Origin of the sequence: Curtobacterium sp. MCLR17_039, from assembly GCF_003234745.1 — a bacterium.
In the GTDB taxonomy this organism is placed as follows: domain Bacteria; phylum Actinomycetota; class Actinomycetes; order Actinomycetales; family Microbacteriaceae; genus Curtobacterium; species Curtobacterium flaccumfaciens.
The window spans coordinates 1-115,024 of sequence record NZ_QKTF01000005.1; the positions used below are offsets into that span (position 1 = coordinate 1).

104 protein-coding genes and 1 tRNA gene (1 of these 105 cut by a window edge) are annotated in these 115,024 nt (G+C 71.7%); 66 read left to right on the forward strand and 39 right to left on the reverse strand.

Translation table 11 applies throughout. The features are described 5' to 3' along the window. Positions 1-263, forward strand: a 263-nt coding sequence (locus tag DEJ00_RS18690; protein WP_220038851.1) for a hypothetical protein, incomplete at its 5' end; no start/stop codon positions are given. Positions 264-351: 88 nt separating this feature from the next. Further along, entirely contained in the window at positions 352-747 is a 396-nt protein-coding gene (locus tag DEJ00_RS07370; protein ID WP_051596478.1) for a hypothetical protein, read from the forward strand. Between the two features lie 71 nt (positions 748-818). Here DEJ00_RS07370 and DEJ00_RS07375 read toward each other — a convergent pair whose 3' ends face one another. The 3 genes from DEJ00_RS07375 to DEJ00_RS07385 form a co-directional block, all read right to left on the reverse strand. Beyond that, positions 819-2,216, reverse strand: coding sequence for an FAD-binding oxidoreductase (locus tag DEJ00_RS07375; protein WP_111056906.1), 1,398 nt, complete (start codon positions 2,214-2,216; stop codon positions 819-821). A 61-nt stretch (positions 2,217-2,277) separates the two neighbouring features. After that, on the reverse strand, positions 2,278-2,712 hold the full coding sequence (locus DEJ00_RS07380; protein WP_111056907.1) for a VOC family protein: 435 nt from the start codon (positions 2,710-2,712) through the stop codon (positions 2,278-2,280). A gap of 81 nt (positions 2,713-2,793) precedes the next feature. Next, positions 2,794-3,372, reverse strand: coding sequence for a TetR/AcrR family transcriptional regulator (locus DEJ00_RS07385; protein WP_111056908.1), 579 nt, complete (start codon positions 3,370-3,372; stop codon positions 2,794-2,796). An 85-nt stretch (positions 3,373-3,457) separates the two neighbouring features. Between DEJ00_RS07385 and DEJ00_RS07390 the strand changes: the two genes are divergently transcribed. After that, entirely contained in the window at positions 3,458-4,339 is an 882-nt protein-coding gene (locus DEJ00_RS07390; RefSeq protein WP_111056909.1) for an SDR family oxidoreductase, read from the forward strand. Positions 4,340-4,434: 95 nt separating this feature from the next. Here DEJ00_RS07390 and DEJ00_RS07395 read toward each other — a convergent pair whose 3' ends face one another. Continuing rightward, on the reverse strand, positions 4,435-5,310 hold the full coding sequence (locus DEJ00_RS07395) for a DUF808 domain-containing protein (protein ID WP_035807701.1): 876 nt from the start codon (positions 5,308-5,310) through the stop codon (positions 4,435-4,437). 94 nt (positions 5,311-5,404) lie between these two features. Between DEJ00_RS07395 and DEJ00_RS07400 the strand changes: the two genes are divergently transcribed. Next, entirely contained in the window at positions 5,405-5,674 is a 270-nt protein-coding gene (locus tag DEJ00_RS07400; protein ID WP_071245932.1) for a hypothetical protein, read from the forward strand. 19 nt (positions 5,675-5,693) lie between these two features. On the opposite strand, the gene DEJ00_RS07405 is transcribed toward DEJ00_RS07400, so the two are convergent. Continuing rightward, positions 5,694-6,104, reverse strand: coding sequence for a VOC family protein (locus DEJ00_RS07405; protein ID WP_111056910.1), 411 nt, complete (start codon positions 6,102-6,104; stop codon positions 5,694-5,696). A gap of 48 nt (positions 6,105-6,152) precedes the next feature. Further along, a complete protein-coding gene (locus DEJ00_RS07410) occupies positions 6,153-6,731 on the reverse strand; it encodes a TetR family transcriptional regulator (protein ID WP_111056911.1) in 579 nt (192 codons plus the stop codon). A 69-nt stretch (positions 6,732-6,800) separates the two neighbouring features. On the opposite strand from DEJ00_RS07410, the gene DEJ00_RS07415 reads away from it, so the two are divergent. After that, positions 6,801-7,559, forward strand: coding sequence for an SDR family NAD(P)-dependent oxidoreductase (locus DEJ00_RS07415; protein ID WP_111056912.1), 759 nt, complete (start codon positions 6,801-6,803; stop codon positions 7,557-7,559). A gap of 312 nt (positions 7,560-7,871) precedes the next feature. Here the strand turns inward: DEJ00_RS07415 and DEJ00_RS07420 are convergent, their stop codons facing one another. Continuing rightward, positions 7,872-8,459: a TetR/AcrR family transcriptional regulator gene (locus DEJ00_RS07420; RefSeq protein ID WP_051596480.1), complete on the reverse strand. Its 588-nt coding sequence runs from the start codon at positions 8,457-8,459 to the stop codon at positions 7,872-7,874. Between the two features lie 76 nt (positions 8,460-8,535). Continuing rightward, positions 8,536-10,725 (reverse strand): MDR family MFS transporter, encoded by a 2,190-nt coding sequence (locus DEJ00_RS07425; RefSeq protein WP_111056913.1) that lies wholly within the window; start codon positions 10,723-10,725, stop codon positions 8,536-8,538. 96 nt (positions 10,726-10,821) lie between these two features. Here DEJ00_RS07425 and DEJ00_RS18485 point away from each other — a divergent pair, with 96 nt between their 5' ends. The 3 genes from DEJ00_RS18485 to DEJ00_RS07440 all read left to right on the forward strand — a co-directional run bounded on the left by DEJ00_RS18485 (position 10,822) and on the right by DEJ00_RS07440 (position 14,884). Beyond that, positions 10,822-11,286 carry a MarR family winged helix-turn-helix transcriptional regulator gene (locus DEJ00_RS18485; protein ID WP_163343313.1) on the forward strand — a complete coding sequence of 155 codons (465 nt, stop codon included), beginning with the start codon at positions 10,822-10,824 and terminating at the stop codon, positions 11,284-11,286. Between the two features lie 91 nt (positions 11,287-11,377). After that, positions 11,378-13,186, forward strand: a complete 1,809-nt coding sequence (locus DEJ00_RS07435; protein ID WP_071245939.1) for a DEAD/DEAH box helicase — start codon at positions 11,378-11,380, stop codon at positions 13,184-13,186. Between the two features lie 357 nt (positions 13,187-13,543). After that, positions 13,544-14,884, forward strand: a complete 1,341-nt coding sequence (locus DEJ00_RS07440; RefSeq protein WP_146247903.1) for a fibronectin type III domain-containing protein — start codon at positions 13,544-13,546, stop codon at positions 14,882-14,884. Positions 14,885-15,043: 159 nt separating this feature from the next. Here DEJ00_RS07440 and DEJ00_RS07445 read toward each other — a convergent pair whose 3' ends face one another. Next, a complete protein-coding gene (locus DEJ00_RS07445) occupies positions 15,044-15,967 on the reverse strand; it encodes an NAD-dependent epimerase/dehydratase family protein (RefSeq protein WP_258373583.1) in 924 nt (307 codons plus the stop codon). 122 nt (positions 15,968-16,089) lie between these two features. On the opposite strand from DEJ00_RS07445, the gene DEJ00_RS07450 reads away from it, so the two are divergent. From DEJ00_RS07450 to opgC, 4 genes are all read left to right on the forward strand, one after another. Beyond that, complete coding sequence (locus DEJ00_RS07450; RefSeq protein ID WP_111056916.1) at positions 16,090-16,866, forward strand: TetR/AcrR family transcriptional regulator; 777 nt, start codon at positions 16,090-16,092, stop codon at positions 16,864-16,866. Positions 16,867-17,174: 308 nt separating this feature from the next. Beyond that, positions 17,175-19,130, forward strand: coding sequence for a glycosyltransferase (locus DEJ00_RS07455; protein WP_258373605.1), 1,956 nt, complete (start codon positions 17,175-17,177; stop codon positions 19,128-19,130). Beyond that, on the forward strand, positions 19,127-19,537 hold the full coding sequence (locus DEJ00_RS07460) for an ATP-binding protein (protein WP_111047424.1): 411 nt from the start codon (positions 19,127-19,129) through the stop codon (positions 19,535-19,537). Before DEJ00_RS07455 ends, DEJ00_RS07460 begins: the two co-directional genes overlap by 4 nt. Beyond that, positions 19,534-22,023 carry an OpgC domain-containing protein gene (opgC, locus tag DEJ00_RS07465; RefSeq protein WP_146247904.1) on the forward strand — a complete coding sequence of 830 codons (2,490 nt, stop codon included), beginning with the start codon at positions 19,534-19,536 and terminating at the stop codon, positions 22,021-22,023. Before DEJ00_RS07460 ends, opgC begins: the two co-directional genes overlap by 4 nt. Before the next feature lie 65 nt (positions 22,024-22,088). On the opposite strand, the gene DEJ00_RS07470 is transcribed toward opgC, so the two are convergent. The 8 genes from DEJ00_RS07470 to DEJ00_RS07505 all read right to left on the reverse strand — a co-directional run bounded on the left by DEJ00_RS07470 (position 22,089) and on the right by DEJ00_RS07505 (position 30,293). Beyond that, positions 22,089-22,970 (reverse strand): hypothetical protein, encoded by an 882-nt coding sequence (locus DEJ00_RS07470; RefSeq protein WP_111056918.1) that lies wholly within the window; start codon positions 22,968-22,970, stop codon positions 22,089-22,091. Between the two features lie 113 nt (positions 22,971-23,083). Continuing rightward, the gene (locus tag DEJ00_RS07475) at positions 23,084-23,707 is read right to left on the reverse strand and encodes a response regulator transcription factor (RefSeq protein ID WP_111056919.1); all 624 of its coding nucleotides are present in this window, start codon (positions 23,705-23,707) and stop codon (positions 23,084-23,086) included. After that, positions 23,704-25,077: an ATP-binding protein gene (locus DEJ00_RS07480; protein WP_111056920.1), complete on the reverse strand. Its 1,374-nt coding sequence runs from the start codon at positions 25,075-25,077 to the stop codon at positions 23,704-23,706. The genes DEJ00_RS07475 and DEJ00_RS07480 overlap by 4 nt, the downstream gene beginning before the upstream one ends. A 181-nt stretch (positions 25,078-25,258) precedes the next feature. Beyond that, complete coding sequence (locus tag DEJ00_RS07485; protein WP_071405201.1) at positions 25,259-26,362, reverse strand: Gfo/Idh/MocA family protein; 1,104 nt, start codon at positions 26,360-26,362, stop codon at positions 25,259-25,261. Further along, on the reverse strand, positions 26,359-27,177 hold the full coding sequence (locus DEJ00_RS07490) for a ThuA domain-containing protein (RefSeq protein WP_111056921.1): 819 nt from the start codon (positions 27,175-27,177) through the stop codon (positions 26,359-26,361). Before DEJ00_RS07490 ends, DEJ00_RS07485 begins: the two co-directional genes overlap by 4 nt. A gap of 32 nt (positions 27,178-27,209) precedes the next feature. After that, positions 27,210-28,097, reverse strand: coding sequence for a carbohydrate ABC transporter permease (locus DEJ00_RS07495; RefSeq protein ID WP_027464442.1), 888 nt, complete (start codon positions 28,095-28,097; stop codon positions 27,210-27,212). Next, a complete protein-coding gene (locus tag DEJ00_RS07500; protein ID WP_027464443.1) occupies positions 28,090-29,055 on the reverse strand; it encodes a carbohydrate ABC transporter permease in 966 nt (321 codons plus the stop codon). Before DEJ00_RS07500 ends, DEJ00_RS07495 begins: the two co-directional genes overlap by 8 nt. 2 nt (positions 29,056-29,057) lie before the next feature. After that, complete coding sequence (locus DEJ00_RS07505; RefSeq protein WP_111056922.1) at positions 29,058-30,293, reverse strand: ABC transporter substrate-binding protein; 1,236 nt, start codon at positions 30,291-30,293, stop codon at positions 29,058-29,060. Positions 30,294-30,494: 201 nt separating this feature from the next. Here DEJ00_RS07505 and DEJ00_RS07510 point away from each other — a divergent pair, with 201 nt between their 5' ends. From DEJ00_RS07510 to DEJ00_RS07525, 4 genes are all read left to right on the forward strand, one after another. After that, positions 30,495-31,511, forward strand: coding sequence for a LacI family DNA-binding transcriptional regulator (locus DEJ00_RS07510; RefSeq protein WP_258373584.1), 1,017 nt, complete (start codon positions 30,495-30,497; stop codon positions 31,509-31,511). Positions 31,512-31,740: 229 nt separating this feature from the next. After that, positions 31,741-33,060, forward strand: a complete 1,320-nt coding sequence (locus tag DEJ00_RS07515; RefSeq protein ID WP_027464446.1) for an ABC transporter substrate-binding protein — start codon at positions 31,741-31,743, stop codon at positions 33,058-33,060. Further along, entirely contained in the window at positions 33,057-34,022 is a 966-nt protein-coding gene (locus DEJ00_RS07520; RefSeq protein ID WP_181440118.1) for a carbohydrate ABC transporter permease, read from the forward strand. The genes DEJ00_RS07515 and DEJ00_RS07520 overlap by 4 nt, the downstream gene beginning before the upstream one ends. Beyond that, positions 34,022-34,870, forward strand: coding sequence for a carbohydrate ABC transporter permease (locus DEJ00_RS07525; RefSeq protein ID WP_027464448.1), 849 nt, complete (start codon positions 34,022-34,024; stop codon positions 34,868-34,870). The genes DEJ00_RS07520 and DEJ00_RS07525 overlap by 1 nt, the downstream gene beginning before the upstream one ends. Before the next feature lie 95 nt (positions 34,871-34,965). On the opposite strand, the gene DEJ00_RS07530 is transcribed toward DEJ00_RS07525, so the two are convergent. After that, a complete protein-coding gene (locus DEJ00_RS07530; protein WP_071405206.1) occupies positions 34,966-35,412 on the reverse strand; it encodes a MarR family winged helix-turn-helix transcriptional regulator in 447 nt (148 codons plus the stop codon). A gap of 121 nt (positions 35,413-35,533) precedes the next feature. On the opposite strand from DEJ00_RS07530, the gene DEJ00_RS18695 reads away from it, so the two are divergent. Continuing rightward, complete coding sequence (locus DEJ00_RS18695; protein ID WP_214524653.1) at positions 35,534-36,517, forward strand: AraC family transcriptional regulator; 984 nt, start codon at positions 35,534-35,536, stop codon at positions 36,515-36,517. A 13-nt stretch (positions 36,518-36,530) separates the two neighbouring features. On the opposite strand, the gene DEJ00_RS07540 is transcribed toward DEJ00_RS18695, so the two are convergent. Continuing rightward, positions 36,531-37,574 carry a LacI family DNA-binding transcriptional regulator gene (locus tag DEJ00_RS07540; RefSeq protein WP_071246046.1) on the reverse strand — a complete coding sequence of 348 codons (1,044 nt, stop codon included), beginning with the start codon at positions 37,572-37,574 and terminating at the stop codon, positions 36,531-36,533. Positions 37,575-37,720: 146 nt separating this feature from the next. On the opposite strand from DEJ00_RS07540, the gene DEJ00_RS07545 reads away from it, so the two are divergent. The 4 genes from DEJ00_RS07545 to DEJ00_RS07560 all read left to right on the forward strand — a co-directional run bounded on the left by DEJ00_RS07545 (position 37,721) and on the right by DEJ00_RS07560 (position 43,357). Then, positions 37,721-39,016, forward strand: coding sequence for an ABC transporter substrate-binding protein (locus DEJ00_RS07545; RefSeq protein ID WP_027464451.1), 1,296 nt, complete (start codon positions 37,721-37,723; stop codon positions 39,014-39,016). A 2-nt stretch (positions 39,017-39,018) separates the two neighbouring features. Beyond that, positions 39,019-40,041 carry a carbohydrate ABC transporter permease gene (locus DEJ00_RS07550; RefSeq protein WP_111056923.1) on the forward strand — a complete coding sequence of 341 codons (1,023 nt, stop codon included), beginning with the start codon at positions 39,019-39,021 and terminating at the stop codon, positions 40,039-40,041. Further along, positions 40,041-40,922, forward strand: a complete 882-nt coding sequence (locus DEJ00_RS07555) for a carbohydrate ABC transporter permease (RefSeq protein WP_017886791.1) — start codon at positions 40,041-40,043, stop codon at positions 40,920-40,922. The genes DEJ00_RS07550 and DEJ00_RS07555 overlap by 1 nt, the downstream gene beginning before the upstream one ends. A gap of 65 nt (positions 40,923-40,987) precedes the next feature. Further along, positions 40,988-43,357 (forward strand): glycoside hydrolase family 3 N-terminal domain-containing protein, encoded by a 2,370-nt coding sequence (locus DEJ00_RS07560; RefSeq protein WP_375537591.1) that lies wholly within the window; start codon positions 40,988-40,990, stop codon positions 43,355-43,357. 66 nt (positions 43,358-43,423) lie between these two features. Here the strand turns inward: DEJ00_RS07560 and DEJ00_RS07565 are convergent, their stop codons facing one another. The 4 genes from DEJ00_RS07565 to DEJ00_RS07580 all read right to left on the reverse strand — a co-directional run bounded on the left by DEJ00_RS07565 (position 43,424) and on the right by DEJ00_RS07580 (position 45,684). Continuing rightward, complete coding sequence (locus tag DEJ00_RS07565; protein WP_111056925.1) at positions 43,424-43,822, reverse strand: glycosyl hydrolase family 18 protein; 399 nt, start codon at positions 43,820-43,822, stop codon at positions 43,424-43,426. Positions 43,823-43,827: 5 nt separating this feature from the next. Beyond that, the gene (locus DEJ00_RS07570; RefSeq protein WP_111056926.1) at positions 43,828-44,334 is read right to left on the reverse strand and encodes a hypothetical protein; all 507 of its coding nucleotides are present in this window, start codon (positions 44,332-44,334) and stop codon (positions 43,828-43,830) included. Positions 44,335-44,444: 110 nt separating this feature from the next. Then, positions 44,445-44,822, reverse strand: coding sequence for an ATP-dependent DNA ligase (locus DEJ00_RS07575; protein ID WP_071245963.1), 378 nt, complete (start codon positions 44,820-44,822; stop codon positions 44,445-44,447). 103 nt (positions 44,823-44,925) lie between these two features. After that, positions 44,926-45,684 carry an AraC family transcriptional regulator gene (locus tag DEJ00_RS07580; protein ID WP_111056927.1) on the reverse strand — a complete coding sequence of 253 codons (759 nt, stop codon included), beginning with the start codon at positions 45,682-45,684 and terminating at the stop codon, positions 44,926-44,928. A gap of 196 nt (positions 45,685-45,880) precedes the next feature. Here DEJ00_RS07580 and DEJ00_RS18490 point away from each other — a divergent pair, with 196 nt between their 5' ends. From DEJ00_RS18490 to DEJ00_RS07590, 3 genes are read left to right on the forward strand one after another with little or no spacing between them, the layout of a single operon-like run. Continuing rightward, complete coding sequence (locus tag DEJ00_RS18490; RefSeq protein ID WP_163343324.1) at positions 45,881-46,048, forward strand: hypothetical protein; 168 nt, start codon at positions 45,881-45,883, stop codon at positions 46,046-46,048. After that, positions 46,045-47,007: a helix-turn-helix transcriptional regulator gene (locus DEJ00_RS18240; RefSeq protein WP_220038852.1), complete on the forward strand. Its 963-nt coding sequence runs from the start codon at positions 46,045-46,047 to the stop codon at positions 47,005-47,007. Before DEJ00_RS18490 ends, DEJ00_RS18240 begins: the two co-directional genes overlap by 4 nt. Before the next feature lie 7 nt (positions 47,008-47,014). Then, positions 47,015-47,212 (forward strand): hypothetical protein, encoded by a 198-nt coding sequence (locus tag DEJ00_RS07590; protein ID WP_111056928.1) that lies wholly within the window; start codon positions 47,015-47,017, stop codon positions 47,210-47,212. Here the strand turns inward: DEJ00_RS07590 and DEJ00_RS07595 are convergent. The 3 genes from DEJ00_RS07595 to xylA all read right to left on the reverse strand — a co-directional run bounded on the left by DEJ00_RS07595 (position 47,205) and on the right by xylA (position 51,020). Further along, positions 47,205-48,206: an acetylxylan esterase gene (locus DEJ00_RS07595; protein ID WP_111056929.1), complete on the reverse strand. Its 1,002-nt coding sequence runs from the start codon at positions 48,204-48,206 to the stop codon at positions 47,205-47,207. The two genes, DEJ00_RS07590 and DEJ00_RS07595, sit on opposite strands and share 8 nt — an antisense overlap. An 82-nt stretch (positions 48,207-48,288) precedes the next feature. After that, complete coding sequence (xylB, locus tag DEJ00_RS07600) at positions 48,289-49,794, reverse strand: xylulokinase (protein ID WP_111057073.1); 1,506 nt, start codon at positions 49,792-49,794, stop codon at positions 48,289-48,291. A gap of 32 nt (positions 49,795-49,826) precedes the next feature. Further along, entirely contained in the window at positions 49,827-51,020 is a 1,194-nt protein-coding gene (xylA, locus tag DEJ00_RS07605) for a xylose isomerase (protein ID WP_111056930.1), read from the reverse strand. Between the two features lie 97 nt (positions 51,021-51,117). On the opposite strand from xylA, the gene DEJ00_RS07610 reads away from it, so the two are divergent. The 10 genes from DEJ00_RS07610 (at position 51,118) to DEJ00_RS07655 (ending at position 62,658) form a co-directional block, all read left to right on the forward strand. Beyond that, entirely contained in the window at positions 51,118-52,314 is a 1,197-nt protein-coding gene (locus DEJ00_RS07610) for a Gfo/Idh/MocA family protein (RefSeq protein WP_258373586.1), read from the forward strand. Beyond that, the gene (locus tag DEJ00_RS07615) at positions 52,311-53,018 is read left to right on the forward strand and encodes a ThuA domain-containing protein (protein WP_111056931.1); all 708 of its coding nucleotides are present in this window, start codon (positions 52,311-52,313) and stop codon (positions 53,016-53,018) included. Before DEJ00_RS07610 ends, DEJ00_RS07615 begins: the two co-directional genes overlap by 4 nt. Then, positions 53,003-54,139 (forward strand): Gfo/Idh/MocA family protein, encoded by a 1,137-nt coding sequence (locus DEJ00_RS07620; RefSeq protein ID WP_181440119.1) that lies wholly within the window; start codon positions 53,003-53,005, stop codon positions 54,137-54,139. The genes DEJ00_RS07615 and DEJ00_RS07620 overlap by 16 nt, the downstream gene beginning before the upstream one ends. Positions 54,140-54,173: 34 nt before the next feature. Next, positions 54,174-55,223, forward strand: a complete 1,050-nt coding sequence (locus DEJ00_RS07625; protein WP_111056932.1) for a sugar phosphate isomerase/epimerase — start codon at positions 54,174-54,176, stop codon at positions 55,221-55,223. Between the two features lie 152 nt (positions 55,224-55,375). Then, the gene (locus tag DEJ00_RS07630) at positions 55,376-56,638 is read left to right on the forward strand and encodes an ROK family transcriptional regulator (RefSeq protein WP_111056933.1); all 1,263 of its coding nucleotides are present in this window, start codon (positions 55,376-55,378) and stop codon (positions 56,636-56,638) included. Then, on the forward strand, positions 56,635-57,666 hold the full coding sequence (locus DEJ00_RS07635; protein ID WP_111056934.1) for an NAD(P)-dependent alcohol dehydrogenase: 1,032 nt from the start codon (positions 56,635-56,637) through the stop codon (positions 57,664-57,666). Before DEJ00_RS07630 ends, DEJ00_RS07635 begins: the two co-directional genes overlap by 4 nt. Before the next feature lie 234 nt (positions 57,667-57,900). Then, on the forward strand, positions 57,901-59,283 hold the full coding sequence (locus tag DEJ00_RS07640) for an MFS transporter (RefSeq protein WP_027464466.1): 1,383 nt from the start codon (positions 57,901-57,903) through the stop codon (positions 59,281-59,283). Positions 59,284-59,415: 132 nt separating this feature from the next. Beyond that, positions 59,416-60,843: a bifunctional UDP-N-acetylglucosamine diphosphorylase/glucosamine-1-phosphate N-acetyltransferase GlmU gene (gene glmU, locus DEJ00_RS07645; RefSeq protein ID WP_111056935.1), complete on the forward strand. Its 1,428-nt coding sequence runs from the start codon at positions 59,416-59,418 to the stop codon at positions 60,841-60,843. A gap of 61 nt (positions 60,844-60,904) precedes the next feature. Next, positions 60,905-61,882: a ribose-phosphate diphosphokinase gene (locus DEJ00_RS07650; RefSeq protein WP_027464468.1), complete on the forward strand. Its 978-nt coding sequence runs from the start codon at positions 60,905-60,907 to the stop codon at positions 61,880-61,882. Further along, positions 61,879-62,658, forward strand: coding sequence for a putative protein N(5)-glutamine methyltransferase (locus DEJ00_RS07655; RefSeq protein WP_111056936.1), 780 nt, complete (start codon positions 61,879-61,881; stop codon positions 62,656-62,658). The genes DEJ00_RS07650 and DEJ00_RS07655 overlap by 4 nt, the downstream gene beginning before the upstream one ends. A 524-nt stretch (positions 62,659-63,182) precedes the next feature. Here the strand turns inward: DEJ00_RS07655 and DEJ00_RS07660 are convergent. After that, positions 63,183-64,817 carry a molybdopterin-dependent oxidoreductase gene (locus tag DEJ00_RS07660; protein ID WP_111056937.1) on the reverse strand — a complete coding sequence of 545 codons (1,635 nt, stop codon included), beginning with the start codon at positions 64,815-64,817 and terminating at the stop codon, positions 63,183-63,185. 172 nt (positions 64,818-64,989) lie between these two features. Between DEJ00_RS07660 and DEJ00_RS07665 the strand changes: the two genes are divergently transcribed. Next, positions 64,990-65,709, forward strand: coding sequence for a hypothetical protein (locus tag DEJ00_RS07665; RefSeq protein ID WP_155896717.1), 720 nt, complete (start codon positions 64,990-64,992; stop codon positions 65,707-65,709). 118 nt (positions 65,710-65,827) lie between these two features. On the opposite strand, the gene gndA is transcribed toward DEJ00_RS07665, so the two are convergent. Continuing rightward, positions 65,828-67,285 (reverse strand): NADP-dependent phosphogluconate dehydrogenase, encoded by a 1,458-nt coding sequence (gene gndA, locus DEJ00_RS07670; RefSeq protein ID WP_111056939.1) that lies wholly within the window; start codon positions 67,283-67,285, stop codon positions 65,828-65,830. A gap of 112 nt (positions 67,286-67,397) precedes the next feature. Between gndA and DEJ00_RS07675 the strand changes: the two genes are divergently transcribed. After that, positions 67,398-67,937: a gluconokinase gene (locus DEJ00_RS07675; RefSeq protein WP_111056940.1), complete on the forward strand. Its 540-nt coding sequence runs from the start codon at positions 67,398-67,400 to the stop codon at positions 67,935-67,937. Here the strand turns inward: DEJ00_RS07675 and DEJ00_RS07680 are convergent. Then, a complete protein-coding gene (locus DEJ00_RS07680) occupies positions 67,924-68,187 on the reverse strand; it encodes a hypothetical protein (RefSeq protein WP_051596490.1) in 264 nt (87 codons plus the stop codon). The genes DEJ00_RS07675 and DEJ00_RS07680 overlap by 14 nt on opposite strands. A gap of 214 nt (positions 68,188-68,401) precedes the next feature. On the opposite strand from DEJ00_RS07680, the gene DEJ00_RS07685 reads away from it, so the two are divergent. Both DEJ00_RS07685 and DEJ00_RS07690 read left to right on the forward strand, forming a co-directional pair. Beyond that, positions 68,402-69,715, forward strand: coding sequence for a sensor histidine kinase (locus DEJ00_RS07685; RefSeq protein ID WP_111056941.1), 1,314 nt, complete (start codon positions 68,402-68,404; stop codon positions 69,713-69,715). Then, entirely contained in the window at positions 69,712-70,383 is a 672-nt protein-coding gene (locus DEJ00_RS07690; protein ID WP_111056942.1) for a response regulator transcription factor, read from the forward strand. The genes DEJ00_RS07685 and DEJ00_RS07690 overlap by 4 nt, the downstream gene beginning before the upstream one ends. Positions 70,384-70,395: 12 nt before the next feature. Here the strand turns inward: DEJ00_RS07690 and DEJ00_RS07695 are convergent, their stop codons facing one another. From DEJ00_RS07695 to DEJ00_RS07705, 3 genes are all read right to left on the reverse strand, one after another. Next, positions 70,396-70,995 carry a class I SAM-dependent methyltransferase gene (locus DEJ00_RS07695; RefSeq protein ID WP_111056943.1) on the reverse strand — a complete coding sequence of 200 codons (600 nt, stop codon included), beginning with the start codon at positions 70,993-70,995 and terminating at the stop codon, positions 70,396-70,398. Between the two features lie 127 nt (positions 70,996-71,122). Then, entirely contained in the window at positions 71,123-72,562 is a 1,440-nt protein-coding gene (gene uxaC / locus DEJ00_RS07700) for a glucuronate isomerase (protein WP_111056944.1), read from the reverse strand. A gap of 62 nt (positions 72,563-72,624) precedes the next feature. Beyond that, complete coding sequence (locus DEJ00_RS07705; protein WP_181440120.1) at positions 72,625-73,710, reverse strand: LacI family DNA-binding transcriptional regulator; 1,086 nt, start codon at positions 73,708-73,710, stop codon at positions 72,625-72,627. Positions 73,711-73,830: 120 nt separating this feature from the next. On the opposite strand from DEJ00_RS07705, the gene DEJ00_RS07710 reads away from it, so the two are divergent. From DEJ00_RS07710 to DEJ00_RS07765, 12 genes are all read left to right on the forward strand, one after another. Beyond that, positions 73,831-75,186 (forward strand): ABC transporter substrate-binding protein, encoded by a 1,356-nt coding sequence (locus tag DEJ00_RS07710; RefSeq protein ID WP_181440121.1) that lies wholly within the window; start codon positions 73,831-73,833, stop codon positions 75,184-75,186. Then, a complete protein-coding gene (locus tag DEJ00_RS07715) occupies positions 75,186-76,208 on the forward strand; it encodes a carbohydrate ABC transporter permease (RefSeq protein ID WP_027464479.1) in 1,023 nt (340 codons plus the stop codon). The genes DEJ00_RS07710 and DEJ00_RS07715 overlap by 1 nt, the downstream gene beginning before the upstream one ends. After that, the gene (locus tag DEJ00_RS07720) at positions 76,205-77,164 is read left to right on the forward strand and encodes a carbohydrate ABC transporter permease (RefSeq protein WP_027464480.1); all 960 of its coding nucleotides are present in this window, start codon (positions 76,205-76,207) and stop codon (positions 77,162-77,164) included. Before DEJ00_RS07715 ends, DEJ00_RS07720 begins: the two co-directional genes overlap by 4 nt. Positions 77,165-77,239: 75 nt before the next feature. Next, entirely contained in the window at positions 77,240-78,076 is an 837-nt protein-coding gene (locus DEJ00_RS07725) for a sugar phosphate isomerase/epimerase (RefSeq protein ID WP_111056945.1), read from the forward strand. Further along, entirely contained in the window at positions 78,073-79,284 is a 1,212-nt protein-coding gene (locus DEJ00_RS07730; RefSeq protein ID WP_111056946.1) for a Gfo/Idh/MocA family protein, read from the forward strand. Before DEJ00_RS07725 ends, DEJ00_RS07730 begins: the two co-directional genes overlap by 4 nt. After that, positions 79,281-80,168, forward strand: coding sequence for a sugar phosphate isomerase/epimerase (locus DEJ00_RS07735; RefSeq protein ID WP_111056947.1), 888 nt, complete (start codon positions 79,281-79,283; stop codon positions 80,166-80,168). The genes DEJ00_RS07730 and DEJ00_RS07735 overlap by 4 nt, the downstream gene beginning before the upstream one ends. Continuing rightward, on the forward strand, positions 80,165-81,448 hold the full coding sequence (locus tag DEJ00_RS07740; protein ID WP_111056948.1) for a mannitol dehydrogenase family protein: 1,284 nt from the start codon (positions 80,165-80,167) through the stop codon (positions 81,446-81,448). Before DEJ00_RS07735 ends, DEJ00_RS07740 begins: the two co-directional genes overlap by 4 nt. After that, a complete protein-coding gene (gene manD / locus DEJ00_RS07745) occupies positions 81,445-82,797 on the forward strand; it encodes a D-mannonate dehydratase ManD (protein ID WP_258373588.1) in 1,353 nt (450 codons plus the stop codon). Before DEJ00_RS07740 ends, manD begins: the two co-directional genes overlap by 4 nt. Before the next feature lie 79 nt (positions 82,798-82,876). Further along, the gene (locus DEJ00_RS07750) at positions 82,877-83,785 is read left to right on the forward strand and encodes a hypothetical protein (RefSeq protein WP_111056949.1); all 909 of its coding nucleotides are present in this window, start codon (positions 82,877-82,879) and stop codon (positions 83,783-83,785) included. A gap of 84 nt (positions 83,786-83,869) precedes the next feature. Beyond that, positions 83,870-85,147 carry a sensor histidine kinase gene (locus DEJ00_RS07755; RefSeq protein WP_111056950.1) on the forward strand — a complete coding sequence of 426 codons (1,278 nt, stop codon included), beginning with the start codon at positions 83,870-83,872 and terminating at the stop codon, positions 85,145-85,147. After that, positions 85,144-85,800 (forward strand): response regulator transcription factor, encoded by a 657-nt coding sequence (locus tag DEJ00_RS07760; protein WP_027464485.1) that lies wholly within the window; start codon positions 85,144-85,146, stop codon positions 85,798-85,800. Before DEJ00_RS07755 ends, DEJ00_RS07760 begins: the two co-directional genes overlap by 4 nt. A 9-nt stretch (positions 85,801-85,809) precedes the next feature. Further along, positions 85,810-86,784, forward strand: a complete 975-nt coding sequence (locus DEJ00_RS07765) for a hypothetical protein (protein ID WP_111056951.1) — start codon at positions 85,810-85,812, stop codon at positions 86,782-86,784. A gap of 139 nt (positions 86,785-86,923) precedes the next feature. Here DEJ00_RS07765 and DEJ00_RS07770 read toward each other — a convergent pair whose 3' ends face one another. After that, complete coding sequence (locus DEJ00_RS07770; RefSeq protein ID WP_071246012.1) at positions 86,924-88,432, reverse strand: phospholipid carrier-dependent glycosyltransferase; 1,509 nt, start codon at positions 88,430-88,432, stop codon at positions 86,924-86,926. A 273-nt stretch (positions 88,433-88,705) separates the two neighbouring features. Here DEJ00_RS07770 and DEJ00_RS07775 point away from each other — a divergent pair, with 273 nt between their 5' ends. The 3 genes from DEJ00_RS07775 (at position 88,706) to mfd (ending at position 93,621) form a co-directional block, all read left to right on the forward strand. Continuing rightward, entirely contained in the window at positions 88,706-89,329 is a 624-nt protein-coding gene (locus DEJ00_RS07775) for a 50S ribosomal protein L25/general stress protein Ctc (RefSeq protein WP_111056952.1), read from the forward strand. A gap of 29 nt (positions 89,330-89,358) precedes the next feature. Next, positions 89,359-89,943: an aminoacyl-tRNA hydrolase gene (pth, locus tag DEJ00_RS07780; protein WP_111056953.1), complete on the forward strand. Its 585-nt coding sequence runs from the start codon at positions 89,359-89,361 to the stop codon at positions 89,941-89,943. A gap of 69 nt (positions 89,944-90,012) precedes the next feature. Then, the gene (mfd, locus tag DEJ00_RS07785) at positions 90,013-93,621 is read left to right on the forward strand and encodes a transcription-repair coupling factor (protein ID WP_111056954.1); all 3,609 of its coding nucleotides are present in this window, start codon (positions 90,013-90,015) and stop codon (positions 93,619-93,621) included. 164 nt (positions 93,622-93,785) lie between these two features. On the opposite strand, the gene nhaA is transcribed toward mfd, so the two are convergent. Then, the gene (gene nhaA / locus DEJ00_RS07790; RefSeq protein WP_111056955.1) at positions 93,786-94,964 is read right to left on the reverse strand and encodes a Na+/H+ antiporter NhaA; all 1,179 of its coding nucleotides are present in this window, start codon (positions 94,962-94,964) and stop codon (positions 93,786-93,788) included. Positions 94,965-95,054: 90 nt separating this feature from the next. On the opposite strand from nhaA, the gene DEJ00_RS07795 reads away from it, so the two are divergent. From DEJ00_RS07795 to DEJ00_RS07830, 8 genes are all read left to right on the forward strand, one after another. After that, complete coding sequence (locus tag DEJ00_RS07795; protein ID WP_111056956.1) at positions 95,055-95,756, forward strand: MazG family protein; 702 nt, start codon at positions 95,055-95,057, stop codon at positions 95,754-95,756. Positions 95,757-96,026: 270 nt separating this feature from the next. Further along, positions 96,027-97,271: a histidine--tRNA ligase gene (hisS, locus tag DEJ00_RS07800; RefSeq protein ID WP_111056957.1), complete on the forward strand. Its 1,245-nt coding sequence runs from the start codon at positions 96,027-96,029 to the stop codon at positions 97,269-97,271. A gap of 123 nt (positions 97,272-97,394) precedes the next feature. Further along, complete coding sequence (gene eno / locus DEJ00_RS07805) at positions 97,395-98,678, forward strand: phosphopyruvate hydratase (protein ID WP_027464494.1); 1,284 nt, start codon at positions 97,395-97,397, stop codon at positions 98,676-98,678. 341 nt (positions 98,679-99,019) lie between these two features. Continuing rightward, on the forward strand, positions 99,020-99,553 hold the full coding sequence (locus tag DEJ00_RS07810; protein ID WP_111056958.1) for a septum formation initiator family protein: 534 nt from the start codon (positions 99,020-99,022) through the stop codon (positions 99,551-99,553). 77 nt (positions 99,554-99,630) lie between these two features. Then, positions 99,631-100,179: a DUF501 domain-containing protein gene (locus tag DEJ00_RS07815; protein WP_027464495.1), complete on the forward strand. Its 549-nt coding sequence runs from the start codon at positions 99,631-99,633 to the stop codon at positions 100,177-100,179. 40 nt (positions 100,180-100,219) lie between these two features. Then, positions 100,220-101,695, forward strand: a complete 1,476-nt coding sequence (locus tag DEJ00_RS07820) for an NAD(P)/FAD-dependent oxidoreductase (protein ID WP_111056959.1) — start codon at positions 100,220-100,222, stop codon at positions 101,693-101,695. A 71-nt stretch (positions 101,696-101,766) separates the two neighbouring features. Beyond that, a tRNA-Leu gene (locus tag DEJ00_RS07825) sits at positions 101,767-101,840 on the forward strand. A gap of 33 nt (positions 101,841-101,873) precedes the next feature. Continuing rightward, positions 101,874-103,214, forward strand: coding sequence for a threonine/serine exporter family protein (locus tag DEJ00_RS07830; RefSeq protein ID WP_027464496.1), 1,341 nt, complete (start codon positions 101,874-101,876; stop codon positions 103,212-103,214). 66 nt (positions 103,215-103,280) lie between these two features. On the opposite strand, the gene DEJ00_RS07835 is transcribed toward DEJ00_RS07830, so the two are convergent. Both DEJ00_RS07835 and DEJ00_RS07840 read right to left on the reverse strand, forming a co-directional pair. Continuing rightward, entirely contained in the window at positions 103,281-104,972 is a 1,692-nt protein-coding gene (locus DEJ00_RS07835; protein ID WP_111057078.1) for a class I adenylate-forming enzyme family protein, read from the reverse strand. Between the two features lie 196 nt (positions 104,973-105,168). Then, positions 105,169-107,565, reverse strand: coding sequence for an Ig-like domain-containing protein (locus DEJ00_RS07840; RefSeq protein WP_146247908.1), 2,397 nt, complete (start codon positions 107,563-107,565; stop codon positions 105,169-105,171). A 218-nt stretch (positions 107,566-107,783) separates the two neighbouring features. On the opposite strand from DEJ00_RS07840, the gene DEJ00_RS07845 reads away from it, so the two are divergent. Together DEJ00_RS07845 and DEJ00_RS07850 are read left to right on the forward strand one after the other, a co-directional pair. Then, on the forward strand, positions 107,784-108,365 hold the full coding sequence (locus tag DEJ00_RS07845) for a LemA family protein (RefSeq protein ID WP_027464499.1): 582 nt from the start codon (positions 107,784-107,786) through the stop codon (positions 108,363-108,365). A 19-nt stretch (positions 108,366-108,384) separates the two neighbouring features. Beyond that, on the forward strand, positions 108,385-109,287 hold the full coding sequence (locus DEJ00_RS07850) for a M48 family metalloprotease (RefSeq protein ID WP_111056961.1): 903 nt from the start codon (positions 108,385-108,387) through the stop codon (positions 109,285-109,287). 4 nt (positions 109,288-109,291) lie between these two features. Here the strand turns inward: DEJ00_RS07850 and DEJ00_RS07855 are convergent, their stop codons facing one another. Beyond that, positions 109,292-110,575: a winged helix-turn-helix domain-containing protein gene (locus DEJ00_RS07855; protein ID WP_111056962.1), complete on the reverse strand. Its 1,284-nt coding sequence runs from the start codon at positions 110,573-110,575 to the stop codon at positions 109,292-109,294. A gap of 93 nt (positions 110,576-110,668) precedes the next feature. Here DEJ00_RS07855 and DEJ00_RS07860 point away from each other — a divergent pair, with 93 nt between their 5' ends. Beyond that, the gene (locus tag DEJ00_RS07860) at positions 110,669-111,928 is read left to right on the forward strand and encodes an AI-2E family transporter (RefSeq protein ID WP_051596497.1); all 1,260 of its coding nucleotides are present in this window, start codon (positions 110,669-110,671) and stop codon (positions 111,926-111,928) included. Positions 111,929-111,976: 48 nt separating this feature from the next. After that, the gene (ilvA, locus tag DEJ00_RS07865) at positions 111,977-113,236 is read left to right on the forward strand and encodes a threonine ammonia-lyase (RefSeq protein WP_027464502.1); all 1,260 of its coding nucleotides are present in this window, start codon (positions 111,977-111,979) and stop codon (positions 113,234-113,236) included. Between the two features lie 132 nt (positions 113,237-113,368). Here the strand turns inward: ilvA and greA are convergent, their stop codons facing one another. Together greA and DEJ00_RS07875 are read right to left on the reverse strand one after the other, a co-directional pair. Continuing rightward, on the reverse strand, positions 113,369-113,857 hold the full coding sequence (greA, locus tag DEJ00_RS07870; RefSeq protein WP_017886739.1) for a transcription elongation factor GreA: 489 nt from the start codon (positions 113,855-113,857) through the stop codon (positions 113,369-113,371). 71 nt (positions 113,858-113,928) lie between these two features. Then, positions 113,929-114,420 (reverse strand): DUF4307 domain-containing protein, encoded by a 492-nt coding sequence (locus tag DEJ00_RS07875; protein WP_051596498.1) that lies wholly within the window; start codon positions 114,418-114,420, stop codon positions 113,929-113,931. Positions 114,421-114,439: 19 nt separating this feature from the next. On the opposite strand from DEJ00_RS07875, the gene mca reads away from it, so the two are divergent. Further along, positions 114,440-115,024 carry the 5' portion of a mycothiol conjugate amidase Mca gene (mca, locus tag DEJ00_RS07880; protein ID WP_111057079.1) on the forward strand. The gene runs 306 nt beyond the window's last position, so the window shows 585 of its 891 coding nt (coding positions 1-585); it begins with the start codon at positions 114,440-114,442; its stop codon lies off the right edge, out of view.

The following is a 115,024-nucleotide window of genomic DNA, read 5'->3' on the forward strand; positions in this document are numbered from 1 at the left end:
CCGAACGCGGCACCGCCGAGGACGAGGGCGCCGGTCGTGGCGAGGGTGATGGAGGTCTTGAGGCTCTTACGCATCGTGATCAGTCCTTTGCTGTTGTCGCGCTCGGCGCGGCTGCTGTGTGCGCGCCGAACACACCCTTGGTGGGGTGGAGAACCAGCGATGTGCGGCTGGTGAGCGCTCCGGGTGTTTCCCGGTCGTTGCAGGTGATTCGGCACCCTGCGGCGAAGGGTTTGGACGGATCTGCCGTCGTTACCGCTCTGTGACCTTCGGGCTCATCCGGACAGCGGTCACGCCCGCAAGTACGTTCTCTGAGAGGCCGCTGAACGTGGTCCATCGAGAAAGGCATTCCCCATGGCATCGACGTCCAGTCGTCCCACCTCCGTCACCGTGTCGTTCGTCATCTGGCTGGTGGTGGTCCTGGCGAACATCCTGCAGGGCATCATCGGTCTGGTCTCGGGTGGCAGCTCCTCCGCCGCACAGGACGTCGGCACCGCCCCGCTCGTCGGCGGCGCGATCTTCGCGTTCATCCTGGCCGTGATCGAGCTCATCATCGTCTTCAAGATGCGCGACGGCCGCAACTGGGCCCGCATCGTGCTGACGGTCCTCGCGGTCCTGCAGCTCATCGGTGTCGGCGTCGGCGCGGCCTCGGGTGGCAACGCCTTCGGCTGGATCGGTGGCGTCGCGGTGCTCATCGCGACGATCCTGATGTACGTCGGTGGCGCGAACGGGTACTTCCGTCGCCACTGAGCACGCGTGCGTGCGGATGCGCTCCTGCGTGACGCACACCGGTCGCTGAACGCGACCACCTGACGGACGGGTCAGAACGCCTTGCCCGGGTTCAGGGTCCCCGCCGGGTCGAGCGCGTCCTTGACGGAGCGGTGCATCGCGAGCACGCGGTCGCCGAGCTCGACCCGCAGGCCCGGCAGCTTCAGCAGCCCGACGCCGTGCTCACCGGTCACGGTCCCGCCGAGCGCCAGGCAGTCCGCCACGATCTGGTCGAACGCGGTCTTCGCGCGGGCCTTCGCGGCGTCGTCGCCCTCGGGCGCGATGATCAGCGGGTGCAGGTTGCCGTCGCCGGCGTGCGCGATGTTGGCGATCGTGACGTCCTGTGCGTCCGCGGTCACCTGGATCCGCCGGAGCATCTCGGGCACCGCGCTCCGCGGCACGCAGATGTCCTCGGTCAGCACCGGGCCGAGCCGTTCGAGTGCCGGGTAGGCGAGTCGGCGGGCCTGGAACAGCCGGTCGATGTCCCCGGGGTCGGTTGCCCGCTCGACGTCCGTCCCGCCGGCCTCGGCGAAGACGTCCGCGACGTGGTCGGCGATCTCGTCACCGGCCGCACCGCACTCGTCGACCCGCGCGAGCAACAGGGTGTCGACGTCCGCCGGCAGCCCGAGGTGCATCCAGTCGTCGACGGCCCGCAGGCAGGTGCGGTCGACGATCTCGAGTGCCGCGGGGACGATCCCCGCGCGCGAGATCGCGGCCACGGCGTCGCCCGCTGCGGTCAGCGAGGGGAAGTACCCGATCACCGCCCGTTCGTCACGGCCGGCCAGGGGGAGCAGCTTCACGGTGACCGACACGACGATGCCGAGCGTGCCCTCGGAACCGACCAGCAGCCCGGTGAGGTCGTACCCGGCGACGCCCTTCGCCGTCCGGCGGCCGAGCTCCACGACCGACCCGTCGGCCAGCACGACGGTCATGCCGAGCACGTAGTCGCGGGTGACCCCGTACTTGACGCAGCAGATGCCGCCGGCGTTCGTCGCGACGTTGCCGCCGATCGTCGAGATCGCCGAGCTCGCGGGGTCCGGCGGGTACCAGAGGCCGTGCTCGGCGACCGCGGCGCGGAGTGCGTCGTTGATGACGCCGGGTTCGGTGACCGCGTAGCGCTCGTCGGTGTTCACCTCGAGCACCCGGTTCATCCGCTCGAGCGAAACGACGATCGAGTCGGCCATCGCGTTGGCGCCGCCGGACAGGCCGGTGCCGGCACCGCGGGGGACGACCCGGAGACCGGCGGCGGCTGCCCAACGGACGGCGGTGACGACGTCGTCGGTGCTGCGTGCCAGGACCACGGCGAGCGGTGCCGTGGAGTCGGCCCACTCGGCGTCGTCGTGGCGGTAGCGCTCGAGCGACTCCGGGTCGCGGAGCACCTGGTCGGACCCAAGCAGGTGTTCGAGGGCGGTGGCGTCGGCTGCGGTGGCGGATGCGGCGGTGACGGTCATGCGGGGTGGGGGTCCTTCCGGGGCGCGGCGGTGCGGTTCGGGTGCATCGACGATACGCCGGTCAGTCCAGGCAGAACTCGTTGCCTTCGACGTCCTGCATGACGATGCACGACTCGTTCACCTGGTCCGCCGTCATCCGACGGACCTGGGTGGCGCCGAGCCCGACCAGACGGGCGCTCTCGGCGTCGAGGGCCGCGAGCCGTTCGGCACCGGTCATCCCGGTGCCGACCCGGACGTCCAGGTGCACGCGGTTCTTCACCGTCTTGCCCTCGGGGACGCGCTGGAAGAACAGGCGGGGACCGGCACCGGTCGGGTCGACGCACGCGAAGGCCGAGCCCTGGTGCTCCGGCGGCAGCGACCGGTCGAACGCGCCCCAGTCGGCGAACCCCGGTGGGGGCGGTGGCACCACGTACCCGAGTACCTCGCACCAGAACCGGGCGACACGCTCCGGCTCGGCGCAGTCGAACGTCACCTGGACCTGTCGCACCGTTGCCATGGCGCCGAGGATACGACGATGCACGACCGGCGTCCGCTCAGCGTCCGCTCGACGTCCGCTCAGTGTCCGCTCGACGTCCGCTCAACCGAGCTGGGCGGCCGCGGCTCGGAGCTCGGCGAGTGCGGCCGTGGCGTGGTGGGCCAGCCGGTCGTCGTCGGCGCGCCCCACACCCGACCACCGCTCGAAGCCCTGCTTGAAGGCGAGGACACCCATCTCGGCGGCCAGTCGAGCGGGAGCGTCGGGGACACCGCGGCCGACCAGGGCGTCGGTCATGGCCGCGGCCATCCCGACGCTCTTGAGGGCGTCGCGCTCCTGCAGCTCGGCGCTGGCGGCGACGGCCGCTCGCAATCGTGGTCCGAGCTCGCGGTTCAGCGGTCCCATCTCGTCCGAGGCCCGTTCCAGTCCGGCGGCGACGGCATCGAGCGGGGTGGCGTCGGCCGGTGCGTCGGTGATGCCCTCGGCCAGGAGTCGGCTCAGGGTTTCCTGCCCGGCGACGAGCAGTTCGCGCTTGTCCGGGAAGTGCCGGAAGAACGTGCTCTTCGTGACGCCGGCGCGCTCGGTGATCTGCGCGACGGTCGTCTCGTCGTAGCCCTGCTCGGAGAACAGGTCGACCGCGGCCAGGACCAGTCGTTCCCGGGCCCCGGGTTGCCATCGCACCATGCGACGATCATATGCGACGGGACAATTATCCCGTCGCGGGTGTACGGTGACGGTACAAAAGTCCCATCACTTCTGAGGAGCACCCATGCACGTCTTCGTCACCGGCGGCACCGGCACCATCGGCACCGCGGTCGTCACCGAACTCATCGCCGCCGGGCACACCGTCACGGCCCTGGCCCGGTCGGATCGGTCGGCCGCTGCCCTCGTCGCCGCGGGGGCGACCCCCGCCCGCGGTGCGCTCACCGACCTCGACGTGCTGCGCGAGGGCGCACGCGCCGCCGACGGGGTCATCAGCCTCGCGTTCTCGAACGACTTCAGTTCGGCGGAGGCGCTCGAGCGGGGGATCGCCGAGGAAGGCGCCGCCATGGCCGCACTCGGCGAGGCGCTCGTCGGCAGCGACCGCCCGTTCGTCGTCGTCTCCGGCACGCCGTGGGAGCCCGGCCGGGCTTCGGTCGAGACCGACCCGCTCCCGCTCGAGGGGCCGGTCGCGGGTCGAGCCCGATCCGTCCTCGCCGCCCTCGACCTGGCGGCACGGGGCGTCCGGGTCTCGGCGATCCGGCTGCCGCGCACCGTGCACGCGGACGGCACGGGCGGGTTCGCCGGCATCCTGACGGAGACGTCCCGACAGGCAGGGGTCGCGGGCTACCCCGGCGACGGCGAGCAGCGGTGGCCCGCCGTGCACGCAGCGGACGCCGCGGTGCTGTTCCGGCTCGCGCTCGAAGGTGCACCGGCGGGGACCGTCTGGCACGCGGTCGCCGACGAGGGCGATCGGGTACGTGACCTGGCCGAGGTCATCGGGCGTCGGCTCGGCCTGCCGGTCGAGCGGGTGGCCGACGAGACGTTCGGCGCGTTCGCGCCGATCTTCGCGATGGACCAGCCGGCGTCGAGTGCCCACACGCGTGACGCGCTCGGCTGGGTCCCGACCCACCCGAGCCTGCTCGAGGACCTGGAGAACGTGCAGCGCTGAGCGCGGCCCGCACCGTCAGCGGTGGGCGCACGGCGCGCCGGACGGGAGGCTCGGTGCCGGGCCGCCACGGGCCTCCCGTCCGCCGTGCAGTCGCGTCAGTGCTGCTTGCCGCGCAGGCGGCCGATACCCAGCACGATGCCGACGACGACCATGCCCAGCGCGAGGCCGACCACGGCCGACACGGCCGTGTCGGCGATCCAGACGACGACGGGGCCTGCGGCCTCGAGCGCGTGCTCGATCACGTGCAGCAGGTCGTACGGCCCGTGCCAGAAGGTCTCGGCGAGGTTCGCGATGACCAGGTGTCCACCGACCCACAGCATCGCGACCGTGCCGATGACGCTGATGACCCGGAAGACCATCGGCATCGCACGCACGATGCGGGCACCGATCCGGCGGGTGCGGCGGACGGAGTTCTTCATCATCTGCAGGCCGATGTCGTCGACCTTCACGAGCAGTGCCACGGCGCCGTAGACGACGGCCGTCATGACCAGACCGATCACGATCAGGGCGCCGAGCGTCGGCCAGAGCCCCAGGTCGGGATCGAGGCCCGCCAGTGCGATGAGCATGATCTCGGTGCTCAGGATGAGGTCGGTGCGGATGGCGCCGAAGACGAGCTTCGGTTCGGTGACGGCCTCGTCGGACCCGCCCTCGTGGTGGACACCGAACCACTCGGTGACCTTCTCGGCGCCCTCGAAGCACAGGTACGTGCCGCCGAGCAGCAGCAGCCACGGCAGCACCCCGGGTGCGAAGGCCGTGAGCAGCAACGCCAGCGGGATGATGATGATGAACTTGTTGAACAGGCTGCCGAGGGCGATGCGCCCGACGACCGGGAGTTCACGAGCGGGCTCGAGACCCTGCACGTACTGGGGCGTGACGGCGGCGTCGTCGATCACGACCCCGGCGGTCTTCGCGCTGGCCTTGAGGGCTGCGGAGAGGATGTCGTCCACCACGGCGAGCAATCCGACTGACAATTCGTTCTCCACTCGTCTGACCTGTGACCGTGCACAGCGTAGTGGCCGCGGAGCATCCTGAACGCCAGCCACGGGGCGTCCGTAGGCTCGCGGCATGGCTGACTTCACCGCATCCCAGGCCGCCGTCGTCCGGATCGAGCGTTCCGAGCAGGGGCGCTGGGACCTCTCCGTCATCAGCGACGCCGGTGTCGCGATGGGACACGGGGTGTACCTGTTCGACGCGGACCACGACGACGCCGAGGACGAGCAGGCCGCGGCCCTCGACTTCGTCCGCGACTACGGGTTCCGGTTCGAGCGCGACGCCGTGCAGGCCGACGGTCCCGATGCCTTCTGGGCGCCGCTGCTGCCGTCCGACCAGCAGTAGGCGCTGCAGCGCGCGGGACTCAGCGCGCGGAGTCCTCGAACCCGATCAGCCAGGTGACCCCGTACGCGTCACGGACGGTGCCGTCCCAGTCGCCCCACGGGCGCTGCTGCAGCGGGTCGACGACTGTGCCGCCCTCGGCGAGCTGGTCGAACCACCGGCGCAGGACGTCCGGTTCCGCGGTGCCGAGCAGTGAGAAGAGCAGCCCCGTCGCCGAGAACGGGGTGTCGCCCTCGCTCGCGTCCGCGGCGAACAGCTGCAGCTCGCCGGTGAGCTGGCCGTGCGCGACGGCGTCGGCCGGACCGTCCGTACGGGAGAAGTCCGCGTAGGTCGCGATCTGCACGTCGCCACCGAACACCCGCTGCCAGTGCTCGAGGGCCTGCCTGGCGGTGCCGGCGAACTGGAAGTACGGCGCGGGTCCGGTCGTGTGCATGCCCGGCAAGGTACTCCGGCGTGCGGCGTGGGGGAACCCCGGGGCTCGTCAGTCGAGCAGCGCGAGTGCGCGCTCCAGGACGTCCTCCGGTCGTCCGTCGCCGTGCAGTGCCCACCAGGTGAGTGCGGCGCTCGCGGCGGCGGCCAGCGTGTGGGCGCGCACGGCGACGGCGAGGTCGTCGGCGGTGACCCCGTCCCGCTCGGCCACGTACCGCAGGATCTCGTCGGTCAGGGCCGTGACCCTGGCGGCGCCGACGTGCTCGAGCGACGGGTTCGCGCGGATGACCCGGAGTCGGTGTCGGGTGACCTCGACCGCGTCGTCCGGGAACGTCGCACCGATCCGGTAGGCCGCCCGGAGCGCCACCGCCGAGGGCTCGTCGGCCGGCCGTGACCGCAGGGCTTCGCGGAACCGTGCGGCGAACTCGTCGAGACCGCCCCACACCAGCGCCGCCTTGTTCGGGAACAGCCGGAAGAGCGATCGGCGACTGACCCCGGCCGCCGCGGCGACGTCGTCCATCGACACCGCGTCGAAGCCCTGGTCGTCGAACAGCCGGAGTGCGACGAGGGACACGGCGTCGGGGTCGATGGTGCGTGGGCGCCCCGTCGGACGGTCGTTCGTCGAGCTCATGGAGACCTTTCGGCACTGAGTGCTATAACCGGGTGTGGCGCAGCGAGCGCCCCGCATCGAGGAGACCACATGACCGACACCACCGCCGGACGGTTCACCGGCAGGACCATCATCGTCACCGGAGCGGGTTCCGGCATCGGACGCGCCACGGCGACGCGCATCGCGAACGAGGGTGGCCGCGTCATCGCGACCGACGTCGTGGCCGAGCGGCTCGACGCACTCCGCACGGAGCTCGAGGGCTTCGCCGTGGAGACCGTCGTCGGTGACGTCGCCGCGAGCGAGACCATCGACGCACTCATCGCCGCCGCCGGCGACCGAGTGGACGGGCTCGCCAACGTCGCCGGCATCATGGACGCGTTCCTGCCGCCGGACGAGGTCGACGACGGCACCTGGGAGCGTGTCTTCAGCGTCAACGTCACGGGCCCGATGCGCCTGACCCGCGCCGTGCTGCCGCTGATGATCGCCGCCGGCAAGGGGTCGGTCGTGAACGTCGCGTCCGAGGCCGCGTTGAAGGCCTCGGCCGCCGGGGCTGCCTACACCTCGTCGAAGCACGCCATCGCCGGGTACACCAAGAGCGTCGCGTTCTTCCACGGGCCGCAGGGCATCCGGGCGAACGCGGTGGCGCCGGGTGCGGTCGCCACGAACATCGAGGCGCCGATGCGCAGCGAGTACGCGGCCGGCCGGGTCGGTCCGATCATGCAGACCACCATCCCGCCGGTCGCCCAGCCCGAGCAGCTCGCCGCCGCCATCACCTGGCTGCTGAGCGACGACTCGGCGAACGTCAACGGCGCGGTGCTGCCGAGCGACGGTGGCTGGTCCGTCGTCTGACCCGTTGCTGCGGCACGAGACGCCGTCGTCACGTCGAGACGCCTCCGGAAACGGGGGCGTCTCGACGACTTCGCGGCGTCGGGCAGACACGACGGCGTGATCGCCACCCGGCCACCTGACGGACGGGAGGCCCGTGGCGACACCGCCACGGGCCTCCCGTCCGCCTCCGGCCACGTCGACGACGCGTGGTTCCTTCCCAGCGCACGTGCGCTGGAAAGCGGAATCGGGCGTACCGGGCAGGAAGTTCCTGCCCGGTACGCCCGATTCGACCCGGTACGCCCGATTCGACACGGCGAGCCGACGGCCGGCGGCTCAGGAGACGAGCGCCGCCATCTCCCGCACGACGGCGCGGAGCCGATCCGCGAGCTCGTCGTTGCTCCGCACGGTCTCGCGGTGCGCCACCTCGCTGAGCGCCGACATCACCAGGGTCACCGCGGTGCGGGCGGTCTGCGCGTCCGTGCGGGTGCCGACGACGCTGAGCAGGGACTGGCGCGACTCGGCCATCCACTGCATCACCATCGAGGACATCTCCGGCCGCAGCACGAGCAGCTCCTTCATCCGGCGGCGGTCCTGCGAGAGCGGGACGGTGGCCGCGACCAGGGCGCACAGGTCGTCGACCAGGGCACCGTCGGCCTCGGCGAACCAGGCCGCTGAGCGCTCCGGGACCTCGACGGAGTCGAGCCCGAGCGCGGCGTGCGCCTTCGACGAGAAGTAGTTGAAGAAGGTGCGGGGGGAGACGTCGGCGTCGGCGCAGATCTGCTCGACCGTGACGCCGTCGAGTCCGTGCGCGGACACCAGCGTGAGCGCTGCGTCGTGCAGTGCCTGCCGGGTCTGCTGCTTCTTCCGTTCACGCAGCGTGCACGGCTCCGTTGCCGCAGCCGCTGCCGGGGTGGTGATCACGTGGACTCCTGCTGGGTTGGTGTGTGTGGGAGGGGCGCCCGCCCGGAAAGGGGGCACGGACGGACGCCCCGGTCGGTCACCGACGGTGCGTCGGCGTGGATCCGGTCGGCACGGACCCGGTCGGCACGGATCCGGTCATCGGGCCGGTGAACGAGCCGGCCTCGGCTGCGGCGGCGCCCGCCTCGGCCTCGAGCTGTGCTTCGGCGGACATGTCGGCCTGCTCCTGCAGGGCGGACCGCTGGCGCAGCGGCGGCACCCGGAAGAACCAGGTCAGCACGAACGCGAGCAGGATGACGCCGAGACCGACCCAGTAGATGGTCACGGACGAGGCGTTGAAGCCCGCCATGAACGGCCGGGTCAGGCGGCTGTCCGCACCGGTCAGGAACGAGGTGTCGTTCGTGCTGGTGGCGCTGTCGCTCGTGGTGTTGCCGTCGTCGATCTTCTTCGCCAGCTCCGGGGTGAGCTCGTCGACCCAGTAGGAGCGCTGGTCGGCGTCCGCCCAGTCGACGGACACGGTGCCGTCCTGCACGCTGGCGTGCGCCTGTTCGGCGACCTGCTCGAGTGCGGACTGTTCGGCGGCCGGCGTGGCCGCGGCGACCTGCTGGTCGATGACGGTCTGCGCTGCTGCGGCGGGCACGGCACCGGCGGTGACCTGCTGCTGCACCGCCGCGGTGACCTGCTCGGTGACCGCGGCGTCGGCGGCCTGCTTCGCCTTCGCCGAGGCGGCGTCGAGCTGCGACTGCACGGTCTTCGTCAGCGGGGTGACGACGGGCGTCCAGATCTTGTCCATGGCGCCCTGGTTCGCCTTCGCGCTGGCGACGGTCGGGTTGAGCGCGGCGTCGAGCGCCGGACCGAGGTCCTTCTGGTTCGCGGTCGCGGTCAGGATGTTCGCCGGCATCACCGAGAACAGGATGGAGAGCAGCACGGCGGTGCCGAGCGTGCCACCGATCTGGCGGAAGAACGTGGCGGACGACGTGGCGACGCCCATGTCACGGGCCTCGACGGAGCCCTGCGACGCCAGGGTCAGCGACTGCATGACCGAGCCGAGACCGAGACCGATGAGGAACATGCCGATCATCAGGAACCAGAGCGGCTTGTCGATCGACATGAACGTCAGGACGACGTAGCCGGCGGAGACGAGCGCGGTGCCGATGACCGGGAAGATCCGGTACCGGCCGACGCGGGCGACGATCTGCCCCGAGGTGATCGAAGCGATCATCAGACCACCGACGAGCGGCAGCGTCGCGAAGCCGGACTCGGTCGGGGTCAGTCCGACGACGATCTGCAGGTAGAGCGGGATGGTGAGCATCGCGCCGAACATCGCGAAGCCGACCAGGAACCCGATGACGGTCGCCATCGAGAACGTGCCCGAGCGGAACAGCTTGAGCGGGATGATCGCCGCGTCGCCCATCTTCGACTCGATGAGCAGCAGGCCGATCAGGCCGACGACACCGACGACGTAGCAGGCGATGGCGGCGGGGGAGCCCCAGCCCCAGATGCGGCCCTGTTCGGCGACGAGCAGGAGCGGCACGAGGGTGACGATGACGGCGGTCGCGCCCCACCAGTCGACCTTCGGCTTCGCGTCGCCGGCGCCGTGCACCTTCGGCAGGTGCAGGAACACGATGACCATGAGGAGCGCCGCGACACCGATCGGCACGTTGATCAGGAGCACCCAGCGCCAGCCCGTGATCCACAGGATCTCGGAGGAACCGGCGAGCAGACCGCCGATGAGCGGGCCGATCACGGACGAGATGCCGAACACGGCGAGGAAGTACCCCTGGTACTTGGCACGCTCACGCGGGGCGAGGATGTCGCCCATGATCGCGAGCGGCAGCGACATCAGCGCGCCGGCACCGATGCCCTGCACCGCGCGGAAGGCGGCGAGCATGAGCATCGAGGTCGACATCGACGACAGGACGGCGCCGAGGATGAAGACGACGATGCCGAAGATGTACAGCGGACGGCGGCCGAAGATGTCGGAGAGCTTGCCGTAGATCGGCGTCGCGATCGTCGAGGTGATGAGGTACGCGGTCGTCACCCAGGCCTGCTGGTCGAGCCCGTGCAGGTCGTCGCCGATCGTGCGGATCGCCGTGCCGAACACCGTCTGGCCGAGCGAGGACAGGAACATGCCCGCCATCAGGCCGTAGATCACCAGGAGGATCTGACGGTGGGTCATCAGCGGCTGCTGGCCGGCGCCTCCGGAGGCCGCGGGGGCCTCGGCGGTGTGCCGACCGTGCTGCACCGGGACGGGTGCGGTGGCGGTCATCGAACTCCTTTTTCTGGCTGTGAAACTTTGCAGACCGCGCAACGATACATCTGTTGCTTCCGGCAAGCAACTAAATGTGCCCGCTACGCTGAGCCCGTGACCGACGACCGGCGTGCCGCCGAGCGACTCCTGCGATCCCAGCTCGACCGGCTGTGGGTCCGGCAGACCCTGCGCTCCTCGCTCATCGAGTCGCGGGGCGGCCTCGACCCGACGGCCCGCGTGATCCTGCGTGCCGTCGCCGGGCACGGGCCGGTCCGGGCGACCGCGATCGCCGACGCGACGGGGTTGTCGCGCCCGGTGATCAGCCGCCGGGTCGCCTCGCTGATCGAGGCCGAGCACCTGATCGGGTCGCCGGACCCCGCGGACGGCCGCGCCACGCTCGTCACGCTCGCCCCCGCCGGCCGACGACTGCTCGACGAGCTGGACGCCGCCGGCGCCGAGGTGTTCGACGACCTGACGGAGGAGTTCGCCTCCGACGAGCTGCGCTCGCTCGCCGAGATGCTGACGCGACTGAACGACCGGGCGGACGCGGTCCTGGGGATCGGCACCACGCGCTCCTGACGCGACCGACGGGGCGGACGGGAGGCCCGTGGCGGCGTCGCCACGGGCCTCCCGTCCCTGCGGAGCGCGCATTCGAGATACCGTTGGTGGTATGAGCACGGACACCACCCCCACCACTGAGACCCTCGACGACGGGCCCGTGGTGACGTTCGCCGATCTCGGCCTGAGCGACGCTGTGCTCAAGGCCGTCAAGGACATCGGTTACGAGACCCCTTCCGCCATCCAGGAAGCCACCATCCCCACGCTCCTCGCCGGGCGCGACGTCGTCGGCCTGGCGCAGACCGGTACCGGCAAGACCGCGGCCTTCGCGCTGCCGATCCTGTCCCGCATGGAGTCCGGCAGCAAGAAGCCGCAGGCGCTCGTGCTGTCCCCGACGCGCGAGCTCGCCCTGCAGGTGTGCGAGGCGTTCGAGCAGTTCGCGTCCCACATGAAGAACGTCCACGTCCTGCCCGTCTACGGCGGCCAGGCCTACGGCGTGCAGCTCTCCGCCCTGCGCCGCGGCGTCGACGTGATCGTCGGCACCCCCGGTCGCATCATGGACCACCTGGCGAAGGGCACGCTCGACCTGTCCGAGCTGAAGTACCTGGTGCTCGACGAGGCCGACGAGATGCTCAAGATGGGCTTCGCCGAGGACGTCGAGACGATCCTCGCCGACACCCCGGACGACAAGCAGGTCGCGCTCTTCTCGGCCACCATGCCCGCGCAGATCCGCCGCATCTCGCAGCAGTACCTGACCGACCCGGCCGAGATCACCGTCAAGACCAAGACGAAGACCGCCGCGAACATCACGCAGCGCTACCTGATGGTCTCGTACCCGCAGAAGGTCGACGCGCTCACCCGCATCCTCGAGGTCGAGGACTTCGAGGGCATGATCATCTTCGTCCGCACCAAGAGCGAGACCGAGACCCTGGCCGAGAAGCTCCGTGCCCGCGGGTACGCCGCCGCCGCCATCAGTGGTGACGTCGCCCAGGCCCAGCGCGAGCGCACGGTCAACCAGCTGAAGTCGGGCAAGCTCGACATCCTGGTCGCCACCGACGTCGCCGCCCGTGGCCTCGACGTCGACCGCATCACGCACGTCGTGAACTTCGACATCCCGGTCGACATCGAGTCCTACGTGCACCGCATCGGCCGGACCGGTCGCGCCGGCCGCTCGGGCGACTCGATCAGCTTCGTCACCCCGCGTGAGCGTCGCCTGCTGTCCGCGATCGAGCGCCACACCAAGCAGCCGCTCACGCAGATGCAGCTGCCGACCATCGACGACGTCAACGAGACGCGCCTGACCCGCTTCGACGACGCCATCACCGCGGCGCTCGAGGACCAGGGCCGGATCGCCGCCTTCCGCGACGTCATCGCGCACTACGTCGAGCACCACGACGTCCCCTCGGACGACGTCGCCGCTGCCCTGGCCGTCGTGGCGCAGGGCGACTCGCCGCTGCTCCTCACCGCAGCCGACGACGCCCTCCGCAGCCAGATGGAGCGCGACGCCCGCCGCAGCGAGCGCGACGAGCGTGGTGCCCGCGACGACCGTGGCGGCCGCAACGACCGCGGCGACCGTGGTGGCGACCGCGACCGTGGTGACCGCGGCGACCGTGGCCCGCGCCGTTCGCAGCCGATGTCCCCGTACCGCATCGAGGTCGGCCGTCGTCACCGCGTCGAGCCGCGCCAGATCGTCGGTGCCCTGGCCAACGAGGGTGGCCTGCGTCGCGACGACTTCGGTGCGATCCAGATCCGTCCGGACTTCTCGATCGTCGAACTGCCGGCCGACATGGACCCCGGTGTGCTCGACCGCCTGACCGACACCCGGATCAGCGGCAAGCTCATCGAGATCCGTGCGGACCGCCGTGGCGGTGGCCGCCGCGACGACCGCGACGACCGTCCGGAGCGCAAGCCGCGCTACTGAGACGCGCCGCGTCCGAGACGCGACCCCCTCCTGACGGGAGGCCCGGTGCCAGCTGGCACCGGGCCTCCCGTCCGTCGTCGGTGCGGGTCCCGGGCCCGCGAGACGCCGTCGTGTCGGTTCCACGCCGCCGAGTCGGCGAGGCGCCGTCGTGTCTGTTCCACGCCGCCGAGTCGGCGAGACGCCGTCGGATTCGGCGGTGTCTCGGGAACACGACGGCGTCTGCCGGTACGGGCCCTTCGCATCTTGCGGTGCGGGGAACCGCAGATCCCGCCCGCAGGCGTTCCCCTGGAGTCCGCACGGTGCTGTGATGACCGGAGCCGTGACGCAGGGAGCCGCGGAGAAGGCAGGGGAACCATCGTGTACCGAGCACTCATCACCGCGGTCGCCGCCGCGGCGCTCGTCTTCGGAGGTGCGGTGCCGGCGACGGCGCACACCTCTCCGTCGGTGCCGGGAGCACCGACCGCGGTCCGCGTCACCGGCGACGCGGACAGTGCCACGCTGACGTGGCGCGGCCCGGACCGTGGCGCCAAGGTGACCGGCTGGAAGGTCGACGTCGACGCCGTCGCGAACCGGCACGACCACCAGGTCCACCGACTCCTCCCGCGCGCCCGCTCCGACCGCTTCGACGAGCTCTCGCCCGCGACCACCTACCGCTTCTCGGTGCGTGCCCTCGGCCACCGGGGTACCGGTCGCACGGTCACGCTGCGCTGGACGTCACCGCCGGCGCCCGAGCCGGAGACGACGCAGTCGCTGTTCGCCCTCGACGGCAACGGTGCCGTCGTGCGGTTCGCGGACTCCGGCAGCGGTGCGAAGACCGTCGTCGCGACGCACGGCGAAGGCTTCGCCGCGAACGCCGACGGTGACGTGTTCACCCCGTCGGCGGACGGCACCGCGATCCTGCGGGACCCGGCCGACGGCAGCGGGATCTCGATCATCGCGTCCGGCCTGCACCTGACCCCGGACCTGCGCTCCGACGCCGAGGGCAACCTGTACTGGGTGGACTCGGTGACCGGCGCGGTGCAGAAGCTGTCCGCCGGCACCTCGACCCCGAAGGTCGTGCTGGACCTGGGGGGCAAGGCCGTCGGGAGCGATGAGCGTTTCTGGACGGTCACCCCGGACGGCAAGGTCGTCGTGCTCGGCGGAACGGTCAGCCGGCCGTACGTCAAGGGCACCGGCATCGTCCCCCGCACGTTCACCGGCCCGGGCGGGTCGACCGTCGGCTACCCCGCCGGCGTGCTCGCGGACTCCCAGGGCAACGTCTACGTCGACATCCGCTCGCCCGGTGCCGCCGGGGCGTGGACCTGGTACCAGCTGAAGCCCGGGGCGACCGAACTGACGAAGATCGAACCGCGGAACGCGTTCGAGTACGCTGCCGCGAACGCGGACGGCTTCTCGCTCCTGCAGTCGGCGGAGTTCTGCCCCGCCCCGGCGGAGTACCCGACCAGCCCGACCGGTTGCAAGATCGACCGCGGCATCCCGGACAAGCTCGTGGTCGGCAGCGGTGGCACGTCCACCGTGCCGGTGACCGGGCTGACCGCCGGGTCGCGTGGCGAGCACCTGGGTGCCGCCTCCGCCGACGGGGACGTGTTCGTGTCCATCGACAGCGGCCCCTCGGCCGGGCTGTGGAAGGTCCCCGCCGCGGGTGGAGCTGCCCAGCAGCTCGACGCGGCGCAGTACTCGAGGCTGCTGGTGATCTGACCGGCGGTGCGAGGCGGAAGGGGGACAGGGCGCAACGGCGCGTCCTGTCCCCCTTCCGTGTGCGCCGGCGGGCGGCGGCGGTTGTTCGGGCTGCGTCGGGCGGCGGCTGCGGTTGTTCGGGCGGTGCCGACGGCCGGCGGCGATGCCGGCGGCGGTGGTTCAGGCCGCGCCGGCGGCCGTGCGGCGGCAGACCTCGTCCCACGGGGTCGGTTCGATGCCGAAGCGTGCCCGGCTCTCGCGGTCGTCGACCACGTACGGCGCGGTCCACTGGTAGGTCAGGTCGGCCAGCTCGCGCATCATCGGCGACACGAGCCCGCCGACGCGGAACAGGGCCGCGGGCATCCGGCGTACCGGCACCGCGGGCTTCCCCGCCGCCGCGAGGACGTCGGTGAGGGCCTGGCGCTGCGTCCGCGGGGCGTTGCTCGGCACCATCCACGTGCGACCGTGTGCGCCCTGGTCCTCGGCAGCGGCGACGAGGGTCCGGGCGACGTCGAACACGTCGGTGAAGGTGTGCGGCAGGTCCGTGCGACCGACCATCGACACCGTCCGTCCCCGCAGCGCCGCCGGCAGCACGCGTGTGACGTGCCCGTTCGCGCCGATCCCGGGGCCGAGGTAGTCCGAGGCGCGGACCTCGACGACCCGGACGCGGCCGGCGTCGTGCGCGGCGAGGGCATCGGCCCACAGGGTGGCGCGGAGCACCCCCTTGTGGTCGGTGGCAGCGTCCGGCAGTCCCTCGTGCATCGGCCCGTCGACCGGGCCGTACGGGTACAGGTTCCCGGTGATGGCGTAGATCGCCCCGGTGCGTTCGGCCGCGGTGAGCAGTGCTGCGGCGAGCGGGGGCCAGGTGCGCTCCCACTGCGTGTAGTCGCCGGGGTTCGCGCAGTTGTGGAGGACGGCTGCTCCCTCGGCGGCGCGGGAGAGGGCATCGGCATCGGAGGCGTCGAGCGCGACGTGCTCGACCCCGGCGATGCCCGAGCTGCGACCGGAGCGGGAGACGACGGTGACGCGGTCGCCCCGGATGGTCAACAGTTCTGCGACGTGCCGGCCGACGGGGCCGGCACCGACGACGAGGTGGTGGGTCATGGTCTCCTGCTTCCTGGTTGCGAGAGCACCGCTCTCGGAAATGAGCATGACGGCTCTTCGACGCGAAAGCAAGAGCAGTGCTCTCCTTTGTGGGCGCTGCTCTCCCGTGCCAGGATCGTCGGATGGCACCCACCGCCCGAGCACTCGCACGGCAGACGGTCACCGCGGAGATCCTGGCCGCAGCGCGCACCCGCCTGACCGGCGAGGGTCCTGCCGCACTCAGCCTGCGTGCCGTCGCCCGTGACGTCGGGATGGTCTCGTCGGCCGTGTACCGGTACTTCCCGAGCCGCGACGACCTGCTGACGGCCCTGCTCATCACCGACTACGACGAGCTCGGCGCCGCGGTCGAGGCCGCCGGCGCCGCAGCCGGACCGGCTCCCGGTGCGCGCTGGGTGGCGATGTGCCGGGTGATCCGGGACTGGTCCATCGCGCACCCGGGGGACTTCGCGCTGCTGTTCGGTTCGCCCGTGCCCGGCTACGCGGCGCCGCGGGAGACCGTCGTGCCCGCGACGCGGACGACGCTGGCGCTGGTGCGGGTGGTCGCGGACGCCGTCGGGTCCGGTGCGCCTGGTGCGTCGGGCTCGTCCGTCACGCCGGGCTCGTCCGTCACGTCGACGCCGGCGGCGGCCGGGAGGCCCGGATCACCCACCGCTCCTCCGGCGGCTCCCGGGGCGGCCGGTCCCGCCGTCGCGGACGGGGTCGCCACCCTGCGCTCGTTCGGCATCACCCTGCCCGACGAGGTCCTGGTCCGCACCCTGATGGCCTGGACGACGGTGTTCGGGACGATCTCGTTCGAGCTCTTCGGGCACTTCGTCGGTTCTGTGTCCGACCCGGCCGCCTACTTCGACCAGGTCATCGTGCGTCTGGCGGATGACCTGGGGTTCACCGCCACGTTCTGACGCGGGTGCTGTCCCCAGATCGGGTGCGCTGCCTGACAGAGCACCCGCACGTGCGGTAGACAGGTCGTCACGCCGAGGTCGTGCCCGATGACCGGAGCGGACGACCGGCACGGTGCCCTCCGGGTCAGCTGCCGGACGGAACCACACTCGGGCGTGCGACGCGGCCGGGGCCCGCGCGCGGATCAGGAGGAACGCTTGCGACGCAGCACGTCCGGCGACGCCGCGGACGGGGAGACCCGGTGACCGCGCTCGACGTCAGCCGACAGGACCGCCGCCGCCTGACCACCGGCACCGCCCGCCGACGCCTGGTGACCGTGCGGACGGTGGCGCTCCTGGCCTCCCTCGCCGGTGTCAACTACATCGTGTGGCGCTGGGCGGCCTCGGTGAACTGGCACTCGTGGTGGATCGCGGTGCCGCTGATCCTCGCCGAGACCTACAGCGTCATCGACTCGCTGCTCTTCGCCCTCGGGGCCTGGCGGCTCCGGGAGCGCGGCGAACCACCGGCGAAGCCGTCCACCGACGTCACCGTCGACGTCTTCATCACGACCTACAACGAGCCGATCGACCTGGTCGAGCGCACCGCCCGCGCGGCGAAGGCGATCACGCACCCGCACACCACCTGGATCCTCGACGACGGCAACCGACCCGAGATGCGTGCGGCGGCCGAGGCGCTCGGCATCGGCGTCATCACGCGCGGCGCCGACTGGGTGGACCGGCCCCGGCACGCCAAGGCCGGCAACCTCAACAACGCCCTGCTCGCGACGCAGGGCGAGTTCCTGCTCATCCTCGACGCCGACCAGGTGCCCGACCCGGCGATCCTCGACCGCACCCTCGGGTACTTCAAGGACCCGCGGATGGCGCTCGTGCAGACCCCGCAGTGGTTCGAGAACGTGCCGGACGACGACCCCCTCGGCAGCCAGGCGCCGCTGTTCTACGGTCCGATCCAGCAGTCGAAGGACGGCTGGAACGCCGCGTTCTTCTGCGGGTCGAACGCCATCCTTCGGCGCGAAGCGCTCATGCAGCTCGGCATCTCGCGCTACGTGGCCGAGGTCGAGGCGTCCGTGCAGCGCACCCTCGCCACCTCGCGCAAGCTCCTCGCCCGCTCCCGCGAGACCGAGACCGACCCGCGCGTGCTCGCTGCCCTCGACGACGCCGAGGCCGTGGTGGACCAGGCGCGCGAGCAGGTGCGCGCCGGTGAGCCGCTCGGCGACGTGACGTACGCGTTCCAGCGGGGGATCGACGCCATCGCGTTCCGGTTCGCCGCCGCCGACCTCGAGTCCGTGCGGAACGACCTGCAGGAGCTCGCGGCGATGTCCACCGACGCCAACACCTTCGCGGGTCTCGACGACGCCGCCCTCGACGTGCTCGGCCGGCGTGAGGCCTCACCGGTCGCCGCCATCGAGTCCATCGCGGTGCTCGCCCGTGCCCTCGACGTGAACCGTGACGACGAGGCGCAGCCGATCATGCCGCTGGCGACGATCTCGGTGACCGAGGACATGGCCACCGCGATGCGCCTGCACGGCCTCGGCTGGAAGTCGGCGTACCACGACGAGATCCTGGCGAAGGGCCTGGCCCCCGAGGACCTGCCGACGATGCTCGTGCAGCGACTCCGCTGGGCGCAGGGCACCATGCAGGTGTTCTTCCGCGAGAACCCCCTGGTGCAGAAGGGGCTGTCGTGGGGGCAGCGGCTCATGTACTTCTCGACGATGTGGAGCTACCTGTCCGGGTTCGCCGCGATCGTCTACATCGCCGCCCCGGTGCTCTGCCTGTCGTTCGGGGTCATCCCGGTGCAGGCCTACAGCGTCGACTTCTTCGCGCGGCTCATCCCGTTCCTGGTGTTCAACCAGCTGCTGTTCTGGGTGGTGGCCGCCGGCAGACCGACCTGGCGTGGGCAGCAGTACTCGCTCGCACTCTTCCCGGTCTGGATCGAGTCGGTGACCAGCGCGTTCCAGAACGTCTACCGGGGCAAGCCGCTCGGGTTCCGCGTCACCCCGAAGGTGCGCGACGAGACCGAGCAGAAGCCGCGGTGGGACCTGGTCAAGCCGCAGCTGTACGCGATGGGGGCCCTGGTGGCCGCGCTGGTCATGATCGGCATCCGCTACCTGACCGGCCAGGCCGAGGGGATCGCGCCGCTCGTGAACACCGCGTGGGTCGTCTTCGACCTGTTCATCTTCAGCATCGTGATCCGGGCCGTCCGGTACCGCGGCCCGGCCACCCCAGCCCAGTCCGAACACGAGTCGAGCACCGCCGGAGGACCCCTGTGAGCACCGAGACCACGTTCGAGGTCGCCGCGACGCCCGACTCCCTCGACGAGGTGCAGGACCGCTTCGCCGCATGGTGGGACGGTCTGGGCATCGACGACGTGCGGCTCCGCTTCGCACTCGAGACCGCCCTGGCCGAGGTCGCCGCGAACATCGTCGAGCACACCGTCCGCGCCGACCGGGGGACCGGGCGCCGGTACTCCGTGCGCCTCGAGGCCACCGACCAGGCTCTGACCGCGGTGCTGACCGACAACGGGATGCCCGTCGACATCGACCTGAGTGCCGTCACCATGGCCGACGTCGAACAGGAGAGCGGGCGCGGTCTCGCCCTCGCCATCGCGGCGCTCGACCGGTTGGAGCACCGGCACGAGCCCGGCCACAACGTCTGGACACTTGCGTGCGACCGGTGAAGCAGCCGGTGGCCCGCGCGGTCGCCCTCCTCGTCACGATCGCCACGCTCCTGCTCGGTGGTGCGCTGCCGGCGTCGGCTGCGTCCGTGCACGCGGCGGCCGCCGTGCAGCCGGCCGAGGGGTCGACGTGGTTCGGCCCCGACCTCGACTGGGCCAGCGATTCGCCCGAGGGGTACGAGGGGCGGCTCGGCGCGACGCCGTCGATGTACGGGGTCTCCGTCGACTACCCGCTCGACCGCACGGCGAAGCAGGAACTCCTCCGCTCGGCGCGTGCGGCGGCGACCCAGGGGGCGGTGCTCGTCGTGAGCCTCGAACCCGACCGTGAACTGCGGTCGCTCGACACCGCGGACACCCGCGCCGTCAACACGGTGTTCGAGGACCTGCACGACCAGTACGACACCCAGGTGCTCGTCCGGTTCGCACCGCAGATGAACGGCACGTGGGTCCGCTGGGGCCAGCAACCGACGGAGTTCGTCCGGGCGTTCCGGGCGCTCGGCACGACCGTGCACGCGGGCACGTCGGACGCGCTCATGGTGTGGTCGCCCGGGTACGGTGCCGGTTACCCGTTCGGCGAGTCCGCCGGGCGACTGCGGAACCTGTCCCCGGTCGACGTCGCGAAGGCGGACACGAACGGCGACGGACAGCTCACCGGCGCCGACGACCCGTACGGGCCGTACTGGCCGGGGGCGGAAGCGGTCGACTGGGTCGGGCTCTCGATGTTCTCGTACGGCAAGGGCGACCCGACCGAAGCCGCCGGTCGCGCCGTGCCGCTCACCCGCAGCGGTGAGGTCGAGTCCCGGTTCGACGAGGACTGGGGGTACGACCAACCCCAGTCGGGCACGTTCTACGACCGGTTCGCGGCCGCCGACGACCGCCCGATGCTCCTCGACACCGGTGCCCTGTACAACCGCGAGCTGCAGGGCGACGCCGAGCTCCAGGTCAAGCGGAGCTGGTGGCGGCAAGTGCTCGCCGCGGTGCAGGAGCGTCCGCTGATCCGGGGCATGACCGTGCTCGAGGCCGAGCGACGCGAGCCCGAGGCCGGCAACCGCGTGGCCGACTGGCGACTCACCGCGGACCCGGACGTCGCGGAGTCCTTCCGCGCCGACCTCGAGCGGTCCGGGGACTTCGCGTTCGGTCCGGTCACCGACCGCGTGACCGTGCAGCAGGGCAACGCCGCGATCTCCCAGGAGTACGAGACCGGCGGCGAGCAGATGGCGTGGATCGTCTGGCTGGCCGCCGGCCTGGCGATCGTGTTCCTGCTGAGCGGGGTGTTCGGCCGGCTCCTGCCGAGCTGGCGCTACCCCGACGACGGCAAGCCCGGCCGTGACCTGCGGCTCGACCTGTTCCGCGGGTTCATCATCCTCGCCGTGGTGATCACCCACATCGAGATCGGCGGGCCGTACTCGTACCTCACGCTGCACGCCGTCGGTGCGATCACCGGCGCCGAGATGTTCGTGTTCCTGTCCGGCATGGTCCTCGGCATGACGTACCCGTTCGCCGTGAAGAAGTTCGGCGAGTGGGCGGCGGCCGTCGGGGCGTGGAAGCGCGCGCGCAAGCAGTACGTCGTCACGCTCGTGGTGATCCTGGTGGTCTTCGCGCTGAGCTTCGTCCCGTTCCTGAACACCGACGCCATCACCACGTTCACCGACCGCGGCACGGGCACCGGCGGTGTCGACGCCGAGGGCCGGGTCTACGACCTGTACCCGAACGCGATGCAGCTGCTCGCCTACCCGCCGCCCTGGTACGCGATCCGGCAGTTCCTGCTGCTCGAGATGGGGCCGTGGCCGTTCAACATCATGGGCCTGTTCGTGGTGCTGAGCCTGTTCATCCCGGTGTTCATCTGGGTGATCCGCCGCGGGTTCTGGTGGGCGCTCCTCGCCGCCAGCTGGGCGCTGTACGTGTTCCAGGCGCTCAACCCCGACTTCCGTCCGCTGAACTCCCAGTTCGAGGCGGTGTTCCCCCTGTTCACCTGGCAGGTGGTGTTCACCCACGGGCTCGTGCTCGGGTACTACCGGCGGCAGATCGTCGGCGCGCTCACCGGGCGTCTCGGCAAGGTCCTGGTCGGCGTCGCCGTCGGCGGGTACGCGGCGTTCCTGGTCTACGTGTGGGCCGGCGACCACTTCGGGTTCACCCCGGTGCCGTTCCCGGCGACGATGTACGAGTCCCTGTACAACACGGCGTACCAGCGGGTGGACCTGCAGTGGGGCCGTCTGGTGGACATCGCGTTCTTCGCGGTCGTGTCCTACGCGATCCTCACGGTGTTCTGGAAGCCCATCGCCGCCGCCATCGGCTGGCTCTGGATCCCGCTCGGGCAGGCGAGCCTGTACGTGTTCGTCTGGCAGGTGTTCTTCGCCCTGGCGATCGCGTCGATCCCCGGTGTGCCGTGGGGGGACTTCTGGATCGGGTTCGTGGTGCACACGGCGCTGATCCTGCTGGCCTGGTACATGGTCCGCAAGAAGTTCCTGTTCTCCGTCATCCCGCGCTGATCGTGCGCACGGACGGACAGGAGGCCCGTGGCGGCGTCGCCACGGGCCTCCTGTCCGTCATGCGCTCACGCGATCCGCGTGACGCCCAGCGGCGTCGGGTCCACGGGGTCCGGCGGGACCGGGAGCGACCCGCGGATCTGGTTCTGCGCCTGGCAGTCGCTGGTGCAGTTCGTCGCACCCTGCGACAGTTCGACGGCGTCCTCGCCGAGCACTCCGCCCAGACGCCCGCCGGGCTGGACCGTCCACGTGGTGGTGGTCGTGGTCTGCGAGGTCTTCGTGGCGACCTGCGGGCTGTCCTTGCCGAGGAGCATCTGGTGGGCACCGCTGCCCGCGGACACCGCGGCCGTGCCGTCGCCGAAGTTGATCTTGCCCGTGTACGGGTTCGTGAAGTAGAACAGGCCCGCCCCGAGGGTGTGGGTGAACGTCACCGGCCCGGCGAACTCGGTCTCCATCTGGAAGATGCCGCCCTGGGCGCCGTCCTTCGCCTGGACCTTGAGCTTCCCGGCCCCCGTCGAGAAGATCGCGACGAGGGTGTCGTCCTTGACCTCGAGCGACGAGAGCTTCGTGCTGGCGAGCTGCGCGGCGGTGAGCGACGGGACCTTCGACGCGAACACCACGGTCGGCTTCGTCACCATCCGCTGGGTGTCGGCAGCGCCGGTCAGCGTGTAGTCGTACACGCCGAGGTCGGCGATCCGGATGTCGAAGCCGTTGTGCTTGCCGCGCACCGCGATCGTGCCGGCGACCGCGGTGTCGCGCACCTTGAGTTCCTTGCCCTGGGCGGGGTTCGTCGTGACCCCGTTCACGGTGACGGCGTAGTCGCCACCGGTCGAGGTCTTGCCGGACGCGTTCGCGGGGGAGACCCCGACGAGGGCAGCGGCGGCGACGGTGCCGAGGGCGATCGCGGCGACGATGCCGCTGCCGATCCTGCGTGAGCGCTGGGTGTGCATGGGTGCCTCCTGGTGGGCCTGTCTGGCCGGTACGACGATCGTCGCCGCCAGCCCGGCTCCGCACCATCGGACCTTGGTACTAGTACCCGGTCAGCAGCGTCAGCAGGGCACGGTCACCAGCCGTGGTCGCGCGCCCACAGGGCGGCGCTCGTGCGGTCCGCGACACCGATCCGCCGGAACAGCGACCCGACGTGCACCTTCACGGTGCGCTCCGCGATGCCGAGCTCCGTGCCGATCTGCCGGTTCGACATGCCCCGGGCGATGCGGACGAGCACGTCCCGTTCCCGGGGCGGGAGCTCCGGGCCCCGGTCCGCGGCGGCTCCGGCGGCTGCTCCGGGCAGGAGCGCCCGGGCCACCCGGGGGTCGATCGGCGTCTCGTCGCGCGCTGCGGCACGGACCGCCGCGACCACGTCGTCGGGCGCGGCGTCCTTGAGCAGGTAGCCCGTGGCGCCGGCTGCCAACGCGGCCCGCACACGGTGGTCGTCCGAGAACGTCGTGACGACGAGGACCCGGACCGACGGCAGGAGCGCCCGCACCTGCCGGGTCGCCTCCACACCGCCGGCACCGGGCATCGACAGGTCCATCACGACGACGTCGGGCCGGAGCGTCGGCACGAGCGACACCGCTGCTTCGCCGGTGGCTGCCTCGCCGACGACCTCGCAGTCGTCCGTCGTCCCCAGCACCGCGCGCAGCCCGCTCCGGACCAGCGCGTGGTCGTCGACCAGCAGGACCCTCACCGCAGGGCCTCCGCGTCGACGGGGACCTCGAGGTCCCAGGTGGTGCCGGCACCCGGAGCGGTCCGGAGCAGCAGGGACCCGCCGGTGTCCTCGGCGACCTCGCGCAGCAGGGTCGTGCCGAGGTGTCCGGTGCGGCCGCCCTCGACGACCACGGCGGGGTCGAAGCCCGCCCCGTCGTCGTGCACGACCACCCGGACCGAGCCGCCGGCCTGCGTGACCGTGACGTCCACCCGGGTCGCTTCGGCGTGCTTGACGACGTTCCAGACGGCCTCACGGACGAAGCGCACGACCGCGAGCAGCGCGGCGGGGGACGCGTCGACGGCGGCCGGCACCCGCACGGTGGTCGCGAGCCCCGCTGCACGCGCGCGGGCACAGGCGTCGTCGAGGGCGGCGCCGAGTCCCTCGGGTGTCGGAGCCGCCGGCCGGATCGTCGCCATCGAGGTCCGCAGCGACGACACCGCACCCCGGAGCACGGTGGCGGCGTCGCGCGTGGCTGGATCGGCACCGAGGGACAGTGCGAGTCCGGCGACGTCCTGCACCGGTCCGTCGTGCAGTTCGGCGGCCATCCGTCGGCGTTCCGCGGCTTCGGCATCGAGCGCGCGACCGAGCAGCCGCTCCCGCAGGCGCTGCCCGGAACGGATCCGCAGCAGCAACCCGAGCAGCAGCGGCACCAGGAGCGCGAGCACCACGGCCACCGTGCCGAACGCCAGGACGGCGAACGACCGCCGCAGGTCCGCGGCGCGCGCGAGCACCTGGTCGTACGGCTGGTACGCCTCGAACAGCAGCGCCTCGCCGGACGGCGTGTGCACCGCCTGGTACGCCTCGAGCAGCGGCCCGTGCCCGCGCTCGTAGCGGTTCTCCGGCTCGGTCAGGTCCGACACCTCGGCGTCGGAGCGGTCCGACTCCAGCGCCTCCAGGTCCTCGTCGGACAGCGGGAAGCGCTCGCCGACCAGTCGACGTTCGTCCGACCAGAGCACCGTGCCGTCGGCCGCCCAGAGCTTCATCCGGACCGCCGATCCGGCGCGCAGCTCACCGGCCACCGCGTCGTCAAGGCGCGTCCGTGCGGCGTTCCGGTCGACGGCGGACCGGGACGGGTCGGCGACCGCGTCGAGCAGTGCGGGTTCGACCACGACGCGTGCGAGCGCCGCGGTGTCGCTGGTCGCGTCACGGACGGCGAACGACTCCGCGATGCGCTGCGCCACCAGGGTGCCGGCGGTCGCGACCGCGGCGCCTCCGACGACCGCGGCGAGCACGACGCCGACCAGGACGAGCCGCCAGGGCGTCCGGCCGGTCCGCCGGCGCGGGTCGGCCGCGACGAGCACGACCGGCTCCGCCGCCGTGTCACTGTCCGACGACCGTTGTCCGTGCACCCGGACACCGTAACCGGCGGGGTCCCCACCGGGCGCGCGTGGGGCCCGGATCGCCGCAGAACGCAGGCCTGGAGGCCCGTGGCGGCGTCGCCACGGGCCTCCAGGCCTGCTCGGGGTGCGTCGTACCGCACATGGTGAGCAGGAACGGTCGGGTCGCGGTGCGCGACCCGACCGTTCCTGCTCACGAAGCGGGCAGCCGCTCGCGCAGGGCGCCGCGGACCGACTCCCACCCGGCCAGACGGTCGCGGATCGCGTCGTCCTGCTCGGCGGCCAGGGCGTCCCGGTGCGCCTGTTCGAGCACCTCGTCGATGACGACCCGGCGCCCGCTGCGGGCCGAGGTGATGGCCGCGTCGACCATCGTGAGGCTCATCACGTTGCCGTGCACCTCGCCGTCCGGCACCTCGCCGGAGCGGACCGCCCGGACGAAGGACGCCAGCGACCCGGCGATCTCGTGCCCGACCGACGGCGCAGCGGCAGGGGAACCGGGGGTGCCGTCGAGGTCGCTCGAGGGGTCGTGGTCGCCGTCCCAGAGTGCCGTGCCGGCCGCTCCGGAGGCACGCCAGTCGCCGTTCCACGAGGTCTCGGCACCCGGCGCGCACCACGAGCCGTCGTAGACGTAGCGAACGTCGTCCTCGAACGTGAAGACGGCTGCGGCGGCCGCGTCACCCCGGTACCAGGACCACGACGGGTTCCACGACTCGCAGTACACCGACACCGGGTCGCGTTCGAGCACGTACCGGGCGGAGTCGAAGGCGTGGATGGCCATGTCGAGCAGCAGGACGTCGTCCATCTCCTCACGGAAACCACCGAAGTGCGGCGCCTTCGCGAACCGGGTGCTCAGCCCGCCCACGGCACCGAGGTCGCGGACGTGCTGCCGGAACGCGACGAGCTGGTCGTTGTAGCGGCGGGACTGCGACACCATGAACAGCTTGCCGGTGGCCTCGGCGGCGGCGGCGAGCGACAGCGCCTCGGCGACGGTCTGTGCGGCCGGTTTCTCGCCGAGCACGGGGAGCCCGGCCCGGAGTGCCTGCAGCGTGACCGGGTGGTGCGCGACCGGCACGGTGATGTCGAGGACGGCTTCGGCACCGGTCTCGGCGGCCAGCACGGTCAGGTCCGTGCCGACCGGGATCGACGGGTCGCCGGCGTGCTCGGCCCCGGCGCGGGCGGCGTCGAGGTCGAGGTCGACGATGCCGACCAGCTCGACCTCGGGGTCGGCGGCGACGGTGGCGAGCCAGGCCCGCCCCATCCCGCCGGCGCCGACCTGCAGGACGCGGAGGGGGCTCACGCCTGCGCCCCGTCGCGCTCGGCCGCCGGCTCGGCGGTCTCGGGCTCGGCGTCGTCGAACGGACCGCGGTAGTGCTGCCCGTCGAAGTACTCGCCCAGGTCGTAGCGGCGGAGCGTCGGGATCTCCCGCTCCCGCTCGGGCCGGGCCCACTCGGCGCCGTTCGCGATCACGCGGCGGACGTCCGGGTGGTGGTAGACGGGGAAGTCCTGGTCACCGGGGGAGAAGTAGAAGATCTTCCCGAGGCCGCGACGGTAGGTCATGCCGCTCCGGAACACCTCACCGCCGGTGAAGCCCGAGATGAACACGAGCTCGTCGGGCGTCGGGACGTCGAAGTACTCGCCGTACATCTCCTGCTCGGGGATGACGATCGGGTTCGGCACCCCGCGGGTGATCGGGTGCTGCGGGTTGACGGTCCAGACGAGCTCCTGGTCGTGCTCGCTGCGCCAGCGGAGGGTGCACGTGGTGCCCATCAGCTTGCCGAAGATCTTCGACCAGTGGCCGGAGTGCAGGACGAGCAGCCCCATGCCGGAGAGCACGTGCCGGTGCACCCGGTCGACCACGGCGTCGTCGACGTCCTGGTGTGCGGCGTGCCCCCACCAGGTGAGGACGTCGGTGTTCGCGAGGACCTCGTCAGTGAGGCCGTGCTCGGGCTCCTGCATGGTGGCGGTCCGGACGACGGCCTCGGGCAGGTGCTCGCGGATGCCGTCCGCGATCGCGCCGTGCATGCCGTCGGGGTACCGCTCGGCGACGTGCTGCTCGACCTGTTCGTGGACGTTCTCGCCCCAGACGGTGATGCGGAGCGGGGTGCTGGTCATGGTGTGTGCCTTTCGGGGGTGGTGAGACCCGGTCACTTGACTGCGCCGCCGGTGGCCCCGGCGGCGATGAACTTCTGCGCCACGAGCAGCAGCACGATGGCGGGGATCGAGGCCATCACCGCGGCGGCCATGACGGTCGACCAGTCGGCGGTGAAGGTGCCGATGTAGTTGTAGATGCCGAGCGTGATCGGCCGGACGTCCTCGGTGGTGGTGAGGGTCAGGGCGAACAGGAAGTCGCTCCAGGTGAACAGGAACGTGAACAGTCCGGCGGTGATCAGGGCGTTGGCGCTGATCGGCACGACGACCGAGCGGAAGGCCCGGAAGTTGCCGGCACCGTCGACCTTGGCGGCCTCGATGATCGACGGCGGGATGTTCTGCATGAACGCCCGCATGATCAGGATCGCGAAGGGCACGCCCGCGGTGCTGTCGGCCAGGATCAGCCCCGGCACGGTGTTCAGCAGGCCGAGGTCGTTGTACGCCGCGTACAGGGCGTTCGCGACGACGATGCCCGGGATCATCTGCGAGATGAGGATGCCGAACAGCACCGCGTTGATGCCCTTGACCTTGAACTGGGCGAGCGCGTACGACGCCGGCGTCGCGATGAGCAGGCTGACGACGACGCTGCCCAGGGCGATCACCAGGCTCGTGACCAGGGCGCCGCCCTGGTCGGCGATGGCCTGCGCGTAACCGCCGAGCTGCGCGTTGATCGGGAACCAGGCGGCCTCGATCGCGGAACCGGCCGGCTGCAGCGAGATGTTGATCATCCAGTAGACGGGGAACAGCATCACGGCGAGGATCAGGATCCCGACGCCGGACAGCACCCACTGCTTCGCGCTCGTGGGGCGGACGGGTCGCCGGGTGCCGCGGGTGACCACCGCGCGGGTCCGGAGGACGTCGTTGGTGGACGCTGCGTCAGTCATCGACGGCCTTCCTGTTGAGGCGGAGGTAGACGATCGCGAACAGGGCGGAGATCACGATGAGGATGTTGCTCAGCGCGGCGCCCTGCCCGAAGTCGAACTGCTTGAACGACAGGTCGTAGGACTGGGTCGCGATGGTCTGGGTGGCGTTCGCCGGCCCGCCGTTCGTCAACCCGAGGATGATGTCGAGCACCTTGATCGTGTAGACGACGCCGAGCACGAGCGTGACGCTCACGACGGGGCGCAGCATCGGCCAGGTGATCGCCCAGAAGGCCTTCCACCCGGTCGCGCCGTCGAGTGCCGCGGCCTCGTACAACTCGGTGGGGATGTCCTGCAGACCGCCGTACAGGATCGTGGTGTTGAAGGGGATCCCGATCCAGATGTTCACCGCGATGACGGTGATGAGCGCCACGGCGGGGCTCGTCAGCCACGGGACCGACGGGATGCCGAAGGTGCCGAGGAACTGGTTGACGACGCCAGAGTCCTGGTCGAGCATCCACTTCCAGACCGCGCTCGAGACGATGAGCGGCAGCAGCCAGGGCAGCAGGAGCAGCGAGCGCAGGAGACCGGAGAGCGGGAAGTTCCGTCGGAAGAACAGGGCGAGCAGCAGACCGAGGACGAACTGGCCGACGATCGACCCGATCGTGAACAGCGCGGTGTTGAGCATCGCCGTGCCGAACAGCTGGGACGACACGACCGAGGCGTAGTTCGCCAGGCCGACCCAGGGTGCCTCGCCCGTGTAGAACGTCGACGTCGTGTACGCCTGGAAGCTCATGACGATGTTCTTGACCACCGGGTAGCCGAAGAACAGCAGCAGGAACAGGACGGCCGGCAGCAGGAACAGCAGCTGCGCGATCCGTTCGAAGCGCAGCGAGCGGCCCGGGCGGGGCCGCCGGGACGGAGCGGGCGCTCCGTTCCCGGCGGCCCGCCGTGGGGCGACGGGGGTCGCGGTGCTCGTCATGCTCAGTTGCTCGACTGCGCGTTCTGCAGGGCGTCGGCCGGGGAGTCCTGCCCGGTCAGCGCCGACTGCACGGCCGTGTAGATCTTCGTCGCGGCCTTGGGCCAGTCGGCACCGAGCTCGCCGGTGCGGGCGCGGGCGTCGGCGACGAGGTCGACGAACACCTGCTCCTCGGGGACGTCCTTGCCGAACTGCTGCGCGACGTCGGTCTTCGAGGGGATCGTGTACCGCAGCTTCGCCATCGCGAGCTGGTTCGCGTCGCTGTTCATGCAGTCGACGATCTTCGCCGCGACGGCCTGCTTCGCCTTGTCACCGGTGTTCGGGACGGTCCAGACCTCGCCACCGAGCGGGGCCACGGCCTTGTCGCTGGCAGCCTGCACGGGGATCTGGGCGATCCCGTAGTCGACCTTCGACTCCTTCAGGCCGGGGATCTGCCACGGGCCGTTGATCATCATCGCGGCCTTGCCTGCCATGAACTGGTCGTTCACGTCGGCCTGGGTCCAGTTCACGACGCTCTTCGACATCGAGCCGTCATCGACCAGGCCCTTCCAGAGCGACAGTGCTTCCTCGGTCTCCGGGGTCGCGATGTCCTTCTCGTCGCCGCCGTTCGACCACATGAACGGCAGGAACTGCCAGGTGCCCTCGTACGTGGCGTTGGCGTCGACGGCGAACCCGTACTGGTCGCCCTTGGTGAGCTTCGCCGCGGCGGACTGCAGCTCGTCCCACGTCTTCGGCGGGGTGACACCGGCCTCGGACAGCACCTTCTTGTTGTAGAAGAGCGCGATGGTGTTCACGGTGGGGGCGAGGCCGTAGACCTTGTCCTCGTAGGTCCCGGCCTGCAGCACGCCCTTGGCGTAGCCGTCGGTCGAGATGTCGTAGTCGGACAGCGGCGACAGCGCACCGGTCTCGGCGATCTGCTGCAGATCCGGGTTGTCGAGCATCAGGACGTCCGGCAGGGTCTTCGACGACGCCTGCTGCAGGACCTTCTGGATGAGCGACGAGCCGGGCACCAGGCTGCGCTTGATGGTGACGTCGTTCTCGGCCCCGCACTTGTCGAGGTACTCGCCGATGACCTTCTTGTCGTTGCCCTGGTTGTAGTAGTCGAGCACGGTGATGGAGTCCACCTTGCCGCCGGAGCTCGCTGACGAGCCGCCGGAACAGCCGGCGAGGACGAGGGGGACGGTGGCCAGCATGGCGACCGCGCTGAGGACCGGGGCGATCCTGCGGTGTCGAGGCTTCATTGCTTCGCTCTTCTCTGGATGGTTGCCGGACACGAGTCGAACGTGTCGCTCGTGGATCGGGGACGACCGGACCAGAACCGCTCCGTCGCGTCCCGAGTGGGGTCGAAGCTAGCATCGAAGCGGTTAGATGGTAAAGCGCTTAGACGAACTTTTTCGGGCACCGCCCCCGCTACAGTGAGCGCAACAGGGTGAGGGAGCGGCATGGCGACGATGCAGCAGGTCGCCGACCGGGCGGGCGTCTCGATCGCGACGGTGTCCTTCGTCGTGAACGGGAACAAGCGCGTGTCCGCCGACACCCGTGCCCGGGTCACGGCGGCGATGCGCGAGCTCGGCTACCGGAACAACGTGGTCGCCCGGGCGCTGGCGTCGCGCCGCACCCGGATCCTCGCGCTCGTGTTCCCGGTGCTCGAGCACCGGCTCGGCCAGACCGCGCTCCAGTTCTTCACGAGTGCCGCGAGCCGCGCCTCGGAGCTCGGGTACCACCTGGTGCTCTGGCCGGCGGTGACGACGGCGGACGACGTGCAGGACCTCATCTCGGGCGGTCTCGCCGACGGGGTCGTGGTGATGGAGGTCACGATGCACGACCCCCGGATCGCCCGTCTGACCGAACTCGAGGTCCCGTTCGTCGCGATCGGCCGCACCGCCGACCCCTCGGGCATCTCCTACGTCGACATCGACTTCGAGCGCACCGTCGAGGACGCCCTCGACCACCTCACCGGGCTCGGGCACCGACGGATCGGGCTCGTGGTCGAGGACCTCGACGGCACCACGATGGCCGACTACGGGCCGAAGGTGCGCTCCGAGGCGGCGTTCCACGCCGGTGTCGAGCGCCGCGGCCTGACCGGCACCGTGGTCGCCGCCGGTGCCTCGGCCGAGGGTGGGCGTCGTGCGGCGGCGGACCTGCTGGCGCACGACCCCGGCGTCACGGCCGCGATCATCATGAAGGACGACTCGAACTTCGGGCTCGTCAGCGGGTTGCGGGCCGGCGGTCGGCGCGTGCCCGAGGACGTCTCGGTCATCGCGATCGTGTCCTCCGACGGCGCCGGCGCCGCGACCGAGCCGGTGCTCACGACGCTGAACGCCCCCGGCCCGGAGCTCGGCCGCCTGGCGGTCGAGTCGCTGGTCGACCGCCTCGAGGGCGGCAGCACCGAGCGCACCCACACGCTCATCCCGTGCGCGCTGCACCTGGCCGACTCGACGGTCCCCGCCCCCGCCTGACCCCCTGACGGCCTGGAGGCGCGGGTCGGCCCCGCCACGCGCCTCCAGGCCGCCGCCGGCCACGTTTTCGGGCTGCGCGACAGTCCACGGCTCCCCGGGCGCGTGAGGTGTCGTCCACCCCGAGAGGTGCTCGGCGCGGCCGCGCCGCCACCGCCCCTGGCGGACAGGCCAGGCTCCGCCTGGTTGTGTGGACGTACAGGTTCGCAGCACCACACGTCGAGGAGGACGGATGGCAATCGACCGGAGGACGTTCATGCTCGGGGGAGCGGGGGTGCTGCTGCTCGCCGGTTGCTCCACCCGACCCGAGCGCACGCGGGTCGAGGACTGGCCCACCGAACCGCCCGAGGGCGAGGCGACGATCAGCTGGTGGGCCGGGCAGGTCGCCTCGAAGGACGGCGGTGACCTGCGGCGGAGGCTCATCGCGGAGTTCCAGAGGGAGCACCCGAACATCCGGGTCCGGATCGTCAGTGCCCCGAGCGACACCGACACGAACCGGACCAGCCTGACGACCCAGATCGCGGCCGGCAGCAGCACGCCGGACGTCTACCTCGGTGACGTCGCCTGGCCCGGGCAGTTCGCGAAGAACAAGCTCGCGACCCCCGTGAACCAGCTCGTCGGCGAGGACTTCTTCGACCAGTTCCCCGAGGGCCTGCGGCTGGCGGCGAGCGTCGACGGGACCTACTACATGTTCCCGCTGTACATCGACGAGTCGTTCTTCCTGTACCGGAAGGACCTGCTCGCGAAGCACTCCCTGCAGGTGCCGGGGTCGTGGGAGGAAGTGCGCGAGACCGCCGCGAAGCTCGTCGACACCGGCGACGTGTCGTACGGGTTCGCGTTCCAGGGCGACGTGTACGAGGGACTGACCTGCAACGTCACCGAGTTCGTCGCCGACGCCGGCGGGTCGCTGCTGAACGACGACCTCACGAAGCCGGAGACGACGAGCTCCGAGACCAAGCGCGCGTTCGAGTTCATGCGGTCGCTGGTGACGTCGGGGGCGTCGCCACGGGCCACCCTGACGTACCAGGAGCAGGACACCAACGACGCCTTCTCCGGCGGCCGCGCGGCGTTCCTGCGCAACTGGTCGTACGCGTGGGGGATCGCGAACGGCCCGGACAGCCGGGTCGCCGGCAAGGTGGGTCTCGCCGCCCGGCCGACGTTCGACGGCATGGACGAGCACCACTCGACGATCGGCGGGTGGGGGAACTACATCAACCCGCACACCCAGGAACCCGCGGCGGCACTGACCTTCGCGCGCTGGATGTCGAGCGAGACCGCGCAGCAGTTCTTGACCCGCGAGGGCGGGGTCCTGCCGGCTCGCTCCGCGAGCCTCGTCAGCGCGGACGCGAAGCGCCAGGAGCGCCCGACCTACGACACGGCGGCGGGCATCACGCTCGTGCCCCGTCCGACCTCGACCGCCTACTACCCGAAGGTGTCGCAGGGCGTCTACCAGAACGGCAACAGCATCCTCGGCGGGCAGGCCTCCGTCGACGGCGGCACCAGCGCGATGGCCTCCGCCATCTCGCTCGCCCTGCAGGGAGCGGCGCTGTGAGCGCCGGCACGGCGACACGACCGGCACGGCCTGGAGGCGCGGGTCGCGTCGATCCGCCCCGGCCGACGGGGCGGTCGCGTCTCGACCGCATCCGCTCGCGGGGCGCGTGGGGCTTCGCGGCCCCGGCGCTCCTGGTGGTCGCGGCGGTGACGATCTTCCCGGTCGTGTACTCGGTCGTCCTGAGCTTCGCGGACGTCGAGGTCGGGTACGAGGGCTTCACGATCCAGTCGTTCGGGCTCGACAACTACGCGGCCCTGCTGCAGAGCGCCGACTGGTACCGGGCGCTCGGCTTCACGGTGCTCTACACGGTCGTGACGGTCTCGGTCGAGCTCGTGCTCGGCATGCTCGTCGCCCTCGTGCTCGAGCGCCTCGGGGCCACCCGCGGCTGGATGCTCGCGCTCATGCTCATCCCGTGGTCGCTCGTCACCATCGTGAACGCGCAGCTGTGGAAGTACATCTACGACAGCACCTACGGCGTCGCGACGTGGTTCTTCGGGTTGTTCGGGGACGCCCCGGTGATCCTCGGTGAACCGGTGCCCGCGATCACCGGGCTGATGGTCGCCGACATCTGGAAGACGACGCCGTTCGTCGCGATCATCCTGCTCGCGGGGCTCGTGCAGATCTCCGAGGACCACTACGAGGCCGCCGAGCTCGACGGCGCGAGCACCTGGCAGACGTTCTGGCGCGTGGTACTGCCACAGCTCACCCCGACCCTGACGATCGCGGTGCTGTTCCGCATCCTGCAGGCGTTCGGCGTCTTCGACCTGCCGTTCGTGCTGACGAACGGCGGCCCGGGCACCGCCACCCAGTCGCTCGCGATCATGGGCTACAAGGTGCTCTTCCAGGACATCAACATCGGACCGGGCGCGGCGATCGCGACCTCCACCGCGGTCATCGTCGCGGCGGGGTGTCTGCTGTTCCTCCGGGCGTTCCGGAACCAGGCGAAGGGAGGGGACGACTGATGCCCCGTCAACGTGTGCGCAAGGGCTGGCGGAAGTGGGTCAACACCGTCAACGTCAGCGGTGTCGTCATCGCGGTGCTCACCGCACTGCCGCTCTACTGGCTCGTCACGACGTCGCTCAAGCCGGCGTCCGAGATCGGGCAGTCGCCGCCGACCGTCTGGCCGCAGTCGTTCACCTTCGACAACTTCGTGGTGGCCTTCCGTGACAACGCGCTCGGCCAGTACATGGTGAACAGCGTCATCGTGTCGGTGTCGACCACGGTGATCGTGCTCGCGCTGGCGTTCCTCGCCGGGTACGCCCTGGCCGGCCGGTTCATCCGGGGGCGCACGGCGATCATGACCTCGCTGCTCATGCTGTCGGTGTTCCCGGCGATCGCGGTGCTGACGCCGCTGTACCTGCTCGAGCGCAACCTCGGGCTGCTCAACTCGTACCCGGGCCTGATCGTGCCGTACGTGGCGTTCAACCTGCCGTTCGCCATCTGGATCATGCGGAACTACCTGCAGGGGATCCCGTCGACGATCGAAGAGGCGTCCGAGATCGACGGCGCCGGGGCGTGGCGGACCGTGCTGTCGGTGATCCTGCCGATGGCGAAGCCTGGCCTGTTCACGGTCGGCGTCTTCACCTTCACGGCCTCGTGGAGCGAGTTCCTGATGGCACTGACCTTCAACAGCGAGAACTCGTTCCGGACGATCCCGGTCGGCATCGCGCTCTTCGGGACGCAGTTCACGGTGCCGTTCGCGCAGATCTTCGCCGCGAGCGTCGCTGCGACGGTGCCGATCGTCATCCTGGTGCTCGTGTTCCGCCGCTCGATCGTGTCCGGTCTGACCTCCGGAGCGGTCAAGGGGTGACGGGTGTCCAGAATGCGGAGATAGGTAGGGAACTTACCTAGCTGCGCATGCTGGACATTCGTCCGGGCGTCGTCCTGACCGCCCGTACCCTGCCGTCAGGGGCTCGGTGCGCCGAGATCGACGGCTGCGACGATGCGGTCGATGATCCGCACGAACCTGGCCCGCTCCCGTTCCGAGAAGGAGGCCATCAGGTCGTGCAGGTGCTTGTTCGTGCCGTCCATCGCGCGCGCGTAGTCGCGGCGGGCAGCATCGGTCAGCTCGATGTACCGGCTGCGGCCGTCGTCGGGGTTCGGGACACGGCTGAGGTGTCCGCTGTGCTCGAGGCGGTCCACCATGCCGGTGACCGCCGGGCCGGTGAGTCCCAGGTGCTTCGACAGGTCCTTCACGCGCACCGTCCGACCCGCTTCCTCGGCGCGCGAGACGAACTGCAGCAGCGTCAGGTCGCCGCCGGAGACGCCGAGCTCGTCGCGCAGTCGACCGCGCAGTTCGGAGACCGCGGCCTCGAGCCGGGTCAGCGCCGCGTCCAGGTCGACATCGCTCACGACAACGTCCCCTCTGCACGGGTCTCGTCCGGGTCACGATACGCCGCAGTCACCGCCCCAGCGTATCCACATAACGCGAAGCGTGGAACGGTGCAGGTGGCGATGGCGGATTCGGGGCACCGTGGCTGACTCCGTCCCGACTCCGCAGTCCGCTGCACGCGCCGGGGAACCGGTGCGTTTCGAGGTCTCCGGCGGTGACCCCGACTCGGCCGAGCGCGACCTCGCCGCCGTCCACGGCGCCGATCGGTGGTCCGTCCGGCGCCTCGACGACGACTTCTCGTACCGGTACACGGCCGTCGGGGACTCCGACGTGAGCATCCGGCGTTCGCAGCTGCGCGGTGCCGTGCGCGGCTCGGTGCCCGTCGGTGCCGACTACGTGGTGACGTGGATCACCAGCGGGACCGCGCACCTGGACTCCGGGCGCGTCCGGATGGAGTTGCGCCGGGACGTCCCCGTGCTCCTGCCACCCGAGGACGACTTCGTGTTCACGGCCGAGGACCACGACCAGCGGCTGGTGCACTTCGGGCGGGAGTACGTGCACCGCGTCGCGTTCGAACACCTGGAGGTCGACGCCACGCCACTGCGGTTCGACCCCACCCGCGCGCCGGAACCCGACACGGCGGAGCGCTGGCAGGGGGCGCTCGTGGCGCTGTCCCGGGCACTGCGTGCCGAGGGGCCCGACTCCGACGCGTGGCACGAGGCCAAGCGGTCGGCGGCCACCGCGTTCCTGGACACGTTCCCGCCGCAGGCCGACGACCTGCCCGCGGTGCTCGGCCTGCCCCGGAACGCCCGGCTGCGGGCGGCGGTGGAGTACATCCACGCGCACGCCGCCGAGCCCGTCACGGTCCAGGAGCTGTCCGAGGTCGCCGGCCTGAGCGTGCGGTCGGTGCAGGAGTCGTTCCGCCGGGTCTTCGACGTGTCGCCGCTGACCTACCTGCGCGAGGTCCGGCTCGACCGCGTGCGCGGGGAACTGCTCGAGCTCGACCCGCAGGCCGGGGTCGTCGGGGACGTCGCCCGGCGGTGGGGGTTCGCCCACCTCGGCCGGTTCTCGGCGGCGTACGCGGCCCGGTTCGGCGAGTACCCGAAGCAGACCCTGCGGCGCTGACGGCGGCGGGTGCTCAGCGGCCGGACGCCGGCCTCGGCGCGGGGCCCGTGCTCGCCCGCACCCGCAGGGTCGTGGGGAGCCGGACGTGGTCCGTGGTCGGTTCGCCACGGAGCATCGTCAGGAGCATCTGGACGGCGTGTGACCCGAGCTCGGCGAGCGGCTGCGACACCGTGGTGAGCGGCGGGGTCGTGGTGGACGCCTGCGGCACGTCGTCGAAGCCCACGACGGACAGGTCCTGGGGGACGCGGAGCCCGACCTCGGCCGCGGCGCGGAGCACACCGATCGCCGACGAGTCGTTCGCGGCGAACACCGCGGTGGGGCGGTCGGCGAGGGTCAGGAGCTCGCGGGCGACGGCCGCGGACTGGTCCTCCTGGTAGCCGCCGTCACGCAGCAGGCACTCGTCGACCGTGATGCCCGCGGCCGTCAGGGCCGAGCGGTACCCGGCGGCGCGCAGCTGGGCGGAGGCCAGGTCGGCGCGTCCCTGCAGGTGCGCGATGCGGGTGTGGCCGAGTGACAGCAGGTGTTCGACCGCCTGCACCGCGCCGGCCTCGTTGTCGGCGTCGACGGTGGCGTGCCCCTCCGGCCCGGTGTGCGGGTCGATCGCCACGACGGGGATCGACGAGCTCGACAGTGCCGTGGTCGGGGTGACGACGATCGCGCCGTCGATCAGGGTGCCGGACAGGCGGGACAGCGACCGGCGCTCCCACCCGGGTCGGTCGGCGCCGGTCATCAGGCCGGCGTAGGCGAGGAGCTCGTAGCCGGTGCCGGTGGCCGCCCGCGAGATGCCGCGGAGCAGCTCGGTTGAGAACGGCTCGAACTCGGGCACCAGGATGCCGACGACCCCGGTCCGCGAACTCCGCAGGCTCCGGGCGACCAGCGAGGTCTCGTACCCCAGGTCGTCGACCACCTGCTGCACGCGGAGCATCGTGGCGGGTGCGACCCCGTCGCGCTGGTTGATCACCTTGGACACCGTCGGGATCGAGACCCCGGCCACCCGCGCCACGTCGCCGATCGTCACCCGGCCGGCACCGGGACGCGCGCCGAGTGCCGAGTCCATGTGCACACCGTACCGCTGCGGCACCATGCCATCGGTAAAGAAAACGTTATCGATATCGATTGACATCGACCTGGAGCAGCAGGCATGCTCTCCGCAGCGGCAGTCGATGTCGCGCATGTCAACGACGACACTTCAGGAGTTCCACGATGACGAGGAAGATCCGTGCCGCGGCAGCCATCGCGCTGATCGGGGCCACAGCACTGGTGGCCAGTGGGTGCTCGGCGGGCAGCGATGCCTCCGAGGACGGCGGGAAGGTCACGATGACCTTCTGGCACAACTCGACCACCGGACCGGGCAAGGCCTACTGGGCCTCGACGGTCAAGGCGTTCGAGGAGAAGTACCCGAACGTCACCATCAAGACCCAGGCGATCCAGAACGAGGACCTGGACGGCAAGCTCCAGACCGCCCTCAACTCCGGCGACGCCCCCGACGTGTTCCTGCAGCGCGGCGGCGGCAAGATGGACGCGATGATCGCTGCCGGGCAGCTCATGGACATCTCCGACTCCATCAGCGCCGACGCGAAGAAGTCCATCAGCGCGGGCACGTTCGCCGGGTACGAGAAGGACGGCAAGACCTACGCCATGCCGGGCGCGGTGCTCCCCGAGGGCATCTGGTACTCGAAGGACCTGTTCAAGGAAGCCGGCATCGAGGGCACGCCCACGACCATGGACGAGCTGAACGACGCGATCACGAAGCTCAAGGCCAAGGACATCGACCCGGTCGCCGTCGGCGCGAAGGACGCCTGGCCGGCCGCCCACTGGTACTACAACTTCGCGCTCCGCGAGTGCAGCCAGAAGACCCTCGAGGACACGGCGAAGTCGCTGAAGTTCGACAACGCCTGCTGGACGAAGGCCGGCGAGCAGCTCGAGGACTTCAACGCCACCAAGCCCTTCAACAACGGCTTCCTGACCACCGCCGCACAGCAGGGCGCCGGCAGCTCCGCCGGTCTCCTCGCCAACCACAAGGCGGCCATGGAGCTCATGGGCGCGTGGGACCCGGGCGTGATCGCGTCGCTGACGCCGGACGCCAAGCCGCTGCCCGACCTCGGCTGGTTCCCGTTCCCCGCGATCGACGGTGGCAAGGGTGACCCGAAGTCGATGATGGGTGGTGTCGACGGCAACTCCTGCTCGGCGCAGGCCCCGAAGAAGGCGTGCACCGACTTCCTGAACTTCATCGTGCAGAAGGACAACCAGGAGGGCTACTACAAGGCCTTCAACGCCATCCCGGTGAACAAGGAAGCCCAGTCGGTCGTCGACTCGGACTACCTGAAGACGGCCCTGGCCGCCTACCAGGAGGCCCCGTTCGTCTCGCAGTACCTCGACACCCTGTACGGCCAGAACGTCGGCAACGCGCTGAACACCAGCGTCGTCGACCTGCTCGCCGACAAGGGCAGCGCGAAGGACATCGTCGAGACCACCAACCAGGCTGCGGCCAAGGGCTGAGCATGACCCTCGACACCTCGCTCGGTACGACTCCGACCATCGGGTCGGACACGGCCGCGGGGACGTCCCCGGCGGGGAGCGGTTCGCCGCTCCCCGCCGGTCGGCGGACCAAGCGCCGCATCGCGGACTGGCGGAAGCGCGTCGAGATCGCGGTCCTCGCCGGACCCGCGGTCATCGTCTTCGTCACGTTCGTGATCCTGCCCGTGGCGCTCGCCGCCTACTACGGGTTCTTCAAGTGGCAGGGCTACGGCCCGCCCACCGACTTCGTCGGGCTGCAGAACTACCTGATCATCTTCCAGGACAAGGCGTTCCACGCGGTCCTGATGCACAACGGCTTCATCGTCGTGCTCTCCCTGGTGCTGCAGGGGCCGATCGCGATCGTGCTCGCACTGCTGCTCAACCAGAAGATGCACGGCCGAGGACTCGTCCGCGTGCTCGTCTTCGTGCCGTACGTCATCTCCGAGGTGATCGTCGGCACCGGGTGGAGCCTGATGCTCCAGTCGAACGGCGCCGTGAACGACCTGTTCCAGAGCATCGGCCTCGGCGGACTCCGTGCGGACTGGCTGTCGAACCCCGACATCGCCATCTGGACGCTGCTCGTGATCATCTCGTGGAAGTACATCGGCTTCGCGGTGATCCTGTTCCTCGCCGGCCTGCAGAGCATCCCCGAGGAACTGTTCGAGGCCGCCGCCATCGACGGCGCCGGCTACTGGCAGATCCAGCGGCGCATCACGCTGCCGCTGCTCGGTCCGACCATCCGCATCTGGGCGTTCCTGTCGATCATCGGCTCGCTGCAGCTGTTCGACCTCGTCTACATCATCTGGGGGCAGTACATCGCGTCGACCGCGGGCACCTCGACGATGGCGACGTACATGGTCGCCAACGGCCGGACCTCGGGCAACTTCGGCTTCGGCAGCGCCGTCGCGGTCGTGATGTTCGTCATCTCGCTCGTGGTCGCCCTGATCTACCAGCGCTTCGTGCTCCGCCGCGACACCGCGGGTGCACTCACCGAGAGGAAGAACTGATGGCCACCACGAGCATCGTCGCCCCCGGGCGCCGGGCCGTGCGGGAGCGCCGGTCCAGCGCCGCGATCGGACGCGCGAACCCGCTGACCTACGTCGTCGCGATCCTGTTCGTCGCCGCCAACCTGGCACCCGTGCTCTACATCGTGCTGGGCGGCTTCCGGACCAACTCGCAGATCACCACGAGCCCCGCCGGACTGCCGGCACCGTTCGAGTTCGGCAACTACGGGTCCGTGCTGTCCAGCGGCATCTTCTGGCAGCAGCTCGGCAACTCCACGATCAGCGCCGTCACGACCACCCTCGGGGTCGTCGTGCTCGGGCTGATGGTGAGCTTCGTGCTCGCCCGCTACCGGTTCGCCGGCCGCGGGGCGCTCTACGCCCTGTTCGCCGCTGGTCTGATGTTCCCGATCACCGTGGCGATCACCCCGCTGTACCTGCTCGTCAAGGACCTCGGTCTGACGAACAGCCTGGCCGGCGTGATCCTGCCGCAGATCGCGTTCGCGCTGCCGACCACCGTCATCATCCTGGTGCCGTTCCTGCGGGCGATCCCCGACGAGCTCGAGGAGGCCGCGTCGATCGACGGAGCGAGCCGTCTCGGGTTCTTCTTCCGGATGGTCGTGCCGCTGTCGCTGCCCGGCGTCGTCACTGTCGGCATCCTGGCGTTCATCGCCAGCTGGAACAGCTACATCCTGCCGCTGTTCATCCTGAACAACGAGGCCGCGTACACCCTGCCGCTCGGGGTCCAGTCGTTCTCGTCGCAGTACTCCGTCGACACCGCCAAGGTGCTCGCGTTCACCTCGATGTCGATGATCCCGGCGCTCGTGTTCTTCACGATCTTCCAGCGCCGCATCGTCGGTGGCCTGACCGGGGCGGTGAAGGGGTGACCGCGACGGACGCGACGCAGACGGCGACCACCGCCGGACCGCGCGCCGACGCCCTGCTCGCCGTGATGACCCTCGACGAGAAGGTCGCCCAGCTCGTCGGTTACTGGCTCGACCAGAACGGCGTCGTCGCGCCCATGCAGGGCGAGATGGCGGCCGTGCAGCAGGGCAGCACCCTGGCGGACATCACCCGCGACGGCATCGGGCAGTTCACCCGCGTCTACGGCACCCGTCCCGTCGAACCCGACGAGCGTGCTGCCTGGCTCTGGGCCGAACAGCGCCGCCTGCAGCGCGAGACCCGGCTCGGGATCCCGGCGCTCGTCCACGAGGAGTGCCTGACGGGGCTCGCCGCGTGGAAGGCCGCGACGTTCCCGACCCCGCTGGCGTGGGGCGCGTCGTTCGACCCGGAGCTCGTCGAGCAGGTCGGCGCCGCGATCGGTGCGTCCATGCGCCAGCTCGGCGTCCACCAGGGGCTCGCACCCGTGCTCGACGTGATCCGCGACCCCCGCTGGGGCCGGGTCGACGAGTGCATCGCCGAGGACCCGTACCTGGTCGGCACCGTCGGCACCGCGTACGTGCGCGGGTTGCAGTCCGCCGGGGTCGACGCGACCCTGAAGCACTTCCTCGGGTACTCGGCGTCGCAGGCGGGGCGGAACCACGCCCCCGTGCACGCCGGGGCCCGCGAGGTGGCCGACGTGTACCTGCCGCCGTTCGAGATGGCGCTGCGCGACGGCGGCGCCCGGAGCGTCATGAACTCGTACGCCGAGATCGACGGCGTGCCCGTCGCGGCGAACGGCGAACTGCTCACCGACCTGCTCCGCGACCGGCTCGGCTTCGACGGCACGGTCGTCGCGGACTACTTCTCGGTGGCGTTCCTCGAGGTCATGCACGGCATCGCCGCCGACCGTGGCGAGGCCGCGGCGCTGGCGCTCGAGGCCGGCATCGACGTCGAGCTCCCGACCGGTGACGCGTACCTCGCGCCGCTGGTCGAGCGGGTCCGCAGCGGGCAGGTGGACGAGGCGCTCGTCGACCGCGCCGTGCTCCGGGTGCTCCGGCAGAAGGAGCGGCTCGGCCTGCTCGAACCGGACGCGTTCGCCGAGGACGCCCCCACCGGGATCGACCTCGACACCCCGCTGCACCAGGCGCTCGCACGGCAGCTGGCGGCGAAGTCGCTCGTGCTGCTGTCGAACGACAGCGGCACCGCCGACAGCGGCAGCGCTGACGGCGGCAGCGCTCGCGCCACCCCCGTCCTCCCGCTCGCACCGGGGGCCTCGGTCGCGGTCATCGGCCCGAACGCCGACCGAGCCGAGGCCCTGCAGGGCTGCTACTCGTTCGCCAACCACGTGCTCGCCTCGCACCCCGACCTGCCGCTCGGCTTCGCGATCCCGACCGTCCGCGAAGCCGTCGCCCGGGCCCTCGGCCCGTCGGCGGTCCGCTTCGCAGCGGGCTGCGCCGTCACGGGCGACGACCGGGCCGGCTTCGCCGACGCGGTCGCCGTGGCCTCCGCCTCGGACGTCGCTGTGGTCGTCGTCGGTGACCAGGCCGGACTCTTCGGCCGCGGCACGGTCGGCGAGGGCAACGACACCGAGTCGCTCGACCTGCCCGGTGTGCAGCGCGAGCTGGTCGAGGCCGTCGTCGCGACCGGGACCCCCACCGTGATGGTGCTGCTCACCGGCCGGCCGTACGCGATCGGCTGGGCGCTCGACGGCGACCAGCCGCGTCCGGCCGCGGTCGTGCAGGCGTTCTTCCCGGGGGAGGGCGGGGGGCTGGCGATCGCCGACCTGCTCACCGGCGAGGCCTCGCCCTCGGGCCGCCTGCCGCTGTCCCTGCCCCGGTCCGCCGGCGCGCAGCCGTTCACGTACCTGCACCCGCGGCTCGGCGGTCCGTCGGACGTCACCGCCGCCGACTCCACGCCGGTGCGACCGTTCGGCTTCGGCCTCGGCTACACCGACTTCGCCTACGACGAGCTCGTCGTCGACCAGGACGTCCGCTCCGACGGCGTCTTCACCGCGTCGGTGACGGTCCGGAACACCGGGTCCCGTGACGGCGAGGACGTCGTGCAGCTCTACGGGCACGACGTGCACGGCAGCGTCACCAGGCCCGAGGTGCAGCTCCTCGGGTACGCGCGGGTCGCGCTCGCCGCGGGGGAGTCCGCGCGGGTCCGCTTCCGCGTCCCGGTGCAGCGCTTCGCGTTCACCGACCGTCGGATGCGCAAGGTGGTCGAGCCCGGCGACGTGCAGGTCTGGGTCGCGTCGCACGCGGCGGCGTCACGGCCGGGAGGCCCGGTGGCAGCCGGTGGGATCGTCGCCTCGGGCGACGGTCCGGTCCGACACCCCGTGCCCGGCACCGCCACGGAGCGCGCCACCGTCGCGGTCACCGGCACGGTCCACGAGGTCACCCCGGGCGACCCCCGCCTGGTGGAGTGGTCGCTCGTCTGACCGGGTGACGGACGGGAGGCCCGTGGCGGCGTCGCCACGGGCCTCCCGTCCGTCAGCGGGTCGCGGTCACCCGACCGGTTCGATCCCGTCGGACAGGTCCAGTGACCAGACGGCGACGCCCGTCAGGCCGAGCCGCTCCGCCAGCGCGACCCGCTCGCGCAGCGAGCGTGCGTCGGACCACCAGAGCACCTCACCGCTCGGCAGGGTCGCGGTCCACTCGCCGGCTGTCGCGTCCCACCGGGCGGTCGCGCCCGCCTTCCGGACCCGGAGCCGGGCCTGGGCGTCGGAGAGCTGATCGGCCGGACGTTTCCCCTTCCAGTGGTAGCCGTACCCGGCGACACCGAGCACGATCTGGTCGCGGGGGGCGAGGGTCGCGAGTGCGCGGGCGGCCTTGGACGACCACGCGAGCGACCCGACCGGGCCGGGCGCGTCCGGTTCCCAGGGGCCGTGCTGGTCGTAGGCCATGAGCGTCAGGTGGTCGAGCGGGCGCGGAGGGCGCGCACGTCGTAGCCCATGCGGGCGTACCCGGCGGCGGTGGTCGACGCGGACAGGGCGATGTCGAGCCGGACGTCGTCGCCGACGGCGGCCCGGAGCTCACGGGCGAAGGCGGTGAGACCGGGCTTCTCGGCCGAGGTCAGCGCCTCGAGGTCGATCATGATCGAGTCCCAGCCGCCCGAGGCCACGTCGGCGGCGAGTGATCGGACGACCCGGGCGCGGTTCGCGGGCGAGGTCAGGAGCTTCCGCGCGATCGGCTCGCTGAAGTCGCCGTCGGCCTCGGAGTAGTTGCTGACGAGCAGCTGCGCGGTGAGCCCGTCGGCGTGTGCCCGGTTGCGCTGGGCCTCGGCAGCGCGCGACGGGGCGGTGACCTTCGAGCCAGTGCGGTCGAGCAGCAGCCCGTCGACGCCGACCACGTCCATCGCGGCGGCGTTCGCGTCCACCAGGGTGGTGTCGGCGTTCTCGGGCTGGAAGCCGGTCACGTCGAACCCGTCGGCCCGGGCAGCGGTCGGGGTCGTACAGCCGGCGAGTGCGAGTCCTGCGGAGAGGACGGCGGCGAGCAGCGCGGAGCGGCGTCGACGCGGCGCTCCGGTCAGGAGGCGCTGATGGTCGTGGTGGGGCGTGCCGGCGGGGCCCCGGCGACGTCGTCGGCGGAGACCGGGCCCTCGGCGTCCGTCGGCTCCGGGCTCAGGACGAGGCCGGAACCGCTCGCCGCGCTGGCGTAGAGCTCGTCGAGCCAGGAGCGGTTCACGCTCGGGGACTTGCCGCCGGCGAACTTGAAGTGCAGTCCGCAGTACGGGTGGATCCAGATGCTGCTGCGGCCGCCGCCGACGGCGGGGTCGTCCTTCCACGAGAACACGAAGCTCTCCCCGCGGCGGATGAGGTTCACGATGACGATCTGCAGGTGCGTGAGCGCACGGTCGTCGAGGCGGAGCTCGAGGGGTTGCGAGTCGTAGATGAGCTGGCCCATGGCGCTGCCTTCCGTCGGATGGGGCCCGCCGCACGTGCCGGACCCGCGTCCATCCTCCCTCGGTTCCTCGGCCCTTGGCGCTTTTCGTCCATCGACGGCGCGATCAGTCCCGTCCCGTGCCGGTGGCCGACGGCGGGACGGCCGGTGCCGACCACGGCGGGAGCTCGGCCGACGGGTACCCGCCGTGCTCGTCGGGCGCCCGCAGCATCGGGTTGACCGCGCGCAGCCGGATGCCGGAGGTGTCCCCGGCGGCCCCGCGGACGGCGCTCGCCAGCAGGAACGCGACGACGTCGGCCGTGCTGCCGTCGGGGTCGTAGCCGTGCCAGGGGCGGTCGTCGCCCTGGGCACGGCGCAGGGCGCTGGCGAACGTCGCGTCGGCGTCGTCGACCTCCACCTCGCAGTCGAGCACGATCCGGAAGCGTGATCCCTCACCCGGGGACCCGGCGAGGTCCGACGTGGCGCGGGGGTCCGGGTCCTCCGGGTCGAACGACCGGAGCGCCGCGGACGGTGCGGTGCCGAAGGCGGCACGGTACTCGGCCGCCATCCGGCCGGCGTTGCTGAAGTGCCAGTGCTTCGCGACGTCCGCGATGGTGCGGCGGTCGGCAGGTGTCATCGACAGCAGGTCGCGGCGGACGCCCTCGAGTCGTACCCCGCGCAGGTACGACGCGGGCGAGGTCTGCAGCTCCCGCCGGAACGCGCTCTGCAGGCCGCGGGTCGACAGGTGTGCGGCGGCGGCGATGTCCGGTACGGAGATCGCGTCGCGGGCGTGGGCGTGCACGAACCGCAGCGCCTCGTGCACGGTGCGGGACAGCCGTGCTCCGCCGTGCTCGGGACCACTTGCCGTGGTCGGTGCCTGGTCCATACGTGGAGGGTACGAGTCGGTCGGGTGGATCGGCCTCCGACGCCACGACGCCGCCGTTATCCGGGGTGCGCGGATGTGGATCGCACCCGTTCGGGGGCCATTGTGGACCCCGGTGAGGGCGCTTATCGTCCAAGAGGTACTCAAACTGTCCCCCTCCGAACAGGGTCGGAGGCACGGGGGCAGATCGGAGGATCTGATGAGTGGTTACGAGCGTGCACCGGGGGTCGCCCCGGTGCACATCACCTCCTACCGGGCTCGGGCACGCGCTGCCCGACGCGGGTGGATCGTGCAGTCCGAGGACGACGTCGACCGCGAGCGGTTCACCTTCGCGGACCTCCGCGCCCGGCGAGGATCGGGCCAGTGAGCAGCGACACCGTCCCGCGGGTCGCCGTCGGCCACGCGCCCCGGACGGCCGAGCGGTGCGGCCGGACCCCCGCGGACGCCGTCCTGACGGTGCGTGCCGTGTACGACGGTCGCGATGTCCGGTTCGCACCCACCGACCGGTTCGCGTTCCGCCACCGGACGGTGCGCCACCACAACGTCGCACTGCTGTCGTCGGCGGTGTCGACGGCCGCCGCCGCTTCGTTCACGCCGGACGGCACGCCGGTGCTGGCGTGGTCGACCGCGGGGTGCCTGCGGGTCGACGACGACGCGCCCACCCGGCCCGGCGTGCCGGTGCTCCTGCCGACGGACCGACCGTTCACGCTGATCGTGCCGGCGGGGACCGTCCAGGTGCTGCGGGTGGACGGTGGCTTCCTCGACGCCGTGAACGGGGTCGTGTTCGACCACCGCTTCGCCGGCCGACTGCGATCCCGCCCGACCGAGGCCGAGGTGTCCCAGCTGCTCGCCCGCATCGACGCGGTCGCGGTCAACGCGCTGCACCCCGACCGCAACCCGGGCGGCCACCTGTCCGCACAGGTGCTGCTGGCCGAGGCCGTCCTGCGGGCCTTCGGCGGGACGGACGCCGGACTTGACGCACGGCCGGTGCCCCGGACGGTGAACACCGTGCAGCTCGCGCAGGCCTGGCTCGCGGAGCACTGCGACCGGCCGCTCCAGCTCGCGGACGTCTGCGGGGCCGTCGGGGTCAGCTCCCGCACGCTCCAGGAGAACTTCGTGCAGCACGTCGGCGTGAGCCCCATGACCTACCTGCTGCAGGTCCGCCTCGACCGGGTCCGGATCGCGCTCCAGCTCGCCGACTGCGCGCAGACGACGGTGGCCGAGGTCGCGCACCGGTGGGGCTTCCGCCACATGGGGCGGTTCTCGAGCACGTACTTCCAGCGCTTCGACGAGTACCCGAAGAAGACGCTCCAGACGGCCACCTGACCCGCCCGTGCGTACCCGACAACAACAGCGGCTGATCGGTCTGGCGGAGCGGATCCTGCTCCACCAGCCGGACGTCGTGCCGGACAGCATCCTGTTCGAGTGGGGCGACCACCGCGGACGCGACTGGGAGCAGACCCTCACCGTGCACTACGACGTCGGTGGCGGGAGCGCCGGCCCCCACCACCGGCACCACTACTTCATCTGACGGGGCGCTGCAGCCGGTCCGCCAGGAACGCCGCCTGACGCTCCCAGTGCCGGAAGCCGCCACCCTCGTGCCCGTTGTACGGGTACACGACGATCTCGCGGTCGGAGGAGCCGAGGGCGTTGAACGCGGCGAAGGTCGTGCGGGGCGGAACGACGTCGTCCATCAGCGCGACCGAGAAGAGCGCCGGGGCGGTGATGCCGGCGGCGTGGTTCACCCCGTCCAGGTACGCGGCGGTCTCCCACACGCGCTCGGCCGCATCGCGGTGGACGGCGAGGTACTGCGCGAGCTCCAGGTACGGACCGCCGACCGCGACGTCGGTGCCGTTCCGCCAGTCGGCCAGGAACGCCACGTCGGGCAGCACCGCTGCGACCGGCCCGACGTGTGCCTCGACCAGGGCCGCCGCGGCGATCGTGATGCCGCCGCCCTGGCTGCCGCCGGTCAGGGCGATGCGCTCGGGGTCGATCCCGGGCAGCGTCCGCACCGCCTCGACGAGCCGCACGGCGTCGGTGTAGACGCGGCGGTAGTAGTGGTCGGCCGGTGAGCCGATGCCGCTCGTCATCCAGCCGCTGGCGTGCGGTGCGGAGCCGTGCGGGTCCGGGGTGTCACCGCCGGCCCAGCCGGAGCCCTGGCCGCGGGTGTCCATCACGACGTGCACGTACCCGGCGAGGGCCCAGTGCACGCGCTCGCCCGGGCGACCACGGCCACCGCCGTAGCCGAGGAACTCGACGACGACCGGCAGTGCGCCCCCGTCGTCGACCACCGGGCGGTTGACCCAGGCGCGCACCGGGTCGCCGGCGAACCCGGGGAACGTCAGGTCCTCGACGACGAGACCGGTCACCGGGGTCTCGGCGGGCACGAGGGTCGTCTCGACCCCCTCGCCCGCGGTCCGGGCGGCGTTGATCGTGTCCGCCCAGAAGGCGTCGAAGTCGGCGGGACGACGGACGTCCGAGCGGTGGGCACGGAGCGCGTCGAGGGGCAGGTCGGTCAGTGGCATGGGGGTCCTCCGGGGACGATGATGCCCCCGGCGCCCTGGTGGAGGGCGCCGGGGGCGGGGAGTGTCGAATCTGGTGCGTCGGTCAGCGCGCCGCGGCGCGGTACTGCTCGAGCACCTCGGGGTGCGGGTCGGACGGCACGGTGGTCGTCGCGGTGTCCCACGTCGGCAGTGCGCCGGTGAGCGCCCACGCGGCCTGCTTCGCAGCACCCGCGGCGACGTACTCGCCGGGCTCCGGCACCAGGACGTCACGGCCGAACACCTGTGCGGCGACGGTGCGGACCGCCGGGTTCCGCGCAGCGCCGCCGATGAGCAGCAGCCGCTCGACCGTCACCCCGGTGTCCTGCACCGCGGCCAGTCCGTCGGCGAGGGCGCAGAGCATCCCCTCGACGGCCGCCCGGGCCAGGTGAGCCCGGTCCGTGGTCGTCGGCGTCATGCCGAGCAGCGACGCGGTCGCGTCCGGCCGGTTGGGCGTGCGCTCGCCGACGAAGTACGGCACCAGGACGAGGCCGTCGGCCCCGGCCGGCGCCTGCAGCGCCAGTTCGCCGAGTGCGTCGTGGTCGACGCCGAGCAGGCCGCCGATCACCTCGAGCACGCGGGCCGCGTTGAGTGTCGTGACGATCGGGAGGCGCGACCCGGTCCCGTCGGCGAAGCCCGCCACGGTCCCGCTCGGGTCACGCACCTCGGCGTCGCTGACCCCGAAGACCGTGCCGCTGGTGCCGAGGGACACCGCGACGTCACCCGGGCCGAGACCCAGGCCGAGCGCTGCCCCGGCGTTGTCACCGAGTCCGGCGCCGACGACGAGGCCGGTCCGCGCGATCGCGCCGCCGGGCAGCTCGACGTCGGTGGACAGGGTGCCCATGGCCTCGTCGGGAGCGACCACGCGGGGCACGACCACGGCGTCGTCGTCACCCATCGACGCCGGACGCATCGGTCGCCCGAGCGCGAGCTCGAACAGCTCCGGGTCGTACTCGCGGCGCACCGGGTCCCAGTACCCCGTACCGCTGGCGTCGGATGCGTCCGTCGCCAGGGCGTCGAGGTCGGGGCCGAGCGGGCTCTCGTCCGCCGGGCCGTGGCCGCGGAGCCGCCACGACAGCCAGTCGTGGGGGAGCGCCACGGCCGCGACGCGGGCCGCGTTCTCGGGCTCCGCGTCGCGGAGCCACCGCAGCTTGGTACCCGTGAACGACGCGACCGGCACCAGCCCCGTCCGGGCGACCCACGCCTCCTGGCCGAGTTCGTCGACCATCTGCGCGGCCGCGTCCGCACTGCGCACGTCGTTCCAGAGCAGGGCGTCGCGGACCACGCGGCCGTCGGCGTCGAGCGCGACCATGCCGTGCTGCTGCCCGGCGATGGCGACGGCACCGACGTCGTCGAGGCCGCCGGCGTCCGCGACGGCGGCACCGAGGGCGTCCCACCAGTGGCGGGGGTCGACGGAGGTGCCGTCCGGGTGGGACGCGCGTCCCTCGCGGACGACCGCACCGGTCGCGGCGTCACGGATGGTGACCTTGCAGGACTGGGTCGACGAGTCGACGCCGGCGACGAGCTGGCGCTCGTCCGTGTTCTCAGCCCCCTCGGCGGCAGGCCGCTTCAGCGCGCGGAATGCAGCCGCTGGCGCGTCTGCCTTCAATTCCGCGCGCCCATGAGGTGCTCGATGGCGAGCTGCTGCAGGCCGACGAAGCCGAAGCCCTTGCCGCCGAAGTAGGCGTCGGCGTCGAAGTCCTCGTAGGCGGAGCGGTCGGCGAGGAACGTGTCGTACGACTCGCCGTCGTTGAGCGTCGGCGTCGACAGCTCGCCGACCTTGGAGGCCTCGAGCGCCGCCTGCACCTCGGGGTCGGCGCGGAACGCCTGCGCACGCTCCTTCAGGAGCAGGTACATGCGCATGTTGGCCGACGCGGAGTCCCAGACGCCGGTGATGTCCTCGGTGCGGCTCGGCTTGTAGTCGAAGTGGCGCGGGCCGTCGTACGCCGGGCCGCCCTGCGGGGCGCCGTGCTCGAGCAGGTCGACCAGCGAGAACGCGTTCTGCAGGTCGCCGTGACCGAACACCAGGTCCTGGTCGTACTTGATGCCGCGCTGACCGTTGAGGTCGATGTGGAAGAGCTTGCCCTGGTAGAGCGCCTGGGCGATGCCGGCCGTGAAGTTCAGGCCCGCCATCTGCTCGTGGCCGACCTCGGGGTTGATGCCGAACAGCTCCGGACGCTCGAGCGTCTCGGTGAAGGCGATCGCGTGGCCGAGGGTCGGCAGGAGGATGTCGCCGCGGGGCTCGTTCGGCTTCGGCTCGATGGCGAACCGGATGCCGTAGCCCTTGTCGGTGACGTACTGGGCGAGCAGGTTGACGGCCTCGCGGTACCGCTCGAGCGCGGCCTGCACGTCCTTGGCGCTGTCGTACTCGGAGCCTTCGCGGCCACCCCACATCACGAACGTCGACGCGCCGAGCTCGGCGGCGAGGTCGATGTTGCGGAGCACCTTGCGGAGCGCGAAGCGGCGGACCTGCCGGTCGTTCGAGGTGAAGCCGCCGTCCTTGAAGACCGGGGCGGAGAACAGGTTCGTCGTGACCATCGGCACGACGAGCCCGGTCGACTCGAGCGCACCCTTGAGCCGGTCGATCTGGGTCTGGCGTTCGGCGTCGGTCGAACCGAACGCGAACAGGTCGTCGTCGTGGAAGGTCAGGCCGTAGGCCCCGAGCTCGTCGAGCTTCTCGACCGCCTCGACCACGTCGAGGGCGGGTCGGGTCGGCCCGCCGAAGGGGTCGGAGCCGTTGTAGCCGATGGTCCAGAGACCGAAGGAGAACTTGTCTGCACGGGTGGGCGTCGTTGCCATGGTGGTCACCGTTCGTCGTCGAAACAAAATGTTGCCGCGCCCAACATAAGCGGTAGTGTTGGCTGTGGCAAGCACGTGATCGCAAAGGAGCGAGCGGATGGCAAGTGAGTCGACGGTGCAGCAACGACTGCGGGTCGCGATGGTGGGGCACGGCTTCATGGGAGCCGCACACTCACAGGCGTGGCGGACCGCCCCCAGGTTCTTCGACCTCGGAGCCGAGCCGGAGATGGCGGTGATCGTCGGGCGTGATCCCGAACGCACCGAGGCCGCCCGGCAGCAGTACGGCTGGCAGGCGGCGTCCACCGACTGGCGCGCCGTCGTGGCCGATCCGGACATCGACGTGGTCGACGTCGTGTCCCCGGGGTCCTCGCACGTCGAGATCGCGATCGCCGCGCTCCAGGCCGGCAAGCACGTCCTGTGTGAGAAGCCGCTCGCGAACACCGTCGCCGAGGCCGAGGCGATGACCGCCGCCGCCGACGCTGCCCGTGCACAGGGTGTCCGGGCGATGGTCGGGTTCAGCTACCGCCGGGTGCCGGCCATCGCGTTCGCCCGGCAGCTGGTGCAGGACGGCCGGATCGGCACCGTGCGCCAGGTCCGTGCGCTCTACCTGCAGGACTGGCTCGCCGACGCCGACGGCCCGATGACCTGGCGCCTCGACAAGTCGCTCGCGGGCTCTGGGGCGCTCGGGGACATCGGCGCGCACGCGATCGACCTGGTCGAGCACGTCACGGGCGCGTCGCTCGCCACCGTGTCCGGCACCCTCGAGACCTTCGTGACCGAGCGTCCGCTGATGGCCGAGGGGGTCGGGCTCTCCGGCACCGCGTCGAGCGAGCGCGGGCAGGTCACCGTCGACGACGCCGCGTTCTTCACCGCGCGGCTCGAAGGCGGCGCGGCCGACGGTGCGATCGGCACGTTCGAGGCGACGCGCTACGCGACCGGGCGGAAGAACGGTCTGACGCTCGAGATCAGCGGTTCCGAGGGCGCGATCCAGTTCGACCTCGAGTCGATGAACGAGCTCCGGCTGTACGAGTCGAACGCCCCGGCGGGGGAGCAGGGGTTCCGCCGCATCCTCGTCACCGAGCCCGCGCACCCCTACATGGCCGCGTGGTGGCCGACCGGGCACCTCATCGGCTACGAGCACACATTCAGCCACCAGGTGAAGGACTTCGTCGACGCCATCGTCGCCGGCACCGACCCGTCGCCGTCGTTCGCCGACGGCCTGCACGTGCAGCGGGTCCTCGACGCGGTCGAACGCAGCGCGGCCGCCGGCAGCACCTGGACGGCGACCTCGTGAGCGCCGCCGGGCAGACCCGCCAGGCGCTCGTCGTCCGCGGCGGGTGGGACGGCCACCAGCCCGTCGAGACCACCGACCTGTTCATCCCGTTCCTGCAGGACCACGGCTTCGCGGTCCGGGTCGAGGGCTCGCCCGCCGTGTACGCCGACCAGGAGTACATGGACACGGTCGACCTGATCGTCCAGGTGAACACCATGACGACCATCGCCGCCGACGAGTTCGCCGGTCTGCAGCGGGCCGTCCTGAACGGCACCGGCCTGGCCGGCTGGCACGGCGGCATCGCGGACTCGTACCGCGACAACGCCGACTACCTGCACATGATCGGCGGGCAGTTCGCGCACCACGCGGGCAAGCACCCCGACGAACGGGTCGGGGAGCAGTCGGACAACTACATCCCCTACACGGTGCACATCACCGACCTCGGGCACGAGCACCCCATCACCCAGGGCATCGAGGACTTCGACCTCGTCACCGAGCAGTATTGGGTGCTGAGCGACGAGTACGACGACGTCCTCGCCACCACCACGCAGGAGGCCCGCTCGTGGGACCCCTGGAACCGGCCGGTCACCGCACCGGCGATCTGGACCCGGCAGTGGGGGAAGGGACGCATCTTCGTCTCGGCCCCCGGACACCGGATCGAGATCGTCGAGTCGCAGCCGGTCCGCACCATCATCGAACGGGGACTCCTGTGGGCAGCACGGTGAACGAAGGGGTGCTCCGCGGCGCTGCTGCCAAGCCGCTCCGCGTCGGCATCGTCGGCGTCGGGGTCATCAGCCAGCAGTACTTCGAGCACTTCCCGGCCCTGCCCGGCCTCGAGCTCGCCGCGGTCGCCGACCTCGACGTCGCCCGTGCCCAGCAGGTCGGTGCGGCCCAGGGCGTGCGCGGGACCACCGTGGACGACCTGCTCGCCGCCGACGACGTCGACGTGGTGCTCAACCTGACGATCCCGGCCGCGCACGCCGACATCGCCACCCGGGCGCTCGCCGCGGGCAAGCACGTCTACGGCGAGAAGCCGCTCGCGATGTCCACCGCCGAGGCCGCACCGGTGCTCGAGGCCGCCCGCGCCGCCGGCCTGCGCGTCGGCAGCGCCCCGGACACCGTCCTCGGCACGGGCATCCAGACCGCACGGGCCGCCCTCGACGACGGCGCGATCGGCACCCCGGTCGGTGCCGCCGTCGCCTGGAGCGCACCCGGGCACGAGCTCTGGCACCCCGCGCCGGCGTTCTACTACCAGCCGGGCGGCGGACCGCTCCTCGACATGGGGCCGTACTACCTGACCAGCCTCGTCACGTTCTTCGGGCCGGTCGTCCGGGTCAGCGGCAGCGCCACCCGCTCCACCCGCGAACGGACGATCGCCACCGGGCCGAACGCCGGCACGTCGATCCCGGTCGACATCGACACCCATGTCGTCGCGATCCTCGAGCACGAGGGCGGGGTGGTCTCCACCGTGACCGTCTCGTTCGAGGTGTGGGCCACCCGCGCCCCGCTGTTCGAGGTGTACGGCACCGCCGGCACCCTGGGCGTCCCGGACCCGAACCGGTTCTCGGACACCGTCTCGATCGCTACCGCCGACGACCGCTCGTGGCGCGACCTGCCCGTCGCCGCCGGGTACGCCGACGCCGGCCGCGGTTACGGCCTCGCCGACATGGCGCACGCGATCGCGACGGACCGGCCGCACCGAGCCTCCGGCGACCTCGCGTTCCACGTGCTCGAGGTCATGGAGGCGGTCTCCGCCGCCGCCCGAGACCACTCGGTCGTCGACGTGCACTCGCGCGTCGAGCGACCCGCCACCGTCCCCGCCGGGTCCGCACCCGGATCCTGGTGACGGAACCCGACCACCGCGAAGAAGGACGACGACGATGACGACGACGGACGCGAGCGACACGACGGAGACGACCCGGGCCTCCAGGCCGGTCACCCTGTTCACCGGACAGTGGGCCGACCTGCCCTTCGAAGAGGTCGCCCGGCTCGCCGGCGAGTGGGGCTACGACGGGCTGGAGATCGCCTGCTGGGGCGACCACCTGGACGTCCGGCGCGCCGCGACGGACCCCTCGTACGTCGCCGAGCGCAAGGCGATCCTGGAACGCCACGGCCTGCGGGTCTGGACGATCGCGAACCACCTGGTCGGCCAGGCCGTGTGCGACGACCCGATCGACCAGCGGCACGAGGACATCGTCCCGCCGCACGTGTGGGGCGACGGCGACCCCGAGGGCGTGCGGCAGCGTGCGGCCGAGGAACTGCAGTGGACCGCCCGTGCCGCCGCGGCGCTCGGTGTCGACACCGTCACCGGCTTCTCCGGCTCGTCGATCTGGAAGACCGTCGCCGGGTTCCCGCCCGTGCCCCCGGGGATGATCGACGCCGGGTACCAGGACTTCCACGACCGCTGGTCACCGATCCTCGACGTCTTCGAGGAGGTCGGGGTCCGGTTCGCACTCGAGGTGCACCCGTCCGAGATCGCCTACGACTACTGGACCGCCAAGCGCACACTCGAGGTGTTCCAGGACCGGCCGGCGTTCGGGTTCAACTTCGACCCGTCGCACTTCGTCTGGCAGGACCTCGACCCCGCCGCGTTCCTGCTCGACTTCGCCGACCGGGTGTACCACGTGCACTGCAAGGAGTCGGTGAAGCAGCTCGACGGGCGCAACGGGCGGCTGTCCTCGCACCTGCCGTGGGGCGACCCCCGGCGCGGGTGGGACTTCGTCACCGCCGGCCACGGGGACGTGCCGTGGGAGCGGGTGTTCCGCGTGCTGAACCACATCGGGTACGCCGGCCCGACCAGCGTCGAGTGGGAGGACGCCGGCATGGACCGGCTCGTCGGCGGGCCCGAGGCGCTGGCGTTCGTCCGGCAGCTCGGCACCATCGCGCCGCCGGACGCCGCGTTCGACGCCGCGTTCTCGCAGTCGCGCTGACCGGGCCGTCGCGGTCGGTCGCCGACGCGGCCGGTCGCGGTCGCGGTCGCGGAGGTTTCGCGCTGCGCGACAGTTCACGGGCCCGCCGGTGCGAAACTCGTCGCTCAGCCCGAAACCCCACCCACGACCGCACCCACCAACGAGGAGGACCCATGGCACGGCAGCCCACGGCGACGCCGGGCAACGCCGCGCGCGTCCTCCGGCTCGTCCACGAGGACGGCCCCGTCACCCGCGCCGAGCTCACCCGGCGCACCGGCCTGAACCGCTCGACCATCCTCGCGCTCGTCGGGGAACTCGTCGACGCCGGTCTCGTGCACGAGGAGACCCCCGCCGCGGGGACCCCCGGTACCGGTGTCGGACGGCCGAGCGGGGTCGTCCGGGCGTCCGGCGACGTCCTCGCGGCCGCGGTCACGGTCGAGATCGACGCCGTCGGAGTAGCCCTCGTCGGCCTCGACGGCACCGTCCTCGACCGGCTGGTCGAGCCGCAGACCACCGTGCCCACCGCGGCGCAGGCGATCGACGCCGTCGCCCGGGTCCTCGCAGCACTCCTCGCCCGCACCGGACCCGCGGCCCGGATCGTCGGGGTCGGCGTCGCCGTGCCCGGCATCGTCCGGGTCGAGGACGGCACCGTGCGCGACGCCCCGCACCTCGGATGGCGTGACGAACCCCTCGCCGCACCGCTCGCGGAACGCCTGGGGCTGCCGGTCCGGGCCGCGAACGACGCCAACCTCGGCGCCTGGGCGGAACGGCTGTACGGCAGCGCCCGCGGCGTCGACGACCTCGTGTACCTGAACGGCGGCGCGAGCGGCATCGGCGGCGGGATCGTCAGCGCCGGCCGGCCCTTCAGCGGCGCCGACGGGTACGCGGGCGAGCTCGGGCACACCTTCGTCGCGGCGAACGGGATCCGCTGTCACTGCGGTGCGGTCGGCTGCCTGGAGACCGAGGCCTCGCGCTCTGCACTCACCGCGGTCACCGGGACCCCGCCGGACGACCTCGACGCGCTCGCCGCGGCGCTCGCCGAGGGCCGGCCCGAGCTGGAGCGGGTCGTCGACCGACAGGTCACCGCACTCGCGACCGCACTGCGGAACGCCATCCACACCGTCGACCCCGAGGTCGTCGTGCTCGGCGGGTTCCTCGGTGCGCTGCTCGGACACGTCGGCGACCGGATCGACACCGACGTCCGGGCGCAGACGATGGCCGCCATGACCGACCGGCTCCGCATCGTCCCGGCGGCACTCGGCCGCGACGTCCTGGTCCGTGGCGCCGCCGAGATCGGCTTCGCGGAGCTGCTGCGCGACGCCACCATGCCCGCGGCGCTGGCGCCGGCGACCACGCCCGCAGCGTCCGCCGCCGACCCCTCCACCACCCACACGTCCGGCCGCGACGACGCGGCCGAGGAAGCGAGAACCGCATGACCTCCACCCAGCGAACCAGCGTCCTGCTCGGCACCCAGGACCTCACCGTCGAGGACCGCCCCGTCCCCGCCGTCGACCCGGGCGACGTGCTCGTCCGGGTCGCCGCCGTGGGGGTCTGCGGCTCCGACGTGCACTACTTCCGCCACGGCCGCATCGGCGACTTCGTCGTCGAGGAGCCCCTCGTCCTCGGGCACGAGCTGTCCGGCATGATCGAGACCGTCGGCGCGGGCGTCGACCCGTCCCGCGTGGGGGAGCGCGTGGCCATCGAGCCGCAGCGCCCCTGCCACCGCTGCGCGCAGTGCCTGGCCGGCCGCTACAACCTCTGCCCGCACATGCGCTTCTACGCGACGCCGCCGGTCGACGGGGCCTTCACCGAGTTCGTCACCATCGAGGCCGAGTTCGCGCACGTCCTGCCCGACGCCGTCTCGTTCGAGGCCGGCGCGCTCCTCGAGCCCCTGTCCGTCGGCATCGCCGCCGTCCGCAAGGCGGGCATCGTGCCCGGTTCGTCGGTGCTCATCGCCGGCGCCGGTCCGATCGGCATCATCTGCGCCCAGGTCGCGAAGGCCTTCGGCGCGTCGCGCATCGTCGTCAGCGACCTGGTGCCGGAGCGCCGTGCGCGGGCCCTGGAGTACGGCGCCACCGAGGTCGTCGACCCCACCGCCGTGTCCGTCGCGTCCGACATCGTCCCCGTCGACGCGTTCATCGACGCCAGCGGTGCACCCCGAGCGGTGTCGGACGGCATCAAGGCGGTCGGTCCGGCGGGTGCCGCGGTGCTGGTCGGGCTCGGCAACTCCGAGATGACACTGCCGGTCGAGCACATCCAGAACCTCGAGGTCACGGTCACCGGGATCTTCCGGTACACGAACACGTGGCCGGTCGCCATCGAGCTGGTCGCGTCCGGGCAGGTCGACCTCGACTCGCTCGTCACCGGTCGCTTCGGGCTCGACGACGTCCGCGAGGCCCTCGAGAGCGACACCGACCCGGAGTCGCTCAAGTCCGTCGTCTACCCCGGCGGCGTCCCGGCCTGAGCGACCTGCGCGTCGTCCGGTGCGAGGTTCCGTACTCCGTGACGGCGCGCAGACCTCGCACGGAGTGCGGGACCTCGCACCAGAGCGGGCGACCACGCGGAAGCGCACGCGGGGTGCGGGCGCGCGGACAAGGCGGACGGGAGGCTCGGGGCCAGGCCGCCCCGCGCCTCCCGTCCGGCACGTGACCCGGAACGGGGCCACCGGCGCGTCACCGGGACGCGCTACGGTTCGCGCATGACCGCTTCACCGGCCGCCGTCGTGCCGCAGCGCACCGACCGGCGCGCGCTCGTCTCCTGGGCGCTCTGGGACTGGGGTTCCGCCGCGTTCAACGCGGTCGTCACCACCTTCGTGTTCAGCACGTACCTGGCCAGCCGGGCGTTCGTGGACCCGGCGCTCGTCGCCGACACGTCCGCGGCAGGCAAGGCCATCGTGGAGCGGGAGCTCGCGCACAACGCGGCCGTCGTGTCCACCGCACTGACCATCGCGGGCATCGTCGTGGCCCTGGTGGCACCCGCCATGGGGCGGCTCGCGGACTCGTCCGGACACCGCCGCCGGTCGGTCCTCATCGCCACGATCGGCGTCGCGCTGTCGATCGGCGGCATGGTCTTCGTCGCGCCGAGCCAGCCGTACCTGCTGCTCGGCGCCGCCCTGCTCGGCATCGGCACCGTCGCCTACGAGATCGCGAGCGTGGGCTACAACGCCATGATCGGGCAGGTCGCCTCCGGGGAACGCACCGGCCGGGTCTCCGCCATCGGGTGGGCGGCCGGGTACTTCGGCGGGATCGTGCTGCTCGTGGTGCTGCTCGTGCTCTGCATCCAGGACTTCCGGGGCGACGGGGTCGTCGGCGGGCTCCTGCAGCTGCCGGCCACCGTCGCCACGGGGCAGTGGGACGTCCGCGTCGCGATCGGCATCGCCGCCGTCTGGCTGGCCGTCAGCTCGATCCCGCTGTTCCTCACCGTGCCCGAAGCGGTGCCCGACCGCACCCGCGGCGGCGGCGTGTTCAGTGCCTACGCGGACCTCGGCCGGGACATCGCGCGGCTGTGGCGCGAGCGGCGCAACGTCCTCGCCTTCCTGCTCGCCAGCGCCGTGTTCCGCGACGGCGTCGGGGCCGTCTTCACGTTCGGCGGGATCGTCGCCGCGCAGGTGTTCGGGTTCACGCCGTCGCAGGTCATCCTGTTCGCCATCGCCGCGAACGTCGTGGCCGGCATCGCGACGTTCGTCTCCGGACGCCTCGACGACCGGTTCGGGTCGCGTGCGCTCATCATGGTCTCGCTCGTCGGCCTCGCCGTGTGCGGGGTCGGGGTCTTCGCCGCCGGCAACGAGACGCAGTGGTTCTGGGTGCTCGGGCTGACCCTCGCCGTGTTCGTCGGCCCGGTGCAGTCGTCGTCCCGCGCCTACCTGGCGCGGCTGGCGACCCCCGGCCGCGAGGGCGAGCTCTTCGGCCTCTACGCCACCACCGGCCGGGCCGCGTCGTTCCTCGCGCCGGCGCTGTTCGGCGTGGCGGTGACCGTCGGTGGATCGACCCGGTTCGGGATCCTCGGCGTGGTCGTCGTGCTCATCGCCGGGCTGGTGCTGATGGCGTTCGTCAAGCGGGAACCGCAGGGCGCGCGGGCCTGATCCACGGCGGGCCGTCGGCGCGGCCTGGAGGCGCGGTGCCGGTCCGTCCACAGGCTGCGGTTCAACGCACGGTTCCGCACAGTGCCGTGGTCGCGTCGGACGGCCCGGGCTGCGGTGCGCCAGGATGGGTGCATGACCGACCAGCGCATCGCCGTCGTCGTCCTCGCCGCCGGGCAGGGCACGCGCATGAAGTCGTCCACGCCCAAGGTGCTGCACCGGCTCGCCGGACTGCCGCTCATCGGGCACGTCCTGCGCACGGCGTCGTCGCTCAGCCCCGAGCACGTCGCCGTCGTCGTGCGGCACGAGCGTGACCTCGTCGCGGCCGAGGTCGTCGAGCGCGCCCCCGACGCGATCGTCGTCGACCAGGACGACGTCCCCGGCACCGGCCGCGCGGTCGAGGTGGCGGTCGAGGCACTGCCCGCCGACTTCGACGGCGCCGTCGTGGTGCTGTCCGGCGACGTCCCGCTGCTCGACGCCGCATCGCTCCGGCTCCTCGTCGACGCCCACGTCGGCGGCGGCAACGGGGCGACCTTCGTGAGCGCGATCGCCCCGGACCCGACCGGCCTCGGACGGATCGTGCGGGATGCCTCCGGCGCCTTCGTCAGCGTCGTCGAGCACAAGGACGCGACGGCCGAACAGCTGACCATCACCGAGGCGAACGCGGGCATCTACGCGTTCGACGTGGCACACCTCCGCGCGGCCCTGCCGTCGCTCACCACGGCGAACGCCCAGGGCGAGAAGTACATCACCGACGCCCCCGCGCTGATCAGCGAGCGGGGCGGGCGCATCGACGTGGTCACCCTGACCGATCCGTGGCTCGTCGCCGGCATCAACGACCGTGCGCAGCTCTCCGACGCCGCGCGCGAACTCAACGCCCGCATCGTCCGCCGCCACCAGCTCGCCGGCGTCACCGTGCAGGACCCGGCGACCACCTGGATCGACCTCGACGTCACCATCGAGCCCGACACCGAGGTCCTGCCGGGCACCCAGCTCATCGGCGCCACCGCGATCGCCGCCGGCGCCGTCGTCGGGCCGGACACCACACTCCGCGACACCGAGGTCGGGGCCCGCGCCACCGTGAACCGCGTCGACGCCACCCTCGCCGTGATCGGGGACGGCGCCTCGGTCGGCCCGTTCGCCTACCTGCGGCCGGGCACGATCCTCGGAGACGACGGCAAGATCGGCACCTTCGTCGAGACGAAGAACGCCCGGGTCGGCCGCGGCAGCAAGGTCCCGCACCTGTCCTACATCGGCGACGCCGAGGTGGGCGAGGACTCCAACATCGGCGCGAACACCATCACCGCGAACTACGACGGCGTGCACAAGCACCGCACCGAGGTCGGCTCGAACGTCCGGACAGGCTCGCACAACGTGTTCGTCGCCCCCGTTAGGATTGGTGACGGTGCGTACACCGGCGCCGGGACCACCGTCCGCAAGGACGTTCCGGCAGGATCGCTCGCGATCAGCTACGCCCCACAGCGCAACACCGACGGATGGGTCGAGGAACACCGACCCGGCACACCGGCGGCCGAGGCTGCTCGGCTCGCGAACGGCGAATAGATCCCGGCGACCACCCGTCGCCGACATCGACCCCTCGTGGGTCAGGGAGTGAGCACCGCACTTGTCCGGAATCAAGACAACCGGCCAGAAACGACTCGTCCTCGTCTCGGGGCGAGCACACCCGGCGCTCTCTGCCGAGATCGCGGAGGAGCTCGGAGTCGACCTCGTGCCGACCGATGCCCGGACCTTCGCGAACGGTGAGCTCTACGCCCGCTTCGACGAGTCGGTCCGTGGCTGCGACGCCTTCGTCATCCAGTCGCACACCGCGCCGATCAACGAGTGGCTCATGGAGCAGCTCATCATGGTCGACGCGCTGAAGCGTGCCTCGGCGAAGCGCATCACGGTCGTGGCGCCGTTCTACCCGTACGCCCGTCAGGACAAGAAGGGCCGCGGCCGCGAGCCGATCTCGGCCCGCCTCGTCGCCGACCTGTTCAAGGCCGCCGGCGCGCACCGCATCATGAGCGTCGACCTGCACGCCGCGCAGATCCAGGGCTTCTTCGACGGCCCCGTCGACCACCTGTTCGCCATGCCGGTGCTGCTCGAGCGCTTCCGTCAGATCCTCGACCCGAAGACGCTCACCGTCGTGTCGCCCGACATGGGCCGCGTCCGTGTCGCCGACATCTGGTCCGAGAAGCTCGGCGCCCCGCTCGCCATCATCCACAAGCGCCGCGACCCGCTCGTGCCGAACCAGGTCTCGGTGCACGAGATCGTCGGTGACGTCAGCGGCCGCGTGTGCCTGCTCGTCGACGACCTCATCGACACCGGCCGCACGATCGCCAAGGCTGCCGAGGCGCTCAAGAACGCCGGCGCCACCGGTGTCGTCGTCGCCGCGACCCACGCCGTCTTCTCCGACCCGGCGACCGAGCTGCTGCAGAGCGAGTTCATCGACCGCGTGGTCGTGACGGACACCCTGCCCCTGCCGATGGACAAGCGCTGGGACCGCCTCGAGGTCCTGCCGATCGCCCCGCTCATCGCCCGTGCCATCCACGAGGTCTTCGACGACGGCTCCGTGACGTCGATGTTCGACGGCGCCGCTTGACACATCCCGCCCGTGACGCCCTCGCGGCCCGGCTCCGGGCCGCGGGGAGCGTCTTCGCCGAGGACGAAGCCGACCTGTTGCTCGAGGCCGGTGACGGTGAGCCGGTGCGACTCCGAACCCTCGTGCAGCGTCGGCTGGCCGGTGAGCCGCTGGAGTACGTGCTCGGCTGGGCCGCCTTCGACGGGCACCGCATCCGGGTGACCGCCGGCGTCTTCGTGCCGCGAGCCCGCACCACCGTCGTCGTCGAGCAGGCTGCGCGTCGGCTGCAGCGCTACGACCGCGTGGTCGACCTGTGCTGCGGCGCCGGCGCGATCTCGGTGGCCCTGTTCGGTCGGGTCGGCGCGCTCGACCTCGTCGCCACCGACATCGACCCGGACGCCGTCGACGTCGCAGCCGAGAACATCGGCGACCGCGGCATCGTCGTCGCGGGTGACCTGTTCGCGCCGTTGCCCGATCGGTTCCGCGGCGCCGTGGCGGTCATCGCGGTGAACGCCCCCTACGTGCCGACGGCCGCGATCGAACTCATGCCGACCGAGGCCCGCGAGCACGAACACCGCGTCGCCCTCGACGGAGGTGTGGACGGCCTCGACCTGCACCGCCGGATCGCCGCGGGTGCGGGGGAGTGGCTCCGCCCCGGTGGTGCCGTGGTCATCGAGGTGTCCGAGGCCCAGGCCGAGACGTCCGCCGCTGCCTTCACGGCCGCGGGCTTCTCCACCGTGGTCGAGCGGGACACCGAGGTCGACGGCACCTGCGTCGTCGCGACCCTGCCTGCCTGACCAGGTCTGCCTGCCGAACACCAGCGGCGGGCGGTCACGACATGCCGCTCAGGTTCGCCGAGGCGGCACGAAGTGTCGCCTGCGCGTCCGCGAACCGACGCTTTCTGCACCCCCGACGCGACGCATGCGGCGTGTCGCGCGACCAGGGCCAGGGACGGGGCGGGCCGGCACCGGGCCTCCAGGCCATCGGGCGACCGGAGCGCGCCAGCAGCGGGCGGTCACGACATGCCGCTCAGATTCGCCGTGGCGGCACGAAGTGTCGCCTGCGCGTCCGCGAACCGACGCTTTCTGCACCCCCGACGCGACGCACGTGGCGTGTCGCGCGACCAGGGCGAGGGGCGGGGCGGGCCGGCACCGGGCCTCCAGGCCGTCGGGTGACCGGAGCGCGCCGGCGGTGGGCGGTCACGACATGCCGCTCAGGTTCGCAGAGGCGGCACGAAGTGTCGCCTGCGCGCCCACGAACCGACGCTTTCTGCCACCTCGACGGCAGTCAGCGGGCGTGTCGCAGACCCACTCCCGGACGGTCAGCGCGCGTCGACCGTGACCGTGTGCCAGCCCGTCGCACCGTTGGGTGCCGGCGGCCGGTCCACGCTCGTCTGCACCTCGCCGTCCGCACTGGTCGCGCGCACCTCGATGCGGTGCGAGCCGGCGACCGGCGTCCACCGCACCACCCACTGTCGCCAGGTGTCCGCGGAGACCGAGTCGGCGAGTTCGGCGCGCTGCCAGTCGCCGCCTCCGACGCGGACCTCGACGGCCTTCACGCCCTTGTGCGGCTGCCACGCGACCCCGGCGATCGCGACCGGCTTGCCGGCGGTCACCGTCGACCCGTTCCGCGGGGTGTCGATGCGGGACTCGAGCTTGACCGGGCCACGCTCCGACCAGCCACGCGGTGTCCAGTAGCCCTGCGCGTCGGCGAACCGGGTGACCTCGAGCTCGGTGACCCACTTCGTCGCCGAGACGTACCCGAACAGGCCCGGCACGACCATCCGCACCGGGAACCCGTGCTCGGTCGGCAGGGGCTCGCCGTTCATCCCGACCGCGAGCAGCGCCGCGGTGCCGTCGTCCTGCAGCACGTCGAGCGGGGTGCCGGCGGAGAACCCGTCGATGCTCCGTGAGAGCACCATGTCGGCGTCGCCCGTCGGACGTGCCCGGGCGAGGAGCTTCCGGATGGGGTAGCCCAGCCAGCGGGCCGTGCCGATGAGGTCACCGCCGACCTCGTTCGACACGCAGCTCAGGGTGGCCACGTGCTCCTCGAGCGGCAGCGCGAGCAGCTCGTCCCACGTCAGCGTGATCTCCTGCTCGACCGCACCGTGGATGCGGAGCGACCAGTCGGCGGGATCGACCTGCGGCACGCGCAGCGCCGTGTCGATCCGGTAGAAGTCGGCGTTGGGCGTGATGTAGGGGGTGATGCCGTCGACGTCGAGCGACGCACCCGCGGGGACCGCCGGTGCAGCGGTCGCCGCGGCGGGCAGCCGGATGGCCCGCCTGGCAGCAGCGGCCGCCTGCATCGCGGACGACCCCAGCCGGGAGGCGGTGCCCACGACGACCGCGACGGTCGCCGTCGCGACGCCCCAGACCAGGAACGTCCGGCGCTCCGTCGACGCGGGTCGCGGTGCCGCCGTCGGCACGGTCGCCGCGGCCTCCCACCGACGCAGCCGCTGGAGCAGTAGGCGCAGGACGACCACCGCTGCCGCGATGCCGAGGACCGTCGGGGCACCGTCGAGCGTCCCGCTGCCCGAGCGGGTGCTGACGGCCAGCAGCGCCAGCACACCTCCGGCGGCGAACACGAGGGCGCCGAAGGGTGGGCGCGCGCGTTCGAGGACACCGGCACCGGCACTGATCGCGATGACGATCACCGTCATGAGCACGAACAGGGCGACCTTGTCCCCGGTGCCGAACACGGCGACCATGAAGTCCTTCGCACCCGGGGGAGCGAGGTCGATGACGGCGGACCCGACGGCGACCAGGGGGCTGCCCGCTCCGCCGAGCAGCAGCGCGCCGAACTCGGCGACACCGAGGAACGCGGCGGCGGCCACGACGCCGACGATCGCGGCGATCAGCGTCCAACGTCGGGTCGCAGGGCCGTCGGGCCCGCTCGGGCCGTCCGACGGACCCGCCGTCGATCGCCCGATCGGTTCGTCCGTCGTCTCGGTGGTCACCGCCCGAGCGTAGGTCGCCCGGCCGCTCGTGGGCTGTGTGTGCGGGCTTCCCCGCGCGTTCATCGGGCTCGGCCAGCAGATGGCGCGCGGCTCGTGGGAGGATCGGACCGTGCTGCAGCGTCCGGATGGTGTCCCGCGGTCCGGTCGTGCCCGCGGTGCACGGCGGACACCGATGTCTCCGGCACGTCGACTCGCCACCCTGCGCTGGGTGATCGTCGCCGTCTGGCTGGTCCTCCTGATCACCCGGATCGTCGTCGTCTCGACGGCGCCGGGCGTCGACCTCTCCTGGTACGGCATCGTCGAGTTCGGCGCGATCGCCCTCGGCGTCGTGGTCATCGTGGTCGCCGTCGTGCGGACCGCGACGGCACGGCGGCGGCAGGCGGACGAGGCCCTCGCGCTCGCCATCCGGCGGATCGACCCGACGGTGTGGCTCGTGCCGGCGGCGCCGACACCGGAACTCCGTGGCATCGTCGACGAGGTCCGTCCGGACACCCACCTCGGTTCGCGCGTGACCTGGGCCTTCGGCGCCACCGAGGCCTCCCTGTGGGAACTCGACGAACGACGGGCGACCCGGCTGCTCGTGATCCGGTGGAGCCGTGTCGTGCACGTCGGACTCGAGGACGTGGCGGAGGGCTTGGACGGCTCGGGACGACTCGGCGGTGCAGCGGAGATCGGCGTCGCGGGGCGACCCGGCGGCTCGCCGCGACCTGGCGGTTCCGGTGGTGCTCGCCGCGCGTGTGCGGTGGCGATCCACCACGTGCGACCGGACGACACCCCCGCCGTGGCGACCTTCTTCGTCCGGAGCGCCCCGGGTTCGCGTCGGCTGCTCGGACGCGGTCCGCGGCTGGACCGACTCGTCGCCGACCTGGCACGGGAACGCATCGTCGCCTGACGCGGCGGAGGGCCCCGGGTTCAGCGAGGCCCTCCTCGCGAGGCCCCGCACCGACCACGGTGGTGGGCAGCGAGCGCGGCAGCGGGTGCGGCAGCGGGCGCGGCAGCGGGCGCGGTCGTCAGTGCGTGGACGGCTCCTGTTCGACCTCGCGGCGGTCGTCGTCCGACCACAGCGTGTGGAAGGTGCCGCCCTTGTCGATGCGCTGGTAGGTGTGTGCGCCGAAGAAGTCGCGCTGGCCCTGGATCAGCGACGCCGGCAGACGGTCGGACGCGAGCGAGTCGAAGTACGACAGCGCGGACGAGAAGCCCGGCGCGGGGACGCCCGACGCTGCCGCGATGCCGACGATGCGGCGCCAGGCGGCTTCGCCCTCGGCCACCGCGTTCGCGAAGTACGGGTCGACCAGCAGCGACTCGAGCTTCGGGTTCTCGGCGTACGCCTCGACGATGCGGTTCAGGAACTGGGCACGGATGATGCAGCCGCCCCGCCAGATCTTCGCGACGTTGCCGAGGTCGATGTCCCAGCCGTACTCCTTCGCCCCGGCGATGATGAGGTCGAACCCCTGTGCGTACGCGACGACCTTCGAGGCGTAGAGCGCGGCACGGACGTCGTCGGCGAAGGTGTCCGGCACCTCGGCGATCTGCGGACGGTTCTTGACCGACTGCTGCACGGCGGCACGCTGCGTCGGCTTCGACGACACCGCACGGGCGAACACGGCTTCACCGATGCCCGACACCGGGATGCCCAGACCCACGGCGTTCTGCACGGTCCAGACGCCGGTGCCCTTCGAGCCGGCCGCGTCACGGATGACGTCGACGAGCGGCTTGCCGGTGTCGGCGTCGCGCTGCTTGAGGACCTCGCCGGTGATCTCGATCAGGTAGGACTCGAGGTCGCCCTTGTTCCACTCGTCGAAGACCTGCACCAGGTCCTCCACCGAGAGTCCGCCGACGCGACGGAGCAGGTCGTACGACTCGGCGATGAGCTGCATGTCGGCGTACTCGATGCCGTTGTGCACCATCTTGACGAAGTGCCCGGCGCCGTCGGTGCCGATGTGGGTCACGCACGGTTCGCCTTCGGCCACCGCGGCGATCGACTTGAGGATCGGCCCGAGCGTCTCCCAGGCCTCCTTCGAGCCGCCCGGCATGATCGACGGGCCCTTGAGCGCGCCCTCTTCACCACCGGAGATGCCGGTGCCGACGAAGTTCAGCCCCTTCTCGCGCAGGTCGTGCTCACGTCGGATGGTGTCGTGGAAGTTCGCGTTGCCGCCGTCGACGATGATGTCGCCCGGTTCGAACCGTTCGGCGAGCTGCCCGATCACGGCGTCGGTGCCCTTGCCGGCCTGCACCATGATGATGGCGGTCCGGGGCTTCGACAGCGAGGCGACGAACCCGTCGATGTCCTCGGACGCGATGAACCCGGCGTCGCCGTGCTCCTGGAGCAGCTCCTCGGTGCGGGCGTACGTGCGGTTGTAGACCGCGACCGTGTTGCCTTCGCGCGATGCGAGGTTGCGGGCGAGGTTCGAGCCCATCACTGCGAGTCCGACGACTCCGATGTTCGCCTGACCGTTGTTGTCTGCCACGGGGGCCTCCTTTGTCCTGACGTTGGCGCCCAACCTACGACCGGTGGTCTGGGACCGCACAGGTGTTCCGGGAACTGGGGACCAGAGTTCACCGGATCAATACTGTGGAGGGATGAGCGAGTTCGCTGTCCACCCGCCCGTCCTCGTGATGGGGGTCTCCGGCTCCGGCAAGTCCACCATCGGCCAGGCGCTCACCGACGCCCTGGTCGCGCAGGGTGAACCGTGCGTCTTCGTCGACGCCGATGACCTGCACCCGGCCGCCAACAAGGAGAAGATGCGGCAGGGCATCCCGCTCACCGACGAGGACCGCTGGCCGTGGCTCGACGCCTGCGCCGAGCGGATCGCCGCGGTCGAATCGGGCGGCTCCCGGTGCGTGATGGCGAACTCGGCGCTCAAGCGCGCCTACCGGGACCGTCTGCGCGAGTCGGCGCCGGGTCTCGTCATCGCCTTCCTCGACGGGTCGCGCGACCTGATCGCCGAACGGCAGTCCCACCGCCAGCACGAGTACATGCCGACGACGCTGCTCGACTCGCAGTTCGCGACCCTCGAGCGGCCGCAGCACGACGAGGCCGCCGTCGCGGTGTCGGTCGACGGATCGGTCGACGACACCGTGCGGGAGATCCTCGCCGCGCTCGCGGTCACTTCCGGCTGAGCTCGGACAGCCGGGCGCGGTACTCCTCGGCGTCGATGTCGCCGCGAGCGAACCGGTCGGCCAGCACACCGCGGGCGTCTGAGCGGGCGCGCCAGCTCCCTCGTCGGAGCACCCCGAACACCAGGAACACGACGAGGAACGCGAAGAAGAAGAACGCGGGGAACAGGAAGAACGGGAACCCGCCGCCCTGCCAGTACGGGCCGTGGGCTGCTGCCGTCGTGAGTGCGGATGCGGTGATGGACGTGAACACGGTGATCTCCTGTGGTCGGTTTCGGGGCCGCTGTCGCGACACGTCGACTCTCCGGCCTGGAGGCCCGCCACGCGTCCGCCGCGCAGCCCCACTTCCGTCTGCTCCCGCGGTCGTACTGCGGTCGTTCCTCACCAGGGCCGTACTCCCCGGGGAGTAGTCCACAGGCACCCCTGCGGTCGATGCCGGGGCGGACCGACGTCCCTAGGCTCGACCCATGACGACAGGGCCACGCGAAGACGACCGCGACTCGGCTGGCGACCGCTGGCCGGGGCGCCAGCGATTCGCCCGGTCCGGTCGGGTCCTGCCGGTGGCCGTCGTGCAGATCGTCGGCACGATCCTCGCGTCCCGCATCACGGTCGCAGGGCCGGGCGGTCCGCCGTGGGCACGACACGGTGCGGTCGGCGGCGTCGATCCCGTCGTGCTCGGCCCACTCGCCGGCCTGCTCCTCGTGGCCGGCGTCGTCGTCCTGCCGTGGCGGTGGAGGTGGCCACGGTCGGTGCTGCTCGTCACGTTGGCGACGACCGTCGGGTACGCCCTGGTCGTCAGCCCCCGCGGGCCCTTCGTGGCGGCGCTCACGATGGCGATCGCGAACGCATGGCTGCGTGGCCACCGACGGACCGTGGCGGTGGCCGCTGTCGTCGCCGTCCTGGTGCTCCCGTCGGCCGACGTGCTGCTCGGCCGGGCTCCGGGGCTCGACCTCGGGGCTGTGCTGCTGTGCGCGGCGTGGCTGACGGTGACGATCGCCGTGTCCGAACTCGTCCGGGTGCGGGTCGAGCGGGTCGCCGAACGCCGTCGACAGCGTGCCGAAGCCGAACGGGTGCGGGCGGGCGAGGAACGTGTACGCATCGCCCGCGAACTGCACGACTCGGTGGCGCACAGCATGTCCCTCATCAACCTGCAGGCGGGCGTCGCTCTGCACCTCGGTGACGGACTCCCCGCGCAGACCCACGACGCCCTGCTGAACATCCGTGACTCGAGCCGCGATGCGCTCGTCGAGCTCCGGACGATCCTCGGGGTGCTGCGCTCGGTGGACGGTGGCCCCGCGAGCAACGGTGGACCCGATCGGAGTCCCGTTCCCGGCCTCGATCGGGTCGCGGAGCTCGTCGATCGAGCGCGTGCCGCCGGCGTCGCGGTCGAGCTCCGGATCCACGGCGACCCGTCGAGCGTCACCGGGACCACCGGCCGGAGCGCTTTCCGCATCGTGCAGGAATCCGTCACGAACGTCATGAAGCACGCCCCCGGTCACGACACGTCGGTCGTGGTCACCGTCGGGGCCGACGCCGTCGACCTGGTCGTCGAGGACCACCCGTCGGCTGTCCCGGACCGCTCCGCGCGACGAGTCGGCCTCGGCGCGACCGGCAACGGCATCATCGGCATGCGGGAGCGCGCCGCCGCGGTCGGCGGAGAGCTGTCCGTGGGTCCGACGACGGACGGTGGTTGGCGCGTCGTGGCACGCCTGCCGATCAGTACCGGCGGTTCGACGGACGACGCCGGTTCGATCGACGTCGCGGACGGAGCCGGATCATGACCCCGATCACCGTCCTGCTCGTCGACGACCAGGTCCTCATCCGTGCCGGCCTCCGCGCGCTCCTCGACGCCGAACCCGGCATGGCCGTCGTCGGCGAGGCCGGCGACGGGGACGCTGCGGTCGAAGCTGCCCGGGCGCTGCGACCCGACGTGGTGCTCATGGACATCCGCATGCCCGGCACCGACGGGCTCGCCGCCACCCGCAGCATCAACGACGACCCGGACCTCGACGGCGTGCACGTCGTCATCCTCACGACGTTCGAGCAGGACGATTACGTCTTCGAGGCGATCCGGTCCGGGGCGGCCGGGTTCCTGGTGAAGGACACGGAACCCGCCGAGCTCCTCCGCGCCGTCCGCACCGTGGTGGCCGGCGACTCGTTGCTCTCACCCGGTGCGACCCGTTCCCTGGTCGAGGCGTACGCCACCCACGCGAAGCCGTCATCCCTCGCGCCGGGCCTCTCGGTGCTCACCGATCGCGAGCGCGAGGTCATGCAGCTCGTGGCGGTCGGGCTCACCAACGCCGAGATCGCCGCGCGGCTGTTCGTCAGTCCGCTCACCACGAAGACCCACGTCTCCCGAGCGATGATCAAGCTCGGTGCCCGCGACCGCGCGCAGCTCGTCGTGTTCGCCTACGAGACCGGACTCGTCACTCCGGGCTGGCAGCCCTGACACCGCGGCCGATCAGCGGCGCACCGCACTGATCGCCCCGTGCGGCCGGTGCCCCGGGTCCGTGCGGGTGTGGACGTCCACGACGTCGAAGCCCGCTTCGTCCAGCAGCGCCGCCAGGGACACGACCGGCCAGCGGTAGGCGGTGACGACCGCGTGGTCGAAGGCTTCGACCGCGGCGCCCTCGAAGAACCCGAGCAGCAGCCCACCGCCGGGGGTGAGCACCCGACGGAACTCGTCGAGTGGCCCACCGATCCGCGACGGTTCGTGGTGGATCACCGAGTACCAGGCCAGGACCCCGTCGACGCTGCCGTCCGCGAGCGGGAGCGCGTCGAGCGACCCGACCCGGAAGTCGACCGAGGCGCCCTGCGTCCGTCGTGCGTGCTCGACGAACTCCGGCGCCGCGTCGATGCCGCTGACACGGTGCCCCTGCCGTGCGAGGTGCGCCGTCCAGTGACCGGGGCCGCACCCGGCGTCGACCAGGGCACCGCTCTGACCGACTGCCCAGGCGTCGACGAGGGCTCGGTCGTCGGGGTGGACGGCGTCCATCGAGCCGAGCAGCGCCGCGTACTCGTCGGCCCGAGCGCTGTACGCCGCCGTCACCCGCTCCGTCATGCGCCCGACCGTACCGCCGCAGCGCCGAACCGTGCGAGGTTCCGTGTTCCGTGCGACCCGGCAACCCTCGCACCGAGAACGGAACCTCGCACCACACGGCAGCGCCGCGCCGCACCACCCGCCCGCGTCAGAGCTTGAACGTCGCCCGCGGGATGTCGGACACGATCCGCCGGGCGGTGCGGACGGCGTCCTCCTCGGAGACCTGGTGCGTGACCACGAGCGACGCCAGGTACGCCGCGTCCGCCCGCCGCGCCATGTCGTGCCGCGCGGGGATGGAGCAGTACGCGCGGGTGTCGTCGATGAACCCGGAGGTCTTGGTGAACGACGCGGAGTCGGTGACGGCCGACCGGTAGCGCCCGATGGCCGCCGGGGTGTCGATGAACCACCACGGCGCGCCCGCGTACACGGCGGGGTAGAAGCCCGCGAGCGGCCCGATCTCGCGCGAGAAGACCGTCTCGTCGACGGTGAAGAGCACCAGGTGGAACCCGGGAGCGGTGCCGAAGGACTCGAGCAGCGGTCGGAGCGGCTCGGTGAAGGACCCGACGGCCGGCAGGTCGTGCCCGGTGTCCGGCCCGAAGCGCTCGAGCGTCGGGGTGTGGTGGTTCCGGATCACCCCGGGGTGCAGCTGCATGACGAGACCGTCCTCGACGCTCATCTCCGCCCAGCGGTAGAGCATGTCGTGCCGGTACGCCGTCGCCTCGGCCTCGGTGACCGACGACGCATCGCGCAGCGCCGCCGCGTGGATGCGTTCCCGCTCGCTCGACGGCAGGGGAGCGGAGCCCGCGTCGAGCACCCCGGTGTCCGTGGCGGTCGCGCCGTGCTCGATGAAGTAGTGGCGACGTGCGCGGAGAGCCGCCAGCAGCCCTGCGTGGGTGCCCGTGTCGATGCCGGCGGCCTCGCCGATCGACGCGACCACGGGCCTCCAGTCCGACCGCGTCGGGTCGAACACGGCGTCCGCGCGGAACGTGGGGAGCACCCGGCCGGAGAAGCCGGGGTCCGCCGCGAGCTGCGCGTGCGCAGCGAGGTCGTCCGCCGGCCCGTCCGTGGTGGCGAGGACCTCGATGCCGAAGGCGTCGAAGAGCGCGCGTGGCCGGAAGGCGGGGGACGCCAGCAGGCCGGCGATGTGGTCGTACTGGTCGTCCGCGTTCGCGGCGGACGGCGCCTGGTCGAGCCCGAACACGTCGTGCAGCTCCGTCTCGAACCAGTAGCGCACGGGGGTTCCGAGGAAGTCGTCCCAGTGCTCCGCCAGCTGCCGCCAGACGGCGCGGCCTGGAGGCACGGGGGCGGTTCCCGACAGGTCCGCGCGTCCCAGCGCGGCCAGGTCCACCCCGTTCGCGTGCAGCAGGCGGAGCACGTAGTGGTCGGGCGTGATGAGCAGCGATGCGGGGTCGCTGAACGGCTGGTCCGAGGCGATCAGCGCCGCGTCGACGTGCCCGTGCGGCGAGATGATCGGGGCGTCCTTGACCGCCTCGTACACGGTGCGTGCCACGGCTCGTGCTCCGGGGTCGGCGGGGAACAGCCGGTCGGGGTGCGGTGCGAGCCGGGTGGGGGTGCTGGTGCGGGTCATCATCGACTCCTTCGAGTGGCGGCGAGTGCGGGAGTGGCGAGTTCGGGAGTACTCGTGCGCGATCAGTCGGTGCCGGCGCGCGGCGCCGGCCCGGTCGACTCGCGCACGGTCAGGTGGGTGGGCAGGGCGACGGCACCGGACATGTGCTCCCCGGGCAGTTCGTCGGCGGGCAGGGCGCCGAGCCGTCCGAGCAGCATCCGGATCGCGACCCGGCCGGCACGTTCGATCGGCGAGGTCATCGTGGTGAGCGGCGGGTTGCAGAAGTCGGCGCCGAAGATGTCGTCGCAGCCCACGATGCTCATGTCCTCGGGGACGCGGACCCCGCGCTCCCGTAGCCGGGCGAGCATCCCGATGGCGATCAGGTCGTTGAAGGCGATGCACGCGGTCGCACCGGCGTGCACGGCGGCGTCGGCGGCCGCCGCGCCGGAGTCGACGAAGGGTGCGTGCGGCCCGACCCGGGCGACGCGGATCCCCAGGCGCTTGGCGACCTGCACGAGGGCGCGCCACCGACGCTCGTTCGACCACGAGCTGTCCGGCCCGGCGACGTACAGGATCTCCCGGTGTCCCAGCGACACCAGGTGCTGCACCGCCTGCTCCACCCCGCCGGGGGTGTCGATGAGCACCGAGGGCACGCCGGTGGGCCGACGGTTCACGACGACCAGGGGGATCCGTTCGGCGAACCGTGCGATCTGCGCGTCGGACAGTCGTGACGCCGTGAGCACGACCCCGTCGGCCTTCGCCCCCACGGCGGTGAGTGCGGCCATCTCGGCGTCGGCGGACTCCTCGGTGTCGACGAGCAGCTGCGTCCAGCCGGCCCCGGCGAGCTGGTGCTGGGTGCCCCGGATGACGTCGAAGTAGAACGGGTTCGTGATGTCGGACACGAGCACGGCGACGGCGCGGGTGCGGCCCGAGGTCAGCGCCCGGGCCTGCGAGTTGGCGACGTAGCCGAGCTCGCGGGCTGCCCGCTGGATGCGCTCCTGGGTGACGGGGTTGACCCGGTCGGGCAGGGACAGGGCGCGGGAGACGGTGGACGCGGCGACCCCGGTGGCGTCGGCGATGTCGCGTATGGTGACGCGACGCGCGGCACCAGCGGCGGGGCCGGCAGCACCGCCCGTGCGCCCGCCACCGTCCGTCGAGAGGTCCTTCACGAGGCCGAACGTATTCGCGTCTGGCAACAAGTGGCAACCGGTTGCCGCATGTTGCCAACGGCGGAACAGTGGTGCCACCGAGCAGCGCCGCTCGGAGGAGGTCTCGAGGAGGAAACCCCCGTGAAGACGCGAAGACTGCAAGTCCGCACCCTCGTCGGTGCCGTCGCCGTGGTCGCCCTCGCCGCACTGTCCCTGCAGGGATGTGCCGTGGTGAACGGCAGCGGCGACGACCCGAACACCCTCCGCGTGATGATGGGCGCGGACACCACCTACCCCAAGGAACGCAAGCAGTGGCAGCGGGAGACCGCCGCCGAGTTCAAGCGCACGACCGGTGCCGACATCCAGTGGGAGACCTACTCGTCCGCGCAGGAGGAGTTGACCGCGATCCAGACGAGCGTCATCTCGGGGCAGGGCCCCGACGTCTACGCGATCGGCACCACCTTCACCCCGACCGCGTACGCCACCGGTGCCTTCGTCGAGATGGGCGCGAAGGAGTGGGACGCGATCGGCGGCAAGGACCAGTTCGACCCCGCGTCGTTCGGCATCTCCGGTCCGAGTGCGTCGAAGCAGATCGGGATCCCGTTCGCCAGCCGTCCGTTCGTGATGGCGGTGAACAAGGACCTGCTCGCGAAGGCCGGCATCACCGACATGCCCACGACGTGGGACGAGCTGACCGCCGACGCGAAGGCCACCACGGGTGACGGACGCCACGGCATGGCGATCGCCTACGCCGACGGCTTCGACCCCTGGAAGTTCGTGTGGGGGATGGCCCAGAACGCCGGCAACACGATCGTCGACGGCTCGAAGGCCGAGATCGACAGCGAGGCCGTCGAGAACGCCTACCGCACCTACTTCGACTGGGTGACGAAGGACGGTGTCGTCGACCCGGCCGCGATCGGCTGGAACAACGCCCAGGCCCTCGCGCAGTTCACCGAGGGCAAGGCGGCGTTCTTCCCGATGACGACCACCACCGCCATCAACTCGTTCCAGGACACCAAGGTCGACGGCAAGTACGAGTTCGCGCTGCTGCCGACCGTCCCGCCGGGTGCGACGGAACGTCCGTCCGACGGCATCGAGGCCGCCAGCATCCTGTCCGGCGACAACTGGGTCGTCGCCGACTACGGCACCAAGCAGGAGCTGTCGTTCGCGTTCGTCAAGCAGCTCAGCGCGCCGAAGGCCCAGCTCGAGTACTACGACCTGTTCGGCAACCTGCCGACCAACGCGTCCGCCGCCGCCGACCTGGCGGCCGACAACCCGCAGCTCAAGCCGATCATCGACGCCGGCCGCCTGTCCAAGCCGACCGCGTTCACCGGTGCCTGGTCCGACATCCAGCTCGCCCTGGTCGACGTGGTCGTGCAGTCGATCCCGTCGCTGAAGTCCGGCGAGGTCACCGATGACCAGCTCCGCAAGCGACTGCAGGACGCCCAGAAGGACGCCCAGGCCACCCTCGACCGTCAGAAGAACGGAGGTCTGTGATGACCAGCACGCAGACCAGGCCCCGCACCGACGCGGCGCCGCCCCGGCCGGTCCGCCCCGCCGGCAAGACGCCCCTCTACAAACGGGAGCGTCCACTGTGGATGCTCCTGCCCGGCGGGGTCCTCATGCTCGCCGTCATCGTGGTGCCGCTCCTGGTGGGCTTCTGGATCGCGATGCTCGACCTCGACCAGTACACGCTCCGCCAGTGGTTCAGCGCCCCGTTCGTCGGGTTCGCCAACTTCACCGAGGCGTTCACGAACTCGCCGCTGCTGCACTCAATCTGGATCTCGGTGTCGCTGTCGGTGCTCGTCACGGCCGTGACCGTGCCGATCGGGGTCGCCGCCGCGATCTCGACCCAGAACCGGTTCCCCGGTCGCGGGCTCGTCCGCTCGATCTACCTGATCCCGTACGTGCTCCCCGCGTTCGTCGTCGGCACGTTCTTCCGCACGATGCTCCAGCCGCAGGGGGTCGTGAACTCGATCCTGCACACCGACGTGCTGTGGCTGAACGGCTCGGCGTCGTACTGGGCGCTCGCCGGGGTGATGATCTGGACGAGCTGGCCCTTCGTCTACCTGCTGTCCCTGGCCGGGCTGCAGGCCGTGGACAACGAGGTGCACGAGGCCGCCGCGCTCGACGGGGTGACCTGGTGGGCGAAGCTGCGGTACATCATCTTCCCGTACCTGCGCGGACCCCTCAGCCTCGCGGTGATCATCTCGATCCTGCACAACATCAACAACTTCACGCTGCCGTTCGTGCTGTTCGGCATCCCGCTGCCGTCCAGCGTCGAGGTGATGCCCGTCCTGACGTACATCGCGAGCTTCCAGTCGTTCCGCTTCGGCCTGTCCGCGGCGATGGCGATCTGCTCGCTCGTGATCGTCGCGATCCCGCTGTTCGTCTACCTGCGGGCGGTCAAGCTCGACACCGGCGACGACGCCGGCCCCAACCGGAAGCAGCGTCGCGCCGACCGCGCCACGCTCGCCGCCGCCCCGACCGCCGCCGACATCGACGGAGCACGCGCATGACCACCCCGAGCACGTCCTTCAGCACCCGCACCCGCCCCACCGCGACGCTCACCGAGAGCATCACGACCGGCAACGGCGGGCGACGGAACAAGCGCCCGTACGACACCGACGTCACCCGGCTGCTGCCGCGCTGGCTGCTCGTCACCGTCATCGCGGTGATCATCGCGTTCATCGCCGTCCCCGTGCTCTACATCCTGTTCGGCTCGGTGAACTCCGACGTCGCCGTGGCCCGTGGCGAGTACTTCCCATCCGAGTTCACGCTGTCGAACTACGTCGAGATCTGGTCCACCGTCGCCCTCGGCGAGGGACTGGTGAACTCGATGCTCACCGCCGGTGCCGTCGCCGTCGCGAGTGCCGCGCTCGCCGTGTCCACGGCCTACGTGCTCGTCCGGTTCCGGTTCCTCGGGCGGCTCACCATCCTGCGTGGGCTCCTCGCCCTGCAGTCGATCCCGGGCACGCTCCTGCTCCTGCCGGTCTTCGTGGTGTTCTCGAACATCGCCAGCGCCACCGGTGTGCAGATCATCGGCACCCGCTGGGGCCTGTTCGTGACCTACCTGACGTTCGCCCTGCCGTTCTCGACGTGGGTGATGGTCACGTACCTGCGCGGCCTGCCGAAGGAACTCGAGGAAGCGGCGCGCATCGACGGCGCCAGCTCGACGAAGATCCTGACGAAGATCGTGCTCCCGCTGTCGTGGCCGGGCATCGTCGTGTCCGCGATCTTCGCCTTCCTGCTCGGCTGGAACGACGTCCTGTTCTCCACGATCATGACGACCCCGAACACCCGGACGGTCGCCGTGGTCCTGCAGGTGCTCGGCACCACCCAAGAGGGCGGCGCGGTCCCGATCTACGGCCAGATGATGGCCGCCTCGATCGTCTGTGCGGTCCCCGTCGTCGCCCTGTACCTGATCTTCCAGCGCTACCTCGTCGGCGGTCTGACCGCCGGCTCGGTGAAGTAGCACGCAACCCAGAACCGGACTGGAGGCCCGTGGCGGCCCCGCCACGCGCCTCCAGTCCGACACGAAAGGAACGCAATGACCCAGCCCAGTTGGGAACTCTCCGGTTTCGGTGACGAGATCGACGCCGACCCCGCGATCCAGGTCGCGGTCCTCCAGGCGCTGGGGGCCAGCGCCATCGAGGTGCGCAGCGCCTGGGGGGTGAACGTCGTCGACCTCGAGGAGGACCAGCTCGCCGGACTCCACCGCCTGTTCGAGGAGCGCGGGCAGACCGTGTCCGCCATCGCCTCGCCGATCGGCAAGGTCTCCGTCGACGAGCCCGTCGAGCACGAGGTCGGACGGCTGGGCCGTGCGATCGCCGCCGCGCACGCCCTCGGCACCACGAACATCCGGATCTTCTCGTTCTACTTCGAGGGCCGCCGCCCCGAGGACGTCCGCGACGACGTCCTCGTCCGGATGCGGGCGCTGGCCGACCTCGCCGAGCGCGAAGGCGTGACCCTGCTGCACGAGAACGAGAAGGACATCTACGGCGATGTCCCCGCGCGCGTGCTCGACATCGTCGAGAGCGTCGGTTCGTCCGCGCTCCGCCTGGCCTGGGACAACGCGAACTACGTGCAGTGCGGCGTCCGGCCCTTCTCCGACGGCTGGGAGCAGCTCGCCCCGTACGTCGACTACCTGCAGGTCAAGGACGCCCTCGCCGCCGACTCGTCGGTGGTCCCGGCGGGCGAGGGCGACGGTGAACTCGTCGAGACCCTGACCGCCCTCCGAGACGCCGGGTACTCCGGGTACGCCTCGCTCGAGCCGCACCTCAGCGACTTCACCTCCCTCGGCGGGTTCTCCGGCCCCGCGGCCTTCGGTCGTGCCGGCCGGGCCTTCCGCACCCTCACCGACCAGATCGGAGTCACCCTGCGATGACCGAACCCACCAACCCGCTCCGCCTGGCCGTCGTCGGCGCCGGTGTCATCGGACGCCACCACGCCACCGTCGCGGTGCACCACCCCGACCTGCAGGTCGTCGCCCTCGTCGACGCCGTGCCCGAAGCCGCCACGAGCGCGGCGGACGCGGTACAGGAGCTGGGTGCCGCCCGCCCGATCACGACCTCCACCATCGAGGAAGCGATCGAACAGACCGACATCGACGTCGTCGCGATCTGCTCGCCGTCCGGCATGCACGTGCAGCTCGCCGAGGCCGCCCTGGCGGCCGGCAAGCACGTCGTCATCGAGAAGCCGCTCGACACCACGATGCCCCGAGCACGGCAGATCGCGGCGCTCGCCGCAGCCGCTCGCGACCGCGGACTCGTCACCAGCGTCATCAGCCAGCACCGCTTCGACCCGGCGTCGGCAGCCGTCGCCCGGGCCGCGCACGACGGCGGGTTCGGCACCGTGACCTCGGGGCTCGCGAGCGTCGCGTGGTACCGGTCGCAGGGGTACTACGACTCCGGTGACTGGCGCGGCACCTGGGCGCTCGACGGCGGCGGCGCGGTGATGAACCAAGGCGTGCACACCGTCGACCTGCTCGTCTGGGCACTCGGTCGTCCGGTCGAGATCTCGGCCCAGACGGGGCTCCTCGCCCACGACCGCATCGAGGTTGAAGACACCGCCGTCGCCACCGTCCGGTTCGACGGCGGGGCGCTCGGGGTCGTCCACTGCACGACCGCGGCGTACCCGGGGCTCTCCGCCCGGTACGCCGTGTACGGCACGCACGGTTCCGCCATCGTCGACGACGACCGGCTCGCGTACTTCCACATCGCCCCGGACACCGCCACGCTCGAGTCCGCGTCCACCACGTCGAACGCCACCGCGGTCGCCGGCGCGGTCGACCAGAAGGACCAGATCGTCCCGCCCGAGCACGTCGTCGGCGGCCCGGCTGAACCCGACCACTTCGCCGCGGGCCACGCTCGGCAGTACACGGACATCGTCGACGCGATCCGGCAGGGACGCGAACCGGGTGTCACCGTCGACGCGGCCCTCGTGTCGCTCGCCACCGTCCGCGGGCTCTACGTCAGCGCGACGCTCGGGCACCCCGTGCGCATCGACGACGTGATCGACGGGAAGTACGACGACGTGGTGCCGGTCGTCGGCACGCCCGCCACCGCCAGCGCGACCGAAGGAGCCACCCGATGAAGTTCTCCGTGTTCACCGCCTCCACCCCCGACTGGACCCCGTCCGAAGCCGCCGAGACCCTGGCCGCACAGGGCTGGGACGGCATCGAGTGGCGCATCGTCGACGACCGCCCGGCCGACGGCGCCGAGGTCCCTGCCGAACGGTCGTTCTGGGCGGGCAACAACTCGACGTGGCAGTACACCGGCATCCGCGACCGGGTCGGTGAGATCGCCCGGGTCACCGACGCCGCCGGGCTCGAGTACTCGGGCATCGGCGGCTACCAGCCGGCCGCCGACCACGACGGCGTCGAGACGATGCTGCGCGTGACCAGCGAACTGGGTGCCCGGCAGGTCCGCGTCACGATGCCGAACTACCGGGCCGAGAAGGAACGCACCGGCGAGACCTACCCGCAGCTCTTCGACCGCACCCGCACCGACCTCGAGTGGGCGGCGGACCGCGCGGCCGAACTCGGCGTCAAGGTGTTGGTCGAGCTGCACCACATGACGATCACACCGTCGGCCTCCGCAGCACTGCGGCTGATCGACGGTCTCGACCCCGCACACGTCGGCGTCATCCACGACCTCGGCAACCTCGTGATCGAGGGTGACGAGGACCACCTCGCCGCGTTCGAACTGCTCGGGCCGTACCTGGCACACGCCCACGTGAAGAACGCCCGCTGGGTCGACACCGGCGACACCCGGGCCGACGGCAGTTCGATCTGGCAGCACGAGTGGGCACCCCTGCGCACCGGCCAGGCGTCGGTGTCCGAGTACCTCGACGCGCTCCGCCAGGTCGGGTACGACGGGTGGGTCACCATCGAGGACTTCTCCACCGACCTCCCGCTCGAGACCCGCACCGCCGACAACCTGGCGTACCTCCGCTCCCTCGTACCGGTGTCGGCATGACCGACCGGCGTCCGGGCATCGTCCATCTGGGGGTCGGTGCGTTCGCTCGTGCCCACCTCGCCTGGTACACCGCCCACACCACGGGGGAGCCGTGGGGCATCACCGCCTTCACCGGCCGCTCGCCCGCGGCCGCGGACGCGTTGGCCGCGCAGGACTGCCGGTACACGCTGGTCACGCGAGCCGCGTCCGGCGACGGAGCCGAGGTGGTCGACACGATCGTGGCCGCCCACCCGGGCAGCGACGACACGGCCTGGAGGCACGTGGTCGCGTCCCCCGAGACGACCATCGTCACGCTGACGGTCACCGAGCAGGGCTACCGGCGCGGTTCCGACGTGCCGGCGCGGCTGGTCGCGGGGCTCGACGCCCGCCGTGCCGCCGGCTCCGGGCGCATCGCGCTGGTCAGTCTCGACAACCTGACGCACAACGGGGTGGTCCTCCGCGGCGCCGTGCTCGACGCCGTCACCGACGACGACCTGCGCGACTGGATCGAGGCGAACGTCGCGTTCCCGAGCTCGATGGTCGACCGGATCACCCCCGCGACCACCGACGCCGACGTCGCGCACCTGTCGGAACTGCCGGGTGCGCTCGCCGGAGACCGGGTCCCCGTCGTCACCGAACCGTTCGCCGAATGGGTGCTCGAGGACGCCTTCGCGGGCATCGACCGGCCCGCGTGGCAGACGGCCGGCGTCCGGATCGTCGACGACGTCACCCCGTACGAGCAGCGGAAGCTCTGGCTGCTGAACGGCTCGCACTCGCTCCTCGCCTACCTGGGGTTGCAGCTCGGCCACGACACCGTGGCCGAGGCGATGGACGACCCGGTCTGCCGCACCGCCGTCGAGCAGCTCTGGGACGAAGCCGCGCTCGAGCTCCCGCTGCCCGAGGCCGAGGTCACCGACGCCCGCGCAGCCCTGGTCGAGCGGTTCGCCAACCCGCGCATCCGGCACACGCTTCGGCAGATCGCGTCCGGCGGCTCGCAGAAGCTGCCCGTCCGTGTCGTCGACGTCGTGCGGCACCGGCTCGCCCGCGACCCCTCGGCCGGCATCGGCACCGGAGCGGCCACTGCCCTCGCCGCATGGTGGTTGCACGTCACCGAGCAGACCGACCCGGTGGACGACCCCGGTGCCCCCGGGCCAGACTCGGACGTGCACGACGTCCTGGCCGTCGTCGCACCCGAACTCGACACCACCCCCGTGGTCGCCGCCGTGACGGCGGCGGCCGACCGCATCCGCACCGCCGCGGCACGCGCCCGCGAACGCTCCAACGGAGGAGTCCACGCATGACCGACACGACCACCACGAACCCCGCGGCCCCGGTCCCCGGCGCCGCCGACAGCGGGCCGGCCGAGACCACCGCCGGCCGTCCGGACACCTGGGCCTCGGCGGACCGCGGCCAGCTGATCGATCGGGCCGAGGTCATCGTGACCAGCCCGAACCGGAACTTCGTGACGCTCAAGCTCACCACGGCCGACGGCGTCACCGGACTCGGCGACGCCACCCTGAACGGCCGTGAGCTCGCGGTCTCCGCCTACCTGTCCGAGCACGTCGTCCCGCTGCTCGTCGGCCGTGACGCCAGCCGCATCGAGGACGCCTGGCAGTTCCTGTACCGGTCGTCGTACTGGCGCCGTGGTCCGGTCACCATGGCCGCGATCGCCGCCGTCGACATGGCCCTCTGGGACATCAAGGCGAAGGTCGCCGGGATGCCGCTGTACCAGCTGCTCGGCGGGGCATCGCGCACCGGGCTCATGGCGTACGGCCACGCCTCGGGCAAGGAGCTGCCCGAGCTGTTCGACTCCATCCGCGAACACCAGGAAGAGGGCTACCGCTCGATCCGGGTGCAGACCGGTGTCCCCGGCCTCGAGTCCATCTACGGCATCGCGTCGAACAGGACCACCGAGGGCAACGCCGGCGTCCGCTACGACTTCGAGCCCGCCCAGCGCGGTGCGTACCCGGCGATGGAGGACTGGGACACCCGCGCCTACCTGCGCCACGTGCCCACCGTGTTCGAGGCCGTCCGCAACGAGTTCGGTCCCGAACTGCCGCTGCTGCACGACGGCCACCACCGGATGACCCCGCTGCAGGCCGCCAAGCTCGGCAAGTCGCTCGAGCCCTACGACCTGTTCTGGCTCGAGGACTGCACCCCCGCCGAGAACCAGGAGGCCCTGAAGCTCGTCCGGCAGCACACCACGACGCCGCTGGCGATCGGCGAGGTCTTCAACACCATCTGGGACTTCAAGGACATCATCCGCGACCAGCTCATCGACTACGTCCGCGGTGCCGTCACGCACATGGGCGGCGTCACGCCGCTCAAGAAGACGATGGAGTACGCGGCGCTGTACCAGGTCAGGTCCGGGTTCCACGGACCGACCGACATCTCCCCGGTGGGGCTCGCCGCGCAGATGCACCTCGGGCTCGCGATCCACAACTTCGGCATCCAGGAGTACATGCAGCACGGGCCGCAGACCAACCAGGTGTTCCACCAGACCTTCACGTTCACCGACGGCTACCTGCACCCGGGTGACGAGCCGGGCCTCGGGGTCAGTCTCGACGTCGACGAAGCCGGCAAGTACCCCTACGAGCAGGCGTACCTGCCGTTCAACCGCCTGGCCGACGGCACCGTCCACGACTGGTAGTCCCCGGCGCCGTGGCGGGCACGGTGTCGAGCAGGCACGGTGTCGAGCGGGCACGGTGTTGAGCAGGCACAGTGGTGGCATGGAGTTCGTCGACGTCGCCAGGGAGCTGCTGCTCGTCGCGCCGCAGGACTTCGTCGCCGAGCGCACCGCACGACAACGCTCGGCGCGGAAGGACGACCGCGCCCTCGCCACGGCGATCGGGAAGCTCCGGAAGCCCGCCCCGGCGGCCTGGGTGATCGACCTGCTCGCCCACGACGGTGCCCTCGACGACGCCGTCGACCTCGGACCGGCGCTCCGCAAGGCGCAGGCGGACGCCGACCCCGACGCGATCCGGACCCTCCGTCGGCAGCGCGCCGAGGTCGTCGACGCCCTCGCGCAGGCCGGTGCGGACCTGGCGTCCGACGCCGGACACCCCGTCACCCCGGCGGTGCTCGGGCAGGTCCGGTCGACGATCGAGGCGGCGATGGCGGACCCGCACGCCGGCGCGGCCGTCCGGTCGGGGCTGCTCGTGACGGGGCTCGAGAGCGTGGGGTTCGACGCGGTCGACCTCGACGGGGCGCTCGCGGATCCGGACGCGGTCCCCGATGCCTGGTCCGGCAGCGATGCCCCACCCATCCCCATCTCCCAGGCGAGGGGTGCGCGGAAGGCGAGCCGTGCCTCCAGGCCCGCGCAGCGCGACGCTCCGGAACCGGACGCCGATCCCGAACCCGAGCCGAAGCGCGACCCGGCCGCGGACCGGAAGGCCGCGCGCCAGGCCGAGACCGCAGCGCGCACGGAGTCCCGCGACGCCGACGCAGCACTCGACACCGCCGAGGCCGATCTCGAACAGGCAGAGGAGCGCCGCGCGGAGCTCCAGCGTGCCCTCGAGCAGGCCGAGGCCGAGATCACCCGGCTCAAGGCAGTCCGCGACGAGGCCGAGGCGGCGAGCGACCGGGCGCGCGACGTCCTCCGCGCTGCGCAGGAGCACCGCCGGACGGTCGGCCGCTGAGCCGTCCGGTCGGACCTCATCACCTCGGATGAAAAGCGGCCGAACGGCTCGGTCCCCGTCCGGCGCGGCCCATACGCTCGCGTCATGACCTCCCTCCTCCGCCGGTACCGGCACCTGCTGGCCCCCGCCGCCGGCGCCGTGTACCTCGTGCTCTGGATCGTCGCCGAGGCCGGACGCGCGGGGCTCGCCGACCACGTCGTCGTGGTGTCGGCCTTCGCCGTCGCCATTGGCCTCGCCGCGTGGATGCCCGCGACCGCGCTCGGACTGGTCGTCGGCATCCCGCTCCTGCAGGCGGCCCGACTGCTCACCCGGCCGACCGACACGACCTGGCCGGAGTACCTGGCGATCGCGATCGTCGTCGGCGTCGTCGGCGCCGGTCGGTCCGATCTGCTCCGCTACCTGGCGGTCCCCGTGCTCCTGCTCGCGAGCGCGGCGGCCGCCTGGGCGATGGCGGTCCCGACCGCTGCCGACCAGGACGTCTGGGGCAGCTGGGTGGGGAACTCCGGCGGGACCCGGTCCGACCTCGTCACGATCACCTTCGCGTTCGTCGGGGTCAGCGGTGTCACCTGGGCGGTCGGCGTGGCCATCGGTGCCGCGTGGCGGATCGGCCTCGCCCGGGTCCGGGTGGTCGAGGCGCAACGCCGCACCGAGGTGACCACGACCGAGCTCCGGGCCGAGCAGGAGCGCGCACGGATCGCTCGCGACGTGCACGACTCGCTCGCCCACTCCCTGGCGGTCGTCGTGTCCCAGGCCCAGGGTGCCGCGGCCATCGCCGTGCGGGACGAACACGCCGCCCGGGCGCTGCAGGACATCGCCGACGTGAGCCGCTCGGCGCTGGGCGACGTCCGGGCCCTGGTGGAACGCATCCAGGCGAGTGACGACGCCGACCGCCACGGGCTGCCCGACGTCCCCGACCTGGTCGAGGACATGCGGGAGCTCGGGATGACCGCGACGTTCGAGGAGCACGGCGCCGGGGTCCTGCCCGCGGGCAGCGCCAGCGCGGTGCACCGGATCGTGCAGGAGAGCCTGACGAACGTGCTGAAGCACCAGGGGCGGACAGCGACGGCCCGGGTGGCGCTCGACTGGCGCGGCCCGGGGCTCGGCGTCGTCGTGACGTCACGGGGGAGCGAACCCCTCGTCGAGCTCGACGGCGCGGGGTCCGGTGTCGCCGGGATGCAGGAGCGTGCCCGGCTGGCCGGCGGCTGGCTGCGTGCCGGTGTCGGCGACACCCCGGACGAGTGGGTCGTCACCGCGTGGCTGCCGACGACCGCCGCCGTGCCGAACACGGCGACGGCCGACACCGACACCGACACCGACACCGACACCGACACCGAGGCCGTCCTGTCGGAGCACGTCCGATGAGCGCCGTCCGCGTCGCCGTCGTCGACGACCAGCGACTGTTCGCCACCGGGATGCAGATGCTCGTCGACGCCCAGGACGACATGACCTGTGTCGGGACCGCCGGTGACGGTGCCGCCGCCCTCGAGCTCTGCGCCGCCGAGCACCCCGACGTGCTGCTGCTCGACCTGCGGATGCCGGTCATGAACGGCATCGAGACCCTGACGCGTCTCGTCGCCTCGACCCAGGACCGCCCGCGGGTCGTCGCGCTCACGACCATCCGCCGCGACGATGCCGTGCTCGCCGCACTCCGCGCCGGCGCCGCCGCGTTCCTGACGAAGGACGCCCTGCCCGACGTCGTCACCGCGACCATCCGCGACGTGCACGCCGGTCGACCGGCACCGACCGAAGCCGAGGCACTCGACCTGCTGCGCGCGCAGGGCACCCCGGCCGTGACCGACCGACGCGACGAGGTCCTCGACGCGCTGACGGCCCGCGAGCGCGAAGTCTTCCTGCTCGTCGCGAAGGGGCTCAGCAACGCCGAGATCGCCGAGTCGGTCTTCCTGAGCGACGCCACCGTGAAGACCCACGTCCGCGCCGTCCTGACGAAGCTCGGACTCCGGAACCGGATCCAGGTCGTCATCACCGCACACGAACGCGGCCTCGTCCGCGCCTAGGGGGGAACCATGCAGATCACGAACCGCGTCGCGAAGACCGGCACCCTCGTCGTCGTCCTCGCCGGACTTGCCACCGCCGTCGTCCACGGGCTGCCCGAACGCGCCGACGTCGCGGTCGCCCCCACCGTCGAACAGGACAGCACGGCGTGGGCGATGCCGCTCGACGCCTTCGTCGCGCCGGCCTCGTCGAAGACCACGTACGCCGAGGACCTCGTGGCCCAGCCCTGCCTGCGGAAGGCCGGCATCGACGACCCGGCTCCCTGGGCGACCGCGGCCGGGCTGCAGGCCGACGACGACGCGGCCGACACCGCCGCTCGGGCGAACCCCTCACCCGCACTCGCGACCACCCGGCCCCTCACCGCGGCGCTCGCCGAGACCCGCGGTTACCACGGGCCGTCCGCCGCCGGTGCGAACCAGGAGGGCCTGCGGCAGTGGGGGTACGACCCGGACCGCCAGGCCGCGTTCGCCGAGCTCCCGGACGACGTGGCCGCCCGTTGCTGGAACGGAGCCCGGAAGACCCTCGGCACCACGCTGCGCGGCACCGAGCAGACCGCGTCCGAACTGGCCCAGCGCCTGACGTACCTGGCGGCGCTGGACGCACGCCAGGACGACCCGGTCCGCACGGCCGCGGCCGGGTGGCGCACCTGCATGGCGCCGTCCGGTGTGCCGGACCTGCCGGCGGGTCCGGAGGGCATGCCGACCCCCTCGATGCACGTCAGCGCCCGTGACGGCGACCAGGTCGTCCTGTTCTCGGACGATCCGGGGAGGGCCGAGGTCGCCGTCGCCGGACGGGACGTCGCGTGCCAGGAGTCATCCGGCTACCGCAGCGCGCTGTACGCGGCGGAGTGGGAACGGCTGCTGCACGTCACCGCGACCGACGCGGCCGCGCTCCGGAAGGGCTCGACGCGGCAGCCGCAGGTGGACGCCCGCCTCGACCGGGTGATCTCGCGGCTCGCCCCGGCGGCACCGGCGGACGTCGACTGACGCGGCGGTCGCGGGGAGCGGTCCTGGGGGGAGCGCCCCGCGCCCGCCGCGTGGGGACGACGGACGGGAGGCCCGTGGCGGGACCGCCACGGGCCTCCCGTCCGTCCCGCTGCCCGGGGACGTCGCGTGTCGACCCGTGTCAGCCCGGGACGGCTTCGAGGACCCCGTCGCGTTCGCGGAGCGCGCCGTGCTTCGGGACCCACACCTGCAACTCGTCGACGGTGAAGTGCTCGAGGTCGTCGCGGTGTGCCGTCAGGAACGAGGCGATCCCGGGCTTCATCGGGAACCGCGGGTCGATCCCCTGCACCACGGCGACGACGTCGTCGGCGTCCGGCTCCCAGGTGCCGCGCTCGAAGAAGTACGGCCGCCACGCGACCAGGTTGTACCCGCTGAACAGGACGGTGCCGTCGTCGACGCCACGTGCCCGCAACTCGGCGTCGAGCCGGGCGACACCAGCCGGACGCGCCTGCGCCACCGCGCTGCCGAGCCGGACCACCGGCACGACGGCGAGGGCGAGCACGAGGCAGACCGCCGTGACGCGCAGTACCCGCTGCCGACGGCTGACGGGCCTGGACGGCCAGCCGGCACGTCCGAGGCCGATGCCGGCGAGGGCGATGAGGAGCGGCATCCACGCGTAGTAGTAGTGCGCGAGTGCGACGTCCGACGCGGTCAGGAAGGCGACCTGCGCACCGAGGCCGATGCCGAGGTAGGCGACGAGCCGGTCGGGTCGGAACACGAACGCCGCGACCAGCCCGATGACCAGCACGAGGACCACCCAGCGGCTGGTGCCCTGCGTGAAGTACACGAAGTTCGCCCACCACGGGGCGAACAGGTACTCGCGACCGAGCAGCTCGATGGAGTGGCCGAGCTCCGCGTGCCCGGTCTGGAACTGCAGCATGTGCACGAAGCCGCGCTCGAAGCCCACGGGCGCGTACAGCAGCACGAACGCGACGACGAACGACCCGGCCGCGATCAGCCCGCCGGTCAACAGGTCCCACCACCGGCGGAACAGGATCGGCAACGCGATGATCGCCACGACGAGCACGGCGGAGGTCATCTTCGACGTCACGGACAGGGCGAGCAACAGGCCGGACGCAGCGGCCCAGAGCCAGCGTCGGCGGTCGGCGCCGTTCACCCACCGCCACGCGGCGTACAGCGCGGCGACCGCGAAGAACACCATGACCGGTTCGAGCAGCGCCGTGCGGTCCATCCTGGTGGCGACACCGGAGCCCGGGTCACCCCAGGCGATGCCGTTCGCCCGTGGGGTGAGCCACCAGAGGGCGGCGGCGATGAGTGCCGCCCAGTACCCGACCGGACGGCGGAACCACAGGAAGAACAGGAGCCCGGTGCCCAGCGAGGCGGTCGCCGCGACGTAGCGCGGACCGAGCGGCCCCGGAGCGCCGAGGACGACCTCCGCCAGGCCGAACAGGTACTTCGCCGTCGGCGGGTGCTCGAGGTTGCGGATGAAGACGCCGTGCAGGTACTCCCAGCCGGACACCACGTACACGTCCTCGTCGACGTCCACGCGCTGCCGGCCCACGTGCCAGTAGGCGAAGACCACCGCGGCGGCGACGACGACCAGGAACGCGACGATCCGCACGACCCGCGGACGGTCGAGCGTTCGGCGGGCACGGTGGGAGGCGATCACGGTGGACAAGTCTCACACGCGGAGGTCGGCCGCGACGTGAGCCGGTCCCGTCCTGACCGCACCTGCACCCGTGGTCCGACACGCCCGGACCGGTGCTGCTAGACTCAGTCCCTGACTTCGGCGAGGGCTGCGTACGCGCGGCCGTGATCGACGCGGTGGGATACCCGGCAAGACCCTGGGATCGTTCCTCACGCGTGCACGCGTTCGAGTTGCAACACCACAGACCCCCACGATGCCGGCACCCCGGCGTCGTCCCCGACACCAGGAGGCACCATGGCCGACTACACCAAGCTCGCAGCGGAAGTCCGCACCAAGTTCGGCAAGGGCGCTGCTCGCAAGCTCCGCGCGGCCGACAAGATCCCCGCGGTCGTCTACGGCCACGGCACCGAGCCGATGCACATCTCGCTGCCCGGCCACGAGACCATGCTGCTCGTCCGTACCGCCAACGCGGTCGTCGACCTCGACATCGATGGCGCTGCGCAGCTCGCCCTCGTCAAGGACGTCCAGCGTGACCCGGTGCGCCAGATCATCGAGCACATCGACCTCGTGGTCCTCCGCCGCGGCGAGAAGGTCACGGTCGACGTGCCCGTCGTCGTCGAGGGCGAGTCCTTCTCCGGCACCATCCACGTGCAGGACCTCAACACGATCTCGCTGCTCGTGCTCGCCACCGACATCCCGGAGCACGTCTCCGTGAACGTCGAGGGCCTCGAGGACGGCGTGCAGATCCACGCCTCGCAGCTCGAGCTCCCCGAGGGCGCCGAGCTCGAGACCGACCCCGAGGCGCTCGTCGTCGCGATCGTCACCCCGCGTGGCACCGCTGACGACGACGCCGCGGACGAGGCCTCGGCCGAGGCCGGCGCCGAGTCGGGTGCCGAGGGCGCCGCGGACTCCGAGTAACACCCCTTCGAAGACATCTGGTCGACGCTGTGACGGATCAAGTCCTCGTGGTGGTCGGGCTCGGGAACCCCGGGCCCGACTACGCCGGCAACCGCCACAACGTCGGCCAGATGGTCCTCGACGAACTCGCTTCCCGCATGGGAGCCACGTTCAAGAAGCACAAGACGCCGAACCAGGTCGCCGAGGGGCGCCTGGTGCCCGGCGGCACACGACTCGTGCTGGCGAAGCCCGGGTCGTTCATGAACACCTCGGGCGGGCCGGTCTCCTCGGTGCTCGGGTTCTACAGCGCCACCCCGGCCGACCTCGTCGTCGTGCACGACGAGCTCGACCTGCCGTTCGACACCGTCCGCCTGAAGGGCAACGGCGGGCACGGCGGGCACAACGGGCTGCGCGACATCATCAAGGCCACCGGCACGAACGAGTTCATGCGCGTCCGGGTCGGCATCGGACGTCCGCCCGGTCGGCAGGACCCGGCCGACTACGTGCTGCGTGACTTCTCCGCAGCCGAGAAGAAGACGCTGCCGATCCTGCTGGCCGACGCGGCCGACGCGGTAGAAGCGATCGCCGAGGTCGGGCTGCTCGCCGCACAGCAGCGCGTGCACGCTCCGTCCTGAGCGCTCGGCGCTGTTCGCCCGTCGCGCACGCAGCGGCCGGTGTCGGTGGCGGCCGGTACCATCTCCTGAGTGACGATCTCGGGCATCATCCCTGCGCTCTCGCGCGCCTCCGCCTTCGATCGCGTGCTGCGCGCCGCACCGCGCGACGCCGACTTCTCCGTCGTGGACGGCCTGCGCGTGCCGCTGCTCGGCGCGCTGCTCGCCGAGCGCAACGGTCCGCAGTGCGTCCTCGTCGTCACGGCGACCGGGCGTGAAGCCGAAGCGGTCCGCGAAGCGTTCGGCAGCTACGTCCCCGACGCCGACGTGCTCGAGTTCCCGGCGTGGGAGACCCTGCCGCACGAACGCCTCAGCCCGAGTGCGCAGACCGTCGGCACGCGCATCGCGACGCTCCGGAAGCTCGCGGCGTGGCAGGCGGCGGACCCCGCCGAGCGTCGCCAGACCATCGTCGTCGCGAGCGTCCGCGCCGCGCTGCAGCCGATCGCGAGCAACCTGACGTCCCTGGCGCCGGTGGTGCTGCGGACCGACTCGCGGGGCAACGACCTGGCGGCGATCGCGTCCCAGCTGGTGGACCTCGCCTACTCCCGCGTCGACCTCGTCACCCGCCGTGGTGAGTTCGCGGTGCGCGGTGGCATCCTCGACGTCTTCCCACCGACGGCCGACCACCCGGCACGCGTCGACTTCTTCGGCGACGAGATCGAGGCGATCAAGGCGTTCTCCGTCGCCGACCAGCGCACGACAGAGGACGACCTCGGCTCGGTCGAGCTCACCGCCTCGCGCGAACTCCTGCTCAGCGACGACGTCCGGCAGCGGGCGCGCGAGATGCTGCACGAGTTCCCGAACCTGTCCCAGATGCTCGCGAAGATCGCCGAGGGCATCCCGGTCGAGGGCATGGAGTCCCTCGCTCCGGCGCTCGTGCAGGACCTCGTGCCGATGACCTCCTACCTGCCGGACGACGCCACCATCGCGGTGTTCTCGCCCGAGCGGGTGAACGGCCGCGCGAACAGCCTGGCCGAGACGAACACCGAGTTCCTGCAGGCTGCCTGGAGCGCAGCGGTCGCGGGTGCCCAGGCCCCGATCGACCTCGACGCCGGCAACTTCCTGACCGTGCAGCAGCTCAAGAACACCCGCGGCCAGCGCACCTGGTGGACGGTGTCGCCGTTCGACTCCGGCCTCGACGAAGGGGACACCGAGCGCGTCCTCACCGACGCCGAGGCCGCTGCCGAGGCCGGTGAGTACATCCGCGTCCGGGCCGAGGCCGTCCCGAGCTTCGCCGGCAGCGCCGACGGGGCGATCGCGCACGTCAAGTCGCTGACCGACGACGGGTGGGCCGTCGTGGTGACCGCGCAGGGCCAGGGCCTCGTCGAGCGTGCGGTGCAGGTGCTCGCCGACGCCGGGGTCGCCGCCCGTGCCGATGCCGTGACCGCGCCGCCCGAGCCGGGGTTCGCCGTCGTGACGACCGCGACCGTCGAGCACGGCTTCGCGATCCCCGCCCCCCGCATCGCGGTCCTGAGCGAAGCCGAGTTCTACGGCCGCAGCGTCCAGCAGGGCGCCCGCACCGTCAAGAAGCTCGCGAGCCGGCGCAAGAACGTCGTCGACCCGCTGCAGCTCAAGCCGGGCGACGTCGTCGTGCACGCGACCCACGGCATCGGCAAGTTCGTCGAGCTCGTCAGCCGCGAGGTCTCCAGCGGTGGCCGCAACGCCGTGAAGACGCAGCGCGAGTACCTCGTGCTCGAGTACGCGCCGTCGAAGCGCAACTACCCGGGCGACAAGCTCTTCGTGCCGACAGACCAGCTCGACCAGCTGTCGCGCTACGTCGGTGGTGAGTCCCCGACCCTGTCGAAGATGGGCGGCTCGGACTGGTCCGCAGCCAAGTCGAAGGCCCGCAAGGCCGTCCGCGACATCGCTGTCGACCTGGTCAAGCTGTACTCGGCGCGGATGGCGTCGAAGGGGCACGCGTTCGGCCCGGACACCCCGTGGCAGCGCGAGCTGGAAGAGGCGTTCCCGTTCGCCGAGACCGCCGACCAGCTCACCACGATCGACGAGATCAAGCGCGACATGGAACGCCCGATCCCGATGGACCGCCTGCTGTCCGGCGACGTCGGCTACGGCAAGACCGAGGTCGCGATCCGGGCGGCGTTCAAGGCCGTGCAGGACGGCAAGCAGGTCGTCATGCTCGTCCCGACGACCCTGCTCGTCCGCCAGCACATGGAGACGTTCCAGGAGCGCTTCGCCGGGTTCCCCGTGCACCTGCGTGCCCTGAGCCGGTTCCAGACCGAGAAGGAGTCGAAGGAGACCATCGCCGGGCTCGCCGACGGCACGGTCGACATCGTCATCGCGACCCACCGGATCCTGTCGCAGGGCATCACCTTCAAGGACGTCGGGCTCGTCATCATCGACGAGGAACAGCGGTTCGGCGTCGAGCACAAGGACCAGCTCAAGAAGTTCAAGACGAACGTCGACGTCCTGGCGATGTCGGCGACCCCGATCCCGCGCTCGCTCGAGATGGCGGTCACGGGCATCCGCGAGATGTCGACCCTGGCGACCCCGCCCGAGGACCGCCACCCCATCCTGACCTTCGTCGGGCCGCAGTCCGACCTGCAGGTGGCGGCGGCGATCCGCCGCGAGCTGCTGCGCGAGGGCCAGGTGTTCTACGTGCACAACCGCGTGAAGGACATCCAGTCGGTCGCCGCACACCTGGCCGAGATCGTGCCGGACGCCCGTATCGCCGTGGCGCACGGGCAGATGTCGGAGACCACCCTCGAGCAGGTCATGGTCGACTTCTGGGAGCGCCGCTTCGACGTCCTCGTCTCGACGACGATCATCGAGACGGGCCTCGACATCGCGAACGCGAACACGCTCATCATCGACAAGGCGGACAAGTACGGCCTGTCGCAGCTGCACCAGCTGCGCGGTCGTGTCGGCCGTGGGCGGGAGCGCGGGTACGCGTACTTCCTCTACGACTCCGACAAGCCGCTGTCCGAGACCGCGCAGGACCGCCTCGAGACCATCGCCGCGAACAACGAGCTCGGCGCGGGCATGCAGGTCGCCATGAAGGACCTCGAGATCCGCGGGGCCGGCAACCTGCTGGGCGGGGAGCAGTCCGGCCACATCGCGGGCGTCGGGTTCGACCTGTACCTGCGGATGATCGGCGAGGCCGTGTCGCAGTTCCGTGGCGACGTCGCCGAGGGGCAGACCGAACTCCGGCTCGAGATCCCCGTCGACGCGCACATCCCCGAGGACTACGTCGAGTCCGAGCGACTCCGGCTCGAGGCGTACCAGAAGCTCTCGGCGGCCTCGGCCCCGACGGCCCAGCCGAACGCGATCGACATGGTGCTCGACGAGCTCACCGACCGCTACGGGCAGCCGCCTCAGGCCGTGCAGACCCTGGTCGAGGTCTCCCGTCTCCGTCGCATGGCGCAGCAGGTCGGCCTGTCCGACGTCGTGGTGATGGGCTCGAACCTGCGGGTCGCCGGCAAGGAGCTCGCCGACTCGTCGCAGGTGCGGCTCAAGCGCATGTTCCCGGGGGCGCGCTGGTTCCCGCAGCAGAACGCGACGAGCATCCCGATGCCGCGTCCGCACGACCAGGCGCTGCCGGACGATGCCCTCATCCAGTGGGTGGAGAGCATCCTCACCGCCGTGTACGGGGCGACGACCCCGGCCGAGGCGCCGGCCGCGTAGACGCGAGGGGAGACGGCCTGGAGGCACGGTGCGGGCCCGCACCGTACCTCCAGGCCGTCATCGGCCACGTCCACGGCGCGCGCCGTTCGCGACGATCCACGCGTCGAACGACGCGTGCTCTGTCTCGGAACGGGTGCGAACCGCGAACCGCCGGCCGCAATCCGCTACTCGGTGTCCTCGGCCTCGGACAGCTCGCGGCGCGCGCGGTACGCCCGCGCCCGCAGGGTGACGACGACGGCCGACGCGACGATGGCGATGCCCGAGCCGACGAGCACGGCGAGGACGCCCTCGTCGAGGATCTCCTCGTTGCGGGCGAACGCCAGCTCGTTCATGAGCAGCGACACCGTGAACCCGATGCCGCCGAGCACGCCGACGGTGATGATCGAGAAGAACGACAGCGACGAGCGGCCGGGCGAGCGGAAGATCCGCGTGGCGATCGTGCCGAACAGCGTGATGCCGATGACCTTGCCGACCGGCAGTGCGAGGACGACCGCCCAGAACGTGGGGGAGAGCTCGCTGATGCCGACCGAGGGGATGATGACGGCGGCCGACGCGAACGCGAACACCGGCAGCACGATGGCGTTCGACCACGGTTCGACGTTCTCGTGCAGGGTGTGGCCCGGGCGTCGGGGCAGCACGAGCCCGAGGGCGACGCCGGCGATCGTGGCGTGCACGCCGGAGTGGTAGACGAGCCACCAGGTCAGGAGCCCGACCACGACCATCGACACGATGACGAGCGTCTGCCCGCTGCGCCCCGGGCGGAGCATCCGGCCGAGCAGCCAGAACGCCGCGAGGGTGACGACAGCGCCCGCGAGGGCCAGGAAGTCCGTGTCGTGGGCGAACACCACGGCGATGATGATGATCGCGATGAGGTCGTCGAGGACGGCCAGCGCGAGCAGGAACACCCGGATGCCGCTCGGCAGCCCGCGACCGAACATGGCGAGCACCCCGAGCGCGAACGCGATGTCCGTCGCCGTCGGGATCGGCCAACCGTGCGTGTACTGCGTGCCCGCGGTGACGAGCAGGAAGATGCCGGCCGGAACGAGCACGCCGCCGACCGCCGCGATGGCGGGGATGATCGCGGTCTTGGGGTTCGACAGCTCGCCGTCGACGAGTTCCTGCTTCAGCTCGATCGCGACGAGCAGGAAGAAGACCGCGAGCAGGCCGTCGCTGATCCAGTGCGCGATCGACAGGTCGAGGCCGAGGGCACCGAGCGGCAGGTGCGCGTCGAGCAAGCGTTCGAGGCCGGGGCCGATCGGGGAGTTCGCCACGACCAGGCCGAGCACGGCGGCGGTGAGGAGCGCGATGGCGCTGAAGCGGGGGGAGCGGACGAGGGACGACATGGATCTCCGTCTCGAAGGGTCGGGTGAGTGTCCGTCGACCAGACTTCCCGACACACCACCTGCAGTCTACGCGGGTGGCACGATGACCAGATGACCGCCGTACCGGACCTCGTGACCGTCGTCGACCGCCTGCTCGCCGAGGACGGCGGGTGCGTCTGGAACCGGGCGCAGACCCACGCCTCGCTCGCGCGCTACGCCGTCGAGGAGTCGTACGAACTCGTCGACGCCATCGACGACGGCGACCCGGACGACGTCCGCGAGGAACTCGGTGACCTGCTCTACCAGGTGGTCCTGCACGCGGGGATCGCCGCCCGCGCGGGGGACTTCACCCTCGAGGACGTCGCCGCCGGGGTGCGGGACAAGATGACCAGGCGGCACCCGCACGTGTTCGGCGACGAGACGGCGGACACCGTCGAGGACGTCGTGCGGGTCTGGCGTGCGGCCAAGGCTGCCGAGAAGGCGACCCGGCGGAGTGCGTTCGACGGGGTGCCGCGGGCGATGCCGCCGCTGGAGCGTGCGGTGAAGCTGCTGGAACGCCTGGAGGAACGTGGGGACGCCGACGCGGTCGTCGCGTCCGTCGTCGGGGCCGGTTCCGGCGTCGGCCTGGAGGCCAGTGGTGCGTCCGCCGCGTCCGACGCGCCCGCGGACGACGGGGTGGGGCCGGTCGACGCCGAGTGGGGGCGAGCGGTCCTCGGGGAGGTCGCGGCTGCGGCACGACGCGGGGTGGACCCGGTCGCGAGTCTGCGGGCCGCGGTGTCGGCGCTGGAGGAGGCCGGTCGGGCTGTGGAGTGATCACCGGTCGGGAGATCGCTCCGGGCAAGGGAGAACGGGCGCCCTCCCAACCCGAAAAAGAGAGGGCGCCCGTGAGCGGGCGTCGGCTCCACCAGGGAGAGGGGCCGACAGGGAAACCCGCTCGAACCGCGGGACGCACTGCAGCACGTCGCCCCGCGAATCGGTCCGGAGCGTGGATCAGGCACGATCCGGACCGAGGTTCTGCATGCAGTATGCCAGTGGGTCGGCGGGCGCGCAAGCCGGAGACGCCCGTCTGCCAGAATTGACCGCATGGCAACGACCGTGACGGCACCCCGTGGCATGCGTGACTTCCTCCCGGCGGACAAGGCCCGGCGCGAGCACGTGCTCGGTGTCGTGCGGGACGTCTACTCGCGGCACGGTTTCGACGAGATCGAGACCCCGGTGGTGGAGGACGCTGCGCGGCTGCACTCCGGGCTCGGCGGTGACAACGAGAAGCTGGCGTTCGCGGTGATGAAGCGCGGGCTCACCACCGAGGACCTGCAGGCAGCCGAAGCGCCGCTGGACCTCGCTGACCTCGGTCTCCGGTTCGACCTGACGGTCCCGCTGGCCCGGTTCTACGCCTCGCACCGCGCGGAGCTGCCGTCGGTGTTCCGATCCGTGCAGATCGCGCCGGTCTGGCGTGCCGAGCGCCCGCAGAAGGGTCGCTACCGCCAGTTCGTGCAGTGCGACATCGACATCCTGGGGGAGCCCGGGCAGCTCGCCGAGATCGAGCTCATCCGCGCGACGACCGCGGCCCTCGACGCCCTCGGGGTCAGCGGCACGACGATCCGGATCAACGACCGCCGGATCCTGCTGGCGCTCCTCGCGTCGTGGGGGATCACCGAGCCCGCCGCCGCCGACCGCGCGCTCATCACGATCGACAAGCTCGACAAGATCGGTGCGGACGGCGTCGCGGCGGAGCTCCGCAGCACCGTGGGCGCCGACCTGCCCGGGCTCGAGGACACCATCCGCGCGCTCGAGGCCGCCGACTGGACGTCGGTCGAGGGGGAGCCGTGGCTCGACGCCGAGGCCTTCGCCGACCTGCTCCGCCTGCGCGAGGCGCTGCCCGGGGTGGACCTGCGCTTCGACCCGACGCTCGTGCGCGGCATGGGGTACTACACGGGCACGATCTTCGAGGTCGCGCACCCCGACTTCGGCTACAGCCTCGGTGGCGGCGGCCGGTACGACGGGATGATCGGCCGGTTCCTCGGGCAGGACGTCCCCGCGGTCGGGTTCTCGCTCGGGTTCGAGCGGCTCGTCGACCTCGTGACCCTCCCGGAGTCCGCCGAGGCCGACGCCGTCGTGCTCGTGTACGACAAGCACGTCGACCCGGTCCGGCTCGCCGCGCTGAAGACCGAGGCGCTGGCGTCCCACCGACGCGTCCGGCTCGAGCGCCGCACGAAGAACACGAAGAACCTGCTCGCCGGCCTCGCCGCCCAGGGCTTCACGGCGTTCGCCACCGTCTCGGCGGACACCGCGTCGCTCGAGGGCGTCGCGTTCCGCCCGCTCGACTGAGCACCCAGTCCTCGTTCCAGCACGGACTCGTCCACAGCGGGGCGTCACGGCCGACGTCGTGTTCACCTCCGCTCGCTAGGATCGACACCGCAATCACCACAACCAATGTGTAGGGAGTACCCCGTGGCCCTGATCGATGCCGTAGGCGCACGCGAAGTCCTCGATTCCCGAGGCAACCCGACGGTCGAGGTCGAGGTCCTCCTCGACGACGGCGTCGTGTCCCGCGCGCTCGTCCCGTCCGGTGCATCCACCGGCGCGTTCGAGGCGTACGAGCTGCGCGACGGCGACGCCTCGCGCTACGGCGGCAAGGGCGTGCTCAAGGCCGTCGACGCCGTCCTCGACGAGATCGGCCCGGCGCTCGAGGGCTTCGACGCCACCGACCAGCGCCTCGTCGACGCCGCGCTCATCGAGCTCGACGGCACCGAGAACAAGTCCCGCCTCGGCGCGAACGCGATCCTCGGTGCCTCGCTCGCCGTGGCCCGTGCCGCAGCCGACTCGGTCGATCTGCCGCTCTTCCGCTACCTCGGCGGCCCGAACGCGCACACGCTGCCCGTCCCGCTGATGAACGTCGTCAACGGTGGTGCCCACGCGGACACCAACGTCGACATCCAGGAGTTCTTCCTGGTGCCCTACGGCGCCGAGTCCTTCTCCGAGGCACTCCGCTGGGGCGTCGAGACCTACCACGCCCTCAAGGGCGAGCTGAAGAAGCAGGGCCTGGCCACCGGCCTCGGCGACGAGGGCGGCTTCGCGCCGGAGCTCGCGTCGAACCGCGCGGCGCTCGACTTCCTGCTCACCGCGATCGAGAAGGCCGGCTACACGCCCGGCAAGGACATCGCCGTCGGCCTCGACGTCGCGTCCACCGAGTTCTTCTCGGACGGCAAGTACCAGTTCGAGGGCAAGCAGCTCTCGAGCCAGGAGTTCACCTCCTACTTCGCCGAGCTCGTCGCGAACTACCCCCTCGTCACCATCGAGGACCCGCTGGCCGAGGACGACTGGGAAGGCTGGTCGCACCTGACCGCCGAGCTCGGCGACAAGGTCCAGATCGTCGGCGACGACCTGTTCGTCACCAACCCGAAGCGTCTGCAGCGGGGCATCGACGAGAAGGCCGCGAACTCGATCCTCGTCAAGGTCAACCAGATCGGCACGCTCACCGAGACCCTCGACGCGGTCTCGCTCGCGCACCGTCACGGCCTGACCTCGATCCTGTCGCACCGCTCCGGCGAGACCGAGGACACCACGATCGCGGACATCGCGGTCGCGGTCGACGGTGGCCAGATCAAGACCGGCGCCCCGGCCCGCTCGGACCGCGTCGCGAAGTACAACCAGCTGCTCCGCATCGAGGAAGAGCTCGGCGACGCCGCGGTGTACGCCGGTCGCTCGGCCTTCCCGCGCGCCGCGTCGCTGTAACCAGCCCGGCCAGCAGTACCCGCACCACCGAGACGCCGTCCTCCTCCGGGAGGACGGCGTCTCGTCGTGTGTGCCGCCCGGAGTGCCGAGCGGTCAGGACGTGCCGCGCGCCCTGCGTCGAGTGGTCGTGAGTCGTCGGTTGGCCCGGGCCTGGCCGACAGGACGTGACCACCGGACGTGCGCCGGGCGGTGTGTGGTGACCACTCCAGGTGCGGGACTGCAGGGGCGGGCCGGAGCCGAGCCTCCCGGCTGCCTCGACGTGACGACGCGAGACGCTGAGAGGGCGCCGAACGGCCGCGTGCCGGGCGGCCAGACCGACCGTGCCGGGTTATCGTCGGAGCGTGCCCAGCCAGAAGCCCCGCGTCCGCCGCGTCCCCGTGGCGATGCCCGACGGCAGCACGCCCGCGCAGCCCTGGTACCGCTCGATCCACTTCTCCGGGTTCAGCCTGCTCATGCTCGCGATCATCGTGCTCTTCGTGGTGGTGCTCGCGCCGTCGCTCCGGACGCTCATCCAGCAGCAGGAGCAGATCGCCCAGCAGCAGCACGAGGTCGCGAGTCAGAAGGCCGACGTCGCGCAGAAGAAGCAGGACGTCGCACGCTGGGACGACCCGGCGTACATCGAGGCACAGGCCCGCGACCGACTGCTCTACGTGTACCCGGGCGAGGAGAGCTACCTCGTGATGGGCGCCGAGGACGAGGCCGCCGACAAGACCCCCACCACCGACTCCGGGACCCCCGTGAGCGCGAAGGTGCAGACGCCCAAGGTCGACTGGGTGCAGGCGATGCTCTCGTCGGTGCTGCAGTCCGGGCTCACCGACGAGCGGGCAGCCGACCTCGTCGCCCCCGACGTCTCCGGGACCGGCGACAGCAAGTAGTCTGCGGACCGCAGGGCGCGGAGCCGTCCGGCCCGACGGTGCGAGGGGTTCCGCTTCTCCGGTAGGCTCACGTTCCCGTGACGACCCCTCCCTTCGACCCGCCCTCCGACCGCGACGTCCAGGTCGTGTCGGCGCAGCTCGGCCGACCGGCACGTGACGTCATCGGGATCGCGGCACGCTGCGTCTGTGGCAACCCCACCGTCGTCTCCACGAAGCCCCGGCTGTCGAACGGCACCCCGTTCCCGACGTTCTACTACCTGTGCCACCCCGCGGCCACCGCTGCGGTCAGCACCCTCGAGGCCAACCAGGTGATGCCCGAGCTGGCAGCCCTGCTCGAGGACCCCGAAGTCGCCGCGCAGTACCGCGCGGCCCACGAGTCCTACCTGGCCGATCGCGAGTCGATCGAACACGTCGACGAGATCGACGGCATCAGCGCCGGTGGCATGCCCACCCGCGTGAAGTGCCTGCACGCCCTCGTCGGCCACGCCCTCGCCGCCGGACCCGGCGTCAACCCCATCGGCGACCTCGCGCTCGAGCGCGCGGACTGGTCGCCCTCCCGGTGTGCATGCCGGGCGTATGATGACGGTGCAGACGCTGGAGTCGGGGCGGGTGGCGGCGAAGTCTGACTCGACTCCCGCACACCCCCATCCAAGGAGATCATCCCCCGTGCCCAAGATCCTCGTCGTCGGCGGCGGTTACGCCGGTTTCTACACCGCATGGAAGCTCGAGAAGCACCTTCGCCAGGGCGAAGCCGAGGTCGTCATGGTGGACCCGCTGCCGTACATGACGTACCAGCCGTTCCTGCCCGAGGTCGCCGCCGGCTCCATCGAGCCGCGTCACGCGGTCGTCGCGCACCGTCGTCACCTCAAGAAGACCCGCGTCGTCACGGCGAAGGTCACCAAGGTCGACCACGCCACCAAGACGGCGACGATCACCCCGACCGAGGGCGAGGCGTGGGAGGAGTCCTACGACCAGATCGTCATGACCGCCGGCGCGGTGTCCCGCACGTTCCCGATCCCGGGCGTCGCGGACGAGGCCATCGGCCTGAAGACCATCGAGGAAGCCGCGTCCATCCGTGACCGCATCCTCAGCAACTTCCACAAGGCGGCGAACCTGCCGGCCGGTCCCGAGCGCGACCGCCTGCTCACCGTCGTCGTCGTCGGTGGTGGCTTCGCCGGCATCGAGGTGTTCGCCGAGCTCCGCTCCTTCGTCACCGACCTGCTGAAGAGCCACCCGCAGCTGTCGTTCGACGACACGCACTTCCACCTGGTCGAGGCGATGGGCCGCATCATGCCCGAGGTCTCGCTCGAGACGTCGCACTGGGTGCTCAAGAACCTCGCCGAGCGTGGCGCGACCGTGCACCTCGAGACCCAGCTGGCCTCGGCCGTGGGTGGCGTCTGCGAGCTCAAGACGAGCGACGGCGCGATCGAGACCATCCCGTCCGACCTCATCATCTGGACCGCCGGCGTCATGGCGAACCCGATGGTCAAGGGCACCGACTTCCCGCTCGAGCAGCGTGGCCGCATCCGCGTGCAGCCCGACCTGCGCGTGGTCGACGACAACGGCGTGATCGCCGACGCATGGGCCTGCGGCGACGTCGCGGCCGTGCCGGACCTGACCGGCGGCGGTGTCGGTGGGTTCTGCGTGCCGAACGCCCAGCACGCCGTGCGTCAGGCCAAGCAGCTCGCGAAGAACCTCGTCGCGACCATCCGTGGTGAGGCGACGACCGACTACAAGCACGAGAACCTCGGTGCCGTCGCGGGTCTCGGTCTGGGCACCGGCGTGTTCCAGTCCGGCAAGTTCGCCATGAAGGGCTTCCTGGCCTGGGGTGCCCACCGCGGCTACCACGGCCTGGCCATGCCGTCGTGGGAGCGCAAGTGGCGCGTCATCGGCGACTGGGTCGGTGGCTTCTTCCTGGGCCGCGACATCGTGTCGCTCGACGACCGCGAGACCCCGCGTGCCGCGTTCGAGGCGTTCGCGTCCCGTCCGAAGCCCGCTGCCGAGGCTCCGGCCGCGCCCGCCGCAGCCCCGGCTCCGGAAGAGGGCAAGGTCGCCGGTGCCGCCGGCCCCGTGTACGGCGAGCCCGCGAAGGACGTCTCCAACGCCGCCGAGCCGGTGACGGCCCCGGCCGACGCCAAGTAGCACCACTCGTCACGAAGGCGGTCACCTGCGAAGGGTGGCCGCCTTCGTGCATCGGTAGGCTGTTGCGGCCCGCCCCCGTGGCCCAATCGGTAGAGGCATGCGACTTAAAATCGCCGAGTTGTGGGTTCGAGTCCCACCGGGGGTACTGAACACCGCACGCCCAGTAGCATCGACGATCGTGGTCGGACTCGGAAGCGCACTCGCCAACCTGCAGAACGCCCTGCGCCGACCGGAGGCCCACGTCGAGGTCGTCGACGGCGAGAGCGTCCCGGTCGGCATGCTCCTCGGCACCCTCGGAGCCCTGCTCCTGGACGCCGGCAGCTCCGTGACCGACGTCCGGTCGGCGCTCGAGAAGGCCCGGGACGCCGCCGGGGTCGGACCGACGCTCGCGATCGGGGTCCTGCCCGCCCTGGTGATGGTGAGCGAGGTCTCGACGGGCGCCGCCACGATCGTCAACGCCGAGGGCGTCGAACTGTCGTCCCGCCAGGCCGCCCGCGCCAACCGCGTCGTGCTCGGGCTCGAGAGTGGCTCCATCGCCCTCGCCGAGATCCCCGCCCGCGTCCGGGCCATCCGCGCCGGTACCGTCCCGCCGCCCGCCCTGCCGTGGATCCTCGGCAACGCCCTGACCTCGGCTGGCCTGGCCGTCGTCTTCCGCTGCCCCTGGTGGGCGATCGTCCTGGCGCTCGTCGTCGGTGGTCTGGTCGGCGTGATCGGACTGGTCCTCCGGCGGTTCCGCGAGGCCGTGGCGATCATCCCGTTCCTGGCCGCGTTCGTGTCGACGGCGATCGTCGGCCTGGTCGCCGCGGGCACCGGGTTCGAGCAGGTCCCGCTCTTCGCGGTCTGCGCCCCGGTCGCGGTGTTCGTCCCCGGCGCGCTCATCACCAACGCGTTGCTGGAACTCACCGCCGCGGACATCGTCACCGGGTCGTCGCGGCTGGTCCAGGGGCTCATCATGCTCGGCTTCATGGCCGCCGGCATCGCGTCCGGCAGCGCCCTGACCGGGTTGCACGTCGACCCGTCGTCGGCCGCGCTCGTCGGCGAGGTCGCGGGGGTCGGCACGGACCTGGCCGGCTGGGAGTCGGTGCCGGCGTACTGGGTGTCGTGGGTGGCCGTCGTGGTGCTCGCGGTCGGGCTCGGTCTGGTCTTCCGGTCCGGGTGGCGCCTGACGCTCGTGTCGGTGGCGGTCATGGTCACCGCCTACGCCGTGGTGAGCACGACGACGCCGCTCTGGGGCAGCGTCGTCGCGACCGGTGCCGCAGCGGCGCTGCTGTTCGTCGCGACCCGGTTGCTCGAGCGGCTCGTGCCGGCGATCCCGGCGACGGTGTCGTTCTTCCCGGCGTTCCTGCTGCTCGTGCCGGGGACGGTCGGGCTGGTGGCGGTGGCCACCTTCGATCCGGAGGCGCTCGCGACCCCGCTCGCGACCTTCGTCAGCCTGTGCATCGGGACGAAGATCGGCGGGCTCCTGCCCGGCCTCTTCGCCCGCAACGCGCCCCGGCGTGCGGTGGACGCGACCAGCTGACGGCCTGGAGGCCCGTGGCGGCGCCGCCACGGGCCTCCAGGCGTCACCGGCCGGGTACCGGGCGCGCTACGGCTCGATCAGTCGGCCGGCTGCCGCATCCGCCGCGGCCGTGTCCTTCGCCAGGTAGTGCACCTTCTTGCCGGTGGCGTTGTAGGGGACGTCCGTGACGAAGCGGTACCGCCGCGGACGCTTGTACCGGGCGAGGCCCGGGTGGGCGCTCGTCCACTCCTCGAGCGCGGCCGCTGCCTCGGCGTCGTCGGCCGGCAGTCGGTCGCCGGCACGGACGACGTACGCCGTGACGACCTCGCCCCACCGCGGGTCCGGCACGCCCACCACGATGGAGTCGGCGACCCCGGGGTGCTCCTGCAGCACCGCCTCGACCTGGACGGGGTGCACGTTCTCGCCGCCGGAGATGACCATGTCGTCCTTGCGGCCCACGATCGTGACCCGCTCGTGCTCGTCCCACGTGGCGAGGTCGCCGGGGTAGAACCAGCCGTTCGCGAACTTCTCGGCCTCGAGCCCGGGGTTCCGGTACGAGTAGCCGGACTTCACGGTGCGCACGGCGAACTCGCCGATCTCGGTGCCGTCCTTCGCCACCGTGTCGGTCGGGTCGGCCAGACGGTCCTCGTGCACGCGGACGACGGCGACGTCGTCGTCGGTCGATGCGCGACCGGTGGAACCGGCGCCGTCCGGGAAGTCCTCCGGGCGCAGGAACGTGTTCCAGAAGGTCTCGGTGGTGCCGTAGCCGTTGAAGATCCGCGGCGACAGCAGCTCCTGGTAGCGCAGTGCCGCGGCTCGGTCGAGCGGTGCGCCCATCGTGACGATGCCGTTGAGGCTCGACAGGTCCCGCGCCCGGCGTTCCTGCGCGTCGGCGAGCTGCACCAGGTTCGGCGGAGCGCCGATCAGGAACGTCAGGCGTTCGGACTCGACCAGGTCGAGCACCCGGTCGGCGTCGAAGTGGCGCAGCGTCGTGAGTTCCGCGCCGACGTAGAACACCGGGTTCGGGCCGCCGGAGTACAGGCCGCCGCGGTGGAACAGCGGCGACATGTTGAGCGTCTTGTCGAACGGACTGAGCGGGAAGTGCATGACCACGTCGTGCGCGCTGAGCACCTCGACCAGGCTCGGCAGCGGGACCGGCTTCGGACGACCGGTGGTGCCCGAGGTGTAGAGCCGGGTGGACTCGTCGTAGGTGCTGCGCGGACCGATCGCCGCGAGTTCCTCGGGGGAGAGGGGCTCGGACGCGAGCAGCTCGGCGAACCGGTCGTGGTCGCCGCCGACCGGGACGACCTGGTCCGGCCGGTGCGGCGACGACCCCAGCGCGGCGGTGATCGCACTCGTCCGCTCGGTGTCGTGCACCAGGACGGCGGGTGCGGAGTCCTCGATGATGAACGCGACCTCGTCCGGGGCGAGCCGGAAGTTCGTCGGCGAGAACACGGCGCCGATGCGGTGGCAGGCCAGGTAGAGCATCGCGAACTCGGGTGTGTTGAACAGCTCGACCATCACGACCGAACCCCGTCCGCCACCGTGCCGGACGAGCCACCCGGCGATCCGGTCGACGACGTCGCCGAGCTCGGCGTAGGTCCACGAGCGGTCCGTCTCCGGCTCGCGCAGCGCGGGTCGGCCGGCGAAGCGGTGGGTGTTGCGGGCGAAGCCGTTGGCGTAGGTGAAGCTGCCCTCGAACACCTCGCGGAAGCGCGTCGCGTCGTAGTCGGACCGGGTGTCCGTGTCGGGGTGGCTGTCGGGTCGGGTGTCGGTCATCATCGCTCCTGCCGCGGTCGTGCGGTGCACACCGACTGTCCTGCGCGGGCACCGGTCACGAGGCGCCGCTGCACCGCTGGTCCGGTGCGGCGTGGTCGTCCGATCGTCACACTAGCCCGCTGTCCGCGAACCGGCCCGGATGTGCGTCTTCTGTCCCGGGGCGGTGCGGAGCGCCGCTCTGGAGGCCCGGCTCGGCTCAGACGCGTGCCGCGCGCCGGTCGGTGCGCAGCCAGACCAGGGCCGCGATCGCGGCCACCACACAGGCCGAGGCGATCCCGACGAGCAGGGCCGGTGCGGCGTGCGTGCCGGTCGTCCCCGAGTAGACCGCGGTGGTCAGCGCCACGGCGACCACCGCGAGCGCGACGTACCGACCGCGGGAGGCTGCGAGCAGCGCGCTGCCGGCGGACCCCGCGACGGGCAGCAGGGTCGCGACCACGGCACCGAGGCCACCGACGCACAGGGTGATGGCGAACTCCGACCCGAGCGACACCCAGAAACCTCCGCCGGCGAGCAGGCTGTGCAGCACCCAGCCGGCCGCGGCGAGGCCGAGCAGGGCCAGCACCCGCCAGGTCGCACCCCGGGCGCTCGTGGCGATCCCGGTGCCGAGGCGGAGCGGGCCGGTCCCCAGTCCGGGGCGGCCGGACGGCACGAGGACGACACCGACGATGAGGGCGGGGGAGAGGTCGGCCGCACGGGTGACGCCGCACGCCACGAGCGCTGCGAGGACGAGCCACGGCGACACCCGGAACCCGACGGCGCGGTGATCGCTGCCGGCTGCCCACCGCGTGGCGAACACGACGGCGGCGGTCAGGACACCGGTGCCGGCGAGGACGGCGATCGCCAGACGGGCGTACCGGGCCTCGAGTTCGACGCCGACCCCGAGCAGGGTGCACAGCGCCGCGACGGACACCGCGATGGCGATGGACGCCCAGGTCGGCAGGACGTCGTCGCCCCGTGTGCGGTCCGACCGCGAGCGGTTGCGTCCGAGCAGCCCGGCGAACGGCGAGCGGAGGCGGCCGCGGGTGACCGCGGCCACGAGGGCGAGCGGCGCGGCGATGAGCAGGAGGAACCCGGCGGCGACGGCGGTGGCGACCAGGACGGTCCGCCACGAGAACGCGGCCTGGATGGTCGGGACGGTGCGGTCGTAGCTGGTCGCCGCGGTCCAGTCGCCCGCGGGGCCGGACCAGTCGGGGTGGCCTCCGGTACTGCCGACGCCGGCCGGGGTGCTGCCGGTGCCGGTGCCACTGCCAGTGCCGGTGCCGTCGCCGTTGCTGGACCCGTTGCCGGTGCCTGCTGCGCCGCCGTCGTCGTTGCCGCCGTCGCCCCCGTGGCCGGCGGCGTTCGTGCCGTTGGCGTTGCCGGTTCCGCCGTGGCCGGTCGTGCCGGGGGTGCCCGCCGTCGCGCTGGACCCCGGCGTCGACGTGCCCGGTGTCCCCGGGGTGTCCGTGGCGGCCGGCGTCGGTGCTGCGGTCGGGGTCGTGGTGGTGGTCCGCACCGTGACCCGCACGGCGGCTGACGACCGGGAGTAGTTGCCCGCGACGTCGTGCTGCGTCGCGGTGAGCTTGTGCCCGCCGGCGCGCAACGTCGACCCCGCGGTGGAGCACGACCACGAGGCGTCCGACCCCACCACCGCGCCGCACACCGGCGCACGGTCGACGTACACGGTCACGCGGGCGCCGGGTTCACCGGTCCCGGCCACCGTCGTCGAGCGGGTGCCGATGCGCTGGCCGTCGTCCGGTGTCGTGATGCGCGGGGCGGCCGGCGCCGTGCGGTCGACCGTGACCGTCACGGGAGCGGAGGCCGCGCTCCGCAGGTCGGACCGGTAGCCGTCGGCCGTGCTGGCAGTCTGCGACGCCGTGACGGTGAACCGACCGTCGGCCCGGGTCCCCAGGGCGGCGACCCAGCGGCCGTCTGCGCCGACCCGGGCGGTCTGCTGGGCCGACGACCCGGACACCGAGAGCGTCACGGTCGATCCGGGGTACCCCGTGCCGGAGACCGTCCCGCCGGTGGGCCCGGCGGACGAGAGGGTCGGCGGGACGATGACGTCCGACGCCGGTGCGCTCGCGACGGGCAGTGCGGCGGTGAGGTCGCGCACCGTGAACACCTGGTGCGGACCGGAGCGGACGGTTCCGAGGCAGGCCCACGATCCGTTCGGGTCGACCCGGGCCGTGCACCCGGACGAACCCGTCGCGCCCGGGCCCGTCACCCGGACCGCGTGCCCGGGGGTACCGGTGCCGTGGAAACGGGTCGTACCCGTCGTGACGTCACCCGGATCGGCGATGGTGGGCCGCACGGCGGGACGGGTGGGTGTGGGCGTCGGAGCGCCCGGACGGCCGGTGTTCGGCGGGGCGATCTCGCTCGTCCCGGGCGTGGCGGTGGGAGCGGCGGCTGCCGGGGCTGCCGGGGCGTCCGCAGCGGCCGCGACGACCGACGGGCCACCCGCGGCGACCGCGACGGCCGGGGCTGCCGCTGCGCCGAGCAGGGCGGCGAAGAGGACCGTCGTCGCCGCTGCGAGCAGGGCGAAGCGGGGACGACGACGAGGGCTGTCGCCCCCGACAGCCCCCTCGTCCACGTTCTCCCCGCTCGTGTTCACCGGACCCATCCCACGGGATCGGCGGCCTCCGGTCAATACACCTCGCGGATGAGGTTCGGTATCGGGCCGCAGTCCGGGAGCCCGGTGTGCGTGACTCGGGAATCGGCCGTGAACACTGCTCAAGGAACAGAGCATGCTCAGCGCGTCGATAGACTTCACGATGGCCGTTCAGGCCAACGCAGCACCGCGGATCCCGACGCGCAAAGGAGTACGCCCGCATGGACACCGGACTCGTCACGACGCTCATCGTCGTCGGAGTGGTGGTGGTCGTCCTGGTGATCATCGGGATCTACCTCTGGGTGACGTACAACTCCCTCGTCACGCTCAAGGTCCGGGTCGACGAGGCCTGGAGCGACATCTCGGTGCAGCTGAAGCGCCGCGCCGACCTCATCCCCACCATCGTGGACACGGTCAAGGGGTACGCCACGCACGAGAAGGCGGTCTTCGACGACGTGACGAAGGCCCGCGCCGAGACCCTGTCCGCCGGTGATGCCGACACGGCCTCCACGGCCGAGGGGCACATGCAGAAGGCGCTGAAGAGCGTGTTCGCGGTGGCCGAGGGGTACCCGCAGCTGCAGTCGAGCCAGAACTTCCTGCAGCTGCAGTCCGAGCTCGTCGACACCGAGGACAAGATCCAGGCCGCCCGCCGGTTCTACAACGGCGGAGTGCGTGAGCTGAACACGAAGATCCGGGTGTTCCCGAACTCCACGTTCGCGAAGAACCGCGGCTTCTCCGAGGCACCGTTCTTCGAGACGAACGAGCCGGCGGCCATCGCCGAGCCGCCGCGCGTCCAGTTCTGACCACAGCGTCGGATCCGACGTGTACAGCGCCATCGCGCGGAACAAGCGCAACACCGTGGTCATCGTCCTGGTGTTCCTGCTGATCATCGGTGCGCTCGGGTTCCTCGGCGGGTACCTCGCCGGCAACGTCTCGATCGGCTTCATCGTCCTCGTGGTCGCCCTCGGGTACGCGGTGCTGCAGTACTTCCTGGCGGCACGGCAGGCCACCGCGATCGCCGGTGGGGTCGAGATCGACCGCGTCTCCGAACCACGGCTGTGGCGGACCGTCGAGAACCTCGCCATCGCGACCGGCATGCCGATGCCCCGGGTGTTCGTCATCCCCGACCCCGCGCCGAACGCCTTCGCCACCGGGCGTGACCCCGAGCACGCGGTCGTGGCGGCGACGACGGGGCTGCTCGAGCTCATGGACGACCAGGAGCTGCAGGGCGTGATGGCGCACGAGCTCGGGCACGTCCGGAACTACGACATCCGGGTGTCGACGATGGTCTTCGGTCTCGTCGTGGCCGTCGGGCTCATCGCCGACGTCCTGCTCCGCATCTCCATCTTCAGCGGTCTGTCCGGCGGGCGGAACCGCAACTCGGACAACGGTGGCAGCGCCAACCCGGTGCTGCTCATCGCCGGGATCGTCGCCGTCATCGTGGCCCCGATCGCGGCGGCCGGCGTCCAGGCGGCGGTGTCCCGGCAGCGCGAGTACCTGGCCGACGCGACGGGCGCGATGACGACCCGTCACCCGGAGGGCCTGGCGCGGGCCCTCGAGAAGCTCGGTGCGTACGGTCGGCCGACGCAGACGCAGAACTCCTCGATGGCACACCTGTGGATCGCCGACCCGATGCGCCCGGGCGTGATGGACCGGCTGTTCTCGACACACCCGCCGCTGCCCGACCGCATCGCGCGGTTGCGGGCGAACGCCGACCGGTTCTGAGGGGTCAGCCGACGCCGTCGGCGGCCGGGTCGCCAGCCGACTCGACCGGTTCGGGGGCGTCCGCGTCGTCAGCGGACTCGTGCGGCACCAGGGGTACTCCGAGGGCTCCGGCGACGGCAGCAGCAGCGGTGCCGCGGTCGGTCACCTCGATCGCGCCGAGGCCCTGCCAGCTCGCGGTCCGTCGCAGTGTGTCGGCGAGACGCTCGGGGTCCAGGTGCTCGCCCGGCTCCTGCCACGCGGTCCGGACGCGGAGCACACCGCGCTGCCGGTCGCTCTTCAGGTCGATGCGGCCGACGAGCCGGTCGTCCTGCAGCACCGGCAGCACGTAGTAGCCGAACACCCGCTTCGGGGCGGGCGTGTAGATCTCGATCCGGTAGTGGAAGCCGTACATCCGCTCGGCCCGCCGCCGGAACCAGACGACCGGGTCGAAGGGGCTCAGCACCGCGTCCGTGGGCATCTGCCGGGGGACCCGAGCGCCCACGTGCAGCCAGGCCCGCTCGCCCCAGCCCTCGACCCGCACCGGCAGGAGCTCGCCGGCGTCGGTGAGCTCGGCGATCGCGGTGGCCGTGTCGTCGGAGCGCAGCCGGTAGTAGTCCGCGATGTCCGCTCGGGTGCCGATGCCGAGCGCCCGTGTGGCCTGGCGCACGAGTTCGAGCACGGCGTCGGCACGCGGCGGGGCGGTCTCGAGGAAGCCTGCGGGCAGCACCTGCTCCGGCAGGGCGTACACGCGCTCGAAACCGGCTCGTCCGGCACTCACGGCCTCGCCCCAGCGGAACATCTGCTCGAGCCCGAGCTTCACGTCGCTCCACCCCCACCAGGGGCCGCGCCGAACGTTCGACTCGTGCTCCACCGCGCTCGCCCGCATCGGCCCCTCGGCTCGGAGCAGCGCGTGCAGTTCGCGCCGGACGGCAGCGGTCCGGGTGACGCCGTCGACCCTGGTCGGGCCGGCGTCACGCTCCCGCAGGGCGTCCATCCGCCACCGGAACAGCCGCAGGTCGTCGCGGGGGATGAACGCCGCCTCGTGCGCCCAGTACTCGGTGTACGGACCCGAACGTCCGAGCGTCAGCCGGTCGAGCGTCGACCGGTCGTAGGCCCCGAGCCGGGCGAAGAGCGGCAGGTAGTGGCTGCGTTCGAACACGTTGACGGAGTCGATCTGCAGCAGCCCGAGCCGGCCGAAGGCTGCGTTCAGCGCACGCGTCGAGACGGGTTCGGCGGGTGGTCGTCCGAACCCCTGTGCGGCGAGTGCGACCCGGCGGGCCTCGGCGGCGGAGAGCGTCGACCTGGGCATGCCGCGACGCTACCGAAGCCCGCCGACATGAGGGTCCACGAACGTATGCCGTATCTGGCACCTGACGGGAAGCACATCGCTACACTCGGGCGCATGGCATGGGGAAGCAAGCAGACACATCCCGACCCCGTGGTCGAGGAATCCGTCCCGGTCGGCGTGCGCATCGCCGGTGCGTGGTCGTGGCGGGCGCTCGTCGTCGTGGGCGTGATCGCCGTCTTCATCTGGCTCGTCACGGTCTTCAGCGAGATCCTCATCCCGTTCCTGGTCGGCATCGTGGTCTCGGCGCTCCTCGTCCCCATCTCGAACTGGCTGCAGCGGCACCACGTGCCCAAGTGGCTCGCCGTCGTGATGAGCCTGCTCGGCGGCATCGCGGCGCTCGGTGGCCTGATCTGGCTCGTCGTCGACCAGATCATCGCGTCCTACCCGTCCCTGCGTGACCGGACGGTCGACCAGTACGCGAACATCAAGGACTTCGTCCTGAGCTCCGGGTTCGGCATCAGCCAGTCCGACGTCAACGGCTGGCTCGACGACGGCACGAAGTGGCTGCAGGACAACTCCGCGTCGATCCTGTCCGGGGTCGCCAGCGCGGGTTCGGGTGCCACACACGCCTTCGAGGCGCTCTTCATCATCCTGTTCACCACGATCTTCCTGCTGATCGACGGCAAGAACGTCTGGCGCTGGTCCGTCCGGCTGTTCCCGAAGAAGGCGCGCGCTGCGGTCGACGGTGCCGGTGTCGCCGGCTGGATCACCCTGACGAGCTTCATCCGCGTGCAGATCTTCGTCGCGTTCGTCGACGCGGTCGGCATCGGTCTGGGGTCCTTCATCGTCGGGCTCTTCTTCGGCGGCATGCCGCTGGTCATCCCGATCGCAGCCTTCGTGTTCCTCGGTGCGTTCATCCCGGTCGTCGGTGCCATCGTCACCGGCTTCCTGGCGGTGTTCGTCGCGCTGATCTTCAACGGTCCCCTCGCGGCGGTCCTGGTGCTCGGGGTCGTGCTGCTGGTCCAGCAGATCGAGGGCCACATCCTGCAGCCGCTCGTCATGGGCAACGCGGTCAAGGTCCACCCGCTGGCGGTCGTCCTGGGCGTCACCGCGGCCTCCGGTCTCGCCGGCATCGCCGGAGCGTTCTTCGCCGTCCCGCTGATCGCGACGCTGAACGCCATGGTCACCACCATCGCGAGCGGACGCTGGCGGCGGCTCGACTCCGACCACGTCCTCGAAGCGACGCCGAAGCGCGGGCAGCACGGGCAGATCCAGTTGCTCCGACGCCGTCGGCACAAGGTCGGCGACGACGTCCCGGCACCGGGCGTCGACTCGGGTCCCTCGGCCGAGGAAGACACCGCCAGCACCAACTGAGCGTCACACGAGTTCGCCGCGGGGGCCGGGAGCGACGATGATGGGGGAGTGACCGACACCAGCGCCTCCCCGCACACGCTCACCGCGATCCCGACCCTCGCGGACATCGAGGCGGCGCGCGAGACCATCAAGGGCGTCGCACGCGTCACCCCGATGGAGACGTCGCAGTTCCTCGCCGAGCTGCTCGGGTCCCCGGTGCACCTGAAGTGCGAGAACCTGCAGCGAACGGGTGCCTACAAGGTGCGCGGTGCCTACAACCGCCTCTCGACCCTGTCCGCCGAGCAGCGCGCCAAGGGCGTCGTCGCCGCCAGCGCCGGAAACCACGCGCAGGGTGTCGCCCTCGCCGCCCGCGAGCTCGGCATCCCCGCGACGATCTTCACGCCGGTCGGCGTCGCCCTGCCCAAGCTGCAGGCCACCCGCCACTACGGCGCCGACGTCGTGCTGCGGGGCCACTCCGTGGAAGAGGCGCTGAGCGCCGCGAAGGACTTCGCCGCCCACACCGGCGCCGTGTTCATCCCGCCGTTCGACCACCCGGCCGTGATCGCCGGGCAGGGCACGCTCGGCCTCGAGATCATCGACCAGGTGCCGGACGTCGACACCGTCGTCGTGCCGATCGGTGGCGGCGGCGTCATCTCCGGCATCGCGCTCGCCGTGAAGGGCATGGCCGAGCGGCTCGGACGGCAGATCCGGGTCATCGGCGTGCAGGCGGAGAACGCCGCGGCCTACCCGTCGTCGATCACCGCCGGCGAGCCCGTCACCATCACCACGAAGCCGACCATCTCGGACGGCATCGCGGTGGCGCGCCCCGGCGACCTGAACTTCCCGATCATCCGCGACCTGGTCGACGACATCGTCACCGTCTCGGACGACGACACCGCCCGCGCACTGCTCGTCCTGCTCGAGCGCGCCAAGCTCGTGGTCGAGGCAGCGGGGGCCGTCGGCGTCGCCGCGATCATGTCCGGTGCCGTCCGCGACACCGGCCGCACCGTGGTGCTGCTGAGCGGCGGCAACATCGACCCGCTCATGATGGAACGCGTGATCACCCGCGGGCTCGTGGCGGCCTCGCGCTACATCGGCATCCGCATCATGCTCCCGGACCGTCCGGGTCAGCTGGCCCGTGTCGCGCAGGTCATCTCGGACGCCGGCGCGAACGTGGTCGAGGTGCTGCACACCCGCCACGGCCAGGGCCTGGTCATCAACGAGGTCGCGCTGGACCTGTCGATCGAGGCGCGCGGCCCGGAGCACGCGCAGGAGGTCATCCAGCGCCTGCACGAGGTCGGCTTCCGCCCGGAGCTCCTGGAGCACTAGTCCGCGACGATCCACGAGTCGTTCGACGCGTGGACTGTCGGAAAGGCGGTGCGCGCTCTGGGCGCGACCGACGGACAGACAGGAGGCCCGTGGCGGTGTCGCCACGGGCCTCCTGTCTGCAGTGGGCCGGGTCTACGGCTCGTAGCGCTCGATCTTGACGACCTCGACGGCGATCTCCTTGCCGTTCGGTGCCGTGTACGTGGCCTTGTCGCCGGCCTTGAGGCCGACGATGGCCGCGCCGACGGGGCTGACGGGGCTGTAGACCGTCAGGTCCGAGCCCTCGGCGACGATCTCGCGGCTGCCGACCAGGAAGGTGGACTCGTCGCCGGCGATGACCGCCGTGACGACGGTGCCCGGCTCGACCGTCCCGTCGAACTCCGCTTCGCTGACGGTGGCGTGCTTGAGGAGCTCGGTGAGGACGCGGATGCGGGCCTCGATCTTGCCCTGCTCGTCCTTCGCGGCGTGGTAGCCGCCGTTCTCCTTGAGGTCGCCCTCTTCGCGAGCGGCCTCGATGCGGCGCGCGATCTCGGCACGGCCCTCGCCGCTCAGCTCGTCGAGCTCCGCCTTGAGACGGTCGTGCGCCTCCTGGGTCAGCCAGGTGACCTGCGTGTCGTTGCTCATGTTCTGTCCCTTCGACCATGAAAAAACGAGACCGGCCGAGTGGTCGGTCTCGAGAGGCGAATCAGGACAGTCTAGGGAATCCAGCAGTCGTGGATCAAGCCGGTCACGCCCCGCGTCGTCGTGGTGACCTGCGTGGAGATGCTCCGGCTGCGCTGTTCGGAGGCCGGGACGGTGATCTCCTTCCAGCCCACGATCGAGTAGCTCTTGTCGAGGACCTGCACGGCGCACTTCGCCTCGACGCCCGGGTCGACGGACACCTGCGAGTGGACGACGGTGCTGTGCTCGGACAGCACCTCGTACCCGATGACGTCCTGGTCGAGGCCGCGGTCGGACTGGTCGAGCCCGGCCCAGATCACCCACGCACCGAAGACCACGACGACCGCGATGGCCGCGACGATCGCGAAGAGGCGGCTGCGGCGCTTGCGGGCCGGGGTGCGGCCGTAGCGCTCGTCGAGGGTGGCGGTCTGGGTCTGTTCGGACAGTTCGGGGCTCCCGGGGTGGATATCCTGATCCCAGGGTAGTTCACGCGATGCTGTGCGCTGCCCGCGTCCGACGCCGCTCACCCGCAGTGAGGAACCCCACGTGCCCTACCGTCTGCTGGCCGTCCACGCCCACCCCGACGACGAGTCCAGCAAGGGTGCCGCGACCGCCGCGAAGTACGTGGCCGACGGGCACCAGGTGCTCGTCGTGTCCTGCACCGGCGGCGAGGCCGGCGACATCCTGAACGACCAGCTCGGCGAGCCGGCGACGAGCCGTGCCCACCGAGACATGGCCGGGTACCGCCGCACCGAGATGGCCGCGGCGCAGCAGGCGCTCGGCATCGACCACGTGTGGCTCGGGTACCACGACTCGGGGCTGCCCGACGCCGAGAAGGGCGAGACGGTCCGGCCGGGCACGTTCTCCACGGTGCCGCTCGAGTACAGCACCGAGGCCCTCGTCCGAGTGATCCGCCGGTTCCGCCCGCACGTGCTCGTCACCTACGACGAGAACGGCGGCTACCCGCACCCCGACCACATCCGCACGCACGAGGTGTCGATGGCCGCGTGGTCCGCCGCCGCCGACCCGTCGGCGTACCCGTCCGCCGGTGCCCCGTGGTCGATCGCGAAGCTCTACTACGAGCGCACGATGAACCCGCGCCGCTTCAGCACGATCTTCGACGCCCTGCAG

Bases quoted from the DNA above. Each gene is read 5' to 3' on its own strand.
- DEJ00_RS07370 (WP_051596478.1), top strand. From the start codon at position 352: ATGGCATCGACGTCCAGTCGTCCCACCTCCGTCACCGTGTCGTTCGTC.
- DEJ00_RS07375 (WP_111056906.1), bottom strand. From the start codon at position 2,216: ATGACCGTCACCGCCGCATCCGCCACCGCAGCCGACGCCACCGCCCTC.
- DEJ00_RS07380 (WP_111056907.1), bottom strand. From the start codon at position 2,712: ATGGCAACGGTGCGACAGGTCCAGGTGACGTTCGACTGCGCCGAGCCG.
- DEJ00_RS07385 (WP_111056908.1), bottom strand. From the start codon at position 3,372: ATGGTGCGATGGCAACCCGGGGCCCGGGAACGACTGGTCCTGGCCGCG.
- DEJ00_RS07390 (WP_111056909.1), top strand. From the start codon at position 3,458: ATGCACGTCTTCGTCACCGGCGGCACCGGCACCATCGGCACCGCGGTC.
- DEJ00_RS07400 (WP_071245932.1), top strand. From the start codon at position 5,405: ATGGCTGACTTCACCGCATCCCAGGCCGCCGTCGTCCGGATCGAGCGT.
- DEJ00_RS07405 (WP_111056910.1), bottom strand. From the start codon at position 6,104: ATGCACACGACCGGACCCGCGCCGTACTTCCAGTTCGCCGGCACCGCC.
- DEJ00_RS07410 (WP_111056911.1), bottom strand. From the start codon at position 6,731: ATGAGCTCGACGAACGACCGTCCGACGGGGCGCCCACGCACCATCGAC.
- DEJ00_RS07415 (WP_111056912.1), top strand. From the start codon at position 6,801: ATGACCGACACCACCGCCGGACGGTTCACCGGCAGGACCATCATCGTC.
- DEJ00_RS07425 (WP_111056913.1), bottom strand. From the start codon at position 10,725: ATGACCGCCACCGCACCCGTCCCGGTGCAGCACGGTCGGCACACCGCC.
- DEJ00_RS07435 (WP_071245939.1), top strand. From the start codon at position 11,378: ATGAGCACGGACACCACCCCCACCACTGAGACCCTCGACGACGGGCCC.
- DEJ00_RS07445 (WP_258373583.1), bottom strand. From the start codon at position 15,967: ATGACCCACCACCTCGTCGTCGGTGCCGGCCCCGTCGGCCGGCACGTC.
- DEJ00_RS07450 (WP_111056916.1), top strand. From the start codon at position 16,090: ATGGCACCCACCGCCCGAGCACTCGCACGGCAGACGGTCACCGCGGAG.
- DEJ00_RS07470 (WP_111056918.1), bottom strand. From the start codon at position 22,970: ATGCACACCCAGCGCTCACGCAGGATCGGCAGCGGCATCGTCGCCGCG.
- DEJ00_RS07490 (WP_111056921.1), bottom strand. From the start codon at position 27,177: ATGACCAGCACCCCGCTCCGCATCACCGTCTGGGGCGAGAACGTCCAC.
- DEJ00_RS07495 (WP_027464442.1), bottom strand. From the start codon at position 28,097: ATGACTGACGCAGCGTCCACCAACGACGTCCTCCGGACCCGCGCGGTG.
- DEJ00_RS07500 (WP_027464443.1), bottom strand. From the start codon at position 29,055: ATGACGAGCACCGCGACCCCCGTCGCCCCACGGCGGGCCGCCGGGAAC.
- DEJ00_RS07505 (WP_111056922.1), bottom strand. From the start codon at position 30,293: ATGAAGCCTCGACACCGCAGGATCGCCCCGGTCCTCAGCGCGGTCGCC.
- DEJ00_RS07510 (WP_258373584.1), top strand. From the start codon at position 30,495: ATGGCGACGATGCAGCAGGTCGCCGACCGGGCGGGCGTCTCGATCGCG.
- DEJ00_RS07515 (WP_027464446.1), top strand. From the start codon at position 31,741: ATGGCAATCGACCGGAGGACGTTCATGCTCGGGGGAGCGGGGGTGCTG.
- DEJ00_RS07525 (WP_027464448.1), top strand. From the start codon at position 34,022: ATGCCCCGTCAACGTGTGCGCAAGGGCTGGCGGAAGTGGGTCAACACC.
- DEJ00_RS07540 (WP_071246046.1), bottom strand. From the start codon at position 37,574: ATGGACTCGGCACTCGGCGCGCGTCCCGGTGCCGGCCGGGTGACGATC.
- DEJ00_RS07545 (WP_027464451.1), top strand. From the start codon at position 37,721: ATGACGAGGAAGATCCGTGCCGCGGCAGCCATCGCGCTGATCGGGGCC.
- DEJ00_RS07550 (WP_111056923.1), top strand. From the start codon at position 39,019: ATGACCCTCGACACCTCGCTCGGTACGACTCCGACCATCGGGTCGGAC.
- DEJ00_RS07555 (WP_017886791.1), top strand. From the start codon at position 40,041: ATGGCCACCACGAGCATCGTCGCCCCCGGGCGCCGGGCCGTGCGGGAG.
- DEJ00_RS07560 (WP_375537591.1), top strand. From the start codon at position 40,988: ATGACCCTCGACGAGAAGGTCGCCCAGCTCGTCGGTTACTGGCTCGAC.
- DEJ00_RS07565 (WP_111056925.1), bottom strand. From the start codon at position 43,822: ATGGCCTACGACCAGCACGGCCCCTGGGAACCGGACGCGCCCGGCCCG.
- DEJ00_RS07575 (WP_071245963.1), bottom strand. From the start codon at position 44,822: ATGGGCCAGCTCATCTACGACTCGCAACCCCTCGAGCTCCGCCTCGAC.
- DEJ00_RS07580 (WP_111056927.1), bottom strand. From the start codon at position 45,684: ATGGACCAGGCACCGACCACGGCAAGTGGTCCCGAGCACGGCGGAGCA.
- DEJ00_RS18490 (WP_163343324.1), top strand. From the start codon at position 45,881: ATGAGTGGTTACGAGCGTGCACCGGGGGTCGCCCCGGTGCACATCACC.
- DEJ00_RS07595 (WP_111056929.1), bottom strand. From the start codon at position 48,206: ATGCCACTGACCGACCTGCCCCTCGACGCGCTCCGTGCCCACCGCTCG.
- xylA (WP_111056930.1), bottom strand. From the start codon at position 51,020: ATGGCAACGACGCCCACCCGTGCAGACAAGTTCTCCTTCGGTCTCTGG.
- DEJ00_RS07610 (WP_258373586.1), top strand. From the start codon at position 51,118: ATGGCAAGTGAGTCGACGGTGCAGCAACGACTGCGGGTCGCGATGGTG.
- DEJ00_RS07625 (WP_111056932.1), top strand. From the start codon at position 54,174: ATGACGACGACGGACGCGAGCGACACGACGGAGACGACCCGGGCCTCC.
- DEJ00_RS07630 (WP_111056933.1), top strand. From the start codon at position 55,376: ATGGCACGGCAGCCCACGGCGACGCCGGGCAACGCCGCGCGCGTCCTC.
- DEJ00_RS07635 (WP_111056934.1), top strand. From the start codon at position 56,635: ATGACCTCCACCCAGCGAACCAGCGTCCTGCTCGGCACCCAGGACCTC.
- DEJ00_RS07640 (WP_027464466.1), top strand. From the start codon at position 57,901: ATGACCGCTTCACCGGCCGCCGTCGTGCCGCAGCGCACCGACCGGCGC.
- glmU (WP_111056935.1), top strand. From the start codon at position 59,416: ATGACCGACCAGCGCATCGCCGTCGTCGTCCTCGCCGCCGGGCAGGGC.
- DEJ00_RS07665 (WP_155896717.1), top strand. From the start codon at position 64,990: ATGTCTCCGGCACGTCGACTCGCCACCCTGCGCTGGGTGATCGTCGCC.
- DEJ00_RS07675 (WP_111056940.1), top strand. From the start codon at position 67,398: ATGAGCGAGTTCGCTGTCCACCCGCCCGTCCTCGTGATGGGGGTCTCC.
- DEJ00_RS07685 (WP_111056941.1), top strand. From the start codon at position 68,402: ATGACGACAGGGCCACGCGAAGACGACCGCGACTCGGCTGGCGACCGC.
- DEJ00_RS07690 (WP_111056942.1), top strand. From the start codon at position 69,712: ATGACCCCGATCACCGTCCTGCTCGTCGACGACCAGGTCCTCATCCGT.
- DEJ00_RS07695 (WP_111056943.1), bottom strand. From the start codon at position 70,995: ATGACGGAGCGGGTGACGGCGGCGTACAGCGCTCGGGCCGACGAGTAC.
- uxaC (WP_111056944.1), bottom strand. From the start codon at position 72,562: ATGACCCGCACCAGCACCCCCACCCGGCTCGCACCGCACCCCGACCGG.
- DEJ00_RS07715 (WP_027464479.1), top strand. From the start codon at position 75,186: ATGACCAGCACGCAGACCAGGCCCCGCACCGACGCGGCGCCGCCCCGG.
- DEJ00_RS07720 (WP_027464480.1), top strand. From the start codon at position 76,205: ATGACCACCCCGAGCACGTCCTTCAGCACCCGCACCCGCCCCACCGCG.
- DEJ00_RS07725 (WP_111056945.1), top strand. From the start codon at position 77,240: ATGACCCAGCCCAGTTGGGAACTCTCCGGTTTCGGTGACGAGATCGAC.
- DEJ00_RS07730 (WP_111056946.1), top strand. From the start codon at position 78,073: ATGACCGAACCCACCAACCCGCTCCGCCTGGCCGTCGTCGGCGCCGGT.
- DEJ00_RS07735 (WP_111056947.1), top strand. From the start codon at position 79,281: ATGAAGTTCTCCGTGTTCACCGCCTCCACCCCCGACTGGACCCCGTCC.
- DEJ00_RS07740 (WP_111056948.1), top strand. From the start codon at position 80,165: ATGACCGACCGGCGTCCGGGCATCGTCCATCTGGGGGTCGGTGCGTTC.
- manD (WP_258373588.1), top strand. From the start codon at position 81,445: ATGACCGACACGACCACCACGAACCCCGCGGCCCCGGTCCCCGGCGCC.
- DEJ00_RS07750 (WP_111056949.1), top strand. From the start codon at position 82,877: ATGGAGTTCGTCGACGTCGCCAGGGAGCTGCTGCTCGTCGCGCCGCAG.
- DEJ00_RS07755 (WP_111056950.1), top strand. From the start codon at position 83,870: ATGACCTCCCTCCTCCGCCGGTACCGGCACCTGCTGGCCCCCGCCGCC.
- DEJ00_RS07760 (WP_027464485.1), top strand. From the start codon at position 85,144: ATGAGCGCCGTCCGCGTCGCCGTCGTCGACGACCAGCGACTGTTCGCC.
- DEJ00_RS07765 (WP_111056951.1), top strand. From the start codon at position 85,810: ATGCAGATCACGAACCGCGTCGCGAAGACCGGCACCCTCGTCGTCGTC.
- DEJ00_RS07775 (WP_111056952.1), top strand. From the start codon at position 88,706: ATGGCCGACTACACCAAGCTCGCAGCGGAAGTCCGCACCAAGTTCGGC.
- nhaA (WP_111056955.1), bottom strand. From the start codon at position 94,964: ATGTCGTCCCTCGTCCGCTCCCCCCGCTTCAGCGCCATCGCGCTCCTC.
- DEJ00_RS07795 (WP_111056956.1), top strand. From the start codon at position 95,055: ATGACCGCCGTACCGGACCTCGTGACCGTCGTCGACCGCCTGCTCGCC.
- hisS (WP_111056957.1), top strand. From the start codon at position 96,027: ATGGCAACGACCGTGACGGCACCCCGTGGCATGCGTGACTTCCTCCCG.
- DEJ00_RS07835 (WP_111057078.1), bottom strand. From the start codon at position 104,972: ATGACCGACACCCGACCCGACAGCCACCCCGACACGGACACCCGGTCC.
- DEJ00_RS07845 (WP_027464499.1), top strand. From the start codon at position 107,784: ATGGACACCGGACTCGTCACGACGCTCATCGTCGTCGGAGTGGTGGTG.
- DEJ00_RS07855 (WP_111056962.1), bottom strand. From the start codon at position 110,575: ATGCCCAGGTCGACGCTCTCCGCCGCCGAGGCCCGCCGGGTCGCACTC.
- DEJ00_RS07860 (WP_051596497.1), top strand. From the start codon at position 110,669: ATGGCATGGGGAAGCAAGCAGACACATCCCGACCCCGTGGTCGAGGAA.
- greA (WP_017886739.1), bottom strand. From the start codon at position 113,857: ATGAGCAACGACACGCAGGTCACCTGGCTGACCCAGGAGGCGCACGAC.